109 protein-coding genes and 1 pseudogene (1 of these 110 cut by a window edge) are annotated in these 112,993 nt (G+C 63.8%); 52 read left to right on the top strand and 58 right to left on the bottom strand.

Annotation, left to right across the window (positions count from 1 at the left end):
* Positions 1-599 carry the 5' portion of an RNA polymerase factor sigma-70 gene (locus NCS67_RS25605; RefSeq protein ID WP_008347629.1) on the bottom strand. 97 nt of this gene lie to the left of the window's left edge, so 599 of the gene's 696 nt are visible here — the first part of the coding sequence; the start codon lies at positions 597-599; its stop codon lies off the left edge, out of view.
* A 297-nt stretch (positions 600-896) separates the two neighbouring features.
* Here NCS67_RS25605 and NCS67_RS25600 point away from each other — a divergent pair, with 297 nt between their 5' ends.
* The gene (locus tag NCS67_RS25600) at positions 897-2,042 is read left to right on the top strand and encodes a GGDEF domain-containing protein (RefSeq protein ID WP_250437155.1); all 1,146 of its coding nucleotides are present in this window, start codon (positions 897-899) and stop codon (positions 2,040-2,042) included.
* A 3-nt stretch (positions 2,043-2,045) separates the two neighbouring features.
* On the opposite strand, the gene NCS67_RS25595 is transcribed toward NCS67_RS25600, so the two are convergent.
* From NCS67_RS25595 to NCS67_RS25570, 6 genes are all read right to left on the bottom strand, one after another.
* Positions 2,046-3,023, bottom strand: coding sequence for a M23 family metallopeptidase (locus tag NCS67_RS25595; protein WP_250437153.1), 978 nt, complete (start codon positions 3,021-3,023; stop codon positions 2,046-2,048).
* Between the two features lie 287 nt (positions 3,024-3,310).
* Positions 3,311-4,396, bottom strand: coding sequence for a lipocalin-like domain-containing protein (locus tag NCS67_RS25590; RefSeq protein ID WP_250437151.1), 1,086 nt, complete (start codon positions 4,394-4,396; stop codon positions 3,311-3,313).
* On the bottom strand, positions 4,396-6,939 hold the full coding sequence (locus NCS67_RS25585; protein WP_250437149.1) for an FtsX-like permease family protein: 2,544 nt from the start codon (positions 6,937-6,939) through the stop codon (positions 4,396-4,398). The genes NCS67_RS25590 and NCS67_RS25585 overlap by 1 nt, the downstream gene beginning before the upstream one ends.
* Positions 6,936-7,625 (bottom strand): ABC transporter ATP-binding protein, encoded by a 690-nt coding sequence (locus NCS67_RS25580; RefSeq protein ID WP_008347621.1) that lies wholly within the window; start codon positions 7,623-7,625, stop codon positions 6,936-6,938. Before NCS67_RS25580 ends, NCS67_RS25585 begins: the two co-directional genes overlap by 4 nt.
* Positions 7,626-7,679: 54 nt before the next feature.
* Positions 7,680-8,255, bottom strand: a complete 576-nt coding sequence (locus NCS67_RS25575; RefSeq protein ID WP_008347619.1) for a DUF1993 domain-containing protein — start codon at positions 8,253-8,255, stop codon at positions 7,680-7,682.
* 61 nt (positions 8,256-8,316) lie between these two features.
* Positions 8,317-9,837 (bottom strand): outer membrane protein assembly factor BamB family protein, encoded by a 1,521-nt coding sequence (locus tag NCS67_RS25570; protein WP_235366245.1) that lies wholly within the window; start codon positions 9,835-9,837, stop codon positions 8,317-8,319.
* Here NCS67_RS25570 and NCS67_RS25565 point away from each other — a divergent pair.
* The 8 genes from NCS67_RS25565 to fnr all read left to right on the top strand — a co-directional run bounded on the left by NCS67_RS25565 (position 9,824) and on the right by fnr (position 14,486).
* The gene (locus NCS67_RS25565) at positions 9,824-10,171 is read left to right on the top strand and encodes a hypothetical protein (protein ID WP_250437146.1); all 348 of its coding nucleotides are present in this window, start codon (positions 9,824-9,826) and stop codon (positions 10,169-10,171) included. The two genes, NCS67_RS25570 and NCS67_RS25565, sit on opposite strands and share 14 nt — an antisense overlap.
* Before the next feature lie 190 nt (positions 10,172-10,361).
* Positions 10,362-10,637 carry a hypothetical protein gene (locus NCS67_RS25560; protein ID WP_175980543.1) on the top strand — a complete coding sequence of 92 codons (276 nt, stop codon included), beginning with the start codon at positions 10,362-10,364 and terminating at the stop codon, positions 10,635-10,637.
* Positions 10,638-10,731: 94 nt separating this feature from the next.
* Positions 10,732-10,959: a hypothetical protein gene (locus tag NCS67_RS25555; RefSeq protein WP_008347615.1), complete on the top strand. Its 228-nt coding sequence runs from the start codon at positions 10,732-10,734 to the stop codon at positions 10,957-10,959.
* A gap of 74 nt (positions 10,960-11,033) precedes the next feature.
* Positions 11,034-11,264, top strand: coding sequence for a hypothetical protein (locus NCS67_RS25550; protein ID WP_008347614.1), 231 nt, complete (start codon positions 11,034-11,036; stop codon positions 11,262-11,264).
* Between the two features lie 45 nt (positions 11,265-11,309).
* Positions 11,310-12,377, top strand: coding sequence for a PAS domain-containing sensor histidine kinase (locus tag NCS67_RS25545; protein ID WP_250437144.1), 1,068 nt, complete (start codon positions 11,310-11,312; stop codon positions 12,375-12,377).
* A gap of 100 nt (positions 12,378-12,477) precedes the next feature.
* Complete coding sequence (locus NCS67_RS25540; RefSeq protein ID WP_008347612.1) at positions 12,478-12,945, top strand: universal stress protein; 468 nt, start codon at positions 12,478-12,480, stop codon at positions 12,943-12,945.
* Positions 12,942-13,589, top strand: a complete 648-nt coding sequence (locus NCS67_RS25535) for a response regulator (RefSeq protein ID WP_008347611.1) — start codon at positions 12,942-12,944, stop codon at positions 13,587-13,589. The genes NCS67_RS25540 and NCS67_RS25535 overlap by 4 nt, the downstream gene beginning before the upstream one ends.
* A gap of 162 nt (positions 13,590-13,751) precedes the next feature.
* Positions 13,752-14,486 (top strand): fumarate/nitrate reduction transcriptional regulator Fnr, encoded by a 735-nt coding sequence (fnr, locus tag NCS67_RS25530; protein ID WP_051078981.1) that lies wholly within the window; start codon positions 13,752-13,754, stop codon positions 14,484-14,486.
* On the opposite strand, the gene NCS67_RS25525 is transcribed toward fnr, so the two are convergent.
* From NCS67_RS25525 to NCS67_RS25510, 4 genes are all read right to left on the bottom strand, one after another.
* Positions 14,462-14,767, bottom strand: coding sequence for a DUF1488 family protein (locus NCS67_RS25525; protein WP_008347608.1), 306 nt, complete (start codon positions 14,765-14,767; stop codon positions 14,462-14,464). The genes fnr and NCS67_RS25525 overlap by 25 nt on opposite strands.
* Positions 14,768-14,861: 94 nt before the next feature.
* Positions 14,862-15,173 carry a hypothetical protein gene (locus NCS67_RS25520; protein WP_239294878.1) on the bottom strand — a complete coding sequence of 104 codons (312 nt, stop codon included), beginning with the start codon at positions 15,171-15,173 and terminating at the stop codon, positions 14,862-14,864.
* Between the two features lie 52 nt (positions 15,174-15,225).
* Positions 15,226-15,672, bottom strand: coding sequence for a universal stress protein (locus tag NCS67_RS25515; RefSeq protein ID WP_008347606.1), 447 nt, complete (start codon positions 15,670-15,672; stop codon positions 15,226-15,228).
* A gap of 42 nt (positions 15,673-15,714) precedes the next feature.
* Positions 15,715-16,752: a zinc-dependent alcohol dehydrogenase family protein gene (locus NCS67_RS25510; RefSeq protein ID WP_008347604.1), complete on the bottom strand. Its 1,038-nt coding sequence runs from the start codon at positions 16,750-16,752 to the stop codon at positions 15,715-15,717.
* A 153-nt stretch (positions 16,753-16,905) separates the two neighbouring features.
* On the opposite strand from NCS67_RS25510, the gene NCS67_RS25505 reads away from it, so the two are divergent.
* Positions 16,906-17,100 (top strand): hypothetical protein, encoded by a 195-nt coding sequence (locus tag NCS67_RS25505; protein WP_008347602.1) that lies wholly within the window; start codon positions 16,906-16,908, stop codon positions 17,098-17,100.
* A 19-nt stretch (positions 17,101-17,119) separates the two neighbouring features.
* Here the strand turns inward: NCS67_RS25505 and NCS67_RS25500 are convergent, their stop codons facing one another.
* The 7 genes from NCS67_RS25500 to catA all read right to left on the bottom strand — a co-directional run bounded on the left by NCS67_RS25500 (position 17,120) and on the right by catA (position 23,754).
* Complete coding sequence (locus NCS67_RS25500) at positions 17,120-18,460, bottom strand: MFS transporter (RefSeq protein WP_008347599.1); 1,341 nt, start codon at positions 18,458-18,460, stop codon at positions 17,120-17,122.
* Between the two features lie 145 nt (positions 18,461-18,605).
* Positions 18,606-19,013 carry a RidA family protein gene (locus tag NCS67_RS25495; RefSeq protein ID WP_033536407.1) on the bottom strand — a complete coding sequence of 136 codons (408 nt, stop codon included), beginning with the start codon at positions 19,011-19,013 and terminating at the stop codon, positions 18,606-18,608.
* A gap of 19 nt (positions 19,014-19,032) precedes the next feature.
* Positions 19,033-19,809 (bottom strand): benzoate diol dehydrogenase BenD, encoded by a 777-nt coding sequence (benD, locus tag NCS67_RS25490; RefSeq protein ID WP_008347595.1) that lies wholly within the window; start codon positions 19,807-19,809, stop codon positions 19,033-19,035.
* Positions 19,806-20,834, bottom strand: a complete 1,029-nt coding sequence (gene benC / locus NCS67_RS25485) for a benzoate 1,2-dioxygenase electron transfer component BenC (RefSeq protein WP_250437142.1) — start codon at positions 20,832-20,834, stop codon at positions 19,806-19,808. The genes benD and benC overlap by 4 nt, the downstream gene beginning before the upstream one ends.
* A 35-nt stretch (positions 20,835-20,869) precedes the next feature.
* Positions 20,870-21,358, bottom strand: coding sequence for a benzoate 1,2-dioxygenase small subunit (gene benB, locus NCS67_RS25480; RefSeq protein ID WP_008347590.1), 489 nt, complete (start codon positions 21,356-21,358; stop codon positions 20,870-20,872).
* Positions 21,355-22,713, bottom strand: a complete 1,359-nt coding sequence (locus tag NCS67_RS25475; protein ID WP_033536408.1) for a Rieske 2Fe-2S domain-containing protein — start codon at positions 22,711-22,713, stop codon at positions 21,355-21,357. The genes benB and NCS67_RS25475 overlap by 4 nt, the downstream gene beginning before the upstream one ends.
* A gap of 105 nt (positions 22,714-22,818) precedes the next feature.
* A complete protein-coding gene (catA, locus tag NCS67_RS25470) occupies positions 22,819-23,754 on the bottom strand; it encodes a catechol 1,2-dioxygenase (RefSeq protein WP_250437140.1) in 936 nt (311 codons plus the stop codon).
* A gap of 177 nt (positions 23,755-23,931) precedes the next feature.
* Between catA and NCS67_RS25465 the strand changes: the two genes are divergently transcribed.
* From NCS67_RS25465 to NCS67_RS25450, 4 genes are all read left to right on the top strand, one after another.
* On the top strand, positions 23,932-24,855 hold the full coding sequence (locus tag NCS67_RS25465) for a LysR family transcriptional regulator (RefSeq protein ID WP_008347585.1): 924 nt from the start codon (positions 23,932-23,934) through the stop codon (positions 24,853-24,855).
* A gap of 105 nt (positions 24,856-24,960) precedes the next feature.
* On the top strand, positions 24,961-26,088 hold the full coding sequence (locus NCS67_RS25460; RefSeq protein WP_008347583.1) for a muconate/chloromuconate family cycloisomerase: 1,128 nt from the start codon (positions 24,961-24,963) through the stop codon (positions 26,086-26,088).
* A gap of 38 nt (positions 26,089-26,126) precedes the next feature.
* A complete protein-coding gene (catC, locus tag NCS67_RS25455; RefSeq protein ID WP_008347582.1) occupies positions 26,127-26,405 on the top strand; it encodes a muconolactone Delta-isomerase in 279 nt (92 codons plus the stop codon).
* 8 nt (positions 26,406-26,413) lie between these two features.
* Positions 26,414-27,598, top strand: coding sequence for a benzoate/H(+) symporter BenE family transporter (locus tag NCS67_RS25450; RefSeq protein ID WP_250437138.1), 1,185 nt, complete (start codon positions 26,414-26,416; stop codon positions 27,596-27,598).
* A gap of 376 nt (positions 27,599-27,974) precedes the next feature.
* Here NCS67_RS25450 and NCS67_RS25445 read toward each other — a convergent pair whose 3' ends face one another.
* The 3 genes from NCS67_RS25445 to NCS67_RS25435 all read right to left on the bottom strand — a co-directional run bounded on the left by NCS67_RS25445 (position 27,975) and on the right by NCS67_RS25435 (position 32,186).
* The gene (locus NCS67_RS25445) at positions 27,975-29,528 is read right to left on the bottom strand and encodes an AMP-binding protein (protein WP_250437136.1); all 1,554 of its coding nucleotides are present in this window, start codon (positions 29,526-29,528) and stop codon (positions 27,975-27,977) included.
* A 67-nt stretch (positions 29,529-29,595) separates the two neighbouring features.
* Positions 29,596-30,801, bottom strand: coding sequence for an amino acid aminotransferase (locus NCS67_RS25440; protein ID WP_250437135.1), 1,206 nt, complete (start codon positions 30,799-30,801; stop codon positions 29,596-29,598).
* 11 nt (positions 30,802-30,812) lie between these two features.
* Complete coding sequence (locus tag NCS67_RS25435; RefSeq protein WP_008347574.1) at positions 30,813-32,186, bottom strand: amino acid permease; 1,374 nt, start codon at positions 32,184-32,186, stop codon at positions 30,813-30,815.
* A 135-nt stretch (positions 32,187-32,321) separates the two neighbouring features.
* On the opposite strand from NCS67_RS25435, the gene NCS67_RS25430 reads away from it, so the two are divergent.
* Positions 32,322-32,795 carry an Lrp/AsnC family transcriptional regulator gene (locus NCS67_RS25430; RefSeq protein ID WP_250437134.1) on the top strand — a complete coding sequence of 158 codons (474 nt, stop codon included), beginning with the start codon at positions 32,322-32,324 and terminating at the stop codon, positions 32,793-32,795.
* A 23-nt stretch (positions 32,796-32,818) separates the two neighbouring features.
* Here NCS67_RS25430 and NCS67_RS25425 read toward each other — a convergent pair whose 3' ends face one another.
* From NCS67_RS25425 to NCS67_RS25395, 7 genes are all read right to left on the bottom strand, one after another.
* The gene (locus NCS67_RS25425) at positions 32,819-33,616 is read right to left on the bottom strand and encodes an ATP-binding cassette domain-containing protein (RefSeq protein WP_175980525.1); all 798 of its coding nucleotides are present in this window, start codon (positions 33,614-33,616) and stop codon (positions 32,819-32,821) included.
* Positions 33,613-34,395, bottom strand: a complete 783-nt coding sequence (gene ssuC / locus NCS67_RS25420; RefSeq protein ID WP_008347569.1) for an aliphatic sulfonate ABC transporter permease SsuC — start codon at positions 34,393-34,395, stop codon at positions 33,613-33,615. The genes NCS67_RS25425 and ssuC overlap by 4 nt, the downstream gene beginning before the upstream one ends.
* The gene (gene ssuD / locus NCS67_RS25415) at positions 34,392-35,540 is read right to left on the bottom strand and encodes an FMNH2-dependent alkanesulfonate monooxygenase (RefSeq protein ID WP_250437133.1); all 1,149 of its coding nucleotides are present in this window, start codon (positions 35,538-35,540) and stop codon (positions 34,392-34,394) included. Before ssuD ends, ssuC begins: the two co-directional genes overlap by 4 nt.
* A 138-nt stretch (positions 35,541-35,678) precedes the next feature.
* Positions 35,679-36,665 (bottom strand): sulfonate ABC transporter substrate-binding protein, encoded by a 987-nt coding sequence (locus NCS67_RS25410; protein ID WP_250437132.1) that lies wholly within the window; start codon positions 36,663-36,665, stop codon positions 35,679-35,681.
* Between the two features lie 151 nt (positions 36,666-36,816).
* A complete protein-coding gene (locus tag NCS67_RS25405) occupies positions 36,817-37,011 on the bottom strand; it encodes a hypothetical protein (protein ID WP_008347565.1) in 195 nt (64 codons plus the stop codon).
* Between the two features lie 209 nt (positions 37,012-37,220).
* Positions 37,221-37,916 carry a CBS domain-containing protein gene (locus tag NCS67_RS25400; RefSeq protein WP_250437165.1) on the bottom strand — a complete coding sequence of 232 codons (696 nt, stop codon included), beginning with the start codon at positions 37,914-37,916 and terminating at the stop codon, positions 37,221-37,223.
* 136 nt (positions 37,917-38,052) lie between these two features.
* The gene (locus tag NCS67_RS25395) at positions 38,053-38,892 is read right to left on the bottom strand and encodes an alpha/beta hydrolase (protein WP_033536427.1); all 840 of its coding nucleotides are present in this window, start codon (positions 38,890-38,892) and stop codon (positions 38,053-38,055) included.
* 540 nt (positions 38,893-39,432) lie between these two features.
* On the opposite strand from NCS67_RS25395, the gene NCS67_RS25390 reads away from it, so the two are divergent.
* A complete protein-coding gene (locus NCS67_RS25390) occupies positions 39,433-42,570 on the top strand; it encodes an acetoacetate--CoA ligase (protein ID WP_250437129.1) in 3,138 nt (1,045 codons plus the stop codon).
* A 53-nt stretch (positions 42,571-42,623) separates the two neighbouring features.
* Here the strand turns inward: NCS67_RS25390 and murJ are convergent, their stop codons facing one another.
* The gene (gene murJ, locus NCS67_RS25385) at positions 42,624-43,994 is read right to left on the bottom strand and encodes a murein biosynthesis integral membrane protein MurJ (RefSeq protein ID WP_008347555.1); all 1,371 of its coding nucleotides are present in this window, start codon (positions 43,992-43,994) and stop codon (positions 42,624-42,626) included.
* A gap of 337 nt (positions 43,995-44,331) precedes the next feature.
* Between murJ and NCS67_RS25380 the strand changes: the two genes are divergently transcribed.
* Positions 44,332-45,336: a glycosyl hydrolase family 28-related protein gene (locus NCS67_RS25380; RefSeq protein ID WP_235366248.1), complete on the top strand. Its 1,005-nt coding sequence runs from the start codon at positions 44,332-44,334 to the stop codon at positions 45,334-45,336.
* A 144-nt stretch (positions 45,337-45,480) separates the two neighbouring features.
* Positions 45,481-46,515: an SGNH/GDSL hydrolase family protein gene (locus tag NCS67_RS25375; RefSeq protein ID WP_250437128.1), complete on the top strand. Its 1,035-nt coding sequence runs from the start codon at positions 45,481-45,483 to the stop codon at positions 46,513-46,515.
* A gap of 62 nt (positions 46,516-46,577) precedes the next feature.
* On the opposite strand, the gene NCS67_RS25370 is transcribed toward NCS67_RS25375, so the two are convergent.
* Complete coding sequence (locus NCS67_RS25370) at positions 46,578-46,865, bottom strand: hypothetical protein (protein ID WP_250437127.1); 288 nt, start codon at positions 46,863-46,865, stop codon at positions 46,578-46,580.
* 46 nt (positions 46,866-46,911) lie between these two features.
* Between NCS67_RS25370 and NCS67_RS25365 the strand changes: the two genes are divergently transcribed.
* Complete coding sequence (locus tag NCS67_RS25365; RefSeq protein ID WP_250437126.1) at positions 46,912-47,694, top strand: bestrophin-like domain; 783 nt, start codon at positions 46,912-46,914, stop codon at positions 47,692-47,694.
* A gap of 1 nt (position 47,695) precedes the next feature.
* Here NCS67_RS25365 and bktB read toward each other — a convergent pair whose 3' ends face one another.
* From bktB to NCS67_RS25350, 3 genes are all read right to left on the bottom strand, one after another.
* Entirely contained in the window at positions 47,696-48,880 is a 1,185-nt protein-coding gene (bktB, locus tag NCS67_RS25360; protein WP_250437125.1) for a beta-ketothiolase BktB, read from the bottom strand.
* 32 nt (positions 48,881-48,912) lie between these two features.
* A complete protein-coding gene (locus NCS67_RS25355) occupies positions 48,913-50,715 on the bottom strand; it encodes an acyl-CoA dehydrogenase (protein ID WP_250437124.1) in 1,803 nt (600 codons plus the stop codon).
* Positions 50,716-50,878: 163 nt separating this feature from the next.
* Positions 50,879-51,883 carry an AraC family transcriptional regulator gene (locus NCS67_RS25350; RefSeq protein WP_081851888.1) on the bottom strand — a complete coding sequence of 335 codons (1,005 nt, stop codon included), beginning with the start codon at positions 51,881-51,883 and terminating at the stop codon, positions 50,879-50,881.
* A gap of 228 nt (positions 51,884-52,111) precedes the next feature.
* Here NCS67_RS25350 and NCS67_RS25345 point away from each other — a divergent pair, with 228 nt between their 5' ends.
* A complete protein-coding gene (locus tag NCS67_RS25345) occupies positions 52,112-52,609 on the top strand; it encodes a hypothetical protein (RefSeq protein WP_051079011.1) in 498 nt (165 codons plus the stop codon).
* Positions 52,610-52,616: 7 nt separating this feature from the next.
* Here the strand turns inward: NCS67_RS25345 and NCS67_RS25340 are convergent, their stop codons facing one another.
* Positions 52,617-53,504 carry a LysR substrate-binding domain-containing protein gene (locus NCS67_RS25340; RefSeq protein WP_250437123.1) on the bottom strand — a complete coding sequence of 296 codons (888 nt, stop codon included), beginning with the start codon at positions 53,502-53,504 and terminating at the stop codon, positions 52,617-52,619.
* Between the two features lie 131 nt (positions 53,505-53,635).
* On the opposite strand from NCS67_RS25340, the gene NCS67_RS25335 reads away from it, so the two are divergent.
* Complete coding sequence (locus NCS67_RS25335; protein ID WP_033536410.1) at positions 53,636-54,391, top strand: SDR family NAD(P)-dependent oxidoreductase; 756 nt, start codon at positions 53,636-53,638, stop codon at positions 54,389-54,391.
* Between the two features lie 7 nt (positions 54,392-54,398).
* Here NCS67_RS25335 and NCS67_RS25330 read toward each other — a convergent pair whose 3' ends face one another.
* The 6 genes from NCS67_RS25330 to NCS67_RS25305 are packed head-to-tail and all read right to left on the bottom strand — an operon-like array spanning position 54,399 to position 59,832.
* On the bottom strand, positions 54,399-55,241 hold the full coding sequence (locus tag NCS67_RS25330; RefSeq protein WP_034473361.1) for a class I SAM-dependent methyltransferase: 843 nt from the start codon (positions 55,239-55,241) through the stop codon (positions 54,399-54,401).
* Positions 55,242-55,290: 49 nt separating this feature from the next.
* Entirely contained in the window at positions 55,291-56,106 is an 816-nt protein-coding gene (gene phaZ / locus NCS67_RS25325) for a poly(3-hydroxyalkanoate) depolymerase (protein ID WP_008347529.1), read from the bottom strand.
* A gap of 27 nt (positions 56,107-56,133) precedes the next feature.
* A complete protein-coding gene (locus NCS67_RS25320; protein WP_250437121.1) occupies positions 56,134-57,813 on the bottom strand; it encodes an alpha/beta fold hydrolase in 1,680 nt (559 codons plus the stop codon).
* Between the two features lie 25 nt (positions 57,814-57,838).
* Positions 57,839-58,303: a MaoC family dehydratase gene (locus NCS67_RS25315; protein ID WP_033536411.1), complete on the bottom strand. Its 465-nt coding sequence runs from the start codon at positions 58,301-58,303 to the stop codon at positions 57,839-57,841.
* Between the two features lie 10 nt (positions 58,304-58,313).
* A complete protein-coding gene (locus NCS67_RS25310; protein ID WP_008347525.1) occupies positions 58,314-58,685 on the bottom strand; it encodes a BON domain-containing protein in 372 nt (123 codons plus the stop codon).
* A 19-nt stretch (positions 58,686-58,704) separates the two neighbouring features.
* The gene (locus NCS67_RS25305; protein WP_250437119.1) at positions 58,705-59,832 is read right to left on the bottom strand and encodes a porin; all 1,128 of its coding nucleotides are present in this window, start codon (positions 59,830-59,832) and stop codon (positions 58,705-58,707) included.
* Positions 59,833-60,089: 257 nt separating this feature from the next.
* On the opposite strand from NCS67_RS25305, the gene NCS67_RS25300 reads away from it, so the two are divergent.
* The 4 genes from NCS67_RS25300 (at position 60,090) to NCS67_RS25285 (ending at position 63,054) form a co-directional block, all read left to right on the top strand.
* The gene (locus NCS67_RS25300; protein WP_008347521.1) at positions 60,090-61,145 is read left to right on the top strand and encodes a beta-keto acid cleavage family enzyme; all 1,056 of its coding nucleotides are present in this window, start codon (positions 60,090-60,092) and stop codon (positions 61,143-61,145) included.
* 71 nt (positions 61,146-61,216) lie between these two features.
* Positions 61,217-62,563: an MFS transporter gene (locus NCS67_RS25295; RefSeq protein WP_250437117.1), complete on the top strand. Its 1,347-nt coding sequence runs from the start codon at positions 61,217-61,219 to the stop codon at positions 62,561-62,563.
* A 28-nt stretch (positions 62,564-62,591) separates the two neighbouring features.
* Positions 62,592-62,771, top strand: a complete 180-nt coding sequence (locus tag NCS67_RS25290; RefSeq protein ID WP_033536412.1) for a hypothetical protein — start codon at positions 62,592-62,594, stop codon at positions 62,769-62,771.
* Positions 62,772-62,778: 7 nt separating this feature from the next.
* Entirely contained in the window at positions 62,779-63,054 is a 276-nt protein-coding gene (locus tag NCS67_RS25285; RefSeq protein WP_008347518.1) for a Rieske (2Fe-2S) protein, read from the top strand.
* A gap of 11 nt (positions 63,055-63,065) precedes the next feature.
* Here the strand turns inward: NCS67_RS25285 and NCS67_RS25280 are convergent, their stop codons facing one another.
* On the bottom strand, positions 63,066-63,797 hold the full coding sequence (locus NCS67_RS25280) for an oxygen-binding di-iron domain-containing protein (protein ID WP_175980510.1): 732 nt from the start codon (positions 63,795-63,797) through the stop codon (positions 63,066-63,068).
* Between the two features lie 140 nt (positions 63,798-63,937).
* Complete coding sequence (locus NCS67_RS25275; RefSeq protein ID WP_250437115.1) at positions 63,938-64,144, bottom strand: hypothetical protein; 207 nt, start codon at positions 64,142-64,144, stop codon at positions 63,938-63,940.
* An 85-nt stretch (positions 64,145-64,229) separates the two neighbouring features.
* Here NCS67_RS25275 and NCS67_RS25270 point away from each other — a divergent pair, with 85 nt between their 5' ends.
* From NCS67_RS25270 to NCS67_RS25260, 3 genes are all read left to right on the top strand, one after another.
* Positions 64,230-66,155: an FAD-binding monooxygenase gene (locus NCS67_RS25270; RefSeq protein WP_250437113.1), complete on the top strand. Its 1,926-nt coding sequence runs from the start codon at positions 64,230-64,232 to the stop codon at positions 66,153-66,155.
* Positions 66,156-66,165: 10 nt separating this feature from the next.
* Positions 66,166-66,606 (top strand): MarR family winged helix-turn-helix transcriptional regulator, encoded by a 441-nt coding sequence (locus NCS67_RS25265; RefSeq protein WP_033536433.1) that lies wholly within the window; start codon positions 66,166-66,168, stop codon positions 66,604-66,606.
* A 157-nt stretch (positions 66,607-66,763) separates the two neighbouring features.
* The gene (locus NCS67_RS25260) at positions 66,764-67,771 is read left to right on the top strand and encodes an SGNH/GDSL hydrolase family protein (RefSeq protein ID WP_250437110.1); all 1,008 of its coding nucleotides are present in this window, start codon (positions 66,764-66,766) and stop codon (positions 67,769-67,771) included.
* A gap of 15 nt (positions 67,772-67,786) precedes the next feature.
* Here NCS67_RS25260 and NCS67_RS25255 read toward each other — a convergent pair whose 3' ends face one another.
* Positions 67,787-68,350 (bottom strand): sugar O-acetyltransferase, encoded by a 564-nt coding sequence (locus NCS67_RS25255; protein ID WP_008347508.1) that lies wholly within the window; start codon positions 68,348-68,350, stop codon positions 67,787-67,789.
* 203 nt (positions 68,351-68,553) lie between these two features.
* Here NCS67_RS25255 and NCS67_RS25250 point away from each other — a divergent pair, with 203 nt between their 5' ends.
* On the top strand, positions 68,554-69,690 hold the full coding sequence (locus NCS67_RS25250; RefSeq protein WP_250437108.1) for a branched-chain amino acid ABC transporter substrate-binding protein: 1,137 nt from the start codon (positions 68,554-68,556) through the stop codon (positions 69,688-69,690).
* Between the two features lie 32 nt (positions 69,691-69,722).
* On the opposite strand, the gene NCS67_RS25245 is transcribed toward NCS67_RS25250, so the two are convergent.
* Positions 69,723-70,808 carry a tartrate dehydrogenase gene (locus NCS67_RS25245; RefSeq protein WP_250437106.1) on the bottom strand — a complete coding sequence of 362 codons (1,086 nt, stop codon included), beginning with the start codon at positions 70,806-70,808 and terminating at the stop codon, positions 69,723-69,725.
* A gap of 108 nt (positions 70,809-70,916) precedes the next feature.
* Between NCS67_RS25245 and NCS67_RS25240 the strand changes: the two genes are divergently transcribed.
* On the top strand, positions 70,917-71,831 hold the full coding sequence (locus tag NCS67_RS25240) for a LysR family transcriptional regulator (RefSeq protein ID WP_008347503.1): 915 nt from the start codon (positions 70,917-70,919) through the stop codon (positions 71,829-71,831).
* A gap of 7 nt (positions 71,832-71,838) precedes the next feature.
* On the opposite strand, the gene NCS67_RS25235 is transcribed toward NCS67_RS25240, so the two are convergent.
* Positions 71,839-72,762 carry a LysR family transcriptional regulator gene (locus tag NCS67_RS25235; protein ID WP_008347501.1) on the bottom strand — a complete coding sequence of 308 codons (924 nt, stop codon included), beginning with the start codon at positions 72,760-72,762 and terminating at the stop codon, positions 71,839-71,841.
* Between the two features lie 177 nt (positions 72,763-72,939).
* Between NCS67_RS25235 and NCS67_RS25230 the strand changes: the two genes are divergently transcribed.
* From NCS67_RS25230 to NCS67_RS25170, 13 genes are all read left to right on the top strand, one after another.
* Positions 72,940-74,241 carry an MFS transporter gene (locus NCS67_RS25230; RefSeq protein ID WP_008347500.1) on the top strand — a complete coding sequence of 434 codons (1,302 nt, stop codon included), beginning with the start codon at positions 72,940-72,942 and terminating at the stop codon, positions 74,239-74,241.
* A gap of 48 nt (positions 74,242-74,289) precedes the next feature.
* On the top strand, positions 74,290-75,189 hold the full coding sequence (gene ttdA / locus NCS67_RS25225; protein ID WP_008347498.1) for a L(+)-tartrate dehydratase subunit alpha: 900 nt from the start codon (positions 74,290-74,292) through the stop codon (positions 75,187-75,189).
* On the top strand, positions 75,186-75,794 hold the full coding sequence (ttdB, locus tag NCS67_RS25220; protein WP_175980506.1) for a L(+)-tartrate dehydratase subunit beta: 609 nt from the start codon (positions 75,186-75,188) through the stop codon (positions 75,792-75,794). The genes ttdA and ttdB overlap by 4 nt, the downstream gene beginning before the upstream one ends.
* A 124-nt stretch (positions 75,795-75,918) precedes the next feature.
* Positions 75,919-77,547: an FGGY-family carbohydrate kinase gene (locus NCS67_RS25215; RefSeq protein WP_250437103.1), complete on the top strand. Its 1,629-nt coding sequence runs from the start codon at positions 75,919-75,921 to the stop codon at positions 77,545-77,547.
* A gap of 106 nt (positions 77,548-77,653) precedes the next feature.
* On the top strand, positions 77,654-80,038 hold the full coding sequence (locus NCS67_RS25210; protein WP_250437100.1) for a bifunctional salicylyl-CoA 5-hydroxylase/oxidoreductase: 2,385 nt from the start codon (positions 77,654-77,656) through the stop codon (positions 80,036-80,038).
* Positions 80,039-80,040: 2 nt separating this feature from the next.
* Positions 80,041-80,802, top strand: coding sequence for an SDR family NAD(P)-dependent oxidoreductase (locus NCS67_RS25205; protein WP_250437099.1), 762 nt, complete (start codon positions 80,041-80,043; stop codon positions 80,800-80,802).
* Positions 80,799-81,359 carry a MarR family winged helix-turn-helix transcriptional regulator gene (locus NCS67_RS25200; RefSeq protein ID WP_250437098.1) on the top strand — a complete coding sequence of 187 codons (561 nt, stop codon included), beginning with the start codon at positions 80,799-80,801 and terminating at the stop codon, positions 81,357-81,359. The genes NCS67_RS25205 and NCS67_RS25200 overlap by 4 nt, the downstream gene beginning before the upstream one ends.
* A gap of 10 nt (positions 81,360-81,369) precedes the next feature.
* Positions 81,370-82,221 (top strand): enoyl-CoA hydratase family protein, encoded by an 852-nt coding sequence (locus NCS67_RS25195; RefSeq protein ID WP_250437097.1) that lies wholly within the window; start codon positions 81,370-81,372, stop codon positions 82,219-82,221.
* Positions 82,222-83,403: an acyl-CoA dehydrogenase family protein gene (locus tag NCS67_RS25190; RefSeq protein WP_008347485.1), complete on the top strand. Its 1,182-nt coding sequence runs from the start codon at positions 82,222-82,224 to the stop codon at positions 83,401-83,403.
* Positions 83,400-83,849 carry an acyl-CoA thioesterase gene (locus NCS67_RS25185; RefSeq protein ID WP_008347484.1) on the top strand — a complete coding sequence of 150 codons (450 nt, stop codon included), beginning with the start codon at positions 83,400-83,402 and terminating at the stop codon, positions 83,847-83,849. The genes NCS67_RS25190 and NCS67_RS25185 overlap by 4 nt, the downstream gene beginning before the upstream one ends.
* On the top strand, positions 83,846-84,241 hold the full coding sequence (locus NCS67_RS25180) for a RidA family protein (protein WP_008347482.1): 396 nt from the start codon (positions 83,846-83,848) through the stop codon (positions 84,239-84,241). Before NCS67_RS25185 ends, NCS67_RS25180 begins: the two co-directional genes overlap by 4 nt.
* A gap of 12 nt (positions 84,242-84,253) precedes the next feature.
* Positions 84,254-85,891, top strand: a complete 1,638-nt coding sequence (locus tag NCS67_RS25175; RefSeq protein WP_250437096.1) for an AMP-binding protein — start codon at positions 84,254-84,256, stop codon at positions 85,889-85,891.
* A gap of 85 nt (positions 85,892-85,976) precedes the next feature.
* A complete protein-coding gene (locus tag NCS67_RS25170; RefSeq protein ID WP_250437095.1) occupies positions 85,977-87,584 on the top strand; it encodes an ABC transporter substrate-binding protein in 1,608 nt (535 codons plus the stop codon).
* Positions 87,585-87,588: 4 nt separating this feature from the next.
* Here the strand turns inward: NCS67_RS25170 and NCS67_RS25165 are convergent, their stop codons facing one another.
* A complete protein-coding gene (locus NCS67_RS25165; RefSeq protein WP_250437094.1) occupies positions 87,589-87,849 on the bottom strand; it encodes a hypothetical protein in 261 nt (86 codons plus the stop codon).
* A 423-nt stretch (positions 87,850-88,272) separates the two neighbouring features.
* On the opposite strand from NCS67_RS25165, the gene proP reads away from it, so the two are divergent.
* Positions 88,273-89,745: a glycine betaine/L-proline transporter ProP gene (gene proP / locus NCS67_RS25160; protein WP_008347474.1), complete on the top strand. Its 1,473-nt coding sequence runs from the start codon at positions 88,273-88,275 to the stop codon at positions 89,743-89,745.
* A 178-nt stretch (positions 89,746-89,923) separates the two neighbouring features.
* On the opposite strand, the gene NCS67_RS25155 is transcribed toward proP, so the two are convergent.
* Positions 89,924-90,367: a hypothetical protein gene (locus NCS67_RS25155; protein ID WP_250437092.1), complete on the bottom strand. Its 444-nt coding sequence runs from the start codon at positions 90,365-90,367 to the stop codon at positions 89,924-89,926.
* Between the two features lie 230 nt (positions 90,368-90,597).
* Here NCS67_RS25155 and NCS67_RS25150 point away from each other — a divergent pair, with 230 nt between their 5' ends.
* A complete protein-coding gene (locus NCS67_RS25150; protein WP_250437091.1) occupies positions 90,598-91,485 on the top strand; it encodes a DUF7164 domain-containing protein in 888 nt (295 codons plus the stop codon).
* Positions 91,486-91,493: 8 nt separating this feature from the next.
* Here the strand turns inward: NCS67_RS25150 and NCS67_RS25145 are convergent, their stop codons facing one another.
* The 10 genes from NCS67_RS25145 to NCS67_RS25095 form a co-directional block, all read right to left on the bottom strand.
* Positions 91,494-92,120, bottom strand: a complete 627-nt coding sequence (locus NCS67_RS25145; protein ID WP_250437090.1) for a DAK2 domain-containing protein — start codon at positions 92,118-92,120, stop codon at positions 91,494-91,496.
* 12 nt (positions 92,121-92,132) lie between these two features.
* Complete coding sequence (locus NCS67_RS25140; RefSeq protein WP_008347470.1) at positions 92,133-93,143, bottom strand: dihydroxyacetone kinase subunit DhaK; 1,011 nt, start codon at positions 93,141-93,143, stop codon at positions 92,133-92,135.
* A gap of 710 nt (positions 93,144-93,853) precedes the next feature.
* Positions 93,854-94,855 carry an ABC transporter permease gene (locus NCS67_RS25135; protein ID WP_175983266.1) on the bottom strand — a complete coding sequence of 334 codons (1,002 nt, stop codon included), beginning with the start codon at positions 94,853-94,855 and terminating at the stop codon, positions 93,854-93,856.
* On the bottom strand, positions 94,852-96,387 hold the full coding sequence (locus NCS67_RS25130) for a sugar ABC transporter ATP-binding protein (protein WP_250437087.1): 1,536 nt from the start codon (positions 96,385-96,387) through the stop codon (positions 94,852-94,854). Before NCS67_RS25130 ends, NCS67_RS25135 begins: the two co-directional genes overlap by 4 nt.
* Positions 96,388-96,407: 20 nt before the next feature.
* Entirely contained in the window at positions 96,408-97,523 is a 1,116-nt protein-coding gene (locus NCS67_RS25125; protein ID WP_008347464.1) for a sugar ABC transporter substrate-binding protein, read from the bottom strand.
* Positions 97,524-97,597: 74 nt separating this feature from the next.
* A complete protein-coding gene (locus NCS67_RS25115) occupies positions 97,598-98,269 on the bottom strand; it encodes an L-fuculose-phosphate aldolase (RefSeq protein WP_250437085.1) in 672 nt (223 codons plus the stop codon).
* On the bottom strand, positions 98,266-99,345 hold the full coding sequence (gene mtnA / locus NCS67_RS25110; RefSeq protein WP_250437083.1) for an S-methyl-5-thioribose-1-phosphate isomerase: 1,080 nt from the start codon (positions 99,343-99,345) through the stop codon (positions 98,266-98,268). Before mtnA ends, NCS67_RS25115 begins: the two co-directional genes overlap by 4 nt.
* Positions 99,346-99,356: 11 nt before the next feature.
* Positions 99,357-100,622 (bottom strand): S-methyl-5-thioribose kinase, encoded by a 1,266-nt coding sequence (mtnK, locus tag NCS67_RS25105; protein WP_250437082.1) that lies wholly within the window; start codon positions 100,620-100,622, stop codon positions 99,357-99,359.
* Between the two features lie 38 nt (positions 100,623-100,660).
* Positions 100,661-101,356 carry a GntR family transcriptional regulator gene (locus tag NCS67_RS25100; protein WP_239295565.1) on the bottom strand — a complete coding sequence of 232 codons (696 nt, stop codon included), beginning with the start codon at positions 101,354-101,356 and terminating at the stop codon, positions 100,661-100,663.
* 197 nt (positions 101,357-101,553) lie between these two features.
* Positions 101,554-102,168: a DJ-1/PfpI family protein gene (locus NCS67_RS25095; protein ID WP_250437081.1), complete on the bottom strand. Its 615-nt coding sequence runs from the start codon at positions 102,166-102,168 to the stop codon at positions 101,554-101,556.
* A 99-nt stretch (positions 102,169-102,267) separates the two neighbouring features.
* Between NCS67_RS25095 and NCS67_RS25090 the strand changes: the two genes are divergently transcribed.
* From NCS67_RS25090 to NCS67_RS25080, 3 genes and pseudogenes are all read left to right on the top strand, one after another.
* The gene (locus tag NCS67_RS25090; protein WP_250437080.1) at positions 102,268-103,605 is read left to right on the top strand and encodes an aminotransferase-like domain-containing protein; all 1,338 of its coding nucleotides are present in this window, start codon (positions 102,268-102,270) and stop codon (positions 103,603-103,605) included.
* A 437-nt stretch (positions 103,606-104,042) separates the two neighbouring features.
* Complete coding sequence (locus NCS67_RS25085; protein WP_008347449.1) at positions 104,043-106,538, top strand: hybrid sensor histidine kinase/response regulator; 2,496 nt, start codon at positions 104,043-104,045, stop codon at positions 106,536-106,538.
* A 205-nt stretch (positions 106,539-106,743) separates the two neighbouring features.
* Positions 106,744-106,941: pseudogene (locus NCS67_RS25080) on the top strand (thiolase C-terminal domain-containing protein); the annotation flags it as partial.
* On the opposite strand, the gene NCS67_RS25075 reads toward NCS67_RS25080, so the two are convergent.
* Positions 106,922-107,701 (bottom strand): DeoR/GlpR family DNA-binding transcription regulator, encoded by a 780-nt coding sequence (locus NCS67_RS25075; RefSeq protein WP_250437079.1) that lies wholly within the window; start codon positions 107,699-107,701, stop codon positions 106,922-106,924. The pseudogene NCS67_RS25080 and the gene NCS67_RS25075 sit on opposite strands and share 20 nt — an antisense overlap.
* 263 nt (positions 107,702-107,964) lie before the next feature.
* Between NCS67_RS25075 and NCS67_RS25070 the strand changes: the two genes are divergently transcribed.
* From NCS67_RS25070 to NCS67_RS25055, 4 genes are read left to right on the top strand one after another with little or no spacing between them, the layout of a single operon-like run.
* On the top strand, positions 107,965-108,963 hold the full coding sequence (locus tag NCS67_RS25070; protein ID WP_008347443.1) for a 2-keto-3-deoxygluconate permease: 999 nt from the start codon (positions 107,965-107,967) through the stop codon (positions 108,961-108,963).
* Positions 108,960-110,213, top strand: a complete 1,254-nt coding sequence (locus NCS67_RS25065) for a four-carbon acid sugar kinase family protein (RefSeq protein WP_250437078.1) — start codon at positions 108,960-108,962, stop codon at positions 110,211-110,213. The genes NCS67_RS25070 and NCS67_RS25065 overlap by 4 nt, the downstream gene beginning before the upstream one ends.
* 35 nt (positions 110,214-110,248) lie before the next feature.
* Positions 110,249-111,250, top strand: a complete 1,002-nt coding sequence (gene pdxA / locus NCS67_RS25060; RefSeq protein ID WP_008347439.1) for a 4-hydroxythreonine-4-phosphate dehydrogenase PdxA — start codon at positions 110,249-110,251, stop codon at positions 111,248-111,250.
* Between the two features lie 48 nt (positions 111,251-111,298).
* Positions 111,299-112,678 carry a CoA transferase gene (locus NCS67_RS25055; protein ID WP_008347437.1) on the top strand — a complete coding sequence of 460 codons (1,380 nt, stop codon included), beginning with the start codon at positions 111,299-111,301 and terminating at the stop codon, positions 112,676-112,678.
* Positions 112,679-112,993: the final 315 nt, after the last annotated feature.

Here is a 112,993-nt window from a genome sequence, read left to right as displayed (position 1 = left end):
GCGTCGCGCACCATGAAGTGCACGAGCGTCTGCGAGACGTTCAGCGCGCGCGCTGCGCTTTGCAGCGTCTCGTCGCGCAGCCGCACCATTTCGAAGGCGGCGCGATTGCGCTCGGGCAACTGCGCGAGCGCATCGCAGACGCGGTGCAGCGTATCGCGGGCCTGCGCGCGCGCTTCGGGCGAGAGTTCGTGCGAGGGCACGTCGAGGCCGTCCTCCTCGTCCGCGCGATAGATGTTTTCGAGGCTTTGCCGCCTGCACGCGTCGATCGACGCATTGCGCACCATGCGCGCGATGTAGCCCATCGGCTGACGCACGGCGTCCTGCTGCGGCAAGTCGATGAGACTGACGAAGACGTCATGCACCACGTCCTCGGCACGGCTCGCGCAACCGACGACGCCGCGCGCCATGTTCACGAGCATCTGCCGGTTGGCGATGGCGAGATCGAGCAGGCTGCGCCCGGTGGCTTCGCGCTCGGGCGGCGCCGGACGCGCGACGGCGGGTTCGCGCCGATGCCAGTAAGCATCGAGAGGCAGATTCGAAGGCGGCGGCGAGGTCGAAGAACGCTTCGACGATGCCGGCTGTATGTGCATGTAAGCCATAAATCGTGCTCCACTTCCGTAGGAGTCGCGAAGCTAACGTAAACGCGAATCGTTCTCAATAAAGCCCTACGTGACAGCAGGTCGTAAGGTTTCGCGCGATTCGGACGGATTCCCCGAGCGGATATGGGCGCGCGCGAAGCGGACAAAAAGTCAAGAACACGCCGCGAATAACTATTTTTTATCGCCTGTTCCCAACCGATTGCGCGACGTTGTTAAGCGGCGGCCTACTAAAGTTTCGATGCGAACGACCGTTATCCGCAGTGTGGTCCGGCCCGACCGTGACGCGAAAAGCCCGATATGGAACAACAAACTGAGGTGTTCACCCTGCCGCGCGGACGTGCGGCGACGTGGTTGCTGCACGCGGGAGCCGACATTCCCCGCGCGATCCGCGTCGCCCTCGTCGGAAGCCTGTTCGGCACGCTGCCGATATTCGCGGGCGGCGTGCTGAACACGGTCGCCGTCGCGTGGGTGCTGGACAGCCGCCATCCGACGCCCGCTTTCCACATCTGGCTCGCGCTCGAAATCGCCGTGTGTCTCGTGCGGCTCGTCGTGCTCGTCGTCGCGCGACGCCGCGCGCGCGAGCGCAAATCGACGCTGACGGATACCTACGTGCTTCTCGCGCCGCTTTGGGGCGCAACCGTCGGCTACGGCGCGCTGGTCTCCGTGCTGTCGGGCGACTGGGTCGCCGCGACGCTGTCGTTTCTGTCCGCCGCCGCGATGGTCGGCGGCATCTGCTTCCGCAATTTCGGCGCGCCGCGTCTCGTCGCGGTGATGATCTTTTTGTCGCTCGGGCCGTGCTGCATCGGCGCGGTGCTCTCGGGCGAGCCGACGCTCTGGCTCACGCTTTTGCAAATCCCGTTTTATCTTTTTGCGATGAGCGCCGCCGCGTGGCGTCTGAACGGCATGCTCGTCTCCACGATGAAAGCCGAACAGGAAAACGATCGCCGCGCGCGCCACGACGAACTGACCGGGCTCCTCAACCGCGCGGGTCTTTTCCGGGCGGTCCGATCGAGCGCGCCGGAGCACACCGCCCTGCTCTATCTCGATCTCGACGGCTTCAAGGCCATCAACGACGCCCACGGCCACGAAATCGGCGATACGCTGCTCGCGCTGGTCGCGCGCCGTTTGCGGCATCTGTCGGGCGAAGGATCGCTGGTCGCGCGGCTCGGCGGCGACGAGTTCGTGATCGTCACGCCGCCGCAGGCCGATCCGCTCGCGCTCGCGGATGTCATCGTGCGCGAGTTGTCGAAGCCCTTCGTCACCGATGCCGGCGCGATGCTGGAGATCGGCGTGAGCATCGGCGTCGCGATGTTCGATCATCATCACGACGAACTCGACGGCGTGCTGCGCGACGCCGACAACGCGCTCTACGAAGCCAAGCGCGCAGGCAAGAGCCGCCGCGTTCTTGCGGCCGTGCGGGAATCGGCCGGTCTCGCCGTCTGAACATCAGCCGTTGAGCTCGGCGCTCAGCGCTTCCGCTTCCCTCGCGAATCGCTGGCGTTCTTCGCCGTGCAGACGATCGTCGCCGGGAAGATCGACGGTGAGCGGATCCATCGCGACGTCATCGACGTGCACTTCGTAGTGCAGATGCGGTCCGGTCGCCCAACCCGTTTCGCCGACATAGCCGATCACCTGCCCGCGCTGCACCGTTCCGCCAGTCCTGATGCCTTTCGCGAAACGCGAAAGATGCGCGTAGACGGTCGAATACGGCGGCGGATTTTCCAGCATGACGACCTTGCCGTAACCCGTCTGCCTGCCGACAAACGTCACCTTGCCCTGCGCCGTCGCGTGCACCGGCGTCCCGATGGGCGCGGCGAGATCGACGCCGTCGTGACTTTGCCAGCGATGCACGACCGGATCGAACCTTCGCAGCGAGAAGTCCGACGACACCCGCGTGAACGCAACCGGATAGCGCGAGAACGCGGGTTTCGTGCTCTTGCCGTCCTTCGCGTAATAGCGCGTTTCGCCGTTCGGATCGCGATAAAGGAACACGTCGTGCGATGACGATCCGGTCGTCAGACGCACGGCGAGCGGCGGGTCATCGGCGGTTGCGCTGCCTTGCGGACGGTCATAGACCACGCTGAGCGTGTCGCCTTTTCTGAGATCGCGCCGCATGTCGACGTTGCTCGCGAACGCTTCGGTGAGCGTCGCGATCGTCCCTTGGTCGATGCCGAGGCTTTGCGCGGCATCGGAGAACGTCTCGTCGACGGTCGCGCTTTCAGTGGTGCGTGTCGGCGCGGGCGGCGTTTTCGGCGCGGCGCGTTGGGGCAGCGAGACCGCGGGCGCCTCGTCCTTATCGGCCAAAGCCGCGGTCGGACGATGCAGCGCGTTGCAGATCACGACCGTACAGATGGAACCGATCGCGCAAGTGAAAAGCAGTCGGCCTGCCTTGCCGGGCAAGGCGTTGGAAGAAGATAAAGGCATCGGCGGGAGGCGGATCGAGCGACGCGCGCTTAGGGCGCATCGGTCGAGGGATCAGAAGGCGCGGCGCGGGCCGCGAGCGTCGGGAAAACCCGCGCGTCATTCGATCTGCCGCGAAAGCGGGTAAATCGTCGGGGATCTTTGGACAAAAAGGCGCGCTGACATGGAAAGGCGAGACGGCGGAGGCGTGTCGAGCGAGACTATGAGACTTTTCTTAAACGAAGCTTAAGCTGCCCCTTTTTACGCTTTTGTACGAAGTTTCGCTACAGTTGCACGAGGATGCCGCCACTTCACCGCTTTTCGATCTCGATCGTCTTTGCGTATCCCGTCAGTTCGAGATATCCGCGTCCTTTTCCGCCGTCGCCGTCGAGCGTGACCGCGCCTTCCCAGTACAGCGCGCCGGTCGAATCGCGCGAGTCGAGTTCCTGATCGTCGATGAGCGGAGTCAGCCGCCAGCGCATTCCGCCGACGCGCAGGTTCATCGCCACCGGATACGTCGTGTTCGTGCGTGGCGAGCGCCACTCGCGCTCGGGCGTGAATTCCACATCGCCGGGGCCGAATTGTCGGGTGCGGCCGTCGCGATCGCGCAAAGCGGCGTGCGCCCAGACCGAATGGCCGTCGCGGGCGCGGACCTTGAAGGCCATCAGCGCGGAGCCGTCGTCGAGATTCGCGCCGAGCCAGTCCCAGCCGGCCGCATCGGATGGCAGCAACGTGCTCGACCATTCGTGGTCGAGCCAGGCACGGCCCGTCACGGCGACGCCCGCGCTCTCCTTCCCCGATGCCGATGGCCGCACGACGCTGCCCGTCACCTTGAGCTGCGGCTCGCTGTAGTAATAGCTCGCCTGCTCCGGCGACGGCCCTTTGCGCGAGTAGCCGCCTTCGCCCTGGAACATCGGCGGCTGCGTCGGCGTGAAGGTGAGATGGAGCGCGAATCCGGCGGCATCGGCGATGACCGTGTAGCTGCCGTGCGCCGCGCGCGACATGCGCCATGCGTCGAGCTTGACGTCGGTGTTGCCTTCCTTCGCGTACGCCAGACCGAAGCCCTGCCGCGCGATGTTCTGATCGTGCGCGAGCCGCCCGTACGCGGGATCGGACAACGCCGCATGCGCGATGACGAGTTGCGACGGATCGAACGCGCTCTTGCCGTGCTTCTTGCCGGTGTTCGAGCGAAAGAACGTGATCTGAAACCCGAGCGGCTGGTGCTCCGCCGTCTCGAGCCAGCCGGTCGCGTACCACCATTCCGTGCGATACGGCGGATGCGCGCCGCTGTCCTTCGGCCAGTCGATGACGTGGCCGGGCGCGACGGGCGCGAACTTCGGCTCGCCGGCGAATGCGGTCATCGACATGAGCATCAACGCGAAAAGCAGCGCGCGCATCACCAGTCCTCCCGCACGGCGCGCACCGCATCGACCGACACGGCGCGCCGGCCCGACAGCACCGCCGTCGCGCACGACGACACCATCATCACGCACGCGATCGCCGCGATCATCGTCGACGGAATGTGCAGCGACATGCTCCAGTGAAACGACTGCGGATTCACGACGAACACGAGAATCAGGCTGATCGCGAAGCCGAGCACGCAGCCCATCGCGATGCCGAGCAGCGTGAGCCAGCCCGCTTCCGAAGCGAGCAGCCCGAGAATCTGCGCGCGCGTCACGCCGACGTGCCGCAGCATGCCGAATTCGCGCGAGCGCGCGAGCGTCTGCATCGAAAACGTGGCGCCGACGCCGAACAGCCCGATGACGATCGCGACCGCTTCGAGCAGATACGTCACGGCGAAACTGCGGTCGAAAATGGTCAGCGTGCGCGCGCGGATCTCGCCCGGTTGCGAGAATTCGAGCGCGCCGCCGAAGGGCAGCTTTTTGATCGCGTCGATGACCTGCGCCGCGCCCGAACCCGCGCGCAACGTAATGGCGATGTCGGTGGCGGCCGTGTCGCCGGTCAGCCGCCGATAGTCCGCGATACGCATTTGCAGCGCGCCCGTCTGCCGCACGTAGTCGCGCCATATGCCCGCGACGACGAAACGCTCGCCCGCGCCGCCGACGGGCAAGCTCACGCGCTCGCCCACGCGATAGCCATACAGATCGGCCATCGCTTCCGAGGCCCAGACCGGCGTTTCGCCCGCGCGCCACGCGGATGGCGGCAACGCATCGCCGGTCATCTGCAACGTCGCGCCGGGATCGGCGGCGTCGAGCTCGCGCGCGATCAGCGCGACCGGCGGCTTCGCGGGATCGAGCGTCAGCTTCGTCGCGCGCGTGAACGCCGCGTGCGCGACGCCATCGACTGCTGCGATCTGCGTTTGCTGATCGGGCTGCAAGCCGCCCGTGTCGCCGCTCGATGCGATCCGCACATAAAGATCCGCCGACAGCAGATGCGCGAGCCAGTCTTCGACGGACACGCGAAAGCTCGTCACCATGATCGCCATCGCGACGATCAGCGTGAAGCTCGACAGCACGCCGCCCATCGCGATCGATGCCTGCCCGGGCGCATTCGCGAGACGCGCGAGCGCGAGCGTCGCGACGGCGTTGCGCGGTTTCATCGCGCGGCGGAACACGATTGCCGTGACACGCGGCATCAGCGCGATGCCGCCGACGAGCAGCAGCGCGACGGCGAGATAACCGCCGATGGGCGCATCGAAAACGGGCGGCGCCTGCGTCAGCGCCGCGCCTGCCGCGAGGCACGCGAGCGCGGGCCACGGCGTGCCGAGCGGTGCGAGCGCGGCTTCTTCGCTGCCCGCCTTCAACGCGGGCGCGGGCCGGGCGCGCGCCGCTTCGAGCGCGGGAACGAGCGTGCCCGCGAGCGCGACGCCGATGCCCAGCGCGAGAAAGATCGCGCTCGCTAGCGGATCGAAGACGACGCGCGGCTCGACGCCCGGAAAATATCCGCCGCCGAGATCGCTGCCGAAAAAGCGCAACGCGAGCGCCGCGACCGTGAAGCCGAGCGCGATGCCGAGCACGCCGCCCACCACGCCGAGCAGCGCGCCTTCGAGCATGATCTGCCGCACGAGCGATGCGCGCGTCATGCCGAGCACGCGCAGCATCGCGAATTGCGCGCGACGGCGCACGACGCCCGCGGCTTGCGTCGAGAACACGAGAAACGCGCCGGTAAACAGCGCGACGAGCGCGAGCACGTTCATATTGATGCGATACGCGCGCGACAGCCGGTCCGTCCGGCTCTCGATATCCTGCGTGCCGGTCACGACGAGCCGCGCGCCGAGTTCGCGTTGCAGCGTCTCGCGGAACGCATCCCGATCGACGCCGCGCGCGAGTTGCACATCGACGCGCGATAGCTTGCCCGCCATGCCGAAGCGGTTCTGCACGGCGGCGATATCCATCACCGCGATGCGCTGGCCGGGACGCGTTCGCGCGATGCCGCCCGCGACGCGCAACGTCACGGGCGACGTGCCGCTTTGCAATTCGATGCGTCCGCCATCGCGCGCGCCGAGCCAGGCGAGCGCGGCGGGCGAAAGAAAGATCGCGTCATCGGCGAGAACATCGAACGATGCTTCCGGCGACGGCACGCCGGTCAGGTCCGGCGCGATGCGCTTCGCGCGGAACACGTCGATGCCGAGCACCTTGAGCGGCGCGTTCTTGCCGGGCACGGCGACATCGAGTTCGAGCACCGGACTCGCGGCGGCCACGCCCGCGCGCGTCGCGAGCCGCGGATAAACGTTCTCGTCGATGAAAGGCTGCGCGCCGCGCACTTGCAAGTCGGCTTGACCGGAAAGGCTGCGCGCGGCGGCGGAAAACTCGTTGAACGCCGCGCCGTTGATGAGCTGCACCGCATAACCGAGCCCGACGCCGAGCGCGATCGTCAGCATGGCGACGAGCGCGCGTCCGCGATGGCTGCGCCATTGCGCGCCGAGCAGCCAGCGCGTGAGCGTGTCGAAGAATCCGCATCCGGCGGCGATATCGCTCATCGGGCGAGCGTCGCGGCGTGCAAGGCGCCGTCGCGCAGAATCACGACGCGATCCGCGAACGCGGCCGCCGCTTCGGAATGCGTGACCATCACCGTCGCGGCGCGCGTCGCCTTGGTTTCGGCGCGCAGCAATTCGAGCACTTCGTGCGCGGTCTGCGGATCGAGATTGCCGGTGGGTTCATCGGCGAGAATGAGGCGCGGCCGATGCACCAGCGCGCGCGCAATCGCCACGCGCTGCAACTCGCCGCCGGAAAGCTGGCGCGGCATGTCGTCGCCGCGTCCGTCGAGGCCGACCGCCGCGAGCATGGCGCGCGCGGGCGCGGGCGGCATGCCGTTCAGCAGCAGCGGCACCGCGACGTTCTGATACAGCGTCAGATGCGGCAGGACGTGAAACGCCTGGAACACGAAGCCGAGCTTTTGCCGGCGCAGGCGCGTGGCGGCGTCGTCGGGAAGCGTCGAGATCGATGCGCCGTCGATCAGCACGTCGCCGCTATCGGCGGTGTCGAGGCCCGCGATCAGATTGAGCAGCGTCGATTTGCCGACGCCCGAGTCGCCCATGATCGCGACGAACTCGCCCGCGCCGAGCGCGAAGTCGAGCGCGTCGAGCACGATGCGGCCGCTGCCGTACGTTTTCGTCAGGCGGCGGCATTCGAGGGCGGGAGAAACGTTCGGGTCGGCGGGTCGCATGGCGCAAGGTCGTAGTTCGTGTCTGCGCAAGCATTGTGCCGAAGTCGCGCGGATTCAGCCCGATTGGGGCAGCGTGCCGGGCCGGATATACGAGAACATGTGCGCCACGTAATCCGGCTTGCCGAGCGGCACGCCGTGGTTGCGCAGGATCGCGTAAGCGGTCATCGCGTGGAAATAGAACTGCGGCAGCGACCAGTCGCGCGCGTATTGCTCGCCGGTCATGTCGAAGACGATGCCGTTCGGCAGATCGAGCGCGATCGGCTCGCCGGTTCCGGCGTCGAGCGCATCGGAAGTGAGGTTCGAGAGCAATGCGATCGCATCGGCGATGCAGGCTTGCGCATCGGCGAACGTGCCCGGCGCTTCGTTCGAATGCGCGCCTTCTTTCCGCACGCGCAGCACTGTCTGCGGCAGGTCTTCGCCGCGCAGCCGGTACACCGGTTCCTGTGCCTGAAAGCACACGAAGCGCACTTGCGCGGCGAGCGGAAACATGTCGGGCGCGAGACGCAAGGTCATCAGCGCGTCGGGATTCGCGCCTTTCTCGTGCTGAAATGCAGCGGCTTTATCCAGCCACGCCGACAGGTTCTTCAACGTCTGCACGAACGTCGGAACGAGAAGACGGGTCAGTTGCATCGGAAGCTCCATGGGTCGAGGTAACGCGATCTTATATCGATGCGGCCCCGACCCGCGCGAGTCATCCGCCGAGCAGACCGAACACCATCACGCCTGTCTTCGTGCCGACGTAGACCTTGCCGTTCGCGACCGTCGGCGAGATGAACTTGTTGTTGCCGAACTGATCGCGCGTGCCCGCCTGATTGCTGTTGTAAAGCTCGATCGCGAGATTGCTCGCGTCGTAGGCATGCAGCACGGCGGTCGGCGTGGTGTTCTCGACGCCCCATACGATGCCGTCGGTATTGCCATTCGCGGAAATGACCGGCGCGAGGCCCGGAAAATTCCAGTTGCCCGCGGGACTCGTCGTCTGGCTCGATGCGCTTGTCGCGACCATCGCGTTGACGACGGGCAGCGCCTTCAGATGATCGCCCGCCGGGCCGACGTAGATCGTGTTGTTGTAGAACGCCGGCGCGGTGAACATCGGACCGGTGATCGTCGAGTAAAGCGGCTGATAGATGTGATCCGCGTTCGAATCGAACTTGCCCATCGAATCGCGGTTCACGACGTAGAGGACGCGCGTCTTGCCGCCGCCTATCGCGAGATGCTGCACGTTGCCGTTGATGTCGGTGACATCGGGCAGCACGAGCACGCCGCCCGAGCCGAGATCCAGATCCTGGTTCGATTCCACCACGGTGTTCGACGGCTCGAAGTAATCGTTGACCTGAAGCGCGAACGTCGCGCTCGGCGTGACCTTGAGGAAGCCGTTGCCGAAGTTGTTCCTGATCGGCATGTCCTGCGCGTTGATGGTCGCGTCGAACGTGCCGTTGCCGTCGAGGAAATAGATCGACGTGCCGTCCGATGCCAGGCCCGCGCCGCCCATCCAGATGCCGCCCATCTCGCCGTTCGGCGTGACGTTGAGGATGCCCGTCTGCTTGAGCGTGTCCGCGCTGTAGCCGATGAGCCAGCCGGTATACGGCAGCGTGTCGCAATGCGAGCTCCACGCCGTATAGACGACGCCGTTCAGCAGCAGCAGCGACGCGCGCTCGATGTACTGGCCCGGCGTGAACGGCACGACGCCGTTCACGCTGCCCGATCCGGTGCCGGGATACGAGCCGGTGATTTCGGTCGGGCCGCCGAACAGTTCGCCGCCCGTTGCGATGTCGATGGCGTGGATGCGCTGGTGATACGCGCCGCCGCTGTCCTTCGACATGCCGACGACATAGATCACGCCGTTGGGCCCGCGCGAGCGGTCGATGACCGGCGTCGCCGTGATGCCGATTTTCGGCGTGGTCTGGTCGCAGCCGTGATCGTCGCTCGGCACTTCGCCCGCGCCGAGCGTCGAGACTTGCCAGAGCACGGCGCCGGTGTCGGCATCGAACGCGTAGAGGGTCGCGTTCTCGGTCGCGACGTACAGCACGTTATGCGTGCCGCCCGCGATCGGCACGTTGGCCAGAAAGAGCGGTTGCGCATCGACGGCGCCATCGACGGCATAGAAGCCGAGCTTGCCGAACGTGGACGACTTCACGCTGGCGAGCGTGAGCCGGGTCTCGGCAAGCTGCTGCGCGGTGCGGCGGATGTCGTTGTGATACGTGGTGACATCCATCGGAGTCGATGCGGACGGCGAGTTCGTCGCGGGAGCGCTTGCGCTCGCGGGCGCGCTCGCGCCGTTTGCCGACGATGCGGCCGAAGGACTGGATGCCGACGCTGGGCTCGACGCCGACGCGGGACCGGATGCCGACGCGGAGCCGCCGGATGTCGAGGACGGATCGGAGGAGCTTCCTCCGCTGCATCCACCGATGATTGCTGCGATAGCGACTGCGATCACGCCAACCGATAAATGCCCTTTCATCTGCGATCTCCGTTCAGGAGGGGCCGGCCCCGGTGCAGTCGCGATTATTGTCTGCAACGGCTTAAAAAAGCGGACGACGGTCGGCTGAACGCTAGGCTTTGGCGGAACGGTCGGCGGGCTGTATGTATGCGTCTCACGAATTCGCAGACAGCGGAAAAAAACCCGGACGATCGGGCAGCCAGCGCGGACGTGCGGGCAGGACTGCAAGCGGACGTTAAAGGCACAGTAAGGCTCAGGACGGGACCCGGTTCGTATCGCTATCGCAGCACTGTGCGGTCTTGCCCGATTTCGACAGATGTTTTCGAGGTGAGACGCAGATGAAACGCTTGACCGCTCAGGTGATGTGCCACCCGCTCGTCGCGATCGCGGCGCTTTTCGCAGCCGATCTGCTGATGCGCTCCGATTCGGGGCTCTCCGGCGCGATGTACGTCGTTGCGGCGAAGTCGGTATCGAGACTGTTCAACGCGATGCGCAGAGGCGCGACCCGATGCCCGCAGGATTGGTCGGACTTAAGCATTTGCATGGGAAAAGTAAAAAAGCTTAAATCGGATTAAGCGACAAAAATTGAACGGTTAGGCTTACTGCTTACGGAATGTAGGCAAACGTCAGAATTGCCACGCCGGCAAAACATTAGAACCTGAGAGAGCAATGAATCGACCCGACGACGTGATCTACAAAGGGCACGTACTGAGCGCGACCGCCGTCCCGGAGCAGGACAGATACGCGGCGATGCTCATCGTGCGAGAACCGGACGGCACGCGCCGTTCGAGCGGAATGCTCGGCGAATTCGCCAGCGAAACGGGCGCGGTGCGCTACGCGTTCGCTTACGGCATGGCCGAGATCGACTATCGACAGTCAGTGCAGAACCCGCGCTGATCCGCGCGCATTCGCTCTCACGCCGCGGCATGCCTGCCGCATAAGCCTTTCGATCATCTCCACCGGTCAAATCTATGATCATCTATCATCGGGGAGCGGCTTTTAAGCCCTCCGCCACTCGTGTAGGCAACGCGTTCGTCGCGACCGCGTCGATTCTCGAAGAGGACGGCCATGCCACCTCGCTCGGCAATCTCGGCGCATTCGCAAGCAAGGACGGCGCGCTCGGCTTCGCGGTGCGCTGCGCGACCGCGTTTCTCGACGGCGACGAGCTGCCCTTGCCGCCCTTTCAGATGATGAAGCAATAGCGCCGCAACGCGTCGACGTTGCAAGCGCATCCGCCCATTGCAACGATGACCGACTGCTCCGCGACCGAACCCGGCAACACGCCTTCGCTGCTGACGGACGCACCTTTCCGTCTGCTGGTCGAAGCGGTCGAGGACTACGCGATCTTCCTGCTCGACGCGCACGGCCACGTCGCGACCTGGAACAACGGCGCGCGGCGGATCAAGGGCTATGACGCGAGCGATATCGTCGGCCGTCATTTTTCCGTCTTCTATCCGGGCGACGATATCGCCGCGCGCAAGCCGCACAACGCCCTCTCGACGGCGGCGCGCGTGGGCCGCGTCGAGGACGAAGGCTGGCGCATCCGCAAAGACGGCAGCCGCTTCTGGGCGAACGTCGTCATCACCGCGTTGCACGATCCGTCGGGTAGTCTGATCGGCTTCGCCAAGGTCACGCGCGACATGACCGACCGCTTGCGGCTCACGGAATTGCAGCATGCGCGCGAGCTCTCCGCGCACGTACAGACGGCGCTGGAAAACGAGCGCGCGTCGATTGCCCGCGAGTTGCACGACGATCTCGGCCAGCAGCTTGCCGCGCTCAAAATGCAGTTGTCGATTCTCGACAGCACCGCGCCGAACGCGCGCTTCAAACAGCAGGCGCTCACGCAAATCGACACGATCATCGGTTCGCTGCGACGCATCGCGGCGGGCCTGCGTCCGCCCGTGCTCGACGATCTCGGCCTTTTCGCCGCAATCGACTGGCTCGTTTGCGATTACCGCCGCCGCTACGATCTGACGATCCATCTGGATATCGAAGGCGACGAGGACGGCTTCGAGGCGACTGCGTCCACGTCGCTCTTCCGGCTCGTGCAGGAAGCGCTGACGAACGTCGTGCGCCACGCGCGGGCATCGGAAGTTCGCATCGCGATCGTCTGCGCGTATGCGCGCTGCACGCTGACGATCGAGGATGACGGCCGCGGCGCGGATATCGAACGGCCGCGCGCGGCGGGCACGTTCGGCCTGCTCGGCATGGGCGAGCGCGTGCGGCAACTGGGCGGCGTCATCGAGTTTCGCAGCGCGCCGGGCGAAGGCTTTCGCGTCGTCGTGGACATTCCGCTTCATCGCCCCCGCCGATGACGATTCCGTTCCTTGACTTGCGTCAACCGTTTTGCATACGCCGTCCGTAGACTCGATCGCACACCCGCGACGCGCCAACACACCGGATCAGGAGATCGTCATGTACAACCGCATTCTCGTGCCCATCGACGGCAGCCCGACTTCCCTCCACGCCCTCGATGAGGCGATCAGGATCGCAAGCGCGAGCGCGGCGCAAATTCAGCCGCTCTTCGTCGTGGACATGCAGCCCGTTTCCTACGACGCCACGAGCGCGTTCTATCCTGGCCTGCGCGACGCATTGCTGGAGGAAGGCCGGCGGCTCGCTGCGACGGCCACGGAGCGCATGACGCAAGCGGGCGTCAAGGGCACGCCGCGCGTGTGCGAAGTCGAGTATCTCGGCGATGACATCCCGCAGCGCATCCGTCATTGCGCCGACGATTTCCGCGCCGATCTCGTCGTCATGGGCACGCACGGGCGGCGCGGCTTGCGGCGGATCGTGCTCGGCAGCGTCGCGGAAGGTTTCGCGCGGCTGTCGCGGTGTCCCGTTCTGCTGGTGCCGGGCCGCGAAACGGAAGAACCGAATCCATGACGACGAAAGTCCTGATCGCCGATGACCACGCGCTCGTGCGCGACGGCCTGCGCCATATCCTCGCGAACGCGCACGGCTTCGAGGTCGCCGGCGAAGCGAGCGACGGGCCGGGCACGCTCGCGCTCGTGCGCGCAACGGAGGCGGACGTGCTCGTGCTCGATCTGTCGATGCCCGGCCGCAGCGGCCTCGACCTGCTCAAGCAGATCAAGGACGAAAAGCCCGCGCTGCGCATTCTCGTGCTCACGATGCACGCCGAGCAGCAATACGCCGCGCGCGCGTTCAAGGCCGGCGCGTCGGGCTATCTGACGAAGGAAAGCGCGAGCGCGGAGCTGGTCGCGGCGGTCGCCAAGGTCGCGTCGGGCGGCGCGTACGTGAGCCTCGCGATGGCCGAACGCTTCGCGCAAAGCCTCACCGAACCTGACGATGCGCTACCGCATCAGCGATTGTCGAACCGCGAGTTCGAAGTGTTCCGGCGGCTGTGCGCGGGCGAATCCATCAGCGATATCGGCGAGGCGTTGTGCGTGAGCGCGAAGACCATCAGCACCTACAAGGCGCGCATCCTCGAAAAAATGCAGATTCCCCACGAAGCCGCGCTCGTGCGCTACGCGGTGCGCCATCAGCTTTTCGACGACGACAGCGCCTGAATCGAAGCGGCGCGTGTCGGCATTTCCCTACACGTCTTCCCGAATGCCTACGGCACGATCAGCCAGCACCGACATTTTTTCGAGACAGCGCACTCCATAATTGGACACGTGACATGCGGGATCGCGCGTCGATGCGCGATCCGGTTCGACAGGAGGCGCAGCATGATTTCCGCGAGCGCAGACAGTCCCGGCATGCACGTCGACGCGAAGCCGCCGAGCACGCGTTGCTCGACGTGTTCTATGAAGCGCATCTGCATGCCGTCCGGCTTGTCGCCGGTCGATTATCAGCGTCTCGACGCGATGATCAGCTCGACGCGCTTCGTGCGGCGCGGCGAAACGCTTTTCCGCAGCGGCGATCCCTTCCAGAGTCTCTATGCGCTGCGCAGCGGCTGCTTCAAGACCGTCGTCATGCATCGCGAAGGACACGAGCAGGTCACGGGCTTTCATCTGGCGGCCGAGCCCCTCGGGTTCGACGGCGTGAGCACCGACCGCCACGCGTGCGACGCCATCGCGCTGGAAGACAGCGTCGTCTGCATCGTTCCGTTCGATCTGCTCGAATTGCTGTGCCGCGAAGTGAAGGCGGTGCAGCATCACGTTCATCGCATGATGTGCGGCGAGATCGTGCGCGAATCCAATCTGATGATGCTGCTCGGCACGATGACGGCGGAGCAGCGCGTCGCGGCCTTCCTGCTCAATCTGTCGACGCGCATGAAGGCGCGCGGCTATTCGCCCGCGCAATTCGTGCTGCGCATGACGCGCGAGGAAATCGGCAGCTATCTCGGGCTGAAGATCGAAACCGTCAGCCGCATGTTCTCGCGGCTGCAAAAGGCCGGCGTGATCGACGCGCGCGGCAAGGACGTGCGGATCCTCGATCAGGCGCGGCTCGAAGCAGTCTGAGCGCGCGCTTCGCGAAAGCGGAAAAATCCGCTGCGCAGCATCACCGACGTGCCGCCGACGCGGCTCAGCACATGTTCGGCGGCGCCTTCTATCGACGAGCGATGGCTCTCGAACGCCTGCTGCAGATCTTCCTCACGCCACGACGCCGCGCCGAAGTGATCCTCCAGCGCTTCGGCCGAAATGGTGCACTCGATCGGCTCACCGTCCGCGAAGGCGGCGAAAGTGAGCGAAGGGACATCGCCCTGATAGACGGGCGGCTGACTCGGAAACGTAACGATCATGCCGATACCTCGTGGAACGTTGATGCGACGCGAGCCGGCGCAGCGCATATCCACTTAGTCTTGGCCACGGTTTCGGAGCGCGTATTGATCTGTATCAAATCGCATCCGGCGCGCCGCGCTGAAGCAGCAGCTGAACGGCGTCATCGAATGTATGACGCAGCGCCGCGTTCACGTCGGCGTGTGTGCTGCGTTGCACCGTGACCTGCTCGGAATCGCGCGTGAGCAGAACCAGTTGCGCGTCGAAGACGGTGCGTCCCGCGCGATCGAGCGACGCCTTGATCGTGAGCCTGCAATCGACGATGTCTTTCGCGACGCCCGCAAGCCGCACGAGTTCGACGCCCGCTTCGCGTTCGATCGCGCTCGAGCCCGCGAAGCCGAGGCAGGCGATCTGCATTCCGAGGCCCATGTCATTGTTCTCCGGTCAGGCCATCGCGCGGGCGCGCCTCACTCGTCGTGGCTCACGCGTCTTTCGCGACATGCTTCGGTGCGCGCGTGAGCAGCACCGGACACGTCGAGCGTCTGACGAACGCTTCCGCGACGCTGCCGAGCGCGAGCCTGCGCAACCCGGTCCGGCCATGCGTGCCCATCACGACGAGATCCGCGGGCATGTGCACCGCGCGGCGCTGCAGGCACTTCGCGATCGTATCGGTGACGTTGCGCGTCTCCGCGAGTTCCGTTTCGCATTCGATGCCCGCATCGATCACGCGCGCATACGCGATATCGAGCGCGTGCCCGCCTTCCTCGCGCACGTTCACGCGATACTGCGCCGGATACGACGAAAGCGCGGCCACGTCGATCACGTACACGACATTCACTCGCGCACGCGCGCCGATGCGGATCGCTTCGTCGAGCGCGCGTTGCGAGCACTCGCTGCCATCGAGCGCAACCAGGATTTTGCGGTACATCGTTTTCCGGCCCGCACGGCTTCCCGCTGAAGGCCGCCCACTTCAAATTTCGATGATGACCTTCAGCGCGTTCGTTTCCGCCGCGCGGCCAAAGGTGTCGTAAGCGTCGAGCGCGCGCGCGAGCGTGAAGCGGTGCGTGATGAGCTGCTTCGGCTGCAGCCGCCCCGCGCGCACGGTCTTGAGCAGCATCGGCGTGCTGACCGTATCGACGAGACGCGTCGTGATGCTGATGTTGCGATCCCAGAGCGATTCGAGATGCAGATCGGCCTTCACGCCATGCACGCCGACATTCGCGATGGTGCCGCCCGCCGCGACGATCTGCTGGCACAGCTCGAAGGTCGCCGGCACGCCGACCGCTTCGACGGCGCAATCGACGCCCGCGCCATCGGTCAGACGCATGATCTCGGCGACGGCCTCCGTGCGCGCGATGTCGATGCACGCGCTCGCGCCGAACGTGCGCGCGATTTCGAGCCGATGCGCGTCGCGATCGATCATGACGATCTGCGCCGGCGCGTAGAACTGCGCGGTGAGCAAGGCGGCGAGACCGACCGGCCCCGCGCCGACTATCGCGACCGTGCTGCCCGGCTGCACGCGCCCGTTGAGCACGCCGCATTCGAAGCCCGTCGGAAGAATGTCGGAGAGCATGACGAGCGCCTCTTCCTCGACATCTGCCGGAATCGGATAGAGGCTCGTATCCGCGTGCGGGATGCGCACGTATTCGGCCTGCGTGCCGTCGATCTTGTGGCCGAGAATCCAGCCGCCCGTCGCGCAGTGCGAATACATGCCGCGTCGGCACGCCTCGCACTTTCCGCACGACGAAATGCACGAGATCAGCACGCGATCGCCCGGCTTGAACGTCGACACCGCCGCGCCGACGTCCTCGACGACGCCCACGCCTTCGTGACCCAACACGCGGCCGGGCTCGCAGGTGGGAACATCGCCCTTGAGAATGTGCAGATCGGTTCCGCAGATGGTCGTGCGCGTCACGCGAACGATCGCATCGGTGGCGGCGGCGAGCGCGGGTTTCGGCCGCTCGTCGAGCGACTTGATGCCGGGGCCGTGATAGACGAGTGCTTTCATCTGCGAACTCCGTTGCGTGGCGCGTGACGTGAATCGACGCTCTCACTCTATCGGGACGCCCGCGGCTCCGATTGACTTGAATCAAGCGCACGCGCATATCGCGAGTAACATGAAACCACCTGATTGACTGCGTTTTCATTTTCAGGAGGCTGCATGAAAGCGGTGTGTCCGTTGCATGGACCGACGACCATCGTCCGCACGAACGCGTACGGCTTTCCGGTCTATGCGTGCTGCTGCCACGACGTGCCTTATGTCACGCCGCCCGATGCCTGCACGCGCGCGCCGACGCAGCGCGGCGCTCCATCCGAGCCGCAGAAGGCCCGGCAACCGAAGCCCGCGAAGGAGTGATTGCCGGGCGCACGCGTCGTTACGCCGGATCGGCGGCGGCCACGGCGATGGCGTCATTGCGCGAACGACGCGCATCGATCAGACAAACGGCAAGCATCGCGATGACGCCGGGCACCGCGATGGCGACGAAGTTCTGCTGCAGCGGCAACGCCTTGCTCACGAGAAAGCCGATCACGATAGGCGCGAGAATCGCCCCGCTGCGCCCGATGCCAGACGCCCAGCCGATGCCCGTCGAGCGGATCGCGGTCGGATAGAACTGACCGGCGAACGCATACGTGACGATCTGCGTGCCGATCGTCGATGCGCCCGCGAGACCCACCAGGAAAAACAGCACGCCGACCGGCACCTTCACGCCCAACAGGCTGATGGAAATCGCGGCGAGCGCGTACATGGCGATCAGCACGTACTTGATGTTGAAGCGGTCCGCGAGCCATCCGCCGCCGATCGCGCCGATCATCGCGCCGAAGTTCAGAACGAGCACGAATGTGAGCGCCGAGCCGAGGCTGTGCCCCGCGCCAGCCATCAGTTTCGTCAGCCACGAACTCAGCGCGTAGACCATGAAGAGGCACATGAAGAACGCGATCCACAACATGACGGTGCTCATGCCGCGTCCTTCGGCGAAGAGTCGCGCGATCGGCGAACCGGGCGCGGCTTCGCGATCGGAAAGCGCGAAGCGGTCGGCCTCTTGCGGCACATAGCGCGGATCGACGCGCGAAAGAATGTCCTTCAGGCGCGCCGCGCGTTCGTTTCGCACGAGGAATGCGAGCGACTCGGGCATGTACTTGAGGATCACAGGCGCGAGCAGCGCCGGAAGGCCCGCCGCGATGAAGACGGATTGCCAGCCGTAGCGCTCGATCATCCCCTTGCCGACGAGCGCCGCGAGCATGCCGCCGACGGAATATCCGCTGAACATCAGCGTGACCATCGTGCTGCGGATCTTGCGCGGCGAATACTCGGTCATTTGCGCGACGACATTCGGCATGACGCCGCCGATGCCCAGTCCCGCGAGAAAGCGCGCGATGCCGAACGTCACGGGATCGCGCGTCAATCCGGCCGCGGCCGTGAATACGCTGAACAGCAGCAGACAAATGACGATGGCGGGCACGCGGCCGATCCTGTCGGCAATCGTGCCGAGAAACACCGCGCCGATCATCATGCCGAGCAGCGCGGAACTGACCATGAATCCGGCGCTCGTCGGCTGAATGCCCATGTCGCTCATGATCGACGGAAGCGCGATCCCGACGACCGCGAGATCGTATCCGTCGAAGATGATGATGAGCGCGCACCAGAACAGAAGCAGCAAATGAAACTTGCTGAACCGGGCATCGTCGCATAGCTTTTGCACGTCTATTTGCCGCATGGGTGTCTCCAAGGATGTAGGACTTGCTTTGATTCCGCGATTTTTAATGTATTGATCAGGCGGAACGATGAACGCGCGCGCGTTCTCCTTGCTGCGTGCATGGCGCAGCAAGGTCGGTTCTTTTTACGTTGACGTTTCTTGCGTGTTACGACGCGCTCGCCGTCACTACGGCGACCGCCTTGATTTCGACGATATAACCCGCGGAACCACCGAGCATATGCGCGCCGATCGCGGTCCACGCCGGCAGCGGATGCGTGTTCAGATAACGCTCGCGCACCTGCATGAACAACGGCAGATCACGCATGTCGGTATGAAAGCTCGTCACGTCGACGACATCGCTCAACGAAGCACCCGCCGCTTCGAGCACGAGCTCGAGATTGTCGAAAGCCTGCACGATCTGCGCTTCGCGGTCTTCGACCAGTTGCATGTTCGCATCGCGTCCAATCTGCCCGGACACGTAGATCGTATTGCCGGCCTTGATGGCGGGCGCATAGCGGATCTTTTCGTAGACCGCTTCCATTCCCGCGGGAACGATTGCCTTGCGTTCACTCATGATTGCGTCTCCCGTGAGATCAGCCGTTATCGCCGCCGGCGACGGGCAATACCGCGCCGGTGATATAGCTCGCTTCGTCCGATGCGAGGAAGAGAATCGGCGCGATCTGTTCGTCCAGCGTGCCGTAGCGTTTGAAGAACGTCGATTCGGTGACCTGCTTCACCGCTTCGCCCATCCACACTTTTTCCTGCTCGCTGTCGCCGCTCGCATTGCGCGGCACGCGTCGCGCGGGCGCTTCGGTGCCGCCCGGCGCGGCTGCGACCACGCGGATGTTGCGCTCGCCGTATTCCATCGCGAGCGCCTGCGTCATTGCGTTGACGCCGCCTTTCGCCGCCGAATACGGCACGCGACGAATCCCGCGCGTCGCGTTCGAAGACACGTTCACGATGGTTCCGCGCCCGCGTTCGAGCATATGGGGCAACACGGCATGGCACGCGTAGAGCGTCGGCATGAGCGAGCGCCGGATTTCGGCGTCGATCTGCGCGGGTTCGAACTCGGCAAACGGACGCATGCGGATCGCGCCGCCGACGCCGTTGATCAGGATATCGATGCCGCCGAACGTGCGCGCTGCGAACGCCATCGCGGATGCCGCGCCTTCATACGTTTCCATGTCGGCGACGAAGCCGGCCGTATCCGCGCCCTGCGCTTCGGCGGCCACTTCCCCGATGAAGTCCGCGCGATCGACGAGCACCACCTTCGCGCCTTCCGCCGCCGCACGCAGCGCCACGCCGCGCCCGATGCCCTGCGCCGCGCCGGTCACGACCATCACCTTGCCGGCAAATCGTTGCGTGCTCATGCTGCCACCGGCGCGGCGTTGGGCGTGAACTTCTCGTAGTGGAAGCTGTTGGGCTTCACGCCGCTATCGTCGAAGTGCTTGCGCACGGCATCGACCATCGGTGGCGGGCCGCAGAGATACACATCGACATCGCCGTCATTCAGCGATTCGGCGGGCATGTGCTGCGTCACCCAGCCTTTGCGCGGATGGTTCGAATCCGCATCCGCGACGACGGTGCTGAACGTGAAGTTCGGCAACCGCGCCGTATAGGCTTCGATCGCTTCGACTTGCACGAGATCGAGATCGCGCGTCACGCCATAGATGAGGTGAATCTTCTGCTGCGAGTTCGCGCGTGCGAGCACTTCGAGCATCGAGAGGAATGGCGCGAGACCCGTGCCGCCCGCGAGGAACAGCAGCGGACGCTCCACCCCGCGCAGATAGAAACTGCCGAGCGGACCGGTCAGCTCGACCGTGTGACCGGCCTGCGCGGATTCGAGCCATGTGCTCATCACGCCGCCGGGAATCTTCTTGATGAGAAAGCTGATCTTCGTCCCGCCCGGCGCCGACGAGAACGAATACGAACGATGCTGTCCGCTACCCGGGACATCGATATTCACGTACTGGCCCGGCAGAAAAACCGGCGCGGGCGTAGCGGCATCCACATCCAGTTCGAGCACGACGGCGGCGTCGTTGTGCGGCTCGATCTTCGTGACCGTCGCGGCGAACTTGCTCTGCGCGGTCTTGCATGCCGTCGACGATGCCGGGACCGCGATCACGCAATCGCTCGATGGCACCATCTGGCAGGTGAGCACGAGACCGCTTTCCTTTTCGTCGTCGGAAAGCGCGTCTTCGATGTAGTCGTCGCCGAGATCATAGTTGCCGCTTTCGGCGCGGCATTTGCAGGTGCCGCAGACGCCGTCGGAGCAATCCATCGGCAGATTGATCTTGGCGCGGAATGCGGCGTCGAGAACTTTCTCGCCCGCCTTGCATTCGACAAAACGCGTCACGCCGTCTTCGAAATTCAGTGCAATGTTGTAGCTGGACATGGCGCCTCCTACTTCCTGTCTCGTCACCGCGAGTGTCAGACGTGATAGACGTCGAGCACCTGGCGGATATAGTCGTTCTTCAGCACAATCTTCTTGTGCGCAATCACCAGAATGTCGTCGACCTTGCGCAGCGTCACGAAGATCGTGCCGAAGAAATGATCGGTGATCTTGTAGCGGTGATTGAGCGTGTCGAAGTTGTAGCGCACATCCACTTCGTTCTCGCGCTCGGCCAGCACTTCCACGTTGGTGACGTTGTGGCTCGTGCGCGGCTCGGGCATCGAAGCGCCACTGCGCTCGGTCTTGATGCGGAACACGCGATCTTCGAGGCCGCCGCGATCCGGGTAATACATCAACGAGATCTGACTTTCGTGGTCATCGGTGATCTGATCGTCGTCGTCCCATGCGGGCATCCAGTACGTGACGTCTTCCGCATAGCAGCCGAGCCATTCGTCCCATTGACGATCGTCGAGCAGACGCGCTTCGCGATACAGCGTCGCGCAGATTTTCAGGTAGTCGAAGCTCATGCCAGTGCCTCCCCTTGTTCCTTCTTCAACGCGTCGCGCATCACGTTGACCCAGTATTCGTGCTGCACGACGAAGAGTCCTTCGTCTTCGCTGCGCTCGCCCGAAATGAGCGGCTTGATACCCATGTTCTGCGCGTTCTCGTCAGGACCGTGGACCCAAAGCGGCGCGCCGCGCGAGAGGTCGTTCCACATCGCCGTGATGCCCGCATAACCCGACTGGCACGCGCGAAATTCCTCGAGGTCGTCGCTCGTGCCCATGCCGGTCACGTTGAAGAAGTCTTCGTACTGACGGATGCGCGTCGCGCGATCTTCGGCGCTCTCGCCCTTCGGCGCGAAGCAGAAGATGCTGACCTCGGTCTTGTCGACGCCAAGCGGGCGCACCACGCGAATCTGCGTGCTGAACTGATCCATCAGAAAGACGTTCGGATAGAGGCACAGATTGCGCGTCTGATTGACGATGTAATCCGCCTGCACTTCGCCCACGCGCGCCTTGATCTCTTCGCGATGCTGATATACCGGCCGCACTTCCGGATTCATCGTCTTCGTCCACAACAGGATGTGGCCATGATCGAATCCGTACACGCCCGCGACCGACTTGCTCCAGCTATTCGCATCGACGGCCTTGGTGCCTTCGATCTTGCGGCGGCCCATCGTCGCGGCGTAATTCCAATGCACGGTGCTGACGTGATAACCGTCGCAGCCGTTTTCCATCTGCATCTTCCAGTTGCCGTCGTAGATGTACGAGGAATTGCCGCGCAAGACTTCGAGGCCGTTCGGCGCCTGATCGACGATCTGATCGATGATGACCTTCGTCTCGCCGAGATAGTCTTCGAGCGGCATCGAATCCGCATTCAGGCTGCCGAAGAGAAAGCCGCGATAGTTCTGGAAACGCGGCACGCGGCGCAGATCGTGCGAGCCGTGCGTGTTGAACTGGATCGGGTATTCGGTCGTCTTCTCGTCCTTCACCTTCAGCAGCTTGCCGGTGTTGGAGAACGTCCAGCCATGGAACGGACAGGTGAAGCTGCCCTTGTTGCCGTGCTTGCGGCGGCAGAGCATCGCCCCCTTGTGCGCGCATGCATTGATGACCGCGTGCAACTCGCCGGTCTTGTCGCGCGTCACCACGATGGGCTGACGGCCGATCCACGTCGTGTAGTAATCGTTGTTGTTCGGGATCTGGCTTTCGTGCGCGAGATACACCCAGTTGCTCTCGAAGATGTGTTTCATCTCGAGATCGAACAGATCGGCGTTCGTGAAGATGTCGCGGCGGCAACGGAAGATGCCACTCTCCTTGTCGTCCTGGACGGCGTTTTGCAGCAGTTCATCGAGCTGCGTGGCTTTGTCGGTGATGGCGGACATATGAGTTCTCCCTATGCGCGTTCCGGCGACGGAGCGCATGCATCGGTATCGAAGGGGTCGTACGGAGATTCGGGCGGCGGCGGGCTGACCGCCGCTGTTGCGTAATTACGCGGTGACGGATGCGCGCGGGCGCTGGACGAACTGGTTGTCCTTGCCCTGCACGAGCGGCGTCAACTGGATGTCGAACACGATTTCGTTGTACGCGTCGGCCTTCAGCCCCAGCGCCGTGCCGCCCGTCTTTTCGACGACATGCGGAACGAGTTCTTCGCGAGTCGCATAAGCGAAGTCATCCCAGATCAGCGGATCGCCTTCGATGTTGATCTGCGTCGTCAGCTTGCGATGCTTCTCGCTCGTCGCGAAGAAGTGCACGTGCGCCGGACGATTGCCATGACGCGCGAGCGAGTTCAGCAGTTGCTGCGTCGCGCCGTGCGGCGGGCAGCCGTAGCCGACCGGCATCAGCGTGCGGAATTCGTACTTGCCGTCCGCGCCCGTTTTCACTGCGCCGCGCAGATTGAAATCGCTTTGCGCGCCGGTCGGGTCGAAGTGCGAGTAGAAGCCGTTCGAGTTGGCGTGCCAGCATTCGACGACCGCATTCGCAACCGGCTTGCCATCGTGACCCGTGACCGTGCCGCGAATGACGAGCGGGCCGGCGTTCGCATCGGGATCGAGATCGATCTTCGACACGCCCTCGCGCACCGGCGCACCGGCCACATACAGCGGGCCTTCGATGGTGCGCGGCGTGCCGCCGTGGATATCGGCTTCGCGGTCTGCGGCATCCATGCGGATGTCGAGATACTTCTCCAGACCGAGGCCGGCGGCGAGCAACGCCGCTTCGCCATCCTGACCGAGCTTGTTGAAGTAATTGACGCCGGCCCAGATTTCATCGGGCGTCATGTCGAGGTCGTCGATCGCCTTGAAGAGGTCGCTCAACAGGCGATGCGTGATCTCTTTGGCGCGAGCATTGCCGTCCTGACTCCCGATGTTCGCAGCGGCCTTCAGCAGGTCCTGCACTTCCTTCGTATCGAACACTTTGATGCTCATGTCTTCTCCTGAATCTCGCAATTTTCTGGTGGGGGTTAACCCTCGCTTCATCACCTGTGCAGATATGCTCGGAAGGTATAGTCGGGTGTTGAAACAGAGCGTGAAGGCAGGATAATGGACGTAAAGAAGCCCAGTCCAACACTGATTTAGTATCGGGCCATATCCAGGAGGTATTGAATGGAGTTGCGACACCTGCGTTACTTCGTGGCGGTGGCGGAAGAAAGAAACTTCACGCGCGCGGCCGAAAGGCTGCATATCGCACAACCGCCTTTGAGCCGTCAAATACAGCAACTCGAAGAAACGCTCGGCGTGCAACTCTTCGAACGCAACTCGCGGCCGCTCAAGCTCACGGAGACCGGCAAGTTCTTTTATTCGCATGCGGTGCAGTTGCTCGCGCAGACCGCCGAACTCGAATCGATGACGCGCCGCGTAGGCAATATCGAGCGCAGTCTTTCGGTGGGATTCGTCGGCTCGACGCTCTACGGCATGCTGCCGAAGATCATCCGGCGCTTTCGCGACGAGAACGCGACCGTCGAACTGAGCCTGCACGAAATGTCGACGATGGACCAGATCCGCGCGCTCAAGGATGGCCGCATCGATGTGGGCTTCGGGCGCATTCGTCATGAGGATGCCAACATCCGTCGCGTGATCTTGCGCGAAGAGCAACTGATCGTCGCGCTTCCGCTCGGGCACCCGCTCTCGCTCGCGAAGCCCATTCTCTCGCTGCGCGATCTCGTCAACGAGACGCTCATCATCTTTCCGAAGTCGCCGCGCCCGAGTTATGCGGATCAGGTGCTCGCGGCGTTTCAGGATCGCGGGCTCGCGCCGCGCAAGATCTACGAAGTGCGCGAATTGCAGATCGCGCTGGGGCTCGTCGCGGCGGGCGAAGGCATTTCCGTCGTGCCGAGCAGCGTCCACGGCCTGAAGCGCGACGACGTGAGCTACAAGGAACTCGACGATCCCACGCTCGTTTCGCCGGTCATCATGAGCATGCGCGCGCTCGACGAATCGCGCGACATCAAGGAAATGCTCGAACTCATTTACCGGCTGTATGACGAGGAGAAGATTCCTTACACGGCGCGCACGGATCGGGGGCGATGACGCGCGTCATACCTGGGGGGTATCGCACTAGACGCGAATGGTCTTGGACAGGCGGCAAACGGGCGCGCAATACTGCATCAACCTCTCCATTCCGACATTTCAGGTATGAACGCCCAAATCACCTCCGTCGAAGCGATTCTGGTTGATCTCCCGACCATTCGCGCGCATCAACTCGCGATGGCGACGATGCAGCAGCAAACCCTCGTCATCGTCCGTCTGCGCACGAGCGACGGCATCGAGGGCATTGGCGAAGCCACGACCATCGGCGGCCTGTCTTACGGCGATGAAAGCCCCGAAGGCATCAAGCTGACGATCGATACCTATCTCGCGCCCGCGCTCATCGGACAGGATGCGAGCAACATCAACGCGGCGATGCTGAAGCTCAACAAGGTCGCGCGCGGCAATCGCTTCGCGAAGTGCGCGCTCGAAACGGCGCTGCTCGACGCGCAAGGCAAGCGGTTGAACGTGCCGGTGTCGGAGTTGCTCGGCGGCGCGGTGCGCAAGACGCTTCCGGTACTCTGGACGCTCGCGAGCGGCGACACGCAGCGCGATATCGAAGAAGCGGAAATGCTGCTGGCCGAACGCCGTCATAACACATTCAAGCTGAAGATCGGCCGGCGCGGCGTGCGCGATGACGTCGCGCATGTATCGAAGATCAAGGCCGCGCTCGGCGATCGCGCGAAAGTCACCGTCGACGTGAATCAGGCATGGAGCGAGACCGATGCGTCGCTCGGCATCGAAGCACTTCAGGCAGCGGGCATCGATCTCATCGAACAGCCGACTCCGCGCGAGCAGCGCGGCACGCTCGCGCGGCTCGCGGCGCGCTTCATCGTGCCGATCATGGCCGACGAAGCGGTGACGGGCCCCGAGGACGCGCTCGAACTCGTGCGTCACGCATGCGCCGATGTGTTCGCGCTGAAGATCGCGAAGTCCGGCGGCATCTACGGAATGATGCGCACGGCCGCCATCGCCGATGCGGCGGGCGTCTCGCTCTACGGCGGCACGATGCTCGAAGGCAGCATCGGCTCGATTGCATCGGCGCATGGTTTCAGCGCGTTGCCGCAGCTCGCGTGGGGCACGGAACTGTTCGGGCCGCTGCTGTTGAAGGACGACATCGTCACGGCGCGTCCGCAGTATCGCGACTTCGATCTGCACTTGCCGGAAGGACCGGGCCTCGGGCTTCAGATCGATGAAGCGAAGCTCGCGTTTTATCGTCGCGACAAGCGCGCTTGAATCATCGAATCAACGCATCAACAACGATTGGGGACATCATGCTTTATCTCGTCAGAATGGACGTTCATCTGCCGCACGACATGCCCGCCGCCAAAGCCGATGAAATCAAGGCCCGCGAGAAGGAATACTCGCAGGAACTGCAGCGGCAAGGCAAATGGCAGCAGTTGCATCGCGTGGTCGGCGAATATGCGAACTACAGCGTCTTCGATGTCGATTCGCACGATGAACTGCACACGATCTTGTCCGGCCTGCCGCTCTTCCCGTACATGACGATGCAAGTGACGGCGCTCGCGCATCATCCGTCGTCGATTCGCTGAAGCCGCGCATGTCGATTCCGGTATCGCGGGAAGGAAGCGGGTCGGTATCGGCGGTGAGCGCCGGGTTGCTTGCCGTCATCATCTCGTATGCCGGACCGCTCGCGATTCTCTTCCAGGCCGCGCACGCGGCACATGTCGGCAACGACGTGATCGCGTCGTGGGTCTGGTCCATCTCGATGGGCGCGGCCGTTTCGGGCATCGCGCTGAGTGTGTGGCTGAAGCAGCCGATCATCACCGCGTGGTCGGCGCCCGGTTCGGCGCTGCTCGTCACGCTGTTTCCGGGCATGCCGGTGAGCGAGGCGATCGGCGCGTATATCGTCGCGGGCGCGTGCATCTTCGTGCTCGGCTTGTCGGGATGGTTCGATGAGATCGTCAAGCGCATACCGAAGGGCATCGCCTGCGCGATGATGGCCGGCATTCTCTTTCAGTTCGGCACGAACGTATTCAAGTCGATTGCCGTTACGCCGTGGCTCGCGTTGGGCATGATCGCGAGCTTCCTCGTTTTTCGCCGATGGGCGCCGCGCTACTGCCTCATTCTGGTTCTCGCGTCCGGCTGTGCGCTGGCGATGGCACTCGGCCTGACGCATCTCGAGTCGGTCAGCCTTCATCTCACGCGCCCCGTATTCACGATGCCGACTTGGTCCTGGCAATCGACCGTGAGTCTTGCGTTGCCGCTCGTCATCGTCAGTCTGACGGGGCAATTCCTGCCTGGCTTTTCGATCTTGCGCGTGTCGGGTTATCAGACGCCGACGCGTCCCGTGCTCATGACGACGGGCCTCGCATCGATGCTCGTCGCGTTTTCGGGCGGCATCACGATCGTCATCGCGGCGATTACGGCGGCGCTATGCACCGGGCCCGATGCGCATCGCGACCCGGCGAATCGTTATGTTGCGGGCATCGCCAATGGCGTCTTCTATCTGATCGGCGGATGCTTTGCGGGGACGGTCGTCATGCTGTTCGCCGCGCTGCCGAATGCGTTCGTTGCGGTGCTCGCCGGTCTCGCGCTGCTCGGCGCGATCGCGGCGAACGTCGTGGGGCTGGTGCAGGATGAGGCGCATCGGGAAGCTTCGTTTATCGCGTTTATCGCGACGGCTTCGAATATGAGTTTTCTCGGGTTGGGGTCGGCGTTTTGGGGGATCGTGCTGGGGACGATGGCGCATTTGGTGTTGGGGCGGGCGAGGGACAGGGGCTAATTCGGACTTTGCGTGTATGCCTTCAAAACGCACGGTTATCCCGAGAGCCATCCTCACGATGCGCAAGTCAGGCGGGACGCCGCTCGACTTCCAGAAGTTCACGCTTGAAGACGTGCGTATTAGCGGCGTCGATCCTATTGGATCGGGTGGCTACCATGCCGAGAATGTTTAACTCCCGTTCGCGAGCGTTAAACAGGAATACACCACTCAAAACGCGCAGGGCGGTAGCAATGGTGTCATTACGGCTGCGTTCGATCTTCGGGCACGCTCAATTCGGCAAATGCCTTGATCGTGCTCCGAGGCATGAGTGAGGGACTTGTCGATGGCGGTAGCTTTACGTCGTCGATCGGCGTGCTTACTTACCAAGGACAATATTTCAACTGACTGCAGCCGGCATCGCACCCGCTTGGCCGAATGTACACCTGGTACTTAAGGCCTCCCGACACCAGAACCCAATCGCCGCCCGATTCACCTTCCCTTGCTCGGTAAGCGGCACGCGCTGCACGGCAGCCATCCGCACAACCTTCGCCACTGCGACCCCACACGCCGATTCAAGCGCCCGCATGCAACGCGCGACATCCACACGCCTTCCTGTCCACGGCACCACTACGACATCCCACACATAACCGCGCGCAGCATCGGCCGATGCAACAGCGCGCGCATAGCGCACATCGGGCAACGCACAAAGCGGCGTTTCGATCTGCGCCGGACCGACGACGGCACCATCGATTTCGGCGACATCCCCTCCACGTCCGATCGCATGCAGATAACCCCTCCCGTCGATGAAGCCGATATCGCCCGTCATGCACCAGCCATCGCGAAACTTCTGCGCCGCTTCGATCGGCTGCCGGTAATAGCCCTGCGCCACCGCCTTCGATTTCACCTCGATTGCGCCGTGCTCGCCATGACGCGCGAACGTGCCGTCGGCGCGGCGAATCCGCACCTCGACGCCCGGCCGGATACGCCCGGCGCTCTCGAGCAGACTCGCATCGACGAGATAGTCCGACGGCGTCAACACGCTCACGAGCCCCGCTTCGCTCGCGCCGTACATGTGCGTGAGCACCGGGCCGAGGCGCTCGATCGCGCGCCGCCGCAAAATCGCGGGCGCCGATCCGCCGATATGCGCGACCGAGCGCAACGAAGACAGATTGCGCCGATGAACGTCCGGATGATCCATCGTTTCGAACAGTTGCGGTTCGACGAGCAAGGCGTCCGTGATGCGCTCGGCTTCGATCGTCGCGAGCGTTTCGGCGGGATCGTAGCCAGGCTTCAGCACGACGATGCCGCCGCCCATCAACGTGTTATCGACGAGCACTTGCGACAGATACGCAAGCGCGCCGTTGACGAGCTGCCGCCGATCCTCGGGGCTCGGCGCGCTCACCATCGTCGAATATGCGGCGAAGCTGCGGCGGCTCGCTTTCGGCACGCCGGTCGAGCCGCCCGATGACACCACCACGGCGAGATCGTCGGGTCGTGCGCGGCTCTCAACCGGCAGATCGTGCTGCACGCGCGCCCGGATATCCAGCCGCAAACGCGCCGGCCCCGTTCCGACATACGCGAGACGCGCGCCGCTATGCGCCGGCACGAGATGCTTCGTCTGTTCGAAGGCGATGAGCAACGTCGGCTGCATGCGCGTGACGAACGCGGCGCGCTGTTCCGCGCGCGTGATCGCGGGCAGGAACATCGTCGTCGCGCCGAGCAGGCCGGTCGCGTAGCGGATCGCGAGCGCATCGGGGCAGTTCGGCGCGAACATCGCGACGAACCCGCCGCGCGTGACGCCGAACGACGCAAGCGCCCGCGCATATCGATAGATCGATGCGCGAAACGCCGCGCCGGTCACGTCGTCGTCGAGATAGCGCAGCACCGTGCGATCGGCGTGCGCGTCGAGTTGGTCGAGCAGCCCATCGACATAAGAGCGAAACGTTTCCATGACTGCATCCCTCCTTCATCAGCGATGGATGCAGTGTGCCCGCGCACAATGAGGCGAAAATGAGCGGCTACGCGATCGCTTTCGACAGCACTTCGCCGATGGCGCTTGCGGTCGCATCGACGTTGCGCTCGTTCAGCGCCGCGACGCACATGCGGCCCGAGCGGATCAGATAGACGCCGTGCCGTTCGCGCAGCACATCGACCTGCGCGGCGGAAAGCCCCGTGTACGTGAACATGCCGCGCTGCTCGACGTAACGCGCAAGCATCGCATCGGGCACGTTGCCGGAAAGACGCGCGTGAATCGCGCTACGCATGCGCGCGATGCGCGTGCACATCGACGCCAGTTCTTCCTGCCACGATTGCCGCAACGCGGGCGTCGTCAAGACGCGCGCGACGATCCTCGCGCCATGCGTCGGCGGATTGCTGTAGTTCGCGCGCACGGCGCTCGTCAGTTGACCGAGCACGCGCGCCGCTATCTCCGCCGATTCGCAGATCACCGACAACGCGCCGCAACGCTCGCCGTAGAGCGAAAAGTTCTTCGAGAACGAATTGGCGATCAGCGCGGGCACGTTGCGGCGAACCAGCTCGCGAATCGCGAACGCATCCGCATCGAGTCCCGCGCCGAAGCCCTGATACGCCATGTCGATGAACGGAAGCAAGTCGCGCGCTTTGATGGCATCGATGAGCATCGCCCATTGCGCATCGTTCAGATCGACGCCCGTGGGGTTATGACAGCACGCGTGCAGCAGCACGACGCTCTTCGCAGGCAGATCGAGGATCGCCGAGAGCATCGCGTCGAACTTCAGGCCGCCGCTCGCTTCGTCGTAGTACGGATACGTGCCGACCGTGAAGCCCGCGCGCTCGAAGATGAAGCGATGATTATCCCACGTCGGATCGCTCACCCAGACGTGCGACGCCGGGAAATAGCGCTTGATGAAGTCCGCGCCGACCTTGAGCGCGCCGGAGCCGCCGAGCGTCTGCACGGTCGCGATGCGGCCTTCGATGCGCGCTGCGGAATCGTCGCCGAATACGAGCGACTGCACGGCATCGCGATACGCCGCGAAGCCCGCCATCGGCAGATACGGTTTCGCAGCGGGTTCCGCGAGCAACTGCGCTTCCGCTTCGCGCACGGCGCGCATCACCGGCAGACGGCCTTCGTCGTCGTAGTAGATGCCGATGCTCAGATTGACCTTGTCCGCGCGCGGATCGTTCGCGAAGTCTTCGTTGAGCGAAAGGATCGGATCGCCGGGATAGGCATCGATGTGTTCGAACATGACCGTCTCCTTCAGACGCGCGACAAGGCCGCACTCGCGCGACGGCGATTGCGAATCGCATAGCCGACGCCGAGCACCGCGAGCCACACGGGAATCAGATAGACCGAGATGCGCAGATCGGGGATCAGGCACATCACCACGAGAATGCCCGCGAGGAACGCGAGGCACAGATAGTTGGTGAGCGGATAGCCGAGGCTCTTGAACACGGTCGTTTCGCCATTGCGCGCCTTCACGCGTCGGAATTGCAGATGGATGAGCGAGATCATCGCCCAGTTGATGATGAGCGCCGACACGACGAGCCCCATCAGCAACTCAAACGCCTTGCCCGGCATCAGATAGTTGATGAGCACGCAGACGGCCGTCGCGAGCGCGGAGACGCCGAGCGCGGCGAGCGGAATGCCGCGCCGGTTGACCTTGAGCAGCGCGCGCGGCGCATTGCCCTGCTGCGCGAGACCATAGAGCATGCGGCTGTTGCAATACACGCCGCTGTTATAGACCGAGAGCGCCGCAGTGAGCACCACGGCATTGAGCACATGCGCGACGAAGTTGCTGTTCATCGCATGGAAGATGAGCACGAACGGGCTGCCGCCGGTCACCACCTTCTGCCACGGATACAGCGAAAGGAGCACGCCGAGCGCGCCTACGTAGAAAATCAGAATGCGATAGATCACCTGATTGGTCGCGCGCGGAATCGTGTGCGAGGGATCGTCCGCTTCGGCCGCGGTGATGCCGACCAGCTCCAGCCCGCCGAACGAGAACATGATGACGGCCATCGCCATGACGAGACCGGAGACGCCGTTCGGGAAGAAGCCGCCGTGACGCCAGAGATTGGTCACGCTCGCGTCCGGCCCGGCGCTGCCCGAGAACAGCAGCCAGCCGCCGAAGCCGATCATGCCGACGATCGCGACGACCTTCACGATCGCGAACCAGAACTCCAGCTCGCCATACGATTTCACGCTCGTCAGATTGATCGCGTTGATGATGCAGAAGCAGACGAGCGCGGAGATCCACGTCGGGATGCCCGGCCACCAGTACTGCACGTAGATGCCGACGGCGGACAGCTCGGCCATCGACACGAGAATGTAGAGCACCCAGTAATTCCAGCCCGACAGAAAGCCCGCGTACTGTCCGCAGTATTTGTCCGCGAAGTGGCTGAACGAACCCGCGACCGGCTCGTCGACGACCATCTCGCCCAGTTGCCGCATGATGAAAAAGGCGACGATGCCCGCGATCGCGTAGCCGAGCAGCACCGATGGTCCCGCCGACTTGATCGTCTGCGCGATGCCGAGAAAAAGCCCGGTGCCGATCGCCCCGCCGAGCGCGATCAGCTGAATGTGACGGTTCTTCAGGCCGCGCTTGAGCGTGCCGTGTCCCTCATGTGTCACGTGTCTCTCTCCTTGTGCTCGATTTAGGGGAATCAGTGTAAATTTGTTACGGCACAATATGATTTCCTAACGCGCGCAGACAAACCCTAGTTTGCGCGTCCGGATTTCATCGATTGGTTCATCGGAGAAAGAAAATTGCAGACTATCGAGATCGATCGTATCGACCTGCGTTTGCTCGGGATACTGCAGTCGCGCGGACGCATCTCCAATCTCGAACTGGCGGAAGCGATCAACCTGTCGCCGGCGCAGACGTTGCGGCGGCATCGGCGGCTGGAAGAAACGGGTGTCATCAAGGGCTACGAGACGCGGCTCGATGCGCAGGCGCTGGGCTTCGGCGTCGTCGCCTTCATTCAGGTGACGATGGAGCGCGGGCACGTGCGCGACCTCGCGAAGTTCAAGGGCGTCGTCGGCAAGCTCGCGGAGATTCAGGAATGCTTCGCCGTGACCGGCGATATCGATTACATGCTGAAGGTGATCGCGCGGGACCTGAAGGGCTTGTCGGAGTTTCTGCTCGACACGCTGATGCGTATTCCCGGCGTGAGCGGCGTGAAGTCGAGCGTATGTCTCGACGAGTTGAAGTGCGTGAGCGCGGTGCCGCTGGAGGGATAGTGAGGGCGGCGCTCACGCCAGGATCACGTCGAACCTCGCTGAAGCACCCGCGAAAGCACCTGTTCCTCGAGTTCGGCAAACCCCGGCGCCGTGCGCGTGCGCGGCCTCGGCAGCGGGACGTCGGTATCGAGCGTGATGCGCCCCGCATCGATCAGCACAATGCGATCGCCGAGCGACACCGCTTCCTGCACATCGTGCGTGACCAGCAGCGCGGTGAGCCGATGTTCACGCCACAAACGCTCGATCAAGCCCTGCATTTCGATGCGCGTCAACGCATCGAGCGCGCCGAGCGGTTCATCGAGCAAAAGCAGATCCGGCCGATGCACGAGCGCGCGCGCCAGCGCCACACGCTGACGCTGCCCGCCCGACAGACGCGACGGCCAGTCCTTCTCGCGTTCCGCGAGGCCGACCTCGGCAAGCGTCGCGCGGGCTTCGTCGCGCTTCTCGCGCGGCAGGCCGATCATCACGTTGTCGAGCACGCTCTTCCACGGCAAGAGACGCGCGTCCTGAAACATGATCCGCACTTGCAGTTCGTCCGATCGCGCGGCGGCGTTGCGCTGCAGAATGCCGCCGGTCGGTTGATCGAGACCGGCGATGAGCCGCAGCAACGTCGACTTGCCGCAGCCGCTGCGCCCGACGATCGATACGAAACTGCCGCGCTCGATCGACAAGTCCAGCCGATCCAGCACCGTGCGCTCGCCGAAGCGCTTCTCCACGCCGCGCAGCGACACGGCGATATCGCGCCCGCCGAGCGGCGCGCGCGCATGTGTTTCGACGCGCCTGAACGCGGGCGTCAGCGTGTCGATATCGATCAGATTCATGATTGCGCCTTCGTTTGATACGCCGGATGCCAGCGCAAGGTCGCGCGTTCGATCGCGCGCGCGGCCATGTCGGCGAGTTTGCCGAGCAGCGCGTACAGCAGGATGCCGACGACCACGACATCGGTTTGCAGGAACTCTCGCGCGTTCATCGTCATATAGCCGATGCCCGACTGCGCGGAAATGGTCTCGGCGACGATCAGCATCACCCACATCAGCCCGAAGGCGAAGCGCACGCCGACGAGTATCGACGGCAACGCGCCCGGCAAAATCACATCGCGATACAGCGCGAAGCCGGACAAGCCGTAGCTTCTCGCCATCTCGATCAGGTCGCGATCGACCGAGCGGATGCCGTGATACGTGTTGACGTAGACCGGAAAGAACACGCCCAGCGCGACGAGCACGAGCTTCGCTTCCTCGCCGATGCCGAACCACAGGATCAAGAGCGGAATCATCGCGAGCGCGGGGATGTTGCGGATCATCTGCACGGTCGAGTCGAGCGCGATTTCGGCGGGCTTAAAAAGACCCGTCGCGAGACCGAGCACGAAGCCGATTCCGCCGCCCATCGCGAAGCCCGCGAGCGCGCGGCCCGCGCTGACCTTGACGTTGGCCCACAGATCGCCGGATTCGATCAGTGCCCACGCCGCCTTCACCACCGCGAGCGGTTCGGGCAGCACGCGCGACGACAGTCCGCCCGTGCGCGCGGCGCTTTCCCAAGCGATGAGGATCATCAACGGCACGAGCCACGGCAGCGCGCGGCGAGCAATGAATGCCAGTTTCATGATGCCGATGCGCGCGGCAATTCCGACGTGCCGATGACTTCGCCGAACGGCCCCGAGAGCGGCCCGCTCGCCTGCTCGCGCTGCTTGCGCGGCAGAAGCGGAAACACCAGTTCGGCGAAACGATACGACTCTTCCAGATGCGGATAACCCGACAGGATGAACGTATCGATGCCGAGTTCCGCGTACTGTTTCATCAGCCCGGCGACCTGCTCCGGATTGCCGACGAGCGCGGTGCCCGCTCCGCCGCGCACGAGCCCGACGCCCGCCCACAGATGCGGATACACCTCCAGCTTGTCGCGGCTGCCGCCGTGCAACGCGGCCATGCGTCGCTGGCCTTCGGAATCCATCTTCGCGAACGAGGCCTGCGCGCGGCGGATGGTTTCATCGTCGAGCTTGCTGATGAGTTTGTCGGCGTCGGCCCATGCTTCCTCTTCGGTCTCGCGCACGATCACATGCAGGCGAATGCCGAACTTGATGTCGCGCCCTTGCGCTTTCGCGCGGCTGCGGATATCGGCGAGCTTCTTCTCGACGTCCGCGGGCGGCTCGCCCCACGTGAGATACGTGTCGATGTGCTTCGCCGCGATATCGTGCGCCGCCGCCGACGAACCGCCGAACCACAGCGGCGGATGCTGCTTCTGCACCGGCGGATACAGCACCTTGCCGCCCTGCGATTGCAGATGCTTGCCGTCGAAATCGAAGCTGCCGTTGTCGTGCGACTGTTCGAGCAGGCCGCGCCAGATCGTGAGGAATTCGTCGGTGATTTCGTAGCGCGTGTCGTGATCGTGAAAGACGCCGTCGCCCGCGAGTTCGGTCGGATCGCCGCCCGTCACGACGTTGATGAGCAGACGCCCGTGCGAGAGCCGGTCGAACGTCGATGCCATGCGCGCCGACAATCCCGGCGAGCTCAGGCCAGGGCGAATCGCGACGAGAAACTTGAGGCGCTTCGTCGCGGGAATGAGGCTCGACGCGACCACCCACGCGTCCTCGCAGGAACGGCCCGTGGGCAGCAGCACGCCTTCGTAGCCGAGCGTATCGGCGGCTACCGCGATCTGACGGAAGTAATCGTAATTCGCGGCGCGCGCGCCTTGCGACGTGCCGAGATAGCGGCTGTCGCCGTGCGTGGGGATGAACCAGAAAACATTCATGTTCGTCGTGTCTGAGAGAGGGCTTGCCGCGCGCAGGAATGCAGCGGCGCTCGAACGAGTCTAACGACGCGTCGCGCGCGGCTGAACCATCGATTCGCGCTAAGGATGTGCGTGATCGTGCTAACGCCGGTCGCCGCGTCAGGCAACGTTCCAGCGCGCTTCGGTCACGTCGAGCTTCTTCGGGATGAGCTTGAGGCTCGTGAAGGTATCGGCGATCTGCTGCTGGTACGCGAGCGTGGCTGGATCGATCGGCTGCACGCCGTACGACGTGCGTTTCAACGCCGTTTCGAGGATGCCGGTATCGAGCCCGACGAGCGGCGACAATTGCGCCGCCACGGCGGAGACGTTGTCGCGCGCCCAGCGATCGACCTGATCCAGCTCTTCGAGCACCGCATGCACGAGTTGCGGCTGCGCCGTCGCGATCCTGCGCGTCGCGAGGTAGTACTGCACGTTGCGCACAATGCCTTCTGCGTCGGTCAGTTGACGCGCGTTCGCCTGCTTTTCGGCGGCGGCGAGATACGGATCCCAGATCGCCCATGCGTCGATGCTGCCCTGCACGAACGCGGCGCGCGCATCGGCGGGCGCGAGATAGACCGGTTGAATATCCGACCACGTGAGATTCGCTTTTTTGAGCGCCTCGACGAGCAGATAGTGAACATTCGATCCTTTATTCAGCGCCACTTTCTTGCCGCGCAATTCCGCGACCGAACGGATAGTCGAATCCTTCGGCACGACGATCGCCTCGGCGTGCGGCGCGGGCGGCTCGTGGCCGATATACACGAAGTCGACGCCCGCCGCCTGCGCGAAGATCGGCGGCGTCTCGCCTACCGTGCCGATATCGACCGCGCCCGCATTGAGTCCCTCGAGCAGTTGCGGCCCGGCCGGGAATTCGAGCCATTGCACCGTGACGCCTTGCGCCGCAAGGCGTTTGTCGAGCGATCCGCGCGCCTTGAGCACGACGAAGTTGCCGTACTTCTGATAGCCGATACGCAAGGTCTTCGGCGCATCGGCGGCTTGCGCGATGCGCGTGGCGAGCCCGCCCGACAGCCCCGCACCGAGCGCGGCGAGCGTGAAGAGCGTGCGACGGCGCGCGGGAATGGAAGGCGTGTTCTTGCGGTCGGACATGCGTGTTTCCTCGTTGAGCGAAGGCATCTTTACCGATGCCAATGCTAACAACGCATGCCTCGCGGGCTAAACGAGAAATCGTGATATCGATAGTGCGGTCAGGCCGATGCGTACCGACGTGACTCAGTACGTCTGCACACGTCCCGACGACTCAGTGAGTGCGCCGCACGGCGCGCAGCAGCCAATCGCCATCTTCCGTGATGCGCGGCAGTTGCGCGCCGCTCACGAGTTGTTCCATCGCGATCAGTTGACGTTCGAGAAGCGTGTCGAGCTCGTGCCGGTCGATGATCTGATCGGCGGCATCCTTGACGAGCATGAGGGTTGCGAATTCGTGTGCGCTGAGCATACCTGTCTCCCCATCGTTTGATTAGCTGATGTAGGCATGCGCTTCGGACGCATGACCCGGGGGTACCTCTGGCCGCGATAGCAGCGGGATTCGATAGTAGGACCGGATGCCCGTTCGCGGCAATTCGGGTCGTCCCGGATAGTGGGAGAAATCGGCCGATCGAGACGACTTACGCCGCGACGCGCCTGTCGTTGATCGGCTTCGGACTTTCACAGCCCCGGCATGATCGGATAAGGAATCGTGTGATCCTCGACGCGCTTCACGCCCGGAATGCTTTGCGACGCGATACGCATGGCATCGAGCTGATCTCTCGACCACACCGTGCCCCACAAATGCACGATGCCATCGCGCACGACGATATTGCGCCCCGGAAACGCCCAGCCGCGTCCCGCGAGATCGCCCATCAGCATGGCGCGGATTTCGGCATCGCTGGCGAGCGCCTCGGGCGCGGCTTCGACGGCGAGCGCCGACGCCAGCGCCTGCACCAGATTCGAGCGGCTGACGATGCCGACGAGGCGGCTATCGCGCAGCACCGGCACGCGCTTGATGTGATGGCTTTCGAGCACCGCGGCGATATCGGCCAGCGACGTGTCCTCTTTCACGCAGATGGGTTCGCGCGTCATGATCTCGCCGACCGTCGGGGCATGCGACTTGATGTAGTCGGCCGCGCCGCCATCGGAGCCGAGCATGTCGAGCCACCACGAGCGGCGGTTGCGTTTCTCGGTGCCGATTTCCTCGCGATGAAGCAGATCGCCTTCGCTGATCATGCCGACGACGCGCTCATCCTGATCGACGACGGGCGCAGCGCTGATGCGGTGCTGCACCAGGAGCCGCGCCAGGTCATGCACTCTCGTTTCGGGCGTGACGGAAACGACAGGGGAAGTCATTACATCGCGTGCTTGCATCATGTGCTCCGGAGGTCGATGAATAAGGTCGCGCATACGCGTCCTGAATCACTCTAAGGAGCGCTGCGCGATCCTCGATTGACTTGCATCAAGCAATCCACCGGAGCACGCGTGCGGCGAACCGACGCGGCCTCGTTCAATGCGCGCCGATGAACGCGACGACGTCGGCGAGAACGGGCGAATCCTTGCGGCGCGACGCCGAGAACGTGTCGATGATCGTGTCGTGGCCGTATCCCGCGTATTTCTTCAGCACGACGGCGTCATGATGCGCGCGCAGCGCTTCCGCGAAGCGATCGCTGTTGCGCGGATCGACATCGGTGTCGGCCGTGCCTGCGGCGAGCAGCATCGGCGGCTCGTCTCCCGATATGAACGCGATCGGCAACGCACCCGCGCGCAACGCCGCCGGAAAGATCTCGTCCATGTGGGGATCGCTCGTCGGGATCGCGGCGTACGGACCGGCGAGTCCGATCATCCCGCGCAGCGAAGTATTCGCGATGCCTTGCGTGGCGAGATAGCGCGGATCGGTTGCGAGCATGGACGCCAAGTGCGCGCCGGAGGAATGCCCCATCAGAAAGATGCGATTGGGATCGCCGCCGTATTCGTGCGCGTGATCGCGTGCCCAGCGCACGGCGGCGGCGGCGTCATCGAGAAAGCCGGGAAAAACGGCTTGCGGATAAATGCGGTAATCCGGCGCGACGGTCACGATGCCGTGCGCGGCGAGCGCCTCGGCAATATTGCGCGAGTCCTTGCGATGGCCGCTTTGCCAGCCTCCGCCGTAGAAATACACGACGACCGGGCGATTCCCCGGCGTGCCCGAATCGGGTGCATAGACGTCGAGCCGCTCGCGCGGATCCGTGCCGTACGCGATACCGTCGGCTCGTTCGCTATCGTGTTCGAGCGCGCGCGCCGCTATGACGCCGCCCACGCATGCCGCCAGCGCGAGGGCAATGAACTTTCTTCTTGCCGGAAAATGCATGTTGCGTTCGGAGTATTTTTTCAGGCGACATGACATGATGCACGACGCTTATTGTCCGTGCTGGAAATATCGTTGCGTGCATCATCTTAGAGCAGCAGGAACCGCACACACTTACGACGGCCTGACGAATAGCATCACGAATCTTTCATAATCTTTCCAATTAGGAATGCCACGCATACCGGTTATTCGATGTTTATAAGCGTGTCGAATTCACGCATCGCAAATCGCATTGTTTCGGTCGCGCGAGGTCGCGAATTAACTCTTCAGCCCCTGATTAAATAATATGGCATGACCAGCCGGCGATTCGCGTCATTCCTACCGACTCCCAACGCGCTTCATTAATCAGCGAACGACTTGTGTTTCTCTCCGCACATTACCGGGCGATCTGTCTGGATACGCTTAATCGTCGATGGCACATGTCCGCCGGAATCGGACCTATTCGAGAGCGCGAAAAAGCGCCGCAGACAATCCAGAGATTTAAAAAAAGAAGGCAAACCGAGTGCCCAAAGGTATTGCCATAACTGCTGAGGGAGCCACTTCATGGATCGTTCGGAATCGCCCGGCGAGGCGAAGTCGCGTCTGCCGATTTTTGTCCAGGAAACCGTCCAAACCACACCATCGCAGATATCCGCATTCACCGCGGCGCTGCGAGCGCAATCCGGCCAGCCATTAAAAGACTTTAGCGAGTTACACGACTTCTCGATCCGCGATTACCGCGGCTTCTGGAAGTCCTTTCTGCAATGGACGCCGGGATTGACGTGGTCGGGCAAAGCCGAGCCGGTATGCGTCGGCGATAGTTGCGAACACGCGCGGTTCTTTCCCGACGTCACGCTGAATTACGCTGAGAATCTGCTCGGCTTCTCGATTGCGCCCGCGGATTCGCCAGCGCTCACCGCCTGTCACGCCGATGGCCGCCGCGTGCGCTTTACGCGCGGCGACTTGCGTGCGCGCGTGGCTCGTCTCGCCGACGCGCTCACGCAACTCGGCCTGCGCGAAGGCGACCGCGTCGCGGGCGTGATGCGCAACGACGCCGATGCGATCGTCACCGCGCTCGCCGTGACCGCGATCGGCGCGACGCTGTCCACCGCCGCGCCGGAAATGGGCATCGAAACGCTGCTCGACCGCTTCACGCAACTCGAACCGCGCTTCCTGTTCGCGCATACCGCCGCCAAGCCGTTCGACACCGGCACGCCGCTCGACAAGAAAATATCGATGCTCGCCGACGCGCTCCCAACGCTTGCGGGCATCGTCAGTCTCGATGGCGATCCGTCGGCCGTGCACGCCGCGCCGCCCGTCAACTCGCTGGACGCGCTGCTCGCAGCCGGCGATCCGGCGCGGGTCGAATGGAAGCGCTTCAACTTCAATCACCCGCTCTTCGTGATGTTCTCGTCCGGCACGACCGGCAAGCCCAAATGCATCGTGCACGGCGCGGGCGGGAGCCTCATCGAGCATCTGAAGGAGCATCGGCTGCATTGCGATCTCCGGCCGGGCGACCGCATGTTCTTCCACACGAGTTGCGCGTGGATGATGTGGAACTGGCAGTTGTCGGCGCTCGCGTCGGGCGTCGAAATCGTTACCTATGACGGGCCGATCGCATCGGTCGATACGTTGTGGCGGCTCGTCGCCGAAGAACGCGTCAACGTGTTCGGCACGAGTCCCGCGTATCTGAAGATGTGCGAGGACGCCGGGCTCGTGCCGTCGCGCGAATTCGATCTTGGCGGCCTTCACGCGATGATGTCCACCGGCGCGATCCTCTTCGACGCGCAGTTCGAATGGGTCCGCGACAACGTGAAGCCGCTGCGATTGCAGTCGATTTCCGGCGGCACCGACATCCTCGGCTGCTTCGTGCTCGGCAACCCGGACCTGCCGGTTTATGCGGGCGAGGCGCAATGCAAGAGCCTCGCGTTCGATGTGCAGGCGTGGCGCGACGGCGCGCGCACGCAAGGCGTCGGCGATCTGGTGTGCGTGAACCCGTTCCCGTCGCGCCCGCTCGGATTTCTCAACGATCCGGACGGCGAGCGCTTTCACAAGGCGTATTTCAGCGCCAATGCGGGCGTGTGGACGCACGGCGATCAGATCGAGTTTCCGCCGGAAGGCACGGCGCGTCTGCACGGACGCAGCGACGGCGTGCTCGTCGTGCGCGGCATCAATGTCGGGCCGGGCGAGATCTATCGCGTGCTCAACGACATTCCCGAGATTCGCGAGGGCATCGTCGTTCAGCAGCGCGTGCGCGCCGCCGATGCCGATGCCGATGCGCCCGGCAATCCGGTCGGCGAACGGCTCGTGCTGCTCGTGACGCTGAAAGCCGGCGCGCGGCTCACCGGCACGCTGATCGCGCGCATCCGGCGCGATCTCGTGAGCCGCACGTCCGCCGCCCATGTCCCCGACGTGATCGCGGCCGTCGACGATCTGCCGGTCACGCATAGCGGCAAGCTGACGGAAGCCGCAGTGCGCAATGCCGTCAACGGGCTCGATGTGACCAACGCCGCCGCGCTGCGCAATCCGGCATCGCTCGATGCGATCCGTCATCATCCCGCGTTGCAGCCGCGATCCGGCGACGTGCCGCAGAGCTACGCGACGCGCGAGGAACTGGAGCGGCTGTTGCAGACGAAATGGGAGCAGCTCTTCGCGTTCGCCCCGATCGCTCGCGACGACAATTTCTTCGAACTCGGCGGACATTCGCTGCTTGCGGCGCGTCTGCTGGCGGAACTGCAACCGATCATCGGACGGCCAATCCCGCTCTCGACGATGTTGCGCGCGCCGACCATCGCGAAGCTCGCCGATGTCATCGACAACGGCGCGCTGCCGCAGACATCGGAAGTGCTCGTGCCGATGCGCGAAGGCGAAGGCGTCCCGCTCTTCCTCGTGCATAGCGTGACGGGATCGGTGCTCGAATGCACGCGCCTGATCGGCAATATGCGCAAGGAGCGCCCGGTGTACGGCCTTCAGGCGCTCGGGCTCGATGGCGAGACGGCGCCGCAACGCCGCGTCGAGGACATGGCGAAGACTTACGTCGAGCAGATTCGCAAGGTTCAGCCGAACGGCCCGTATGCGCTCGCCGGATTCTCGTTCGGCGGACTGGTCGCGCTCGAAATCGCGCAGCAGTTGTTCGGCGCAGGCGAGCAGACAGAGTTCGTGTGTCTGCTCGACACCTACGTGCAGGAACGCTGGCTGCCGTGGTTCGCGCTGCTCGAATTCCGCCGCGATTACGCGAGCCGTCTATGGAAGACGCTCGCGGGGATGTCGCCGCGCGAACGCGTCGGTTTTGCGGGCGCGAAGTTGTCGGCCGCCGGGAACAAGCTGGCGATGCGCCTCGGCCGCGTGCCGCAGACGCCGGCGCAAGTCGCATCCGCCGATCCGATGCCGCCGGTTTTGCGGCGCATGCGCGACACGTTCCGCGCCGCGATGAACAACTATCGGCCGAAGCCGTACGAAGGCGGCCCGATCGTCTACGTACGGGCCGCGTCGCGCGAGGAAGACCGGGGCGATCCGCTGCCGCTCTGGCGCAAGATTGCGCGCCGTGGGCTGACGGTCGCGGAAGTGCCGGGCAACCATGCGGGCGTCATCGAGGAACCGGGCGTGTATGCGGCGGCTGCCGCGCTCGACCGCGACTACAGCGCCGAGGACGACACCGAAATGCAGCGTCGCGGTCATGGCGTGATGGTGCGGGGCGCGTAGGACTTGGACCGGGTCAGCCGCTCGCGCGAACGGAGCGGCTGACTGCCGATGAATCACTGGCTATCGGAACGCGGTGCGGTAGCGGTCGGCGCGAAGCTGGTGAGGAAGAAGTAGCAGATGAAGACGCTCGCCGCGCCCACGCCGGTCCCGAGCAGCACGCCCTGCGATCCGAAAAAGCGGATCAGAATCGCGGTGGCCGCTAGCTTGGTCGCGAATCCCAGCACGGAAATGACCGTGATCGCCTTGTAGCGCGCCTCGCTCGCGAACGACTGAATGAGCACGCACATCCCGAACGAAAACGGAATCTGCGAAAGCCCGCAGCGGAACAGGCTCGTGACCGCGATCGTGTCCTCGCTCGTGAACGCGCCCTTCTGGAACAGCAGCTTGATCGCGTACGGCGCAAGCGCATAGGCGATCATCGCGCCGACCGTTCCCACGCCCAGCATCACGAACGACCATTTGCGCGCCGTGCTGCGCGCCCGCGCGTGATCGCCGCGATGCAGGATTTCCGAAAGAATCGGCAAGGTCGCCCGACTGATCGCGATCGCGCCCATGCTCACGAGCAGCGACAGCAGCCGGTTCGCGTAGCCGAGCGTCGCGATGGCGCCATCGCCCATATGCGCCATGAAGTATTGATCGACGGGAAGCCACAGGTTCGCCACCACCGAGCCGATCAGCAACATGCCGAGCGAGCGCGTCATGCCCGGCCAATGCGGCGCGCGCACGGAGAGACGCGGGCGCGCGGGCACGCCATCGGCGCGCCGGGCGAGGATGCGCAGCCACACGGCCTGAATCACGATGCCGATCGTCGTGCCGACGATGAGCGGCATGATCGACGTGTTGTTGCGCGCGCTCAGCACGAACACCAGCAGCGCGATGGCCGGCACGCATTCCAGCAGCGTGTTGATGTGCCTTTCGGATGCCTGGAGCCGCGCCGCCGAAATGCAGATCGTGAAGGCCAGCACGCCGACCGGCGTCATCCCGACGACCATCTGCCGGCACATTTCGCGCGTCGATTCGGAGAGCGTTCCGGCGAAGAGACCGACCATGTGCGGCCACAAAAAATACAGCAGCAGCGATACCACGATGCCGATGGCAAGCCCCGCGCCCTCGAGCTCGCTGAGAAGCTGGTTCTGCCGGTGCTTGTCGTTCCTGAGCGCGACGAGCGCGGGCACGAGCAGCACGCTCAACTGATTCGTGATCGTCGCGGGCAGCCAGGTGATGATCGTGAGCGCGAGCTGATAGGCATCGACGGTGCCGCTGACGCCGTATCGATACGCGATCGCCATTTCCTTCGATGCGCCGATCAGCTTCCCGGCAAGAACGAACAGCAGCAGGACGAAGGCGCTCCTCGCGATGCGCTTGTGATCCTGATGAACCCCGAGCAGACGTTCTCTTAGCGATTGCACTGTTGCGGTCAGCACTCTCCCTCCGGCAAATTGACCTCGATCCGCGCAAGACGGATGCTTGCTTGCGCACCGGGGGAGAGTGCATCAAACGGCATGCGCGAACTGTTCGCCACAGCACGGCGCGCGCCGATGCCATGCGCGAACCCCGCGATTCTGCACGGTCATGCTGGCACGCCCGGGCAGTTTGCGCGCTTGCCGGGTGCGCTACCGTGCAGAAGTCCACGTTCATAACGTGCGAGAGTGGCGGCTGCGCGCGGCGTCATCGGAGCCTCGTCATCGTGAATCTCAATGCGCGTACGGAAGGCAAATGAAGAAATCCATTTGGGTTGTTGTAATAATGATTGTTGTTTCCGTGCTCGCGATAAACACGCCACGCGTGACGCAGCATGTGCAGACGGTCTACGCAGTCTGGGACGATGGCCGGGTTCTGAACCGGCTGAACTGGCAAACCTTCGTGCGCTGGTGGCATCGGCTGAGGAACGAGAACTACGGCGGCGCGCATCGCGCCACGCTCACGAGTTCGCCGGTCCCGGCGACGCCGAGTTGCCCGCTGACGTCGTTCACGCCGCCGAAGCTCGTCGATCCGCGCAGCCCGAAGGATTTCGGCGCGGCCGGCGACGGCAAGACCGACGACACCAAGGCGTTCCAGGCCGCCATCGATGCCGGCGATGTGCTCGTGCCCGCCGGCACGTATCTGCTCAATCACACGGTCGTCGTCACGGCCAGCAACCGGCATCTACAGTGCGAGCCGGGCGTGACGCTCAGGAAGACGATCCGCAACAACGGCAACATGTTCAATTACGAAGGGCCGTCGACGGGCAACAGTCTCGTCGGCTGCAACTTCGTGGGCGCGAATCCGACGCGTATCCGCGAATGGGATCGCCCCGGCGAATACGACATTCCCGTCCAGACCAATGGCGCGGTCGACAACTTCGTCCTCGCGGGCAACAGCTTCCGCGATTTCTTCGGCCAGTCTATGTTCCAGACCGAAGGCCAGGGCGGCGGCACCGGCGCCGTGCTGATGTTCAACTCGTTCGCCAACTGCCCGCTGTACGGCATCGCGCTCGTCGGCTCGGTGAACGGGCGCGTGGCCTATAACCTCGCCGACAACTGCCGCATGGGCCCCGAGAACAACGACGCCACGCAGGACACCGGCGGCAACGTGCTCGAATGCAACCGCATGGTCAACGGGGGCAACATCACGGGCGGGGCGAATGGCGAAGGCGGCGTCGACTATAGCGGGAACGTCGTGCGTCACAACATCCTGGATGGCGGCTATATGCAGATCAGCCCGCCCACGCACGGCAAACCGGCGAGGTACATCGACAACACCTGCAACGACTGCGGGACGGAATAAGCGGGTTACTGACGCTGGAGTGGGAAGCGCATCTTTCTTGCTTGACGTTGCCATCGATACCCGGAGCCGCGACTTCTTCCTCGCCGGACGACATTACGTCGACGCGCGCGAAGCCGCCCCGGACAAGGATGAGACGGAGGAGCGATGCGCCAGATCGGAATCACGCCCGGCATTCGCCGCGCAATTTCTGCCGTGCTGATTGCACTGCTTACCTCATGCGGCGGCGGCAGCGGCAGCGATAGCGACTCGGGCGGAACGAGTCCGTCCGCGCCGGCGGGCGGCGTGAAGCTGCAGGTCGTCGCGTTCGGCGACAGCTTGTCGGATGTCGGCACGTACGCGCCCATCGCGAGCGCGGTCAAAGGTGGGCGCTTCACGACCAATCCGGGCCAGGTCTGGACGCAGAATGTCGCGCAGTATTACGGCGACACGCTGACGGCGGCATTCACGATCGACCTCGGACACGAGTTGAAGCCGCAAAGCGGTTTGGGCTACGCGCAAGGCGGTTCCACGGTCGCCACGCCGGCCGATCAGAACCAGTTCCTGACCGATGTGATCGGCGATATTGAAATGCCGGTCAATCAGCAGATTTCGAGCTATCTGTCGTCGCACGGAAGTTTCAATTCGAATCAGCTCGTGCTCGTTTGGGCCGGCGCGAACGATGTTCTGCGCGCGGGCACGCCGCCCGCCGCCAACACGACCGTGCAGACCGCCGCGACGACGCTCGCGCAACTCGTCGGCAAGATCGTGCAGAGCGGAGCCACGCATGTGGTGGTGGTGAACGTGCCGAATATCGGACTCTCGCCCGATGGCCTCCGCCAGTCCGATGGCGGCGGCAACCTCACGCAACTGTCGCAGCTTTTCAATGCGACGCTGACCTCGGCGTTGCAGACGAACGGGCTGCAAGGCAAGGTCATCATCGTCGATTCCTATACGTGGACGACGCAGACCATCGCGAACTATCAGGCCAACGGATTCACCGTGTCGAACACGGCGCAGGCGTGCGATCCGTCGAAGACGCCGCACGATACGTCGCTGCTGTGCTCGCCGGCGACCTACGTGACGTCGAACGCGGACCAGACGTACATGTTCGCCGACGAACTGCATCCGACGACGCGCATGCACGCGCTCTTCGCGCAGTATGTCGAGCAGCAGATCGCGGCGAGCGGGCTCGGGCGGTGAGTGGGGCGATTTTGGGCGGAATCGCGTTGCTGCGGGACTGAATATGGTCGAGATTCGGTTGTTCATTCCTTGACTGAATTGACCGTGAACATAGGCGACCCCATGAAACCGACGATCAATCCCTTGCCATCGGGCATACGCAAATCGATCGCGCTGACCACGTCGACGGCGACGAATTCTTCGCGAACCTCGGCGAACTCGACCGCCAACAGAAAATTCGCTAGCGCGTGGCCCGCACTCACCGCCGCGTCGATTTCCGCGCGCCGCGAATGTGCTGACGTTCGGAAGCGGCTATCACCCGCTATCAGCCCAGCGGCGAAATCCGCACGGGCACCTTCGAAGCCCCCCATCGACTGTGATTTAATGTGCTCCGTTCGGGTCCACGGAGCGCATCCGATGACGAGCACCTGGTTGCACAACCTTCCGCTTTGGCAGATGACGCTCGTGGTATTCGGCGCGACGGGCGTCGCGGGGGCGGCGATCCACTTCGTAACGGGCCGGCTCGCGGCCAGCGCGCATCGGCGCGCCTTCACGACGCTTTCGCCGGGCCTGCTTTCGCCGATCGGCGTCATCTTCGGCTTGCTCATCGCGTTCACCGCCGCGCAGGTCTGGAACGACACCGCGCGCGCCAACGGCGCCGTCGATGCCGAAGCCGGCGCGCTGCGATCCGTCGTCGTGCTATCCGCCGCTTTTCCGCCAGACGCGCAGATCCAGTTGCGCAAGCTGATCCGCGAATACATCGAATACACCGTCAATACGGAATGGCCGATGATGGCGCAAGGCGCGGTCACGCTGAAAATCAGTCCGCCGACGCTGAACAACGCGCTTCAGTTCGCGCTCGCCCTGCCCGCGATAACCCCCGGACAGCAGACCGCGCAGCGGCAGGTAGCGGTATCGCTGGAACGGGCGCTCGAAGCGCGCCGCGAGCGCATTCTGGTGAGCCGGTCCGAAGTCAGCGGCATCAAATGGCTGTGCCTCGGCTTTCTCGCCGTGTGTCTCGTCTTCGCGATCGCGCTCGTTCATGGCGAAAACCGGCTGACATCGGCCGTCGCGATCGGGCTCTTCTGCACGAGTCTCGCGACGACCATGCTGCTGATTCTCTCGCACGACCGCCCATTCTCCGGCGAGATCGCGGTGAAGCCCGAGCCGCTCCTGCAGGTCGTCCCCGCGTTCGGCTGATTCACTGAAGATTTTCGAAGATCGCCGCGATGCCCTGACCGCCGCCGATGCACATCGTGACGAGCGCGTAACGCCCGCCGATGCGCTTCAGTTCATAAAGCGCCTTCACCGTGATGAGCGCGCCCGTCGCGCCGACCGGATGCCCGAGCGAAATGCCCGAACCGTTCGGATTCACCTTGCGCGGATCGAGTCCGAGCTCGTTCGTCACCGCGCACGCCTGCGCGGCGAACGCTTCGTTGGCCTCGACGACATCGAGCTGATCGACGGACAGACCCGCCCGTTCCAGCGCCTTGCGCGTCGCGGGCACGGGACCGATGCCCATATACGCCGGATCGACGCCCGCGTGCGCGTAGGACACGAGCCGCGCGAGCGGTTTCGCGCCGCGCCGCTCGGCTTCGCCACGCTCCATCAGCAGCACGGCCGCCGCCGCGTCGTTGATGCCCGATGCGTTGCCGGCCGTCACCGTGCCGTTCTCCTTGACGAACACGGCCTTCAGGCTTTCGAAGTCGCTCGGGCGCGCGTCGTGGCGGACGTGCTCGTCGGTGTCGAAGACGGCATTGCCTTTTTTCGCGCGCACGGTGATCGGCAGAATCTGCTCGCCGAAACGGCCTTCCGCGATCGCACGCGCCGCACGGCGATGCGATTCGAGCGCGAGCGCATCCTGCGCCTCGCGGGAAATGCCGTATTTGCGCGCGACGTTTTCCGCCGTCACGCCCATGTGGATTGTCTGAAAGGGATCGTGCAGCGCGCCGAGCATCATGTCGACGAGCTTGCCGTCGCCCATGCGCTGCCCGAAGCGCGCGCCCGGCAACGCGTACAGCGCGCGGCTCATGGATTCCGCGCCGCCGCCGATCGCGATGTCCGCGTCGCCGAGCATGATCGTCTGCGCAGCCGATACGATGGCCTGCAAGCCCGATCCGCACAGCCGGTTCACCGTCAGCGCCGGAACGTGCTGCGCGACGCCGCCGTCGATCGCCGCGACGCGCGCGAGATACATGTCCTTCGGTTCCGTATGCACGACATTGCCGAAGACGACGTGACCGACGTCGTCGCCCGCGACGTTCGCGCGCTGAAGCGTTTCGCGCACGATCATCGCGCCGAGTTGCGTCGGAGAGAAATCCTTCAGGCTGCCGCCGAAGTCGCCGATCGCAGTTCGCACGCCGCTTGCCACCACTACTTCACGCATTGCATCGCTCCTGTTGATTTCGCGCGCAGGCGTCAGAATTGCGCCTCGCTCAATGTGAACAGCGGATCGTCGCCGTGCGCCGAGACGATCGCGGTTTCCAGCGCGCGCGCCTGCGTCAGCACGTATTCGGAGAAGCAGTGCGCGGTCGCGATCTTCGCGCCGTGGAACGCCGGATCGTCGGCCCGTCTGGCTTGCGCGACGAGCAGCGCGCGCGCCATCTGCCAGCCCGACAACACGATGCCCGCGAGCTTCAGATACAGCACGCTGCCCGCGAACACCGCGTTCGGATCGCGCTTCGCGGATTCGAGCACGTAGGCGACGACGTTCGCGAGCGCGTCGCGGCCATCGGCGAGACGGCGATGCATCGAATCGAAAACGCGCGCGGCATCGCCGGCATCGACGGATTTCAGAGCGTCGAGCGTCTCGTCGATCTGCGCGAGCAGCACCTGCGCCGTCGCGCCGCGATCGCGCAGCGTCTTGCGGCCGACGAGATCGTTCGCCTGAATCGCCGTCGTGCCTTCGTAGATCGCGAGGATGCGCGCGTCGCGATAGAGCTGCGCCGCGCCGGTCTCCTCGATGAAACCCATGCCGCCGTGAACCTGAACGCCGAGGCTCGTCACGTCGTTCGCCATTTCGGTGCTCCAGCCTTTCACGACCGGCACGAGGAATTCGTTGAGCGCGAGATGGCGGGCGCGCGTGTCGGCGTCGTCGTGATGATGGGCGATATCCGCGTGCGCGGCCGCGACGTAGGCGAGCGCACGCGCGCCTTCGGTCATCGCGCGCATCGTGCCGAGCATGCGCCGCACGTCGGGATGACGGATGATCGCGACGGAACCCGCGCTCGAACCATCGACGGGACGGCTCTGCACGCGTTCCTTCGCATAGTCGGCGGCCTTCTGATAAGCGGCGTCGGACAGCGCGATGCCCTGCAAGCCGACGCCGAAGCGCGCCGCGTTCATCATCACGAACATGTATTCGAGGCCGCGATTCTCTTCGCCGACGAGATAGCCGGTCGCGCCGCCGTTATCGCCGTACTGGAGCACGGCGGTCGGGCTCGCCTTGATGCCGAGCTTGTGCTCGATCGACACGCAATGCACGTCGTTGCGCGCGCCGAGGCTGCCGTCGTCGTTGACGAGCAACTTCGGCACGACGAACAGCGAGATGCCTTTCACGCCTTCGGGCGCGTCCGGCGTGCGCGCCAGCACGAGATGGACGATGTTCTCGGCCATGTCGTGCTCGCCCCAGGTGATGAAAATCTTGGTGCCGAACACCTTGTAGGTGCCGTCGCCCTGCCGTTCGGCGCGCGAACGCACGAGCGCGAGATCGGAGCCGGCTTGCGGCTCGGTCAGATTCATCGTGCCGGTCCAGACGCCTTCGATCAGCTTCGGCAGATAGCGCGCCTTCAGTTCGTCCGAGCCCGCGAGCAGCAACGCTTCGATGGCGCCATCGGTGAGCAGCGGGCACAGCGCGAAGGAAAGGTTCGACGCGTTCAGCATTTCGATGCACGGCGACGCGATCAGTTTCGCGAGCCCTTGTCCGCCGAATTCGGCCGGATGGCTGATGCCTTGCCAGCCGCCTTCCGTGTATTGACGGAAGGCATCGGCGAAACCGGGCGTCGCCGTCACTTCGCCGTCGCGCCACTCGCTCGGCTGCTGGTCGCCGCGCGCATTCAGCGGCGCGATGACTTCGGCGGCGAGTTTCGCGCCTTCCTCGAGAATGGCAAGCGCTGTGTCCGCGTTCGAATCGGCAAGTCCGGGAAGCTGGCTGATGCTTGCAATATCTGCCAGCTCTTCCATGACAAACATCATTTCCTTGACGGGCGGCGTGTAATTCATCGATGACTCCTGGGCCCACAGCCTTTCGACGAAACGCGCGCTGTGGCAAACAAACGTTGATGTGTTGCGATGCATGGTATCAACGCCGCCGGAATCCTTAGCTACCGGAATCTGCCCTTTCACTGACAAAATCTGCCAAACGCGCCGGCCGCTTTTGGGCGCGTCACTCGCCTTTTCTTTGCCGGTACGCCGCGGGCGTGCTGCCGGTCCAGTGACGGAACGCGCGATGAAACGCGGTCGGATTATCGAAGCCGACGTCGTATGCAATGGCCGCGATGGCATCGTTCGAACGGGTGAGACGCTGGATCGCGATGTCGCGGCGCACTTCGTCCTTGATCGCCTGAAAGGTCGTGCCCTCGGCTTCGAGACGTCGGCAGAGCGTGCGCATCGAATAGTGCAACTGCTGCGCGACGGCATCGACGGTCGGCGTCGACGGCAGGCCCGTCGCGATGCACTGCCGCACGCGATGACACACCATCTCTTCCGTGAACGACACGAAAATCCAGTCCTCCGGCGCGCGCTGAAGAAACGCGTCGAGATCGGACTTGCGCTGACGGATCGGGCGGTCGAGATAGCGCGCATCGAACGCGATGAGCGTGCGGTCGCGGCCGAAACGCACCGGCCCCGGAAACAGGTACAGCAGATCGCCGGACTGCGCGGGCCGCATGAATTCGAACGCCGCTTCGATGAGTGGAATCTTCGCGCGGATCAGCCACGACGCGACGCCGTGCACGAGCTTCAGCACGAGTTCCCGCGCGAGCGCGCTCGCGGGCGGTCCAGCGGGATTCGCGACGAATTCGACGGTCGCATACGGTCCCTCGCGGCGCGACACGAGCTGGAATTCATCGAGCACCAGATGGAAGAACTGCCCGAAGCGATGCAGCGCGACCTCCAGACGCGGCGCGTCGAGCAGGCTCAAACACAGAAATTTGAGCGTGCCGTTGCGCAGCGGACGCGCGAAGATTCCCGGCATCTCGTCGTCGAGTTCCATCGCAAGCAGGCGATAAAGCGTCGAAAACTGCTCCTGTGTGACGCGCGCGGCTGGCATGCCGAGCAGCTCGTGCGGAATGCCGGAATGCTCCGCGAGCCGGATGACCGCGGCGCGGTCGGCGCCCGAAAGGAAGCCGTTGACGACCGAGATGGGAACGGTTGGGGAAGGAGGCCTCATGAGGCCGATTTTGTCATAGCCGCCGGGCGGCGTAGCGCGGAACGCGTACGTTCGTGCTTCATCGCGAACGTCCGGACCGGTGCGGACGAATCGCTGGACCTTTCAGATTGAAACTTCTATAACGGGATGTGCAAGCGCCGTCCGAAAGGCATCCGTCTGCGACGAAGCTCGCTCGAATTAGTTAGGAACTCGAACCATATGTTCTGAAGAAAATTTTGGAGGTTGATCATGACCCGTTTCCCCTGTTCAACGAAACTCCTTGCGTTGCCGGTTCTGAGCCTGATGGCAGGCGCATCCGCCGCTTGGGCGCAGACGCTTCCGAAGCAAGGCAATATCGAAGCCACGTACACCGCATCCGGCGCGGATGTGCGCAATATCAGCGTGAGCGGCGATGACGCCGTGTATCTCTTCGAATCCACGCTCCTGATGACGAACAACAAATCGCCGCTGATGCAGAACGTCACCGCGCGCTGCGTCGAAGCCGGCTTCAGCGCGGGCACGGCGACCGGATATTGCGTCTATTCGGACAAGGACGGCGACAAGTTCATCGAGTCCTACACGTATCAGGGCGGCACGCCCAAGGGCAAGGGAACGATCGGCTCGGGCACGGGAAAATACAAGGGCATCGAAGGTCAGTTCGACTGGCAGCAAGTCGTCGCCCTGCCCTCGGACAAAGGGACATATAACTACGTCGGCAAGAAGACCGGCAGCTATCGCATTCCGTGAGCGAGATTCAAAGCTGAAAGATGGACGCCACATGATCGATGAACGCGCGGACGACAGGCGGCAGCCCGCGACGGGTCGTGAAGACGAGGTGGACGATCCCGGTTTCGGTTTTCCACGACGGAAATACATGCACGAGCTCGCCGCTCGCGACCTGCTCGCGACAGACGTGATCCGGCAGCAAGGCGACGCCGAGCCCAGCCATCGTCGCATCGCGCAGTGAGACATAGTCCACGCACGTCATGCGCGGCTCGCTGCGGATCGTATGCGACGCGCCATCCGGTCCGGTGAATTGCCATTCGATCTCGCTCATCTGATCGGTGGTCGCGAGCGTCGGCAATGTCGATAACACCGCAATGTCGCCGCTCGTGCAAAGCGACGCGACGACGGGCGCGGCCACCAGAATGCGGCTCGAATGCCCCAGCGTCCGCACGATCAACGACGCGTCCGTGTCCAGCCTGACGCGCACGCGAATGGCAATGTCGATGCGTTCCTCGATCAGATCGACGGGACGATCCACGGCGATCACCTGCAAGCGCGCCTTCGGAAAGCGCGTCAGAAACGTGTTGTATGCCTTCGACAAAGTCGGCATGAGACCGAGCGGACAACTGCAGCGGATCACGCCGCGCGGTTCGCTGAGCGCTTCGGAGACGACCGAATCGGCTTGCTGTACGTCGAGCACGATCGTCCGGCAACGCTCGTAGAACGCCTGTCCGACGTCGGTCACGCGAAAGCGGCGCGTCGAACGTTCGATCAGGCGCACGCCGAGCCGCGCTTCGAGCCCGGCGATGCGTCGGCTGATCGTCGATTTAGGCGTGCGCAGGACGCGGCTCGCCGCCGCGAAGCCTCCATGCCCGACGACTTCCGCAAATAGAACGTAATCGTTGATGTCCGCCATGCCGAATGCCTCGATTGACCCATTTTTGGAACTATCAAACCCAGTTTCGCAGTCTACCGCGCCGATTGTCTCATCGGCATGATGTCTTCAACGCGACGCAACGTGCGACGCGAAACCAACGGAGAACTCAAATGACTGGCAAATTCGAAAACAAGGTCGTGGTCGTGACGGGCGGCACCAGCGGAATCGGCTATGCAACGGCGGCGCGTTTCGCGGCGGAAGGCGCGTCGGTGTTCATCACCGGCCGTCGTCAGAAGGAGCTCGACGCGGCTGTCGAGTCGATGAAGGGCCGCGTCGTCGGCATCCGCGCGGACATGTCGAACCTCGCGGATATCGACCGCGTCTACGATGCCGTTCAGCAGAAGCATTCGCACATCGACGTGCTGTTCGCCAACGCCGGCGGCGGCTCGATGCTGCCGCTCGGCGCGATCACCGAAGAGCACTACGAAGACACGTTCGGGCGCAACGTGAAGGGCACGATCTTCACCGTTCAGAAGGCGCTTCCGCTGCTGCGCGACGGCGCGTCGGTGATCCTGACCGGGTCGACGGCGGGCAGCGTGGGCACCGCCGCGTTCAGCGTCTATAGCGCGTCGAAGGCGGCCGTGCGCAACCTCGCGCGTAGCTGGACGCTGGACCTGAAGGATCGCGGAATTCGCGTGAACGTCGTCAGCCCGGGGCCGGTGAAAACGCCTGGTCTCGTCGAGCTGGCCGGCCCCGATCAGGCGCAGCAGCAAGGCCTGCTCGACTACATGGCGTCGAACGTGCCGCTCGGACGCGTCGGCGATCCGGACGAAGTCGCGAAGGTCGTGCTGTTCCTCGGATCCGATGAATCGAGCTTCGTCGCGGGCGCGGAATTCTTCGTCGACGGCGGCATCGCTCAGGTCTGAGACCTCACTAAGGCTTGACGAACCTGAGCGTCATGCGATCCGACTCGCCGATGGCGGCGTAACGCGACCGGTCGACATCGCCGCCCCGGTAAGTGGGCGGCAAGGACCACACGCCGTTCGGATAGTCCTTCGTATCCTTTGCATTCGCGTTGATCTCGCTGCGCGCAACCAGCACGAAACCCGCTGCTTGCGCGTGCTCGATCACGAATGCTTCGGTCACGTAGCCGGAATCGATCATTTGCTGCACGGTCGTTCCCGGCCGCGCGCGATGCTCCTCCACGCCGAGCACGCCGCCATGCTTGAGCGCGTCATTGAACGCGCGCAGGTTTGCATCGATCTGGCCGTCCTTGATCCAGTTATGGATGTTCCTGAACGTGAACACGCGGTCGAACCGCTCATGCGCGTTAAAGCCGATGAAGCGCCCCGCGTGCAACGTGCCGACGACGACGTTTCCATACACCGCGGGCGCAGCCGCGAGCTTGCGCCGATAAGCGGCGTCGGTATCGCTGTCCTCGGCGGCGAGATCGGCGGATATGCTCAGATATTGCGCCTCGTAAAGCTGACCCGAATCGTGCAGATAGGGCGCGAGTATGTCCGTGTACCACCCGCCGCCCGGCGCGATTTCGAGCACCGCCTGTGTCGGAGTCAGCTCGAAGAACTGCAGCGTTTCTCTCGGATGACGATAGACGTCGCGCGCCCTCGCCTTGTCGCTGCGTTGCGATCCGTTAATCGCGGCATCGAGCGACGATTGCGCATCGCGTGAAGAAGACGCGCATCCTGTCAGCGCGAGCATGAAGCTGGCGGCGGCGATGACAATCGCGCGCCGCATGTCGAGGCGAATGAGGTTCATGAAGCACGATGCGAGTCCGAGGTATCCGACACGATACGCGTTTCTTTCGCTATTCGCTCGCCAGGAAACTGCGCACCAGCGGCCCGACTTCGCATGTTCGCGTGATGAGAAACAGATGCCCGTCCTCGATGACATGCAGCGTCGCGCGCCGGATGCGGCGTGCAAGGATTTGCGCGTTGACGAGCGGAACGATGGGATCGTCGTCGCCGTGCATGACGAGCGTCGGCTGGCGCAGGGAGCCGAGCCAGAGCAGGCTGCTCCATCCGCACGTCGCGAGCAGTTGATACATGTATCCGCGTCCGCCCGGCGCGCGAATGTGACGGCCATGTTCCGCCAGCAGCGCGGGATCGCGCCGGTAAGCGCCGCCGTAAATCTCCGCGCCCACTTCCCGCAGATAGTCCGGATCGCGGTAACGCCGCGCGCCGACGAGCTTCGACAGCACCGATAGCCGCCCCGGCACCATGATGACGCCCGGCGATGTCGCGGCCAACACCAGCCTGCGGCAGCGATACGGATACATATACGCGAACTGTTGCGCCAGCGCGCCGCCCCACGACACGCCGAGAATGTCGACCGGCCCTTCGTAGCCGAGCTTCCCGAGCAGCTTGTCGGTCATCACCGCGAGCGTCGCGAAGCGATACGGCACGAGCGGCGCGGGCGATCCGCCGACGCCGGGAACATCGAAGACGACGACTTCGACATCGCCGAGCGCATCGGCGAATGGCTGAATCAGTTCGAGATTCGCGCCGATGCCGTTGAACACGACGAGCGGCGGCGAAGTCTCGTTGCCACGCCAGATGCCCACGCGAAGCGTTTGGCCATCCAGCGAAACAGTCTGTATTTCCGGTGCGCGCACGTTTTTCATCTTTGTTTTCCGTTTGGACGCTTCGCTTCAGGCCTCGCTGACATACGTTCCGGGCGCGTCGGCCAGTCGCTTGTGACGCCGGTTGCCGAGGGCTCGCGGCGCGGGACGCAGTTCGCCCGAGCGTTGCGCAAGCCAGTCGCGCCAGTCGTTCCACCACGAATCCGCTTCGGGGCGCGCGCCGGCGAACCATGCATCGGCGTCTTCGGGCAATGCGTCGTTACGGAAGAACTTCGCCTTCGGATTGCCCGGCGGATTGATGAGACTCTGGATATGCCCGCTCGAACTCAGCACATAGCGCGTCTTGCCGCCGAACGCGCGCGCCGTGTTGTAGACGCCCTTCCACGGCGTGATGTGATCGGTCATGCCGGCGATCACATACGTGTCGCACTCGACCTTCGACAGATCGACCGGCGTGCCGAGCACCGTCAGCTTGCCCGGCTCGCTGAGCAGGCTGCGCGTGAAGATGTCGAGCAACTGGCCGTGCAGCTTCGCGGGCAGGCGCGTCGTGTCGTTGTTCCAGTAGAGGATGTCGAAGGCCGGCGGCGCCTCGCCCATCAGATAGTTGTTGACCCAGAAGCTCCAGACGAGATCGTTCGGCCGCATCCATGCGAACACGCGGCCCATTTCCTCGCCGGGCAGCACGCCCTTCGCGCGGCTGTTGCGCTTGGCGACTTCGATGGCTTCGGGCGTCGTAAAGAGACCGAGTTGCGAATCGGCGCTGCTGTCGAGCACGGCGACCATCAGCGTGGCCGCGTGGACCGTCTTGTCGCCGCGCGCCGCCAGATGGCCGAGCAGCGCGGAGATCGTCATCGCGCCGGAGCACGCGCCGTGCAGGTTCACATCCGCGTGACCGGTGATGTCGCGCACCGCGTCGATCGCTTCGATGAGCGCGGCGACATACGTGTCCATGTCCCAGTCGCGCTGCGCCTCGGTCGGATTGCGCCAGCTCACGGCGAACACCTGGAACTCGCTCTGCACCAGATATTCGACAATGCTCTTCCCCGCCGACAGATCGAAGATATAGAACTTGTTGATCTGCGGCGGCACGATGAGCTGCGGACGCGCGCGGACGTTCGGCGTCGCCGGCGCATACTGGATGAGTTCGAGCACTTCGTTGCGGAAGACGACCGCGCCCGGCGTCGTCGCGAGATTCCCGCCGACGCGAAACGCTCGCTTGTCGACCTGCGAAGGCATGCCCTTGTTGTTGAGCGTATCGGTGAGCATGTTGCGCATGCCGGCGACGACGCTCGCACCGCGCGTGTCGACGAGCTTGCGCAGCGCCGCCGGATTGCCCGCGAGCGTGTTGGTCGGCGCGAGCGCATCGGTCAGGAGCGACATCACGAACTGCGCGCGCTCCTTGCTGGCATCGTCGAGCGCGGACCGATCGATGAATCCGGCGAGCGCATCGCGCCATGCCAGATACCCCGTCAGCGTCGTGCGATACAGCGGCTGTTCGCGCCATGCCGGATCGGCGAATCGCTTGTCGCCTTGCTGCGGCGAAGGCGCGTGAGCGCCGTTGACTGCCGAGCTCAGATCGCGGACGAGCGCCGCGGTCTGTCCCATCAGCAACGCGGGATGCAGCATCGCCTGAGCGCCGATCTGTCCCGCAGCCGCAAACATGTCGACCGCGCGCAATCCGACGAACGGGTTGGGTCCGAGCATGCCGTCGGCGGCGCTGGCCGTGAGGCCTTCGTTCTCGTTGATCATTTGAAATTCCTTCCACGCGCCGCCGTTACGCGACGAGCATTGCGAGCGTTTGTGCGATCAGCGCCGGCTTCGTCTCGCCTTCGATCTGCAATTCACTGTCCGTCTTCACGAGGATGCGTCCGCCGTCCTTGCGCTCGACCGCACTGAGCACGACGCGGCATCGCACGCGCTTGCCGGATCGCACCGGCGTCATGAAGCGCACCTTGTCGAGTCCGTAATTCAGCGCGGCGGATGCATCGGGCGGAATGAGGCCGACTTCGATCGCGAGCGTCGCCAGGAGCGACAGCGTCAGATAGCCGTGCGCGATCGTTCCGCCGAACGGGCTCTCGCGTTTCGCGCGTTCCTCGTTGACGTGAATCCACTGCATGTCGCCCGTGCATTGCGCGAATGCCTCGATGCGCGCCTGATCGACGATGACCCAGTCCGACACGCCCAATTCCTGGCCGACGAATTCATCGATCGTCGCCATGCTGTATTCCATCGTTCTCATGCAATCTCCGTTATTGCGCGAAATTGCGCCGGACGGTCAGCTTGTTCGTGACAGACGTCACGCCCGGGACGCCTTTCGCCAGCGTTGCAGCCTTCTCGATCTGCGCCGCGTCGGCCGCGGTGCCCGTCAGCGTCACCGCGCCGTCTTTCGCGCTCACGCCGATATCGCCCGCATCGATGCTTTTGTCCTTCGCGAACGCCGCGTACACGAGCTTGCGCAGCGCGCGATTCTCCTTGCGCGTCGCGACAGGCGCGCTCGCGGCCGAGGCCATCGAAGGCGCGCTCGCCGCCGCGATCGACTGGCTCGATTCGAGGCCGGCGCTCATCGACGCCATCACGATCGCTGCGCCGCCCACCGCATTGCGTGACATGATTTTCTTCATGGTTGCTCCGTTTATCGTCTTAGAAGTTGTGCCGCAGGCCGATCATCGCCGCGGTGGTCGACTCGCCCGGAGCCACGGGTTGCCCGTAGACGATCGTCTGGTTCATCGTGCCGTGATTGTCGACATAGCCGACTTGCGCATAAGCGAGCGTGCGCTTCGACAGGCTGTACTCCGCGCCGAGCGCGAATTCGCTCGAATGATTCGTCGAGTTGTTGTTGTCCTTCAGGTAATAGAAGCCCGAAGTCATCTTCAACACCGGCGAGAAGCGATAGCCGAGGCCCGCCGAATAGAGGTCGTAGTCCGCGCGGCCCGCGTTCGCCGGATTCTTGCCGTGGCTGTACGAGCCGGACACCGAAATGTCGCTGAACGTGTACATCGCGCCGAAGTAGACGAGCCGGTTGTTGTTGAGGCCGGTCGCCGCGACGCCGGGCAGCGGGTTCGCATCGTGTCCGTTGTAGTAGACCGCCGCGAGGTTCAGGCCGAAGTTCGAATACTTGACCACGGCGGACTCGCGCGTGCCGCCCTGGAATTCGCCCGGTACGCCGCCCGGCGCGTATTCGAGCGCGAGCGACGCGCCATAGAATTTCGGCGATTCGTAGACGAGCGCGTTGCTGTCGTACAGCGCGCCGATCGGACCGTTCGTGCTGGTGCCCGGCCAGCCGGCGGCCTGATTCATGCCGAGCCACGCGGTGAGAATGCTGCCGAAGTACTGCGCGCCGCGCACGTCGGTATCGAACATTGCGTAGACCATCGGCACGATCTGGCGGCCCGCGTTGAACGTGCCGAACGGGCCGGAAATGCCGAGCGTCGCGAACTGGTTGAACTGCGCGGGCACGCCGGGTGTGTCGGACAGACCGAAGCGGCCGCTGCCCGAATCGAAGGTGCCCTGCAGCCTGAAGTTGACGCGATATCCGCCGCCGAGATCCTCGTAGCCTTTAAGGCCCCAGTAGCTGGCGTAGATGCCGCCGTCCTTGTAGCGATACACCTTGCCCAGATTGGGCGCGTTCGGCGCGAACGACGCGGCCGACGTGCTCTGATAAAGCAAGCCTGCATCGACGACGCCGTAAAGCGTCACCGAACCTTGTGCCGCCGCAGCGCCTGAGCACGCGAGCAACGCGGCGAAGCATGGAATTCTTCCGAGTTTCATAAGGTCTCCGTATCTTGTTGCTTCCGGGCGTCGTGATCGAAAAGGCAGCCGCGTAATCGGCCGCTTCACGGCGCGTGAAGTCATGTTGCAAGAATACGGAAAGCGCGCGGTCAAAACCCCTCTCGCGGCGGGAGGGGCAACGGCTGCAGATCGCGCCCTCAATATCGCGCCCTCCCCTCCCGACGCGAGAGGGTTGCACGAGACATCTCTCCACTACGATGGGTTCAGGTCAACGAATCCAATTCACAGGAGCGAACATGCAATTCCTCGACGATTCCCTGCACCCCGAAAACCAGGACAAGGTCGTAATCACCGTTGCGCCTTACGGTCCCGAGTGGATGCCGGAAGATTTCCCTGAAGATATCCCCGTGACGATGGAAGAGCAGGTGCAGAAAGCCGTCGACTGCTACAACGCGGGCGCGACCGTTCTCCATCTGCATGTGCGGGAACTCGATGGCAAGGGCAGCAAGCGCCTCTCGAAGTTCAACGAGCTGATCGCCGGCGTGCGCGCGGCGGTGCCGGACATGATCATCCAGGTCGGCGGTTCGATCTCGTTCGCGCCGGAAGACGACGGTCAGGCGGCCAAGTGGCTCTCCGACGATACGCGTCACATGCTCGCCGAACTCGATCCGAAGCCCGATCAGGTGACCGTCGCGATCAACACGACGCAGATGAACATCATGGAGCTGCTGTATCCGGAGTATCTGGCGGGCACTTCGCTCTCCAACCCGGCGTTCATGGCCGCCTACGCGGAAATGACGGTTCCCGCCGGCCCCGCATGGGTCGAGGAGCATCTGCGCCGTCTGCAGGCGTCCGGCATCCAGCCGCATTTCCAGTTGACCGGCATCCACGCGCTGGAGACGCTCGAACGCCTCGTGCGCAAGGGCGTGTACAAGGGGCCGCTGAATCTGACGTGGATCGGCATCGGCGGCGGCTTCGACGGTCCGAATCCGTTCAACTTCTTCAACTTCGTGCATCGCGCGCCGGACGGCTGCACGCTCACGGCGGAGTCGCTGCTGAAGAACGTGCTGCCGTTCAACATGATGGCGATGTCGATGGGCCTGCATCCGCGCTGCGGCATCGAGGATACGATCATCGATCAGCACGGCAACCGTTTCACGTCGGTGCAGCAGATCGAGCAGTGCGTGCGCGTGGCGCGCGAACTGGGACGCGAGATCGCGAGCGGCAAGGAAGCGCGCGAGATCTATCGCATCGGCGTGCAATACGAAACCATCGACGAAACGCTCGCCGCCAACGGCATGGCGCCGAACCGCAAGGCCGGCCAGGTCAATCTGCCGCTGCGCGCGGCCTGACATCAACACTCCACGGCGATGGCGGGATGCTCACGCGTCCTGCCGGCAGCCGGACATCGGAGGAGACAATCTTGGATATTCATTGCATCGACCCGGCGAAGTGTGACGACAACACCGCCACGGCCAAATCACGCAAATACGCGTGGATCGTTTTCGCGCTGACCTTCGGTCTGCTTTTATCGGACTACATGTCCCGGCAAGTGCTGAACGCGGTGTTTCCGCTGCTCAAGCAGGCATGGGGCCTTTCCGACACGCAGTTGGGCTCGTTGAGCGGCGTCGTCGCGCTGATGGTCGGCCTACTCACCTTTCCGCTTTCCGTGCTCGCCGACCGCTGGGGCCGCGTGCGCAGCCTCGTTCTGATGGCGACGCTCTGGAGTCTCGCGACGCTCGGCTGTGCGATCGCGACCAACTACGGCGAAATGCTCGTGGCGCGCGCCTGCGTCGGTCTCGGCGAGGCGGCTTACGGCAGCGTCGGCATCGCGCTGATTCTCAGCATTTTCCCCGCGCACTTGCGCTCCACGCTCACCGGCGCGTTCATGGCCGGCGGTGCGTTCGGCTCGGTGCTCGGCATGGCGCTCGGCGGCTTCGTCGCCATGCACTTCGGATGGCGTGCCTCGTTCGCGGCGATGGCGATCTTCGGCATCGTGCTTGTGATCGTCTATCGTCTGACGGTTTCCGACAAGCGCATCGCCGCGCGATATGGCGACGCGCAACCCGCCACGCGACAGGCGGACGGCATCCGCACGAGTCTGCGCGCGCTGCTGGCCGGACTCTTCTCGACGGTTTCCGTCGTCTGCGCGTACGTCGGCAGCGGCTTGCAGCTTTTCATCATGGGCGCGGTGATCGCGTGGATGCCGAGCTTCCTCAACCGCTACTACGCGATGCCCGCCGACAAGGCCGCGGCAGGCGCCGCCGTCTTCGTGCTGCTCGGCGGCATCGGCATGGTCGCGTGCGGTGTCGTCACGGACAAGATTTGCCGCAACGCGCCGTCGCGCAAGTGGATCACGGCGCTGGCCTATTGCCTGATCTCGATCGTGCTGCTGTCCATCGGCTTCCGCGTTGCTCCCGGCGCATTGCAGCTCGTGCTGCTCGGCGCGGGCATTCTGGTCGTCGCGGGTACGTCGGGGCCGGCGGGCGCGATGGTGGCCAACCTCACGCCATCGACGATCCACGCCTCCGCATTCGCGACGCTCACGCTCGCCAACAACCTGCTCGGCCTCGCGCCCGGCCCGCTCGTGACGGGCGCGATCGCCGACCGCATCGGTCTGTTGGGCGCGTTACAGGTGATTCCGCTCGTCGGCGTGGCGGCAATGGTCGCATTCGCGCTCGGCAGAGCGAGATATGCACGCGATCTCGACAAGATCGACGCGCTGCGCGGACGTGCATCAGAGCAGCAAGCAACCGAAATCAGCAGATAAATTCACGCCACTTCAAGGAGAAACAGCAATGACCGATCGTCTGCACACGGCTTCGTCGACCGAAACCGCCGACACCGTCGAACAATCGAAACCGGAGGTCCCGTCGACCTCGACGTCCACGCGGACATGGGCGTGGGGAGCGTCATACGGCCCCTACGACTGGATGGACGCGCACACGCCGTGCGATGACCTGAGTCCGTGGCATTGAATCCGCGATGACACACAAACTATCGATTGCGCCGGAGAACGTGCCGCAGACCGGCGCGCGCACGCTCACGTTCGTCGATGGACGCAGCGTCGTGCTCTTCAATATCGAAGGCGTCGTTCACGCGATCGACAATTCATGTCCGCACAACGGCGCTTCGCTCGCGAACGGCCGGCTCGACGGACATATCCTTCAATGCCCCGCGCACGGCCTGCGTTTCGATGTCGTGACGGGCTGTGTCGTCGGGGCGAAAGGAATGTGTCTGACGAAACTCGTTATCGAATGACGTCGGACGTTTCATTGCTTCACGCTCTGCGCCAATGCGCGCAGCAACGCAGCGCCGTCACCGCTCCACGCGCTGCCGTGCATGCAGGCGAGCGTGGTCGGAGCGAGTTGCGCGAGGCGCTCGAACATCGCGTCGGCGTTACGCGTGTGAGAGAAGTAATCCATGCTGCGCCGGAACGCTTCGCTCGGGCCCAGAATATCCCCGGTGGTCAACGCGGGCAGCGTCGCGCCGCCTTGCGTGAACAGATCGCCGCATAACAGCGTGCGCGTGCTGTCTTCCATCATGAAGCCGCACTCCCAGGCGTGCGGCAGATGCGGCGTGTCGATCCATCGCACGCGATGACGTCCGAGCGGGATCGATTCTCCGTCGCCGAGCGCGACGGGCGCGCGATCGGCGAGATCGGTGATCGACACCATCGCCGCAACCGTGCCGCACAGCGGCGTGGCATCGGGCGACGCCGCAAGCCACTCGTTGAGCGAACCGCACTCGTCCGCTTCGACGTGCGAGAACGCGATGTGCCGCAAGCGCGCCGGATCGATCACGCTCGCGAGCGCTTCACGCACGAGCGGGAACATCTTGCGCGGACCGGTATGAAAGAGCAGCGGATCGTCATCGACGATCAGATACTGGTTGAAGGAAAAACCGCCCGCATCGCCGGGCAGCGTCACGGGCGTGTTGATGCGATACACGCCAGCGGCGATTTCCTCGACGTTCGTGCCGGACTGCGAGTTCGTGATGACCATGGATGCCTCCTTGGTTGATCGTTTAGCGCCGCACGCGATTCCTGCGAACCGGTCGCGTTTTCGGATGACGGCGTCACCTCATACTTCGCCCGCGGACGCAGCAGGAAAGTCTGCGTGCGCTGCTCCATCACATGCGCGGCTCAGCCGCGCGTGCGGCTGACGATCCAGATCGCCGTCGCCGATCCGAGCGAATCAGATGTACGAGCCGATCGCCCGCCGCCACGCAATTGAATATATCCGCATTCGTCGATGCCGCCACGCGCGCATATTGCACGCTGCGGCCCGAGCCAGCCGACGCAACCCGTCATGCTTTGCTGCACGAGACGCGCCGATCTAGGGGTAAACATCCAGTTCGTCGGAATCGCTTTGATATAGTTGGTGTACGGAGTATATTTCAGGCCATCGAGACATCCAGTCAAAGAGGGAGACACCATGCAATTTCATCTCGACGGTTTCCGCGTCGGCGATCCGACGATCGAACCTGCCGCCAGCGACGCGCCTCGCGTCGACATGCCCGAAACGGTCGATGTCCTGATCGTCGGCAGCGGGCCTGCGGGACTCGTGCTGGCCGCGCAACTCTCGCAGTTTCCGACGATCGATACGCGCATCGTCGAGCGCCGTTCCGGACCGCTCTTGATGGGCCAGGCGGACGGCGTCGCGTGCCGCACCGTCGAGATGTTCAATGCGTTCGGCCTGAGCGATCGCCTGCAGCGCGAGGCGTACTGGGTCAACGAAACGGCTTTCTGGCGGCCCGATGCCGAAGATCGCGGCGCGATCAGGCGTACCGGCCGCGTTCAGGATACCGAAACAGGTTTGTCGGAGTTTCCGCACGTCATCGTCAATCAGGCGCGCGTGCAGGACTATCTGCTGGGTGTGATGCGGCGTTCCGCCTTGCGTCTCGAACCGGACTACGATCTCGAAGTCGTCGATGTCGAGCGCGACGGCGACGGCGACGGCGACGGCGACGGCGATCATCCGGTGAAAGTCACGCTGCGGCGCACCGATGCGGCGCGGCTCGACGAGACCGTCACCGTGCGCGCGCGTTATGTCGTGGGTTGCGATGGCGCGCGCAGCCGCGTGCGGACGGCCATCGGGCAAACGCTGCGTGGCGATGCGGCCAATCACGCGTGGGGCGTGATGGATGCGCTCGCTGTCACGGACTTCCCCGACATTCGTCTGAAGGTCGCGATTCAATCCGCGAGCGAAGGCAATCTGCTCATCATTCCGCGCGAAGGCGGGTATCTGGTGCGCTTTTACGTCGATCTGGGCGAGGTCACGGCGGACAATCGCGACACCATCAAGCAGATCAAGGTCGATCGCATCATTCAGACCGCGCAACGTATCCTTCATCCCTATTCGCTCGACGTGAAGGAAGTCGCGTGGTTCTCCGTGTACGAGGTCGGGCAGCGTCTGACGGACCGTTTCGACGATGCCATCGCCGCCGATGGCACGAGTCGCGAGCCGCGCGTGTTCATCGCGGGCGATGCCTGCCACACGCATAGCGCGAAGGCCGGCCAGGGCATGAACGTCTCGATGCAGGACGGCTTCAATCTCGGCTGGAAACTCGGCGCGGTGCTGCGCGGACTCGGCGACGCCGACCTGCTGCGCACCTATTCCGACGAACGTCAGCCGATCGCGCAGGAGCTCATCGATTTCGACAAGGAATGGTCGGCCATGATGGCCGCACCGCCCAAAGACCCGAACCGGCCCGAAGCGGGCGGCGTCGATCCCGCCGAGCTTCAGGCGTACTTCGTGCGCGCGGGCCGCTACACAGCGGGCGTCGCGACGCGCTACCGTCCGGCCATGCTGACGGGCGAGCCGACGCATCAGGCGCTCGCGAGCGGCTTCGCGATCGGCACGCGCTTTCACTCGTCGCCCGTGATTCGTCTGGCCGATGCCAAGCCGATGCATCTCGGACACGTCGCGCGCGCCGATGGCCGCTGGCGTCTGTATGCGTTTTCTGATGCGAACGGCCGCGCGCTGCATGCGCTGTGCGAACATCTTTGCGCTTCGCCCGATTCCGTTCTGCGGCGCGTGACGCCGGAAGGCGCCGATCCGGACAGCGTTCTCGATCTGCGCGCGGTGTTGCAGCGGGATCATCGGGACGTCGCGTTGAATGAACTGCCGGGCATTCTCCTGCCGCGCAAGGGGCGCTATGGTCTGGTCGACTACGAGAAAGCATTTACCAACGATGCGGCGACTGATATTTTCCACGAGCGCGGCATCGATCGCGAACGGGGCGCGATCGTCGTGGTCCGTCCGGATCAATACGTCGCGCATGTCCTGCCCCTGGACGCGTACGCGGAACTGAACGCCTTTTTCGATCCGATCTTTCCGCGTGCTTCAACCCGCTCATGAACTGATCAAATTGCCGAATAAAGAAGATGACCGCGCGCTGTCGCGATACACGGGCAGCCTCGTGCGTCGCGCGCAGCAGCGCCATGTCGCGGTGTGGCTCGCCGAGGTTTCCGCCGAGATTACGAGCGTGCAGTACGCGGCGCTCGAGGTCCTGCACGAAACGCCAGGCGTCAATCAGCGCCAGCTCGGCGATGAACTCGATGTGGACCGTTCGACGATCGCCGATCTCGTCGCGCGCATGGTTCGCAACGGTCTCATCGAACGCTCGGACGATCCCGTCGACAAGCGCAGTTACGTGCTCTTCCTGACGCCGGCCGGAAAGAAGCAACTGGCGGCGCTGCGTCCGCGCGTCGAGGAAGTCGAGCGCATTCTCACCGCGCGGCTGACGAAAAAGGAATGTCTGGAGTTACGGCGGCTGCTTGCGGCGTTGCTGCCCGATCGCGAAGTTTGAGTAAGCAGCTAGTCCGAACGCGACATGCGGATGCGCGCGCCGGACAGGTTCCAGGCCGACAAGGTCTTGGCGATTTCCGTCCGGCCGGCATGTCCCCGGTTTCATGACAGTACCCTCGCAGGCAATGACAACGACGTCCAGTCGACTTGGGGGAGACATGAACCGGATTCAGGCACGCTTGGCGGCATTGGCCGCCACTTCGTTGCTGGCGGCTTGCGGCGGCGGCGGCGACAGTTCTTCGGGCGTTCAAAGCACGTCCACCGCGACCGCGCCTACGCCGGCTTCAGAGCCTGCTCCCGCTGCCACGCCCGCGGGTTCGTCGCCGAATATCGTTGCCATCGGCGATAGCCTGACGCAGGGAGTCGGATCGGATATCGGCGGCTACCCGGCAATTTTGTCCGGCATACTAAATAATCGGACCTTTGCGAATCTCGGCATCGGCGGGCAGACATCGACGCAGATCGCGGCGCGCGTCGGAGCATTGCCATCGACGGTCACGGTCGATGGCGACGCCGTGCCGGCGAGCAACACGGCGGTCCATCTTTCGAGCGTGTCGATCGACATGCTGTCGACACCCGCCGATGACGTCGCTCGGAGCAAGCCGGGCACGCTCTGCTCGGTGCATGGCGCGCTCCAGCGCACAGCGGACGGCGGGCCGCCATCGACGACCGAAACCTATACGTTCGTGCGGGACAGCGCCGGATCGGCAGTGCCTTGCGCCGCCGGATCCGCATTTCTCGGCGATTCGGAAGGCTATGACACATGGACCGCGATCATCTGGGTCGGCCGCAACAATGGCTATGACGCACAGACCGTCCTCGCGGACGTGAAGTCCATCGTACAGTGGCTCAAGCCCGCGGGCGCGCACTTCGCGGTGCTTTCCATCATCAAGGGCGATTTCACCGGCGAGTATGCGGGCGGAGAAGTCGCGAAATATCTCGACGATCTCAACGCGTCCCTGAAGGCGGCGTATCCCGACAATTTCATCGACGTCGAGTCTGCGCTCGTCAATGCCTACAATCCGAGCCTTCCTCAGGACGTCATCGATCACAGCCACGACATTCCGCCGTCTTCACTGCGCTCCGACGCGATCCATCTCAACGACGCCGGCTATACCATCGTCGCCGGACAGGTGAAGGCGCTGCTCGCATCGAAGAACTGGTAACGGCGATCGGGACTTCTAGTCGCGGACAGCAGGACGAACACGCGCCGGATTCCCGACCGCCGTGGCGCCGGCGGGCACATCGCGCGTCACGATGCTGCCTGCGCCGATCAAAGCGTCATCGCCGATCGTCACGCCCGGCAGGATGATCGCGCCCGCGCCGATCCACACATTGCGGCCGATCCGCACGGGACGCCCCAGTTCGAGGCCCGTCGCGCGCACGGCAGGATCGCGCGGATGATCGGCGGTCAGAATCTGCACGCCCGTCGCGATCTGCGTCATGTCGCCGATCTCCACGGCGACGACATCGAGAATCGTGCAGTTGTAGTTCAAGAACACGCCCGCGCCGAGCGTGATGTTGTAGCCGTAGTCGCAATGAAACGGCGGCCGGACCATCGAGTCCGGACCGATGGCGGCGAACCGTTCGCCGAGCAACCCGTACCGCTGTGCGAGCGGCATGTCCATCGCGCCATTGAAGCGCGCCATCCATGCGCGCGCTGCTGCCTGATCGGCCTGAATTTCTGCGTCGTTGGCCGTGTACAGCTCGCCAGCCAGCATCTTTTCTTTCTCTGTCCGATTCATCTGCAAATCCTCGACTCATGATGGGCGCGCCGCAGAACAATCGTTCGCTCGCGGAGAAATCAGTATTTTCCCCCGAATACGAACCGCCGGAATTCGACAGAAAATAAGTCCCGAAACGATACGACAAGCCGAATGACGGCCTTCGCCCGCGTTAAGCGAACGCCCGAACCGCGTATGACCTTCACTTGATGGAGTGCCCTGTCATGAAAACGTTCGTTTCCCTCTTCGCGGCGTCCGCGCTCTGCCTGGCTCCGCTCATTGCAAGCGCGCAGCAGACCGTCAAGATCGGCCTGTCCGCGCCGCTCACCGGCATCAGCGCCGCGAACGGCAAGGATCTGGAAAACGGCGTGCGGCTCGCGATCGAAGAAGCCAACGCCCAGCACATCAGCATCGACGGACAGCCGGTCCAGTTCGAGCTCGCATCCGTCGACGATCAGGGCGATCCGCGCATCGGCGTTCAGGTGGCGCAGAAGCTCGTGGACGATGGCGTCGTTGCGGTCGTCGGCTATTACAACTCCGGCGTCGCGCTGCCTTCCGCGCCCATCTTCGGGAAGGCCGGCATTCCGCTGCTCGATCCCGCGGCGACGAATCCCGCGATTACGCGTCAGGGCTTGAACCACGTGTTCCGCATCATCGCCACCGACACGCAGAATTCCGGCAACGCCGGCACGTATGCCGTGAAGGTCACGAAGGCGAAGCGGATCGCGGTCATGGACGACCGGACCGCCTTCGGGCAAGGCGCGGTCGAAGAGTTCAGGAAGGCGGTGCAGGCGGCCGGCGGCCAGGTCGTGTCGGAGGAATACACCAACGACAAGGCCGTCGAATTCAATGCGCAACTGACGAACATCAAGGCCGCCAACGCCGATCTTCTGTACTTCGGCGGACTCGATGGTCAGGCCGGGCTGATCGTCAAGCGCATGAAGCAGCTCGGCATCCGCGCGCAGTTCGTCGGCAGCGGCGGGATCGCCGACAGCGTGTTCATCAGTTCGGCGGGAAACGCGGCTGAAGGCGCGATGGCGTGGGAATACGGCCGGCCCGTCGATTCATTGCCCGAAGGCCGCGCGTTCGCCGCGAAATTCAAGAAGCGCTTCGGCGCGGAGACGCTCACCTACGCGCCGTTCGCGTATGACTGCGCGTGGCTCGCCATCACCGCGATGAAGAAAGCAAATTCCGTGAAGCCCGCCGCGATCATCGAGACGCTGCGCACGATCCAGTACAACGGCATCACCGGAAATATCTCGTTCGACAAGTTCGGCGATCTGAACAACCCGACATCGACGCTGTATCAGGTCAAGTCGATGAAATGGCAGCCCGTGACGACCATCGGCGCGGAGAAATAGACGCGCTCGCGGAACGTCATCGGGCAACCGATTCAGGCCGCGTTAGCCGCCTGCTTGTCGACCAGCGCGCAGACGGCGGCGGTGACTTGCGCCGTCGTCGCGGTTCCGCCGAGATCGCCGGTGTGCAGCGACTTGTCGGATGTCACGGCTTCGATCGCCTGCATGACGCGTTTGGCCGCGTCGAACTCGCCGAGATGTTCGAGCAGCATCACGACCGACCAGAACGTGCCGACGGGATTCGCCAGGCCCTTGCCCATGATGTCGAACGCGGAGCCGTGAATCGGTTCGAACATCGACGGATAGCGGCGCTCCGGATCGATATTGCCCGTCGGCGCGATGCCGAGACTGCCCGCGAGCGCGGCGGCGAGATCGCTGAGAATGTCGGCGTGAAGATTGGTGGCGACGATCGTATCGAGCGTCTGCGGACGATTGACCATGCGCGCGGTGGCGGCGTCGACGAGTTCCTTGTCCCATTTGACATCGGGGAATTCGGCGGCGACTTCGTTCGCGATCTCGTCCCACATGACCATTGCGTGACGTTGCGCGTTGCTCTTCGTGATGACGGTCAGCAGCTTGCGCGGACGCGACTGCGCGAGGCGGAACGCGAACCGCAGAATGCGCTCGACGCCCGCGCGCGTCATGATCGACACATCGGTCGCGGCTTCGATCGGATGACCTTGATGCACGCGCCCGCCCACGCCGGAATATTCGCCTTCCGAGTTTTCGCGCACGATCACCCAGTTCAGGTCTTCGGGCTTGCAGCGCTTCAGCGGCGCGTCGATGCCCGGCAGGATGCGCGTCGGACGCACGTTCGCGTACTGGTCGAATCCCTGGCAAATCTTGAGACGCAGGCCCCACAGCGTGATGTGATCGGGCACGTCCGGATCGCCCGCCGAGCCGAAGAGAATGGCGTCCTTGTCCCGGATCGCATCGAGTCCGTTCGCGGGCATCATCACGCCATGCTGACGGTAATAGTCCGCGCCCCAGTCGAAATTCTCGAATTCGAAAGCGAATGCCTGCGTGGACTTGGCGAGCGCTTCGAGCACTTGCTGGCCCGCCGGAACCACTTCCTTGCCGATGCCGTCGCCGGGAATCGTTGCAATGCGATAGGTCTTCATGTCTCCGTCCTTCGATGTTGTCGGGTATGGGCGAACTTTAACCGCATTCCGGCTCCAAAACCGGTGCTAGACTCAAAGCATCTTTAACCTGAAGTTACGAATGAACCGATGCCCGATGCCGTCCAGCCCGCCGATCTGAGCTTCTTCTCCACGCTGTCGGCGGCAGGCAGTCTGAGCGCGGCCGCGCGCGAGCTCGGCCTCACGGCGGCGGCCGTCAGCAAGCGTCTTTCGCAGATGGAAGCGCGCGCCGGCGTGGCGCTCGTCAATCGCACGACGCGGCGGATGATGCTCACGCCGGAAGGCGAGCTGTATCTGGAACACGCGCGCCGGATTCTCGACGAGATCGACGAACTCTCCGAACTGCTCGGCGCCGCCAAGCAAAGCCCGAAAGGTCTGCTGCGCGTGAACGCGACGCTCGGTTTCGGGCGCAGTCACGTCGCGCCGCTGATTTCGCGTTTCAGCAGGATGTATCCGCAAGTGTCGGTGCAGTTGCAGTTGTCGGTCACGCCGCCGCCGCTCACCGACGACAAGTTCGACGTCTGCATCCGGTTCGGCGAACCGCCCGATACGCGCGTGATCGCGCGGCGTCTCGCGGGAAACCGGCGGCTGTTGTGCGCCGCGCCGTCGTATATCGAGGCGCATGGCATGCCGCTCGTCCCGCACGATCTGACGCGGCATAACTGCATCGGCATTCGTCAGGGCGACGAAGCCTACGGCGTGTGGCGGCTCACGTCCGGACGCGGCGCGTCGCGCAAGACGGAAGCGGTGCGGATCGACGGCACGCTCACGACGAACGACGGCGAAATAGCCGTGAAATGGGCGCTCGAAGGCCACGGCATCCTGATGCGCGCCGAATGGGATTTGAAGCCGTATCTGGCCGATGGTTCGCTCGTGCGCGTGCTGCCCGACCACGAAACGCCCAACGCCGATATCTTCGCGGTCTACTCGCAGCGGCATCAGATGTCGAACCGCATTCGCACGTTCGTCGACTTCATCGCGCAGGAGCTGAAGGGCGACGCGTGAAGCGCCGCTACCACGGCGAGCCGGCGGGCGACGGACCATCGGCGTGCTGGCCGAGATAGTGACGCAGATGATCGACGAAAACCGCGACCTTCGGCGACAGATTCAGCCGTTCGGGATAGACCGCGTAGATATCGGCGGGCGGCGTGTCGTATTCGCTCAACACCTGAACCAGCCTTCCGCTGCGCAGATACTTCGCGACGTCCCATTCCGCGCGCATGAGAATGCCGCGCCCTTCGAGCGCCCAGTTCAGCGCCACTTCGCCGTCGTTGGTGCTGAGCTTGCCGTGCACTTTCACGGTCTCCGTGCGCCCGCTGCGCGTCAGACGCCAGTTGCCATAGGCGGCCTCGTTCTGACGCAGCACGATGCATTGATGCGAAGTCAGATCATGCGGATGCGCCGGCTCACCGGCCACACGCAAATATCCCGGCGACGACACCAGAAGCCGCCGATTCGACGCGATCTTCTTCGCGATCAGCCGTGAATCCGGCATCTCGCCGAAGCGCACGGACACGTCGATGCTCTCGTCCGGCAGGCTGATCGGCCGATCGGTCAGATGCAGTTGCACTTCGACATCGGGAAACGCCTCGCTGAATTCCGAGATCGCCGGACCGATATACGACCGCCCGAATCCCAACGGCGCATTGACGCGCAACAGTCCTTTCGGCGCGGCCCGGCTGCTGGAGACCGTCCGCTCCATGTCGTCGATGTCGCTCAATATTCGCTGGGCGTTCGCGAAATACACCTCGCCTTCGCTCGTCAGGCTGATGCGCCGCGTCGTGCGGTTGAGCAGGCGCACGCCGAGCCGGTCTTCGAGCGAAGAGAGCCGCCGCGAGACCGCCGGCGGCGTCAGATTCAGCTCTCGCGCGGTCGCGGCCAGACTGCCTTGCTTCACCAGCAGGCAGAAGAATCCCAGTTCCGAGTCGGTGCCCATTCGTGATTTTTTTGCAATGATGAATTAAGTTTAAGTCGATTCATACGCGATTCCAACGGTTTTAACCTAGGCGTCAGCTCACGTAAAGGGCGACCGCTTCGAGCCGACGTTCGAAGACGGCATCAAAACCGCACCAGACGGTTTCGAACCCTATCAATCGGAATCAGGAGACGTTCCATGGAAATGGACATCGAGAAGCGCACTCTGCGCAAGGTCAGCTGGCGCATCGTGCCGTTCATCATGCTGCTGTACTTCATCGCGTATATCGACCGGGTGAATATCGGCTTCGCGGCGCTCACGATGAAGACCGACCTCGGCTTCACCGCGTCGATTCTCGGCTTCGGCGCGGGCATCTTCTTCTGGGGCTATTTCCTGTTCGAAGTGCCGTCGAACATCGTGCTGCACAAGGTCGGCGCGCGCATCTGGATTGCGCGGGTCATGGTGACGTGGGCGATCATCTCGGCGGCGATGGCGTTCGTCACCGGGCCGACGAGCTTCTACATCATCCGCTTCCTGCTGGGCGCGGCCGAAGCGGGCTTCTTCCCCGGCATCATCCTGTATCTCAGCTACTGGTTTCCCGCGCGGCATCGCGCTGGCGTCGTCGCGTTCTTCATGGCCGCCGCGCCGCTTTCCACCGCGCTCGGCTCGCCGCTGTCCGCCGCGCTGCTCGAAATGGACGGCGTAATGGGACTGCACGGATGGCAATGGCTCTTCATCCTCGAAGCCGTGCCGGCGCTCATTCTCGGCGTGGTCGTCTTCTTCTACATGACCGACAAGCCCGAGAAGGCCAAATGGCTGAAGGACGACGAGCGCAACTGGCTGGTCGATGTCATGAACGCCGAAACCGCCAGCCGCGCGACCACGGCGAAGCACGGCATCATCAGCGGCCTTGCGAATCCCCGCGTAATCGCGCTGTCGCTGATTTACTTCGGCACGTCGGCGGGGCTGTACACGCTCGGCATCTGGGCGCCGCAGATCATCAAGCAACTGGGCGTGTCGTCGATGACCGTCGGCCTGCTCAACGCGATTCCGCCGATCGTGTCCGTCATCGCGATGGTGCTGTGGTCGCGCCATTCGGATCGCACCGGCGAGCGAACCTGGCACGTCGTGCTGGCGTGCGTCGCGGCGGCGGTCGGCCTGATCGTGGCGGCGATGGCCAATAGCGTCGTCGGTCTGATCGCCTCGCTGACGCTGGTGAACATCGGCATCAGTTGCGCGAAGCCGCCGCTCTGGACCATGCCGACGATGTTTCTCTCCGGCGCGGCGGCCGCCACCGGCATCGCGACGATCAACTCGATCGGCAATCTGGGCGGCTTCGCCGGTCCGGTCGTCATCGGCTGGCTCAAGGAATCGACGGGCAGCTATGCGGGCGGCCTCTATTTCGTCGCCGGTCTTCTCGTGATGTCCGCCGTGCTGACCTTGCTTCTCGCCCGCTCGCAGAAGCCTTCGGTATCGACCAGCAACGCCGCCGCACACTGAAAAAGCACGCGCGCGTCCCCCAACTCAACACGTCGTAGAGGAATCAAGATGGAAAAGGAAGCGGCCATTCAGTCCGTCACGGACACCATGGCGAAGTTCACCGCCTATATCGGCAAGCGCCTGCCGAAGGATGTCAAGGCGAAGCTCGCGGAATTGCGCACGATGGAAACCAATCCGCTCGCCAAGTCGATTTACGATTCGATGGACAGCAACCAGGACGCCGCCGACAAGCTGAACCGTCCGAGCTGTCAGGACACGGGCGTGATCCAGTATTTCGTCGAGGCGGGCGCGAATTTTCCGCTGCTCGGCGAGCTCGAGGAAATCCTTCAGGAAGCCACCGCCGGCGCGACGAAGCTCGGGCCTTTGCGTCACAACGCCGTCGAAACGTTCGACGAGAAGAACACGGGCACGAACACCGGCACGCAGATTCCGTGGCTCGACTGGCGCATCGTGCCGGAGAAGGACAGCTGCACGATCGACGTCTACATGGCGGGCGGCGGCTGCACGCTTCCCGGCGCGGCGAAGGTTCTGATGCCGGGGCAAGGCTATGAAGGCGTCGCCGAATTCGTGATGGACGTCATCACCGAGCGCGGCGTGAATGCGTGCCCGCCGCTGCTCGTCGGCGTCGGCGTATCCACTTCGGTCGAGACTGCCGCGCGACTGTCGAAGCTGGCGATCCTTCGTCCGGTCGATTCGAAGAGCGCGAATCCGCGCGCCGCGCTGATGGAAGAGCTGCTCGAACAAGGGCTCAACGAAGTCGGCATCGGCCCTCAGGGGCTCACCGGAAACAATAGCGTGATGGGCGTCAATATCGAATCGTCGGCGCGGCATCCGTCGACCATCGGCGTGGCCATCAACACCGGATGCTGGGCGCATCGCCGCGGCAAGATCCGCATCAACGCAGACATGTCCTACGAAGTGCTCTCGCATGAAGGAGTCGTACTGTGAAGAAGGTTCTGACAACCCCCATCAAAAGCGAAGACCTCGAGGATCTGAAGGTCGGCGACGTCGTCTATCTGACGGGGCGCCTGGTGACGTGCCGCGATGTCGCGCATCGTCGATTGATCGAGCAAGGGCGCGAGCTGCCCGTCGATCTCAACGGCGGCGCGATCTTTCATGCGGGCCCGATCGTGCGCAAGAAGGACGACGGCGCGTTCGAGATGGTGTCCATCGGACCGACGACGAGCATGCGCATGGAGAAATTCGAGCGCGAGTTCATCGAGCAGACCGGCGTGAAGCTGATCGTCGGCAAAGGCGGCATGGGACCGGAAACGGCCGCGGGCTGCATGGAGCACAAGGCGGTTCATGCGATCTTCCCGGGCGGATGCGCGGTGCTCGCGGCGACGCTCGTCGAGGAAATCGAAGGCGCCGAATGGCAGGATCTCGGCATGCCCGAAACCTTGTGGATCAACCGCGTGAAGGAGTTCGGCCCGCTGATCATCTCGATCGATACCAAGGGCAACAATCTCATCCAGGAAAACAAGGCGGTCTTCAACGAGAGAAAGAAGCCGATCCTCGAAAAGATCAGCAAGGAACTCAGCTTCATCAAGTAGCGGCTTTAGACGAGCGCCTCGCGTTGCCGTCTTCGGAATTCGGGGTTCGGGCATACTACTCGGCGGCAGGTTTGCCGAACAGCGTCGATCTGCGACGCCCCTATCCCGAACCACGGACAGAGAGATGAACGCAAGCAACCGCAGCGCCGGCGAACGCTACGTCGTTGGCGTCGACGTCGGCACCGGCAGCGCACGCGCCGGAATTTTCGATACCGCCGGCAACATGGCCGCATCGGCGAAAAAGGACATCACGCTGTTTCACGAAAGCGGCGGCATCGTCGAGCAATCGAGCGGCGAAATCTGGAGCGCCGTCTGCCACGCTGTGAACGCGGCGCTCGCGCAGGCGGCAATCGCGCCGGAGTCCGTCGCGGGCATCAGCTTCGATGCAACCTGCTCGCTCGTCGTGCTCGGCGATGGCGGCAAACCGCTGCCCGTGGGACCGTCGGAGCAGGCGGAACGCGACATCGTCGTCTGGATGGATCATCGCGCGATCGGGCAGGCGGAGCGCATCAACGCGACCGGCCACGCGGTGCTGAAATACGTCGGCGGCAGGATCTCACCGGAAATGGAGACGCCGAAGCTGTTGTGGCTTCTGGAAAACCGTCCGCGCGTCTTCGACGCCGCATGGCAATTCTTCGATCTCACCGACTTCCTGACATGGCGCGCGACCGGCGATACGTCGAGGTCGGTCTGCACCGTGACCTGCAAGTGGACCTATCTCGCGCATGAACGGCGCTGGGACGAGAGCTATTTCCGGACCATCGGTCTCGGCGCGCTGGCGGACGAGGGCTTCGCGCGCATCGGCCAGCAGGTGGTCGAACCGGGCACGCGGCTCGGCAACGGGCTGACCGAACGCGCCGCCGCGGAACTCGGGCTGATCGCGGGCACGCCGGTCGGCGCGGGCGTGATCGATGCCCATGCGGGCGGCATCGGCACCGTGGGCGCACAGGGCGATCCGGAGTCGTGCCTCGCCTATGTGTTCGGCACGTCGTCATGCACGATGACGACGACCGCCGAGCCGGTCTTCGTGCCCGGCGTCTGGGGCCCGTACTTCTCGGCGATGGTGCCGCAGGCGTGGCTCAACGAAGGCGGTCAATCGGTCGCCGGCGCGGCGATCGAGCGCCTGCTCGCGATGCAGCCCGCCGCCGCCGAAGCCACGCTTCGCGCGAAAGAGCGCGGCGAATCGCTGCCGGCCATGCTCGCCGGCTTGGCGGCTCAGGCCTCCGGCAGCCTGTCGGACGCGGTGAAGCTCGCCGATGGCCTGCACGTCGTCCCGGAGTTTCTCGGCAACCGCGCGCCCTTCGCCGATCCGCACGCGCGCGCGGTCATCGCCGGTCTCGGCATGGAAGCCGGCCTCGACAATCTGGTCGCGCTGTATGTCGCCGGCGTATGCAGCATCGCTTATGGTCTGCGGCAGATCATCGAAGCGCAGGCGGACGCCGGCGCGCCGATCGAGCGCGTGATGATCAGCGGCGGCGCGGGCCGGCTCGATCTCGTCCGGCAGCTGCTCGCCGATGCGACCGGCAAGCCGGTGCTGGCCACGCAGGTCGATGAGCCGGTGCTGCTCGGCGCCGCGATGCTCGGCGCGGTGGCGGGCGGTCTGTTCGGCGACGTTCGATCGGCGATGAGCGGCATGGCGCGCGTCGAAAAAACCTACGCGCCGGCAACGGGCGATCTCGCGCGCCTTCACGACGCGCGGTATCGGGCATTCATCCGCTTGCAGCGTTGCGCACGGGAAATCCGCGAAGACTAGCGGGGAAAAGTACGGACGCGCGGTGCGCTCCGTCGTCTTTTTACTTGACATCTAAATTATCCAAACCTAAATTATCACGAGGAAAGACACGAGTCGGAGAGCAAGCATGCGTATCGTCTGCATCGGCGGAGGTCCGGCGGGCCTGTATTTCGCGCTTTTGATGAAGCGCCGCCATCCCGCTTACGACATCACCGTCGTCGAACGCAACCGTCCTTACGACACGTTCGGCTGGGGCGTCGTGTTCTCCGACCAGACGCTCGGCAACCTGCGCGCGGCGGACCCGCCAAGCGCCGATGCCATTCTCGACGCCTTCAATCACTGGGACGACATCGACGTCCACATCGGCGGGCGCACCGTGCGCTCGTCGGGTCACGGCTTCTGCGGCATCGGCCGCAAACGTCTGCTGAATATCCTGCAAGCGCGTTGCGAAGACCTCGGCGTGAAGCTCGTCTTCGAAACGCAAGTCACGAACGACGAGGACTACGACGCCGACCTCATCATCGCGAGCGACGGATTGAACAGCGCGATTCGGCAGAAATACGCGTCGACGTATCAGCCCGATATCGACATGCGCGATTGCCGCTTCGTGTGGCTCGGCACGCACAAGTGCTTCGACGCATTCACGTTCGCGTTCGAAAAAACGGAATGGGGCTGGTTTCAGGCGCATGCTTATCGCTTCGATGAAGACACGTCGACGTTCATCGTCGAGGCACCCGAACGCGTATGGCGTGCGGCCGGCCTCGCCGACATGAGCAAGGAAGACGGCATCGCGTTCTGCGAAAAGCTTTTTGCGAAGCATCTCGACGGCCACGCGCTGATCTCGAACGCCACGCACTTGCGCGGATCGGCGCAATGGATCCGCTTTCCGCGCGTCGTCAATCGCGAATGGGTGCATTGGCGCGAATCCGCGAACGGCAAACGGACGCCCGTCGTGTTGATGGGCGATGCCGCGCATACCGCGCATTTTTCGATCGGATCGGGGACGAAGCTCGCGCTCGAAGATGCGATCGAACTCGCGAACAGCATCGACACTGCGTTCGCGATGAAGAACGGCGATCTCGAAGGCGCGCTCGCGCATTACACGCAAGTACGCAGCGTCGATGTATTGCGCATTCAGAATGCCGCGCGCAATTCGACGGAGTGGTTCGAGCATGTGGATCGATACGCGTCGTTCGAGCCCGAGCAGTTTGCATACTCGTTGCTCACGCGCTCGCAGCGCATTTCGCATGAAAACCTGCGCGAGCGCGATGCAGGATATCTCGCCTCATTCGAAGACTGGCTGGCCGCGCGTGCGGGCATCGAGCGCAACGCGCGGCAACGATCCGTTCCGCCGATGTTCACGCCGTTCACATTGCGCGGCGTCACGCTGAAGAATCGCGTGGTCGTTTCGCCGATGGCGCAGTATTCCGCCGTCGATGGCATCGCGGGCGACTATCACCTGATGCATCTCGGCGCGCGCGCGATGGGCGGCGCCGCGCTCGTGATGACCGAGATGACCTGCGTGTCGCCCGAAGCGCGCATCACGCCGGGATGTCCGGGCATGTATGCGCCGGAGCATCTCGCGGCGTGGAAGCGCATCGTCGATTTCGTGCATGCGCAATCGGATGCGAAGATCGGCATGCAGCTCGGCCATGCGGGCGCGAAGGCATCGACGCGCGTGAGCTGGGAAGGCATCGATCAACCGCTTCCCGATGGCAACTGGCCGCTGGTTTCCGCATCGCCACAACAGTATCTGCAAGGCGTGAGCCAATGGTCGCGCGAGGCATCGCACGACGAATTGCGCGAGATCGAAACGCAGTTCGTGCGCGCCACGGAAATGGCCGCGCTTGCAGGCTTCGACTGGCTCGAACTGCACTGCGCGCATGGCTACTTTCTGTCGAGCTTTCTCTCGCCGCTGACGAATCATCGCACTGACGAATACGGCGGCTCGCTCGAAAATCGCCTGCGTTATCCGCTCGAAGTATTCAAGGCGATGCGCGCCGTGTGGCCGCAAGACAAGCCGATGTCCGTTCGCATTTCCGCGCACGATTGGGTCGATGGCGGGACGACGCCCGACGACGCCGTCGAGATCGCGCGCGCATTCAAGGCCGCCGGCGCGGACATGATCGACGTCTCTTCAGGGCAAGTCAGCAAGCAGGAGAAGCCTGTGTTCGGGCGCATGTTCCAGACGCCGTTCGCGGATCGCATACGCAATGAAGCGGGTATCGCGACCATCGCGGTCGGCGCGATCTCGGAAGCAGATCACGTGAACAGCATCATCGCCGCGGGACGTGCGGACTTGTGCGCGGTGGCGCGCCCGCATCTCGCGAATCCATCGTGGACATTGAACGAGGCCGCGAAGATCGGCTACTTCGATATCGCGTGGCCGAAGCAGTACGCGGCCGCCAAATCGCAACTGGAACGCAATCTCGAACGCGAGCGCGCACTGGCCGCCGACAATGCGCGCCTCACGCCGCAAGAACGCGCGCAACGCGCTGAAGGAACGGTCTGATCATGACGACTCTCGCCGACAAACACGCGGTCGTGACAGGCGGTGGCAGCGGCATCGGCGCATCGTGCGCAGAGGCGCTCGCGCATGCCGGCGCACGCATCACGCTGATGGGCCGCGATCTCGCGCGCCTCGAAGCGCAACGCGACGCGATGCGCGATTACGCCGACGTCGCGTGCATACGCGTCGATGTGACGAATGAAGCCGCCGTCGCCGAAGCCTTCTCGCGCGCCGGTCCGGCCGATATCCTCGTGAACAACGCAGGCCACGCGCAAGCCGCGCCTTTCACGCAAACCGATGCGGCACTGTGGCAACGCATGATCGACGTCAATCTCACCGGCGTGTTCTTCTGCACGCGCGCCGTGTTGCCGTCGATGCTGGAGCGTGGCTTTGGCCGCATCGTGAATGTCGCGAGCACGGCGGGACAAATCGGTTATGCGTATGTCGCGGCGTATTGCGCGGCGAAGCATGGCGTCATCGGTCTCACGCGCGCGCTCGCTCTCGAAGTCGCGACGAAGGGCATAACCGTCAACGCGGTATGCCCCGGTTATACCGAAACCGAGCTGCTGCGCGCATCGCTCGATCAGATCATGTCGAAGACCGCGCGCAGCGAACAGCACGCACGCGATGCGCTCGTGCGCAACAACCCGCAACGCCGTTTCGTGCAGCCGGAAGAAGTCGCCAACGCCGTGCTATGGCTGTGCGCGCCCGGTTCCGATGCGATGAACGGCCAGTCGATATCCGTATCAGGTGGAGAAGTAACGTGAGCAACATCGCAGGCAACAAGAAGACGAACGCCGCAACCGAGCAGAAAGCGCCGCGCAAGGGCGTGGAGAAACCGGCGGACAACGTCGTCGATCTCGAGATGAGCACCGGCGCCGACAGCCACATGGGACTGCGCTTATGGCTGCGCATGCTGACCACGACGAACCTCGTGCAAGCCGAACTGCGCAAGCGCCTGCGCACCGAGTTCGATACGACGTTGCCGCGCTTCGACCTGATGGCCCAACTCGAACGTCATCCCGAGGGCCTGAAGATGACCGAGCTATCGCGCCGCATGATGGTCACCGGCGGCAATGTGACGGGCATCACGGATCAGCTCGAAAAAGAAGGACTGGTATCGCGTTATGCCGATCCGAACGATCGCCGTTCGACGAGCGTGCGTCTCACGCCGCAAGGCCGCGCCGCGTTCGACAAGATGGCGACCGCGCATGAGCAATGGGTCGTCGAAATGTTCGGCGGTCTCGAACTGAACGAAAAATCGCAGACGCATCAGCGGCTCGGCAAGCTAAAGCAGCATCTGATGAAGACGCTGAAGGACTAAGGAGACACAGATGAGCTCATCGAGCGCCGATGCGCTTCTCGCCGGCAATCGCGTAACGCTCGCGGACTATCGCGCGACGCACTTCGGATGGTCCGTCACGAACGATGTCGCGACGATCATGCTGAACCGGCCCGAACGCAAGAACCCGCTGACGTTCGGATCGTATGCGGAGTTGCGCGATCTGTTTCGGCAACTCGCCTATGCGACCGATGTGAAAGCCGTCGTGATCCACGGCGCGGGCGACAACTTCTGCTCCGGCGGCGACGTGCATGAAATCATCGCACCGCTGATCGATCTACCGATGCCCGAGCTATTGCTCTTCACTCGCATGACGGGCGATCTCGTCAAGGCGATGCGTCATTGCCCGCAGCCGATCATAGCCGCCGTCGATGGCGTCTGCGCGGGCGCGGGCGCGATCCTCGCGATGGCGTCCGACATGCGTCTCGGCACCGCGCGCAGCAAGCTCGCATTTCTCTTTGCGCGCGTCGGTCTCGCGGGCTGCGACATGGGCGCCTGTTCGATTCTGCCGCGCATCATCGGTCAGGGACGCGCTGCCGAATTGCTCTTCACGGGCCGCTCGGCAAGCGGCGACGAAGGCTATCACTGGGGCTTCTACAACCGCCTTTGCGCACCCGAAACCTTGCTCGACGAAGCCGCGAAGCTCGCGTCCGAACTCGTCGCCGGGCCGACCTTCGCGCACGGCATCACGAAGAAGATGCTGCATCAGGAATGGAGGATGAGCATCGACGAAGCGATCGAATCGGAAGCGCAGGCGCAAGCCATCTGCATGAGCACGCGCGATTTCGAGCGCGCCTATCGCGCGTTCGCGGGGAAGACGCGTCCCGTGTTCGAAGGAGACTGAATGAACGCCGATCCACACAGCGCGCTCGCATGGCCCTTCTTCGATGAGAGACATCGCGAACTCGCACGCGATGCCGATGCATGGGCGAACGAGCATCTGAAGCATGTCGATCACGCCGATACCGACGCGGCCTGCAAGCGCCTCGTGCGCATGCTCGGCGATGCCGGATGGCTCAGGCATTGCATCGGCGGCACCCGATACGGCGCATCGAACGATACGATCGACACGCGCGCCGTGTGCCTGCTGCGCGAAACGCTCGCGAAACACGACGGCCTCGCGGACTTCGCCTTCGCGATGCAAGGGCTCGGCTCGGGCGCCATATCGCTCGCCGGCACCGATGCGCAGAAAGAGCGCTATTTGCCGCGCGTCGCGAACGGCACTGCATTGGCGGCGTTCGCGTTGTCGGAACCGGAAGCGGGATCGGATGTCGCGGCGATGTCGCTCGATGCGCGCGCCGATGGCGACGCCTACGTGCTGAACGGCGACAAGACGTGGATATCGAACGGCGGCATCGCGGACTTCCATGTCGTGTTCGCGCGCACAGGCGAAGCGCCGGGCTCGCGCGGCATCAGCGCGTTCATCGTCGATGCGGATACGCCCGGCTTGCAGATCGCCGAACGCATCGACGTGATCGCGCCGCATCCGCTCGCGCGCCTGCACTTCGAGAACGCGCGCGTGCCGCGCAGTCAGATGCTGGGCGCCGCGGGCGAAGGCTTCAAGATCGCGATGCGCACGCTCGATATCTTCCGCACGTCGGTGGCGGCGGCATCGCTCGGCTTCGCGCGTCACGCGATGCAGGAAGGGCTCGAACGCGCCGCATCGCGCAAGATGTTCGGCCAGACGCTCGGCGACTTTCAGCTCACGCAGGCGAAGCTCGCGCAGATGGCGTTGACCATCGACACGAGCGCGCTGCTCGTGTATCGCGCCGCGTGGCTGCGCGATCAGGGCGAGAGCGTGACGCGCGAAGCCGCGATGGCGAAATGGCACGCGAGCGAAGGCGCGCAACAGGTCATCGATGCAGCCGTGCAGTTGTGGGGCGGCCTCGGCGTGAAGAGCGGTACGGCGGTCGAATCGCTGTATCGCGAGATACGCGCGCTGCGCATCTATGAAGGCGCGACGGAAGTGCAGCAGTTGATCGTCGGACGCGACTTGCTCAAGGCGCACGGAGCACATCAACGATGACACAACGCTTCGACATGCCGATGCGAATCCGCTTCGCGCACTGCGATCCGGCGGGCATCGTGTACTTTCCGCAATACCTGGTGATGACGAACATGCTCGTCGAAGACTGGTTCGACGATGCGCTCGGCATCGACTACGCGCACATGATCTCGCGGCGCCGCGTCGGACTTCCCATCGTCAAGCTCAATTGCGAGTTCTCGCGACCGAGCCGCATGGGCGAAACGGTGACGCTGTCGCTCGCGGTCGATTCCGTCGGACAGCGCTCGATCCGCATCGACATCGTCTGTCATTGCGACGGCGAAGTGCGCTTTCGCGCGAAGCAGGTCCTCGTGACGACATCGCTCGACGATGGCCGCTCGATCGCCATTCCCGGCGACATCGCCCTCGCGATCGAACGGTTCGCGCCGGGCACGAGCCGCGCACTTCAAGAGGAATCACGCTCATGAAAAAGACCCTTCAGCCTTCGGACTGGATCAAGCCGCGCGGTTACGCGAACGGCGTCGCGGTGCGCGGCACGCAGGTGTTCATCGCGGGGCAGATCGGCTGGGACGAAGAGGCGCGCTTCGTCAGCAACGCATTCGGCGCTCAGGCCGCGCAGGCGCTGCGCAATATCGTGGCCGTGCTGCGCGAAGCGGGCGGCAAGCCGGAGCATCTCGTTCGCATGACGTGGTACGTGACCGACAAGCGCGCGTATCTCGCGGCGGCGAAGGAAATCGGCGCGGCATTCCGCGAGCTGATCGGCGATTACGACATCGCGATGAGTGCGGTGCAAGTCGTCGCGCTCATCGAAGACGATGCGCTGGTGGAGATCGAAGCCACGGCTGTTATCCCCGACTAAGCGGAGGACACGATGGAACGCTCGGCACACATCGATACTTTCGCGCGCGATCATCTGCCGCCGCAGGAACAATGGCCGGTGCTCATGCTCGACAATGCGGACGTCGCTTATCCGGCGCGCGTGAATTGCGCGACCGAATTGCTGGATCGCGCGATCGAAAGCGGACATGGCGATCGCACGGCAATCTGGTCCGATGCGAACGGCGAGCCGCACGCAACGACGTATCGCGAGTTGCGCACGCTCGTGAATCGCAGCGCGCATGTGCTCGTCGATGAAATGGGTTTGCGTCCGGGCAATCGCGTGTTGTTGCGCGGGCCGAATACGTTGCAGATGGCCGTCGCGTTCTTCGCGGCGCTGAAGGCCGGTCTCGTCGTCGTGCCGACGATGCCGCTGCTGCGCGCGAAAGAACTGAAGCAGATCATCGAGAAGGCGCGGATATCGGCGGCGCTATGCGATGTGCGTCTCATGGAAGAACTGCAGCGCTGCACGACGAAAGGCGACGACTTCCATTGCGAAGCGCTCGCGCAGGTGCTGACGTTTCACGACGATGCACCCGCGTCGCTCGAATCGCTGGCTCGAAGCAAGCCCGACCATTTCGATGCCTGCGACACTGCCGCCGACGACGTGTGCCTCATCGCATTCACGAGCGGCACGACCGGCGCGCCGAAAGGCTGCATGCACTTTCATCGCGACGTCCTTGCGATGTGCGATCTGTTCCCGCGACACATCCTGAAGCCCACGGCCGACGATGTGTTCTGCGGCACGCCGCCGCTCGCGTTCACGTTCGGCCTCGGCGGCCTGCTGTGCTTTCCATTGCGCGTGGGCGCGTCGACGATCCTGCTCGAAAAGCTCACGCCCGAAACGCTCCTGCAAACCGTGCAGCGCTTTCGCGCGACGATCATGTTCACTGCGCCGACGTTCTATCGGCAGATGGCGCCGCTCATCGAAGGCTTCGATGTGTCGAGCCTGAAGAAGACCGTGTCGGCGGGCGAAGCGTTGCCCGATTCCACGCGCGCGTCATGGCGCGAAGCGAGCGGCATCGAAATGATCGACGGCATCGGCGGCACGGAGATGATCCATATCTTCGTTTCGTCGGCGGGTGCGGACGTGCGCGAGCACGCGATCGGACGCGCGGTGCCGGGCTATATCGTGCAGGCCGTCGACGATGCGATGCAGCCGGTGCCGCCCGGAACCATCGGCAAGCTCGCGGTGCGCGGCCCGACGGGTTGCCGCTATCTCGCCGATGAACGTCAGTCGAAATTCGTGCGCGACGGCTGGAACTTGCCCGGCGATTCCGTCGTGATCGATGATGACGGTTACGTGTTCTATCAGGCGCGCGCCGACGACATGATCGTATCGGCGGGCTACAACATCTCCGGGCCGGAAGTGGAAAGCGTGCTGATGCAGCATGAAGCGGTGGCGGAATGCGGCGTGATCGGCGTGCCCGATGAAACGCGCGGGCAAGCGGTAAAGGCGTTCGTCGTGCTCAATCCCGGTTTCACCGGCGACGATGCGCTCATCGCTGAATTGCAGGCGTTCGTCAAGCGCATTGTCGCGCCTTACAAGTATCCGCGCATCGTGACGTTTCTAACGGCGTTGCCGCGCACCGAGACGGGCAAGCTCAAGCGCTTCGCGTTGCGCTCGATGTAGCAAGCTCGAAAAACGTTTGCTTGGTAGAGTATGGCTCACGCCCGCCGCGAGGCGGCTTGCCCACTCTTCCGAGCAAACAAGAAAAATGGTTCTGACGCATCGACTCCTTGCCGTTTCCCTCTTTGCCGCATTCGCATTGACGTCGCAAGCCGCATCGGCGGCGAACAAGACGCTCGTGTTCTGTTCCGAAGGCAGCCCCGCCGGTTTCGATTCCGCGCAATACACGACGAGCACCGACTTCGATGCGGGCGCGCATGCGGTCTACGATCAGCTCGTCGAATTCAAGCGCGGCACGCTCGATCTCGTGCCGGGTCTCGCCGAGAAGTGGGATGAGTCCGCGGATGCGAAGACCTTCACGTTTCATCTTCGGCGCGGCGTGAAGTTTCAGTCGACCGCCTGGTTCAAGCCGACGCGCGACTTCGACGCGGACGATGTCGTATTCACGTTCAAGCGCATGATCGATCCGAACGAGCCGTTTCAGAAGGCGCATCCCGTCAGCTTCCCGTATCTGACCGATCTCGGCTACGACAAGAACATTGCATCCGTCGACAAGCTCGACGACTACACCGTGCGCTTCACGTTGAAGACGCCTGATGTCGTGTTCGTGCGCAACATCGCGATGGAGTTCGCATCGATCGTATCGGCGGAATATGCCGCGCAACTGCTGAAGCAGGGCAAGCCGGAAGACCTCAATCAGAAGCCAGTGGGCACGGGCGCGTTCGCGTTCCGCGACTATCAGAAGGACGCGACGATCCGCTACGACGCCAATCCGACTTACTGGAACCGCAAGGACGTGCATATCGACAAGCTGGTTTTCTCGATCACGCCCGATGCCGCCGTGCGTCAGCAGAAGCTATCGAGCGGAGAATGCCAGGTGACGTCGTTTCCGCGTCCCGCCGACATTGCCGCAGCGAAGCAGGATCCGAAGCTCACGGTGCTGTCGGGCGTCGGCTTCAACGTCGCGTATGTGGGCTACAACACGACGCACAAGCCGCTCGATAACGTGAACGTGCGCCGCGCGCTCGACATGGCGATCGACAAGCAGGCGATCATCAAGACGGTCTACGAAGGCGCAGCGACCATCGCGACGAATCCGATGCCGCCGTCGCAATGGTCGTATAACAAGGCGCTGAAGGACGCACCGCGCGACCCCGCGAAGGCGAAGGAACTGCTGAAGGAAGCGGGCTTTGCAAACGGCTTCACGATCACGCTATGGGCGATGCCGGTGCAGCGCGGCTATAACCCGAACGCGCGTCTGATGGCGCAACTGATTCAATCGGACTGGGCGAAGATCGGCGTGAAGGCGAACATCGTCACTTACGAATGGGCCGAGTACAACAAGCGCGCGAAGACGAACGGCGAGCACGACGCGATTCTTTACGGCTGGCTCGGCGACAACGGCGATCCAGACAACTGGCTCGGCACGACGCTCGGTTGCGACGCGGTTCACGGCAGCAACATGGCGAAGTGGTGCAACAGGCAGTTCGACGATCTGCTCGCGAAAGCGCGTCTCGTCACCGATCAGAACGCGCGCACGAAGCTCTATGAAGAAGCGCAAGTGGTGTTCAAGGATCAGGTGCCGTACACGCCGCTCGCGCACGCCAACATCTTCCAGCCGATATCGAAACGCGTGCATGGCTATCTGATCAGTCCGCTCGGCGGACATCGTTTCGACGGCATCACGTTCGATTGAGCGATCAGCCACCGCGATACCACGCATCGATGCTGTCGTGCTGCTCGTGTTCGATTGGCGGCGTCTTGGCAGCGTCGGGCATTTCGTGTCCGGTGCTCTTCGCGCGCATCCCATGAACCACCCGCGCGCTGTTCTCCTTGTGCGATACATGCTTCACCGCGCTTTCGCACTGCATGTTCGCCGCGCCGCAATCGTGCGCGAACGCAGGCACGGCCGACGACGCCGCGCTCGCGGCGAGAAGAACGGCGATGGTCTTCGCTTTCATGGCAACCCCGTGAATCCGTCGATAAAAAGAGGCGCGATCCGTCGACACGGTTCCCGGAATGAAATCATCGTGCCGACGGCATCGCGCCCGCTTCATCAAATGCATGGCTCGTGCCAATGACGCGCTGAATCGCCGTGAGCGTTGCGTGTAAAGGGATTGGCGCGTTGAGCGATGATCGCGTCAAGGCGCTCCTGTCGGACCGAGGCCAACGCTTGCGCGTCGCGTGTGCGATGCAATCCGACATTGCAATGATGCGAGTGTCGTTTTCTGCCGATTCAAGGACGCGTGAGCGAAGGCATGCACGCGCCGCGACCCGCACACTCTGATCATTCATCGTGCCGAGGGCCCCGCGCCCCATCGGCGGCCTTCCGCGCGAACGCAACGCAGTCCCTCGCGTTCGCCGCGAAATCAGGAGTGAGACAATTGAGCCTCTCGCACGAGCGCAACGCCCGAAGCAAAACGTCGCCGCATCTCACGCTGGGCGATATCACGGTAGTCGACCATGCCTTGCTGAAACGTGCCGTCGGCGCGATGGCGCTCGGCAACGCCATGGAATGGTTCGACTTTGGCGTGTATAGCTATATCGCCGTCGTGCTGGGGAAAGTATTTTTTCCGTCGAGCAGTCCGTCCGCGCAGTTGATCGCGACCTTCGGCACGTTCGCCGCTGCGTTTCTCGTGCGTCCTGTCGGCGGGATGGTCTTCGGGCCGCTCGGCGACAGGATCGGCCGCCAGCGCGTGCTCGCAATGACGATGATCATGATGGCCGTCGGCACGTTCTGCATCGGCCTGATTCCGAGCTATCACTCGATCGGCATTCTCGCGCCCGTTCTCCTGCTCGTCGCGCGTCTCGTGCAAGGCTTCTCGACGGGCGGCGAATACGGCGGCGCGGCGACGTTCATCGCTGAGTTCTCGACCGATGCGCGGCGCGGCTTCTATGGCAGCTTTCTGGAGGTCGGCACGCTCGCGGGCTATATCCTCGGCGCGGGCACGGTCGCGTTGCTGACCGCCCTGCTCCCGCACGACGCGCTGCTTTCATGGGGATGGCGCGTGCCGTTCATGATCGCGGGTCCGCTCGGGCTGGTCGGCTTGTATATCCGCATGAAGCTCGAAGAGACGCCCGCGTTCAAGAAGGAAGCCGAGACGCGCGAGGCGCATGAACGGTCGCGACCGAAACAATCGTTGGCCGAACTGCTGTCGCGGCAATTCAAGCCGATGATGCAATGCGTCGGCCTCGTGCTGATCTTCAACGTTACCGACTATATGGCGCTGTCGTATCTGCCGAGCTTTCTTTCGGCGACGCTGCACTTCGATGAAACGCACGGCCTGTTTCTCGTGTTGCTCGTGATGATGCTGATGATCCCGATGACGCTCTTCGCGGGCCATCTCTCCGATCTCATCGGCCGCAAGCCGGTGATGATAATCGGCTGCATCGGGCTTTTCGCGCTGTCGATTCCCGCGTTGCTGCTCGTTCAAACGGGCGCGATGCTTCCGGTGTTTCTCGGCTTGCTGATACTCGGCGCGCTGCTATCGACGTTCACCGGCGTGATGCCTTCATCGCTGCCCGCGCTCTTTCCGACGCGCATTCGTTATGGCGCGCTCGCCATCGGTTTCAACGTATCCGTGTCGCTCTTCGGCGGCACGACGCCGCTCGTCACGGCGTGGCTCGTCGATGCGACCGGCAATCTGATGATGCCCGCGTATTACCTGATGGCGGCATCCGTGATTGGCGTGGTGTCCGTGCTCGCGTTGCGCGAGACGGCGCGTCAGCCTTTGCTCGGCTCAGGGCCGTGCGTCGCAACGAAGGCCGAAGCGCTCGCTCTTACGCGCAAGAAGTTGAAGGTGGTGCCGGCGGGCAAGCGCGAGCGTGAGGTCGTGGTGCAGAGGAAGCGAGCGTGAAGGCGTTGGCCGCGAGGACGCAGCCCGTTTTCACCTGATTGGAGCGCGCCGGTAGAGACGTAGAGCCCCCAAATGATGCCTTGGGGGCGGGGGGTTTCAGCGCGGTCAATGAATCATTGCAATCCTACCGGTTGTCTTTCGATGAAACATTCGTATAGGACGCGTCAGGTTCATGCAATCATTGCTGAACGTATTCGAACAATAGGTTCGTCGAAAGCGATCTGAAGTTCTTGCTGACGTAGAACGTGAACTTGGGCCAGGTCGTCAAGACGAGATGACCCGAGAAAGGCAGCGTCGTTCTTCCGCCGACGTTCTTCGTTTGCGATCCGAAGTAATAAGGATCCGGATAGCTTGGATCTCGCTCCAATTGATCCGGCGGGAGGTTGATATACACGCGAACCAGGTCGTTATCGCCTGTCGATGGAGCCGCGATTCCAGTGATCAGGCCGGAGACGCGGTACAAACCCTTTGTCTTTATGGCGATAGCACCATCGTTTGCGTCGATCGTGACTGGGTCACCGCCTTGGTTGTTGAGGCCCCAACGACCGTTCCAAACGTTGAAAGTCGAATCATACTCAACCATTTCATCGTCGCGCAGACCGACAAAGAAAATGCAAGACATGGTTATTATCCTTGTGTATCTAGATGTGCATATTGAGCGTCCGCCTCAACAAGACGACAGACGCGAGTAAGCTTAGATATCGATTCGCACGGCGTCGATTGTTGCGAATGAGTTTTTTACAAAAGGAGAAGAGTAACGAAACAAGAATGATCGATGTCAAGCTTTCATGCGGCGGTCAGATCACGAATGGTACACTTCGGCATCCGTAATATTTATGGCAGGGGAAATACGTGAAAAACCACCGCACCGGCATACTCGTCTACGTAGACAATGCTGCCACAATGCTCGAGGAATTCTCGTGGCTGTACAAAAGCTTGATCTTCTCGGGTGCAACTGCGACGTGTGATCTCATCGCCGTCTGCCACCCTGACGCCCTGAAGAAACTTCCTTCAAACGATCGAATTCGATACATCACCGCGCTACCCTTCGCGGACGAGCATGCCGCGTGGTCGGACTATAAGTTCATCAATTCGGTAGCAAATCTAGTCAGCCCCGCTGTATTCGACCTCTGTCGTGAGTACGAATACATCCTCAAAACAGATTGCGACACGTTTGTGACTTCTGCGTTAGTCGAGTTTGAGCCATCAGGTCTTTGCCTCGGATTCGGCGCATATGCTTATTCGGAGTCGGTCCGTCGAAAACTAGCCGAATGCAGTGAGCGATGGGGGTTCCCGCATAACGGCACGCACAACGTGGGCGCGTCGGTTCTCGGCCCTACGGAAATGGTGCTGAACTTTTTGGCTTCTCAGATGGAAAATTGCGAACGTCTTCTGCAAGAAGAGTTCGCCGACTTTACGGGCGAGTGGCCGGGCTGGAGCAAGCAGGTTTTGACCATGTACGCTGGCGAACTTGCCCTGCGCCTCACGTATCCGCAACGCTGTTCGCTTGGCTTACTTGATCACTTCACCTCGGGAGATCGAAAAATTGCAAGCGATGTCCTGCACATTCACGCGTGGCACACGGACTGTTATTGGTCGAAGCACGACTTTCGAGCGGGAAAATATGGAACGATCGAACTGGGGCACATTGATCGAACAACCTTGGGTGGCTATTGTCATTGGCTCGCCGCGGCTACATTAGACGAAGTTAAGGCCGCGGCACGAACGTTATCACGCTAGGGCGGCATTCATCCCCCGACCGCATCTCTCAACGCCTCTAGAAACCTGACATAAGCCGTCGCACCGGGATCCGCGTGCCCGATGCTGCGCTCCTGCACCCATGCAGCGCGGCCCTTCTTCGACTGCATCGTGGCAGTCGCGCTGACCTGCTCGCGTGCCTTGGCGACCATGGCATCGAGCGTGTCCGTCGCGCTGCCTTGCGATGCGGCCAGCACATCGAGACTCGGCACGAGCGCATCGAGCACGGTCTTGTCGCCGACCTGACTCTTGCCGCGTTCGATGATGCGCGCCGCCACCGCCTGACCGATCGAAAGCGCATCGTCGCGGCCGATCGCGTCCTTGTCCTTCACCGTCTTCGCCGCTGCGATCAATCCGCCGCCGACGAGCGCCGCGAACGTCGACGGATTCGCCGTCGAGAATGCCTTGGCCGCGGCCAGCATGATGTCGTTCAACGTCGCCTCGTCGGGCAATGCGTTCAACGCTTTCACGACTGCCGTCGATCCCGCCTGCACCGTGATGCCGAGATCGCCATCGCCGAGCGCCGCGTCGAGATCGCGCAGTTCATCGGCGTGTGCGGGAAGCGCGTTCAGCGCGCGCGTGAGGATATCCCGCAGTTCCTTGCTCGTCACACTCATTGCACGCTCCTTTCAGGATTCGGTGCCGTCGCGGAAGAACGGCGAACGCGCGGGCGCTTCGAGCAGCGCCTCGAGTTCGTCGTCGAGCAGCATGATCGTGATCGATGCGCCCGCCATCTCGAGACTCGTCACGTATTCGCCGACATACGAGCGCGCGATTTTCAGCCCTTCATCGGCGATGAGTTTCGCCGAATGCCGGTACAGCAGATAGAGCTCTTCGAGCGGCGTCGCGCCGAGGCCGTTGACGAGCAACGCGACGCGCGAGCCTTTCGGCGCGGCGAGATCGCCGACGATCTGCTTCGTGATGCGCTCGGCGATGGCATCGGCGGATTCGAGCTTGCCGCGATGCGTGCCGGGTTCGCCGTGTATGCCGATGCCGATTTCCATCTCGCCTTCGGGCAGCGTGAACGTCGGTTTGCCTGCGGCGGGCAGGATGGTCGGCGAGAGGCCGACGCCCATCGTGCGGCAATTCGCGTTGGCCTTGGCGCAGATGCGCGCGACGTCGTCGAGCGAATCGCCGCGTTCTGCTGCGGCGCCAGCGCATTTGAATGCGAAGACCATGCCGGCGACGCCGCGTCGGTCGGCGGCGCGGTCTTTCGGTGCGGAGGCGACATCGTCGGTCAGCACGACCGTTTTGATGTCGATGCCTTCGGCTTCCGCGAGGTCCGCGGCGAGATCGAAGTTGAGCACGTCGCCGCCGTAGTTGCCGTAGACGTAGAGCACGCCTGCATCGCCGTTGACTGCTTTCGTCGCTTCGAATATCTGTTCCGATGATGGCGATGAGAAGACGTTGCCTACTGCCACGCCGGCGCATAGGCCCTCGCCTACGTAGCCGAGGAAGCCGGGCATGTGGCCCGAGCCACCGCCGGTGACGATACCTACGCGGCCTTGCGTCGGGGCGTCAGCGCGGACGAGTGCGCGTTTGTCTTCTGTCGCGGGTTTGATCCATTTTGGATGCGCTATCAGCAGGGATTCGATGATTTCATCGACGAAGGCTTCAGGGTTGTTGATGATCTTCTTCATCTCTTTGTTTGCTCCTTGTTTCGGTTCGGTTCGGTTCTGTTCTGTTCGCTTGCGTTTGTGTGGAAGCCTGATTTCGTGTCGGTCTATTAGCACTGCCCCTGTGCGGGGCGGCACTCACTTTCTTTGCTGCTGCAAAGAAAGTAAGCAAAGAAAGCAGCTACTGATACGCCCGCGGTCACACGCAATTTGGGTCGTCCTCTCGTCCTTCGTGGGCTGCCTAAAGAGTGCCCTCATAGGCCCCATCGGACTTGGCTCGCGCACGGTCTGTCTCATCGCACCACACGCCAAACGGGTTCAGCACCAAATAGCTCCGGCCCGCTTCGCGGCCGACCGGTCAATCGGGAGTGCATGTGCTTCTCTGCTAACGTCTCCATCTCACTGCAATCGCCGCCCTTTGGTTTCCCTTGCATACCCGGCGGCAGCGCGTAGCGCTGTGCCGGAGCTGTTTCGTGCTGAACCGGCGCGCTCGAAGTTATTGGGCGGCAGACCGTGCGCGAGCCAAGCCGGATGGGGCCTATGAGGGCACTCTTTAGGCGAGTGCCGCCGTGGACGAGAGAACTACCCAAATTGCGTGTGACCGCGGGCGGTGACGAGCTGCTTTCTTTGGTTACTTTCTTTGCAGCAGCAAAGAAAGTGACTGCCGCCCCGCACAGGGGCAACGCTAATAGACCGACACGACAGCGGGATCCGGCGATAAAAAGCAGAAACCATCAAACCTTCCTCCGCTGACTAAGCGCATCGAGCAAGACCGCAGCAAAGATGACACCGCCTTGAATGAACTGCGTCCAGAACGGATTCACCCCAAGAAGAGAGAGCCCAACATTGATGACCCCAATCAGCACGACACCGATAAAAGTCCCGACGATGGACCCACGCCCGCCCGCCAGCGAAGTCCCCCCAATCACAATAGCCGCGATAACCTGCAACTCCAGCCCATTAGCCGCCGAAGGCAAAGCGGAATTCAACCGCCCGGCAAGCACGATGCCTGCAATCGCCGCCGTCGCACCGGCAAGCATGTAAGTGAAGAACACCACACGTCGAACCGGAATCCCTGCAAGCCGCGCCGCTTCCTGATTCCCGCCGACGGCGAACACCTGATGCCCGAACGTCGTCTTGCGCAGCAACACATGTCCGACGACGAACACGACGAGCATCACGACCATCGGCATAGGCAAGCCAGCAACGGTCTTCGCACCGAACATCGTGAACGCGTCAGGAAAATCGAACTTGGTGCGGCCATCGGAAATGGCGAGCGTCAGGCCACGCGCCATGGCCATCGCGGCAAGCGTGACGATGAACGGCACGAGCCTCAGCCACGAAATCACGAGCCCATTCAGCGCGCCCGCGAACGCGCCCACCGCGAGCGCCACGCACAACCCCGCAACGCCCAATCCGACCGCGCCCGGACTCGACCCCGCCATGACGGTCGCCGCGACCATCCCGCTCAACGCAACGAGCGATCCGACAGAAAGATCGATGCCGGACGTGATGATGACGAACGTCCCGCCCACCGCCGCGATGCCGACGACAGACACCTGCACCATGATGTTGGTCAGCGTGCTCGTCGTAAGAAACTCGGGCGATGCAATCGACAACGCAATACAGATGATGACGAGCGCCGCGAACAAAGGTCCGATGCCGCTCCTCAACTGACGGATCACACGGCGCGACAGCGCCTCCGTATCCGAACGATCGGCTGCCGTGGAGGTCATGCGCCTGCTCCTGTCGTTGCCCACTGAATGACCGTTTCCGAATCCGCCTTGTCGCGCGCGATCTCGGTCACGATGCTGCCGCGATACATCACCAGCACGCGATCCGACATGCCCAGCAACTCCGGCAACTCCGAACTCACCATGACGACCGCCGCGCCCGCGCGCGCCATCGTCACCATGTGCGCGTAGATCTCCGACTTCGCGCCCACGTCGATGCCGCGCGTCGGTTCATCGAGCATGATGACGACCGGACTCGTCGCCGTCGCGCGGCCAATAATCACCTTCTGCTGATTGCCGCCCGAAAGCGTTCCCGTGATCTGCAACACCGAAGACGCACGCACGCCGAAGCGCGCACTCGCTTCCTGCGCGAGCCTGCGCTTCTTCGCGCGGCTCACGAAGCCGCCGCTCGCCAGCGCCTTGAGGCTCGACAACGCGACGTTCTCTTCGATATTCGCCTCCAGCACCAGCCCTTCGAGCTTGCGATCCTCCGACGTATAGACAAGCCCATGACGCACGCCTTGCGTCGGCGAATGATTGCTGACCTTCTTCCCCTTGACGAGGATCTCGCCGCTCGTCACCGGCAACGCGCCGAAGATCGTCTTCAGCAGCTCGGTGCGCCCCGCACCCGCGATGCCCGCAATGCCGACGATCTCGCCCGCGCGCACCGTGAAGCTCGCATTGCGCAGAAGCGGCGCGCTCGCGAGATTGCGCACTTCGAGCACGACCGGACCATACTCGCGCGGCTCCCACGGATAGAACGATTCGAGATTGCGCGCGACCATCGCCTGCACGAGATCGGCTTCGGTCCATGCGGACATCGGGCGCGCGCCGACGGTCGCGCCATCGCGCATCACGACAGCGGAATCCGCAAGCTCGAACACCTCCTCCAGATGATGCGAGATGAAGATGATGCCCATGCCTTCCGCGCGCAAGCGGCGCACGACCGCATACAGATTCTCGATGTCGTGGCTTTGCAGCGCGGCAGTCGGTTCGTCCATCACGAGGATGCGCGCATCGCGTGCAATCGCCTTCGCCACTTCGACGAGTTGCCGCTTGTTCAACGGCAGATCGCCGAGCCGCATCCAGGGCGGCACGTTGTCGAGGCCGACGCGCGCGAGCGCTTCGCGCGCCATCGTGTTCGCCTCGCGCATCATCACGAAGCCGTTGCGCGAAGGCATGCGGCCGAGGAACAGATTTTCCGCGACCGTCATGTCGTTGATGAGCGAAAGCTCCTGATAAATGACGGCCACGCCCGCATCGATTGCCGCATTCGTGCCACGCGCGAGCGGCATGCCGTCGATCTCGATCGTGCCTTCGTCGGGTTCATATGCGCCCGACAACACCTTCACGAGCGACGACTTGCCCGCCCCGTTCTCGCCGACGATCGCCATCACGTGACCCGCCTGCAACTCCAGGCTTACGCCACGCAGCGCCTTCACGCCGGGGAAGCTCTTGACGATGCCCTGCATGCGCAACAACGGCTTCGCCGCGTGCGAAGCCGTGTGCCCGAGTGCTGCCGTTTCGACTGTCATGTCGCGCGTTCCGGTTGGCCTTACTGCTTCACTTCCTCGGACCACAGGCCGTACTTCTTCACTTCGTCCGAATCGATGTTCGACTTGTCGATGAGCATCGTCGGCCACGCATAGTTCGCGGGCACGTCCTTCTTCGCGTTGTAATCCGCGATGAACTGCAGCGACTTCGCCGCCATCTGGATCGGGTTCTGCGAGATCGTCGCATCCTGCTTGCCCGCGCGAATCGCGGACAGCGCCTGCGCGGTGCCGTCCGCGCCGATCACGAGAATGTGCTCCTTGTCGCCCAGCGGCTTGTAGCGGCCCGCATTGTCGATGGCCTTTTCCGCGCCCACCGTGTTGTCATCGTTGGCGCCGAACACCGCATCGATCTGCGGGAACTTCTGCAGGATGCTCGTCATCGCGTTGAGCGACTTCTCCTGGTCGAACGCGCCTTCCTGACGCGCGACGACCTTGATGTTCGGATACTTCGCGATCTCTTCGCTGAAGCCCTTTTCGCGATCCGTCGCGGCGGTCGTGCCGACAAGACCGATCAGGTCGACCACGTTGCCCTTCTCTTCGCCATAGCGCTTCTTCAGTTGCTCGGCGATCCACTTCGCTCCCGTCTGCCCGAGCGCGACGTTATCCGATGCAACGAAGGACGTGACCTTGCCGCCGTCCGAGCCGCGATCGAGCGTGAAGACGGGTATGTTCATCGAGTTGGCTTTCTCGACAGCGGGAATGATCGCCTTCGAATCGATCGGATTCAGCACGAGCGCCGTCACGCCCTGACTCAGCAGATTGATCGCATCGTTGACCTGCTGCTGCGCGTCGCCGTTCGCGTTGGTCTGCACGAGCTCGAAGCCCTGATCCTTCGCGCCGCGCTCCACGCCCGCCTTCAATCCGACGAAGAACGCGTTGTTCAAAGTCGCGATCGAAAAGCCGATCTTCGTCTTGCCGCCCGCCGAGGTTGCGGCCGGCGCACTCGCCGGCGCGCTAGCCGCCGCGTTCGCGCCCGATGCCGCGTTGGTGCTGCTTGTCGACGACGAGTTGTCGCTCTTCGAGCATCCGCTCAACGCGGCCGCCGCGCAGAGCAACGCCGCGCCCGTGGATTTGCCGAACGTTCCCCAACTGTCGAATCTTGCCGAGCTCCAGGCCATGACTGTCTCCGTTGTACGAGTTGTTCAATGCGATTTGTTCTTGCGATGAGGCATCGCTTCCCGTCACGCGCGTATCAGCGATCCTCCGTATTGCGCTTGCCGTATGTCTTGAACTTCTCCAGCACTTCTTCCATCTGTTGATCGGAAAGCAAAGGCGGTGCGCCGATCTGCAACGCCAGCAGATATTGCTTCGCGAGCACTTCCACTTCATGCGCGAGCCACACGGCGCGCGAGAGATCGGTGCCGAGCGCGATCACGCCATGATGCGCGAGCAGACATGCGCGACGCTCGTCGAGCGCGGCAAGCGCGTGATCCGACAATGCCTGGCTGCCGAAGATCGCATAAGGCGCGCAACGTATCGACTTGCCGCCCGCCGCCGCGACCATGTAATGCAGCGCGGGAATGTCGCGGCCATGAATGGCGAGCGCGGTCGCGGCGATCGAATGCGTATGCACGACCGCATGAATATCGCCACGCGCGCGCAGGATGTCGCGATGAATGCGCCATTCCGACGACGGCCGTGCGATGCGAAGAATGTCGGCATCGTCGGTAACGTCGAGCGGCAGCCACACGATCTGTTGCTCGTCGAGCTCGCGCGCCGACACGCCGCTCGGCGTGACAAGAAAGCCATCGCGATACCGCGCGCTCACATTGCCCGATGTGCCCTGATTGATGCCGAGCCGCTCCATTTCGAGCGACGTATCGACGATCGCGCGGCGCAACGCGCTTTCATCGGCCGCGATCATGCGGCGTTCCCCTCTGCGTCGAACAGCGTGCGCAACGAGCGCTCGAACGGCGCGCGCACGATGCCGCGTTCCGTGATGAAGCCGCTGACGAGCGCATGCGGCGTCACGTCGAACGCGGGATTGCGCGCCTGCATCGCATCGGGCGCGATGCGTCGTCCGGCGAGATGCGTGATTTCCTCGGCGTCGCGCTCTTCGATTTCGATGCGCGATCCGCTTGCCGTTTGCAGATCGAGCGTCGATGAAGGACACGCGACATAGAACGGAATGCCGTAGTGATTCGCAGCGATGGCAAGTCCGAGCGTGCCGATCTTGTTGGCGAAATCGCCGTTCGCCGCGACGCGATCCGTCCCGACGATCACGAGATCGACGAGCCCTTGCGACATGATCGATGCGGCCGCGCTATCCATGATGAGCGTGACGTCGACGCCCGCCTGCTGCAGTTCGAACGCGGTAAGCCGCGCGCCTTGCAGAAGCGGACGCGTTTCATCGGCGTAGACCTTGAACGCGAGGCCCGCGCGACGCGCCGCATAGATCGGCGCGGTGGCCGTGCCGATGCCCGTCGTCGCGAGCGCGCCCGCATTGCAGTGCGTGAGCACGCCGATGCCTTCCCGTATCAACGGCATGCCATGCTCGCCAATGCCTTCGCACAGCGCGCGATCTTCATCGTGGATTCGCTTCGCTTCTTCGACGAGCGCCGCGTGAAGCGTCGCGCTATCTTTCGCGTCGATATCGCGTGCGTGACGCAGCATGCGCCGCACGCCCCAGCTCAGGTTCACCGCGGTAGGCCGCGCCGTTTCGAGCCAGTTCGCATGACGTTCCAGCTCCGCGCGATACAGCGCGACGGGAAGCGTCGTCGAATCACGCATCGCGATGCAAAGCCCGTACGCCGCCGCCACGCCGATAGCCGGCGCCCCGCGCACGCGCAACTCGCGGATGGCGCGCCATACCGCTTTCACGTCGGCGATGTTCTCCACGACGATCTCATGCGGCAGACGCGTCTGATCGAGCAGCAGCAGATCGCCGTCGCGCCATTCGATCGTCGGGGGAAGCGTGCTGAACAAGGGCTGCGAAGCCATGAAGTCTCCTGTCACATCGTCGCGGTGTCGCGTTGAATTTCGCGCGCGAGCACCGCAACCTGTTCGATATCGCCGAACGTTGCGCGTCCAACGAGCAACGCTTCCGCGCAACGCAGGCAACGCACTTCGATACGCGCGCGCGCCTCGGCATCCGGAATGCGCGTGATCTCCGCCACCTTCGCCATGCCGACGATGCGGCGAATCATCTTGCAGCCCGCGAAGCCCAGCGTATCCGCGAGCAAACGCCGCATGAAATGCGCGCGATACGCGCTGAGCGCGCGGCTTTCCGCTTCCCCGCCGATGAAGCGCCGCTTGCTGCGGCTCTCGTGATCGCGCCACAGTTCGAGAAACTGCGCGCTGAAGCCGGTCCAGATGCGCGTCATCTGTTCGAGCAGCCATTCCTGATACGCGACGGGATCGCGTCCGTCGATGCGGCCGTGCCAGTCGCGCGAGAAATATGCGAGCAGCAGATTCGCGATGAGCGCGCCGACGTCGAAGCCCATCGGTCCATAGAACGCGAACTCCGGATCGATCACGAAGGTTTCGTCTTCGTTGACCATGATCGAGCCGGTATGCAGATCGCCATGCAGCAAGGTCTCGGCGTGATTCATGAACGCCCACTTCATGTCGGCGGCCGCGATGCGCAAAGGCTCGTGCGTTCGCAACCTTTCGATCGCGGCCTTCGGCAAGGCGGGGCTATACATGTTCGACGGATGATCCTCGAACGGATACGTGAAGACGAGATCCTCGGTGATCTTGCATAGCTCCGCGTTGACCGCGGCGCTCGCGGCCTGCTTCTTGATATCGGGCGCGAGAAAGAGATCTGAGCCGTAGAACAGCGTATGCGCGAGATAGCTCGACAGATGATTCGCGAGACGCGGATACGTCGTGCCATCCATCAGACCTTGACGCAGAATGCGATGCGACGCGAGATGCTGCATCACCATCAGAAAGCGCTTGCTGTCGGCGTGATAAACCTTCGGCACATGCTGCGGACACAGCGCGCCGAAGCGCCGCAACGCCGCGACTTCATGCTCCATGCGCTGACACGAAAGCGGCCACGTCTTGCCGACGAGCCGCAGGAACGGCGGCGCCTGCTTGACGACGACACTGCGCTGCGGCGTCTTCGCGTTGGTCACGAAGTACACATAGTTCAGATTGCCATCGCCGACTTCGACGACTTCGAGATCGTCGGGCTCGCCCAGCAACGCGCGCACGTCGGGCACGCCGCCGAGATAGGCAGCGAGTTCCTGCGCGGTGAAAGCTTCAAACTCCATCGGTGTCTCCTCCGATGTTGCCCGTGCGCGCATCCCAGTCAGCGACGCTTGCGCACCAGATCGAACTTGAAGATGCTCGTGTTGTAGTAGTCGTTGCTATAGCAAAGCGGCTCGCCGCTCTGATCGAAATCCACTTCGTCCAGCAGCAGAAACAGACCGAAACCGTCGCCCAGTTCGGGCAGATCGCGCGGCGTGAGAATGGTCGGCTGTATCGACGTATGTGTATGCGACAGCCGCCGTCCCGTGCGCTCGAACATGCCGAAAAGCGATTCGCCCAGATCGCCTTCGGCCGCATCGAACACGCGCTTCGGGATCGTGTCGATGCAATACGCGGCGATGGCGTCGTCCGCGCGCCGCACGCGCTCGATTCGCACGCATGGATCGCCGGGCCTGATCGCGAGCTTTTCCGCGAGACTTTCCGATGCGGCGACTGTGTCCGTGTGGATGCGACTCGTCGATGGCACTGCGCCCACGCTGCGAATCATGTCCGTCACCGACATCAGATCATCGAGTCCGCCGTGCAGCTTCAGCGAAATTTGTCTGATGAAGGTGCCCTTGCCTTGCTGACGCGACAGCAAGCCATGCGAGATCATCTGCGCAACCGCTTCGCGCAAGCTCGACCGTCCGACGCCGAGCAGCTCGCAAAGCTCTATTTCAGTGGGAATCTGGTCGCCGGGCTTGAGCTTGCGCTCGCGGATCATGGTGAGGAGCGACTCCTGGATCTTGTCGCTCATCGATCGCTCGACGCTCAGTCGCATGAGGCTCTCTCGGATGACAGTCCATGAAATATACATCAGACGTCTGATGTTTCCGTAGGGACTTTCCCGAAGCGTTTACTGCTTTATACGAGCGGCTTTCTTTGCGCACGTGCAGCATGAAAAAGCCCGTCGTTCGCAATGCGACGGGCTTTGCGGTGCACGATTTTCGCCACTCAGGCGAGCGCGGCGACGTCGATGTAAGGCGCGATGTTTTTCATCGCGCGCTCGACGTAGTCTTCCTTCTCGCCGACGGGCGCGACGTAATGCATTGCACTGCGCGCCGCTGCGACGCCTTCGACCCGCGCGATCACCCACGCCGCGAGATATTGCGATGCGAGGCACCCACCCGCCGTCGCGACATTGCCGTTTGCGACGAACGGCTGATCGAGCGTGCGCACGCCCGCTTCCTCGACCCACGGCTTGGTCGTCAGATCGGTGCAGGCGGGGACGTCCCGAAGAAGTCCGAGCTTCGCGAGGACGAGCGTGCCCGAGCATTGCGCCGCCAGCAACTGACGCGCGGGATCGAGCCTGATGCGCGCCATCAGCGATTGATCCGCGACGACTTCGCGCGTGAGCATGCCGCTGCCGACGATCACGGCATCGGCCTGCGCGGCGTCTTCGAGCGTGGCTTGCGCTTTGAGCACGACGCCGTTCATCGAACGCGCTTCATTCGACGGACATGCAATCGACACCTTCCAGCCAGGCTTTTTCACGCGATTGAGAATGCCGAGCGCGATCAGTGAGTCGAGTTCGTTGAAGCCGTCGAACGTGAGAATGGCGATATGCATGTTGTTCTCCTTTCATCGCATGGAACGCATGAGTGCATGCTACGGCGCGAGACGAATACAATCAAACAATTGTCATGGTTACATCGGAAATGGGCGCTCATGCCGAAACCACCGCGCTACAAGCAGATCGTCGACAGGTTCGTCGATGACATTCGTTCCGGCCGCCTCAAGCCCGGCACGCGTCTGCCGACGCATCGCGAGCTGGCCGCGCGCGAGCGGCTCGGCATCGTGACCGCGACGCGCGTGTATGCCGAACTGAACGCGATGGGACTCGTCAGCGGCGAAACGGGACGCGGTACGTTCGTGAAGGAAACGACGCTTTCGCGAGCGCTCGGCATCGATCAGGTCGCGATCGCCGCGGACATGGTCGACCTCAACTTCAACTACCCCGCGCTCGCCGGCCAGGCGGAACTGTTGCGCAGTGCGTTGCGGCAGTTGTCATCGGCGGGCGATCTGGAAGCGCTGTTGCGCTATCAGCCGCATGGCGGACGCGCACGCGATCGGGCGACGGTCGCGCGTCATCTCGCGCGCCGTGGTCTCGATGTGAGCGCGGATCGCGTGATGCTCGTCGATGGCGCGCAGCACGGCCTCGCCACGACGGTCATGGCGCTCTTGAAACCCGGCGATGTGGTCGCGGTCGATACGCTGACCTATCCCGGCTTCAAGCTGCTCGCCGACGCGCACCGGATCGAACTCGCGCCGATACGCGCATCGGGCACGGGCCCCGATCCCGACGCGCTCGAGGCGTTGTGCAAGCGGCGCCGCGTGCGCGCGGTCTACACGATGCCGACGCTGCACAATCCGCTCGGCTGGGTGATGACGGCGACGCGGCGCAGGCAACTGGCAGCGCTTGCGCGCAGGCATGGCTTTTTCATCATCGAGGATGCGGCCTATGCCTTTCTCGCCGATGACGCGCCGCCGCCGCTCGCCGCGATCGCGCCGGAACTGACGGTGTACGTATCGGGCTTTTCGAAGAACGTGGCGACGGGACTGCGTGTCGGCTATGTCGTCGCGCCATCCGAATGGGTGCCGAAGATCGAACGCGCCGTCCGCGTGACGACGTGGAACACGCCGGGCGTCATGACGGCCATCGCGTGCGGCTGGCTCGCGGACGGCACGGTCGAGAGACTCGAAGCGGAAAAGCGCGCGGATGCGTCGATGCGCCAACTCATCGCGGCGCGTGCGTTGGGGCGTTTGAAGCGCGTGACGCATCCGGCGTCGTACTTTCTGTGGCTGCCGATGCCCGAGGAAGTGCGCGCGGATCGCATCGCGGCGGCGCTGATGGAAGAGCGGATTTCGGTATCGACGGCCGAGCCGTTTTGCACGGCGGCGCAGGTGCCGCATGCGCTGCGGCTGGCGCTGGGATCGGTGGATGTGGCGACGTTGGGCGACGCGTTGGGGCGCGTCGCGGAAGTCGTGGCGAGGTATGCGTATTGAATCTGAAGCAACCGCAAAAGCAATAGCGTAATAATCGCCCAATAAACCAATTCGGCGAACCGCATTTTCCGGATAACGAAATAAACCATCCGCCGCGAGGGGTCCTTTCCCGCATCGCAAATCCGAACGCGCGAAAGAAAGCAAGCCGAATTTACCGCCATCCGCCCATCGGCACGGAATTAATACTCACGCAATAAATCCGCGAATGCGCAACTGGTCATTTGTCGTACTTATGCCCATAACGGCTTACGATCCAGTCAATAATCCCCGGCATGCCGCCCCGACGCGCTTCATCGGCGGCCCAAGCCTCTAAAAATCTTCTCGAACAGCAAACGATTGCGGCCGTATTTGTGTTCCAATTGAGCGATTAATCCGTCGCAAAAAACCCGATATCTCCGCGACTCGAAGATCGCGAATCCATCGATTGGAAATACCCTATGCGGACTCAATACGAGGCGTCGACACCGGAAAAGAAAATCAAGGCGGAACATACGCGTCAGGCGCATTTCCAGCGATGGTTCGCCACGTTCGCCAGCCTCGCCCATTCGCGGCTCCCGCTTAACGCTTATCTGCAGAAAGTCACTGACACGCTGAGAGAAGTCGCGGGCGTCGCGTCCGCCGTCGTGGAATGGATCGAGGGCGACACGCTCCACTACCGCGCGGCAAGCGGCAAGGCGGCGGCGCACATCGGCGTGCGGCTGCCCACGGCCGGCAGTCTGTCCGGGCTTTGCATCACGCGCCAGCAAGCGCTCATCTGCCGCAATTCGGCGACGGATCATCGCGTCGACCGCGCGGCGTGCAAAGCCGTCGGCGCCGTGTCGATGGTCGTCGCGCCCGTCGTCTACGAAGGCCGCTCGGTCGCCGTGCTGAAGCTCATCTCCGGTGAAGTCGACTATTTCGGACATTCGGACATCAGCATCCTCGATGCGTTTTGCGCGTGCATCGCGGAAACCATCGCGCGCGAGGAGATCGCGCAGGAAAATCGCGCGCTGCTGCGGGAGAAAGCCAGCGTCGCCGCGGATCTCTCCGTCGAGTCGTCGCTGCGCATCGAATACGAGAAGAAGCTCGCCGACGCCCTGCGCCGCCGTCAGACCGTGCTCGATAACGCGCACGTCGCATTCGTATCGATGGACGAAGCCGGCATGGTCGTCGAATGGAACGAGGCCGCGAGCGTGCTTTTCGGCTGGAAACATCGCGAAGTCGCGGGCCGGGAACTCGCGTCGTTCATCGTGCCGGAACGCTTTCGCGACGCACACCGCACGGGCCTCACGCGCTATCTCGCGACGGGCGAGGCGCGCATCATCAACACGCGCGTCGAGTTGCCCGCGCTGCGCCGCGACGGCACCGAGTTCGCCGCCGAGCTGACGATCAGCGAAGTCTGGTACGAAGGCCAGCGCCAGTTCGCGTGCTTCGTGCACGACATCACCGACCGGCACGTCGCGAACGAGGCGAACGAACGGCTGCGCCTGCTCATCGATTCGGTGAGCGACTACGCGATCTGCATGCTCGACCAGAACGGCTACGTGCGCTCGTGGAACGAAGGCGCGCGCGAGATCTACGGCTTCACGGCGGCCGAAGCGATCGGCCGGCATTTCGCGCTTTTCTACACCTCGGACGAACACGGGCGCGACCGTCCGACCGACGATCTCGCGCTCGCCGCGAAGCGCGGCCGCGTCGAACACGAGGACTGGCACGTTCGCAAGGACGGCACCGAGTTCTGGGCGCACGTCATGCTGAGCGCGCTGCCCAACAAGAACGGCGGCGCGCAAGGCTTCGTCAAGATCACGCGCGACATGACCGCGCGGCGGCGTCTCGAAGAACTCGAAGCGTCGAGCCGGCGCATGAACGAGTTCCTCGCGCTGCTCGGCCACGAGTTGCGCAATCCGCTCGCGCCGATCCGCAACGCGGTCAGCATCCTCAAGCTGAAATCGTCCGACGACGCCGACGTGATCCGCAGCCGTCAGATCGTCGACCGCCAGCTCGCGCATCTGACGAAGCTCGTCGACGATCTGCTCGAAGCGGGGCGCGTCAGCTCGGGCAAGATCCGTCTTTCGACGGACATCGTCGATATCGCGGATGTCGTGCACCTGAGCGTCGAGGCGAGCCAGCCATCGTTCGACGAGCGCGGACAGCGCATCGACATTCAGGACAGCGGCCAGCCGCTTTTCGTCAACGGCGATCCGACGCGGCTCGTGCAGGCGCTCAACAATCTGCTCAACAACGCGTCGAAATTCAGCCCGCACGGCTCGACCATCACGCTCGAAGTCGGCCCGCGCGGGGGCACGGTGCTGGTGCGCGTCATCGACGAAGGCCGCGGCATCTCGCCCGAAGCGCTCGGCACGGTGTTCGATCTGTTCGTGCAGGAGCATCCGCCGGGCGCGCATGCCGACGAAGGCGGGCTCGGCATCGGCCTCACGCTCGTGCGCGCCATCGCGGAACTGCACGGCGGCCACGTCGAGGCGAAAAGCGGCGGCGCCGGGCGAGGCAGCGCGTTCTCGCTGTGGCTGCCGCTCGCCGAGCCGCCCGCGCGCGGCACGCCTGCGAGCGGCACGCCGGCCGCTACGGCGGGACGTCAGCTCGATGTGCTCGTCGTCGACGACAATCGCGATTCCGCCGACAGCATGACGCTGCTCGTCGACATGCTCGGCCACAACGCGCGCGCCGCCTACGACGGGTCGCACGCGCTCGAATCGTTCGAAGCGGCGCGGCCGCAGGTCGTGCTGCTCGATCTGTCGATGCCCGGCCTGACGGGTTTCGACGTGATCCGCCGCATGCGTGACGATGGCAAGCACGTCATCGTCGCGGCGATGACGGGCCTCGGCTCCGACGAGGACATGGCCCGCACGCGCGCCGCCGGTTTCGACGCGCATCTCGTCAAGCCGGTAGATCTTCCGGAGCTGGAGCGCGTGCTGGCGCTGGCGGGGCGCGTCTGACGCGTTGCGGCGCGCCCGGCACGGCGCGCACGCGCGCGGGCGTTTTCGTCAGCGGATATGGCTGCTTCAGCACAGGCCAGAACCTGCCGTTCGCATCGCGCGCGGACGAGAGCACGTCGGCGAGGAAATCGCTGTCGTCGAGAAATTCGTCGACGCGCATGGCCGGCGCGGCGCCCGCGATTGCCCTCGCCGCCGTCGCTTTCGGCCGAACGGCGGATTGCTTTCGCGCGGTCATCCGGTCGGCGCGACCGGGCTCGCGCAGATCGTCGAGTTGACGCAGCAGTTGCGCGGCCGGGCGGGCGCGCGGCAACGGCCAGACGCGAAAGTCGCGCTCGCCGAGCATAACGGCGGTCAGCTCGCAGGCGATTCCGCCGTCGCGCTGGTCACGATTCTTTCGACGTAACCTGCGCCGTCTCCACCGTCACATTCCCCCGCTCTTCGAAGCGCGCGAGCACCGGCGCTTCGGCCCATGTATCGGTGACGAGCGTCCAGTGGCGTTCCAGCGGCGTCCAGTGCTGCTGATTCGCGCGCTCCAGCTTGTTCGACGTGACGAGCACGAACACGCCCGCCGCCTGGCCCGCGATGCATTCCTTCAGAAACGCCTGCTCCGCCGTCGCCTCGCACAGCCCGCGGCCCGCGACGACACCATCCGCGCCGAGAAACGCCTTGTCGAACGTGACGCGCGTGAGCGCCACCTGCGCGATCGGTCCGAGCGTGCTCATGCTCGATGGCCGCACGTCGCCGCCGATCAGCGTCACGCGCACATCCGCCGCCGCGAGCGTGTTCACCGCCAGCAGATTGTTCGTCACGACGTGAATCTCGGTGCGCCCGGCGAGGCAGCGCGCGAGCGCGGCGGTCGTCGTGCCGCCGTCGAGAAAGATCGTGTCGCCGTCCTGAACGTGACGCGCCGCCGCGCGCGCGATCGCTTCCTTCTGCTCGCGATAGCTCTCGCGCCGCGTATCGAGCGATTCTTCCGGCTCGTGCATCCCGACCGACGCCGCGCCGCCATACGTGCGCACGATGCGTCGTTCGTCGGCGAGCGCGCGCAGGTCGCGGCGCACCGTCGCCTCCGACATGCCGAAGTGCTCGCACAGCGCGGCGACATCGTTCATGCCGGAGAGCACGGCCTTCAACATGGCTTCGCGGCGTTTCTCGACTTTCATCCTGTTCCTTTCTTTTGACGGTTCTGGCGGCGACGCACAGTGTAGCGAACCGGCCGGGTCCGTCGAATGCTCGCGGTTCGTGTCGAGCGCACGGCCGATATTTTGATCGATTTGGTCATTCGAGCAGTCGGAATGATCGACATCGATCAGAGTAAACGCCTAGAACGACCAAATTGCGCAAAACAAACGGGAGGACTACACTGCGATTTGATCGATTCGATCAATCGATGATCGAATCGGACAAAGACCACTCAGGAGACTTCATGGCTCAACTTCACATCAAGCGCGCCGTCGAGCGCGTTCCTGGCGGGATGATGATCGTCCCGTTGCTCATCGGCTCGCTGATCGCGACGTTCATGCCGGGCATGCCGAAGTTCTTCGGCTCGTTCACGAACGCGCTCTTCACCGGCGCGCTGCCGATTCTCGCGGTGTTCTACGTATGCATGGGCGCCAGCATCGACGTGAAGGCGACGCCTTATCTGCTGAAGAAAGGCGGCGCGCTGTTCGTGACGAAAGTCGGCACGGCAATCATCGCGGGCATCGTGCTCGGGCATTTCCTGGGCGAGCAGCCGATTTCATCGGGACTGTTCGCGGGCATTTCGACGCTCGCCGTCGTCGCCGCGATGAACGACACCAACGGCGGCCTCTACATGGCGCTGATGGGCCAGTACGGCCGCTCGGAAGACGTGGGCGCGTACACGATCATGTCGCTCGAATCCGGCCCGTTCCTGACGATGGTCACGCTCGGCGTCGCCGGTTTGTCCGCGTTTCCGTGGCCGACGCTCGTCGGCAGCATTCTGCCGCTCGCGGTCGGCATGCTGCTCGGCAATCTCGATCGCGAGATGCGCGAGTTTCTCGGCCGCGCCGTCCCGGTGATGATTCCGTTCTTCGCGCTGGCGCTCGGCGCGAGCCTCGATCTGCACAAGGTCTGGCAAGCCGGTTTGCTCGGCATCGGACTGGGTTTCGCGGTCGTCATCGTGACGGGCATTCCGCTCTATTTCGCGGATCGTCTGACGGGCGGCACGGGCGTGGCGGGCGCGGCGGCAGCGAACACCGCGGGCAACGCGGCGGCCGTTCCGGCGCTGATCGCGGCGGCGAATCCGGTCTACAACGAAGCGGCCAAGTCGGCGACGCTGCTCGTCGCGGCGTGTGTCGTCGTGACGGCGATCGTGTCGCCGATATTGACCGCATCCATCGCGAAACGCGTGAACGCTCGGCGCGATGCGGGTTCGTCCGCGAAGGCTCGGGGGGCCACGCAATGAAGAGTTTGCTGATCGTCGCCGACGATCTGTCGGGCGCGGCCGATTGCGCGATCGCGTTCGCGGCGGCGGGCCGCAAGACGGTCGTGTCGCTCGACGCGGGCGCATCGGACGCGAACGCGACCGTCGTCGCCGCCGACACCGACACGCGCCGCCTCGCGCCCGCCGACGCCGCGAAGCGCACGGCCGACGCGTGGCACGCGTTGCGCGCGCCGGGCCGGCGTCTCTACAAGAAGATCGATTCGACGTTGCGCGGCAACTGGGCCGCCGAAGTCGCGGCGCTGACGCGCGTCGCCGGTCCGGCGATCGTCACGCCCGCGTTTCCCGCGACGGGCCGCACGGTGCGCGATGCGCGCGTGTTCGTGCGCGGCGTGCCGCTCGAAGACACGGAAACGTGGCAGCTCGAACACGCCGGGCAGCATGCCGACTTGCGCGAGTTGCTGGACGCGGTCGGCCTGCGCGCCGCGCATGTTCCGCTCGATGCGTTCCGCGCCGCGCCGCAGGAAGTCGCGCTGATGATCGCGTCGGCGGCGGCGTCGGGCAATGGCATCGACGCGATCATCGTCGATGCCGAAACCAGCGACGATCTCGCATCGCTCGCACGCGTGAGCGCTTCCGTCGATGAGCCGTTCTTTTGGGTCGGCTCCGGCGGACTCGCCCGCGAACTCGCCGCGCTGCCCGATCTCTTCGATACCGACGCTTCCACGCAGTCGGCGAGCATTATCGAGCCGGCGCAAGGCCCGATTCTCGCGCTCGTCGGCAGCCTGTCGGCCATCTCCGAACGCCAATGCGCGCTGCTGTGCGCCGAAGCCGGCGTGTGCGAAATGATCGTGCCGCCCGCCGTGTTGCGCGACGGCGCGCGTCATCCGCAATGGCAGACGTGGAGCGCGCGCATCGGCGACGCGGTGCGCGGCAAGGAAGACGCGATCGTGCGAATCGGCCGCGACGACGCGTTCGATCCCGCCGAGGGCGCCCGCTTGTCGAACGCGCTCGCCGCGCTCGTCGCGCCGCATTTCGATGCGCTCGGCGGGCTGATCGCGACCGGCGGCGAAACGGCGCGCGCGATGCTCGCCGCCGCGAACGTCGGCAGCCTCGAACTCGTGCGCGAAATCGAAGCGGGCGTCGCGCTCGGACGGCCATCGAACGGCAAAGGGCCGTCGGTCGTCACCAAGGCCGGCGCGTTCGGCAGCGAGCACGCGCTGCTCGGCGCGTACCTGCATTTGCGCGGCGCGGATATTCCCATCGCGCGTTGAAGCGCGTTGAAAACAGACATCACCAGACGAAAATCATGAGCAACTATCTCCCCGTAATCGGCATCACGATGGGCGACGCAAGCGGCGTCGGACCGGAAGTCGTCGTCAAGAGCCTCGCGCACGACGCGGTCTACAAGCAGTGCCGTCCGCTCGTGATCGGCGATGCGCGGCGTCTCGAACGCGCCAACGAAATCGTCGGCGGCAAAGCGACGGTGCGGCGCATCAAGGACGCGACCGAAGCGCGCTACGAGCCGGGCGTGATCGACTGCATCGACCTCGGTCTCATCCCCGACGACCTGCCCTTCGGCGAACTGTCGGCCGTTGCGGGCGATGCGGCTTACCAGTACATCGCGCGCGCCGTGGAACTGGCGCAGGCGAATCAGATCGACGCGATCTGCACCGCGCCGCTCAACAAGGAAGCGCTGCACGCGGGCGGCCACAAGTTTCCGGGCCATACGGAAATGCTCGCGCATCTGACGGGCGTGGAAGAAGTGTCGATGATGCTCGTCGCGCCGCAATTGCGCGTGATTCACGTGACGACGCATATCGGCATCATCGATGCGATCCGCAAGATCGAGCCGGGTCTCGTGCAACGCACGATCGAGCGCGGCAACGCGACGCTCGTGAAGGCGGGCATCGCGAAGCCGCGCATCGGCGTGTGCGGGATCAATCCGCATGCGGGCGAGAACGGTCTGTTCGGTTACGGCGAGGAAGAGGAAAAGATCATTCCCGCGGTGAAGCTCTTGCAGGAACGCGGCCTCGATGTGACCGGCCCGCTGCCCGCCGATACGCTGTTCTATCGCGCGGGGCGTGGCGACTTCGATCTCGTCGTCGCGATGTATCACGATCAGGGTCACGGTCCGGTGAAGGTGCTCGGTCTCGAAGCGGGCGTGAACGTGACCGTCGGTCTGGATGTGATCCGCACGTCGGTCGATCACGGCACGGCGTTCGATATCGCGGGCAAGGGCATCGCCGATGAAGGCAGCATGCTCGAAGCGCTGCGTCAGGGCGCGGAGCTGGCGACGCGGCGTCAATGACGCATATGGCGTGATAATGGGCGCTCCATCGACTCAGGAGCGCCCGACATGACTTCCTCTCTCGATACGCTGCGCAGCCTATGGCGCATCGCCGGCTTGCCCGACGATGCGCTTTCTTTCATCGACCTTCCGGGTCGCGATCCGGTTTTCCCTTCCAGTTTCGCTGTCGGCACGGCGGCGCAGGCGACCATCGGCGCGGCGGCGCTCGCGGCGTGCGAGCTTGGTTTCGCGCGCGGCGTGGAGCGGCAGCGCGTGTCCGTCGACATGACGCACGCGGCGGTCGAATGCACCGGCGCGTTCACGGTGGACGGCAAGGAGCCGGAGACATGGGGACGCTTCTCCGGTCTCTATCGATGCGCCGATGGCTACGTGCGGATTCATGCGAACTTCGAACATCATCAGGATGGCGCGCTGCTTCTGCTCGGGCTCGATCCGCGCACCGCGACGCGTGAGGACGCCGAACGCGCGCTGCTTTCGTGGCGCGCGGGCGACTACGAGAACGCGGCGGCGGAGCGCGGTCTCGTCGTGACGATGCTGCGGACGTTCGACGAATGGGATGCGACGCCGCAGGGCCAGGCTATCGCCGCGCAGCCGTTGATGACGATCACGCGTATCGGCGATGCGCCCGCGCTTGCGTTGCCTTCTTTATCGGCGGATGCGCGTCCGCTCGATGGCCTGCGCGTGCTCGATTTCACGCGCATTCTCGCGGGGCCGGTCGGCGGGCGCGCGCTCGCCGCGTTCGGCGCGGACGTGATGCTCGTGAACGGACCGCATCTGCCGAATATTCCGGCTATCGCGGATACGAGCCGCGGAAAACGATCGGCGCTGCTCGATCTTCGGTCGCCTTCGGATCGCGAGACGCTCTGGCATCTCATCGATGACGCGCATGTGTTCGCGCAGGGGTATCGGCCGGGCGGGATCGCGTCGCTGGGATTCGGGCCGGATGAAGTGGCGCGGCATCGGCCGGGCATCGTTTATACGTCGTTGAGCGCGTATGGCGCCGAGGGACCGTGGGCCGCGCGACGCGGTTTCGATTCGCTCGTGCAGACCGCGATGGGCTTCAACGCGGCGGAGGGAGAAGCAGCCGGCGAGAGCAAGCCGCGCGTCTTGCCGATGCAGATGCTCGACATGGCGAGCGGATTTTTGATGGCGTTCGGCGCGGCGGCGGCGCTGTGGAAGCAGCAGCGTGAGGGCGGAAGCTGGCATGTGGAGGTTTCGCTCGCGCAGACGGGACATTGGTTGCGCGGGCTCGGGCGTGTGGACGGCGGGTTCGCTATCGCAAAGCCGGATCTCGCGCCGTATATGGAGCGGTATGAATCGGGATTCGGTGCGTTGATGGCGGTGCGGCCGAGCGCGCAACTTGCGCGGACGCCGGCGGGGTATGCGAGGGAATCGGCGCCGCCGGGGACGGCGCAGGCGCGGTGGTGAGGGGTGGGCTTGCGCAGTCGAACGAGTAACGAAGGTCGATGGACCGCTTGGTCGACGGAGTCCTTACTTTTATTCAGATAAGTCTCCTTGCGCTCACTGTGATGTCCATCTAAAAGTCGTGGTCAGTGTCAACTCTCGGCCGATCGTCAGGCATTCCGCCTGACATCCCCGATTTCGCACGGATCACGCAATGGAAGCACAATCAAAGCGATCCACCGCCCTCGCGCGCTGGATCACGGGCAGGCAGAACTACTATCTCAAGGTGCGAGGCGCACCGCCGAGCGATGGCCTCTCGATCATCTCCGTCAAGGCGAT

The organism is Caballeronia sp. ATUFL_F2_KS9A (assembly GCF_023630765.1).
In the GTDB taxonomy this organism is placed as follows: Bacteria; Pseudomonadota; Gammaproteobacteria; order Burkholderiales; family Burkholderiaceae; genus Caballeronia; species Caballeronia zhejiangensis.
Note: the sequence above shows the minus strand (reverse complement) of the source record. Positions and strands in the feature narration are given on the sequence as shown.

Coding starts and splice junctions, on each gene's coding strand:
- NCS67_RS25600 (WP_250437155.1), top strand. CDS start 897: ATGGAACAACAAACTGAGGTGTTCACCCTGCCGCGCGGACGTGCGGCG.
- NCS67_RS25595 (WP_250437153.1), bottom strand. CDS start 3,023: ATGCCTTTATCTTCTTCCAACGCCTTGCCCGGCAAGGCAGGCCGACTG.
- NCS67_RS25590 (WP_250437151.1), bottom strand. CDS start 4,396: ATGCGCGCGCTGCTTTTCGCGTTGATGCTCATGTCGATGACCGCATTC.
- NCS67_RS25585 (WP_250437149.1), bottom strand. CDS start 6,939: ATGAGCGATATCGCCGCCGGATGCGGATTCTTCGACACGCTCACGCGC.
- NCS67_RS25580 (WP_008347621.1), bottom strand. CDS start 7,625: ATGCGACCCGCCGACCCGAACGTTTCTCCCGCCCTCGAATGCCGCCGC.
- NCS67_RS25575 (WP_008347619.1), bottom strand. CDS start 8,255: ATGCAACTGACCCGTCTTCTCGTTCCGACGTTCGTGCAGACGTTGAAG.
- NCS67_RS25570 (WP_235366245.1), bottom strand. CDS start 9,837: ATGGATGTCACCACGTATCACAACGACATCCGCCGCACCGCGCAGCAG.
- NCS67_RS25555 (WP_008347615.1), top strand. CDS start 10,732: ATGAATCGACCCGACGACGTGATCTACAAAGGGCACGTACTGAGCGCG.
- NCS67_RS25550 (WP_008347614.1), top strand. CDS start 11,034: ATGATCATCTATCATCGGGGAGCGGCTTTTAAGCCCTCCGCCACTCGT.
- NCS67_RS25545 (WP_250437144.1), top strand. CDS start 11,310: ATGACCGACTGCTCCGCGACCGAACCCGGCAACACGCCTTCGCTGCTG.
- NCS67_RS25540 (WP_008347612.1), top strand. CDS start 12,478: ATGTACAACCGCATTCTCGTGCCCATCGACGGCAGCCCGACTTCCCTC.
- NCS67_RS25535 (WP_008347611.1), top strand. CDS start 12,942: ATGACGACGAAAGTCCTGATCGCCGATGACCACGCGCTCGTGCGCGAC.
- fnr (WP_051078981.1), top strand. CDS start 13,752: ATGATTTCCGCGAGCGCAGACAGTCCCGGCATGCACGTCGACGCGAAG.
- NCS67_RS25525 (WP_008347608.1), bottom strand. CDS start 14,767: ATGATCGTTACGTTTCCGAGTCAGCCGCCCGTCTATCAGGGCGATGTC.
- NCS67_RS25520 (WP_239294878.1), bottom strand. CDS start 15,173: ATGGGCCTCGGAATGCAGATCGCCTGCCTCGGCTTCGCGGGCTCGAGC.
- NCS67_RS25515 (WP_008347606.1), bottom strand. CDS start 15,672: ATGTACCGCAAAATCCTGGTTGCGCTCGATGGCAGCGAGTGCTCGCAA.
- NCS67_RS25510 (WP_008347604.1), bottom strand. CDS start 16,752: ATGAAAGCACTCGTCTATCACGGCCCCGGCATCAAGTCGCTCGACGAG.
- NCS67_RS25505 (WP_008347602.1), top strand. CDS start 16,906: ATGAAAGCGGTGTGTCCGTTGCATGGACCGACGACCATCGTCCGCACG.
- NCS67_RS25500 (WP_008347599.1), bottom strand. CDS start 18,460: ATGCGGCAAATAGACGTGCAAAAGCTATGCGACGATGCCCGGTTCAGC.
- NCS67_RS25495 (WP_033536407.1), bottom strand. CDS start 19,013: ATGAGTGAACGCAAGGCAATCGTTCCCGCGGGAATGGAAGCGGTCTAC.
- benD (WP_008347595.1), bottom strand. CDS start 19,809: ATGAGCACGCAACGATTTGCCGGCAAGGTGATGGTCGTGACCGGCGCG.
- benC (WP_250437142.1), bottom strand. CDS start 20,834: ATGTCCAGCTACAACATTGCACTGAATTTCGAAGACGGCGTGACGCGT.
- benB (WP_008347590.1), bottom strand. CDS start 21,358: ATGAGCTTCGACTACCTGAAAATCTGCGCGACGCTGTATCGCGAAGCG.
- NCS67_RS25475 (WP_033536408.1), bottom strand. CDS start 22,713: ATGTCCGCCATCACCGACAAAGCCACGCAGCTCGATGAACTGCTGCAA.
- catA (WP_250437140.1), bottom strand. CDS start 23,754: ATGAGCATCAAAGTGTTCGATACGAAGGAAGTGCAGGACCTGCTGAAG.
- NCS67_RS25465 (WP_008347585.1), top strand. CDS start 23,932: ATGGAGTTGCGACACCTGCGTTACTTCGTGGCGGTGGCGGAAGAAAGA.
- NCS67_RS25460 (WP_008347583.1), top strand. CDS start 24,961: ATGAACGCCCAAATCACCTCCGTCGAAGCGATTCTGGTTGATCTCCCG.
- catC (WP_008347582.1), top strand. CDS start 26,127: ATGCTTTATCTCGTCAGAATGGACGTTCATCTGCCGCACGACATGCCC.
- NCS67_RS25450 (WP_250437138.1), top strand. CDS start 26,414: ATGTCGATTCCGGTATCGCGGGAAGGAAGCGGGTCGGTATCGGCGGTG.
- NCS67_RS25445 (WP_250437136.1), bottom strand. CDS start 29,528: ATGGAAACGTTTCGCTCTTATGTCGATGGGCTGCTCGACCAACTCGAC.
- NCS67_RS25440 (WP_250437135.1), bottom strand. CDS start 30,801: ATGTTCGAACACATCGATGCCTATCCCGGCGATCCGATCCTTTCGCTC.
- NCS67_RS25425 (WP_175980525.1), bottom strand. CDS start 33,616: ATGAATCTGATCGATATCGACACGCTGACGCCCGCGTTCAGGCGCGTC.
- ssuC (WP_008347569.1), bottom strand. CDS start 34,395: ATGAAACTGGCATTCATTGCTCGCCGCGCGCTGCCGTGGCTCGTGCCG.
- ssuD (WP_250437133.1), bottom strand. CDS start 35,540: ATGAATGTTTTCTGGTTCATCCCCACGCACGGCGACAGCCGCTATCTC.
- NCS67_RS25410 (WP_250437132.1), bottom strand. CDS start 36,665: ATGTCCGACCGCAAGAACACGCCTTCCATTCCCGCGCGCCGTCGCACG.
- NCS67_RS25405 (WP_008347565.1), bottom strand. CDS start 37,011: ATGCTCAGCGCACACGAATTCGCAACCCTCATGCTCGTCAAGGATGCC.
- NCS67_RS25400 (WP_250437165.1), bottom strand. CDS start 37,916: ATGCAAGCACGCGATGTAATGACTTCCCCTGTCGTTTCCGTCACGCCC.
- NCS67_RS25395 (WP_033536427.1), bottom strand. CDS start 38,892: ATGCATTTTCCGGCAAGAAGAAAGTTCATTGCCCTCGCGCTGGCGGCA.
- NCS67_RS25390 (WP_250437129.1), top strand. CDS start 39,433: ATGGATCGTTCGGAATCGCCCGGCGAGGCGAAGTCGCGTCTGCCGATT.
- NCS67_RS25375 (WP_250437128.1), top strand. CDS start 45,481: ATGCGCCAGATCGGAATCACGCCCGGCATTCGCCGCGCAATTTCTGCC.
- NCS67_RS25370 (WP_250437127.1), bottom strand. CDS start 46,865: ATGGGGGGCTTCGAAGGTGCCCGTGCGGATTTCGCCGCTGGGCTGATA.
- NCS67_RS25365 (WP_250437126.1), top strand. CDS start 46,912: ATGACGAGCACCTGGTTGCACAACCTTCCGCTTTGGCAGATGACGCTC.
- bktB (WP_250437125.1), bottom strand. CDS start 48,880: ATGCGTGAAGTAGTGGTGGCAAGCGGCGTGCGAACTGCGATCGGCGAC.
- NCS67_RS25355 (WP_250437124.1), bottom strand. CDS start 50,715: ATGAATTACACGCCGCCCGTCAAGGAAATGATGTTTGTCATGGAAGAG.
- NCS67_RS25350 (WP_081851888.1), bottom strand. CDS start 51,883: ATGAGGCCTCCTTCCCCAACCGTTCCCATCTCGGTCGTCAACGGCTTC.
- NCS67_RS25345 (WP_051079011.1), top strand. CDS start 52,112: ATGACCCGTTTCCCCTGTTCAACGAAACTCCTTGCGTTGCCGGTTCTG.
- NCS67_RS25340 (WP_250437123.1), bottom strand. CDS start 53,504: ATGGCGGACATCAACGATTACGTTCTATTTGCGGAAGTCGTCGGGCAT.
- NCS67_RS25335 (WP_033536410.1), top strand. CDS start 53,636: ATGACTGGCAAATTCGAAAACAAGGTCGTGGTCGTGACGGGCGGCACC.
- NCS67_RS25330 (WP_034473361.1), bottom strand. CDS start 55,241: ATGAACCTCATTCGCCTCGACATGCGGCGCGCGATTGTCATCGCCGCC.
- phaZ (WP_008347529.1), bottom strand. CDS start 56,106: ATGAAAAACGTGCGCGCACCGGAAATACAGACTGTTTCGCTGGATGGC.
- NCS67_RS25320 (WP_250437121.1), bottom strand. CDS start 57,813: ATGATCAACGAGAACGAAGGCCTCACGGCCAGCGCCGCCGACGGCATG.
- NCS67_RS25315 (WP_033536411.1), bottom strand. CDS start 58,303: ATGAGAACGATGGAATACAGCATGGCGACGATCGATGAATTCGTCGGC.
- NCS67_RS25310 (WP_008347525.1), bottom strand. CDS start 58,685: ATGAAGAAAATCATGTCACGCAATGCGGTGGGCGGCGCAGCGATCGTG.
- NCS67_RS25305 (WP_250437119.1), bottom strand. CDS start 59,832: ATGAAACTCGGAAGAATTCCATGCTTCGCCGCGTTGCTCGCGTGCTCA.
- NCS67_RS25300 (WP_008347521.1), top strand. CDS start 60,090: ATGCAATTCCTCGACGATTCCCTGCACCCCGAAAACCAGGACAAGGTC.
- NCS67_RS25290 (WP_033536412.1), top strand. CDS start 62,592: ATGACCGATCGTCTGCACACGGCTTCGTCGACCGAAACCGCCGACACC.
- NCS67_RS25285 (WP_008347518.1), top strand. CDS start 62,779: ATGACACACAAACTATCGATTGCGCCGGAGAACGTGCCGCAGACCGGC.
- NCS67_RS25280 (WP_175980510.1), bottom strand. CDS start 63,797: ATGGTCATCACGAACTCGCAGTCCGGCACGAACGTCGAGGAAATCGCC.
- NCS67_RS25275 (WP_250437115.1), bottom strand. CDS start 64,144: ATGTTTACCCCTAGATCGGCGCGTCTCGTGCAGCAAAGCATGACGGGT.
- NCS67_RS25270 (WP_250437113.1), top strand. CDS start 64,230: ATGCAATTTCATCTCGACGGTTTCCGCGTCGGCGATCCGACGATCGAA.
- NCS67_RS25260 (WP_250437110.1), top strand. CDS start 66,764: ATGAACCGGATTCAGGCACGCTTGGCGGCATTGGCCGCCACTTCGTTG.
- NCS67_RS25255 (WP_008347508.1), bottom strand. CDS start 68,350: ATGAATCGGACAGAGAAAGAAAAGATGCTGGCTGGCGAGCTGTACACG.
- NCS67_RS25250 (WP_250437108.1), top strand. CDS start 68,554: ATGAAAACGTTCGTTTCCCTCTTCGCGGCGTCCGCGCTCTGCCTGGCT.
- NCS67_RS25245 (WP_250437106.1), bottom strand. CDS start 70,808: ATGAAGACCTATCGCATTGCAACGATTCCCGGCGACGGCATCGGCAAG.
- NCS67_RS25240 (WP_008347503.1), top strand. CDS start 70,917: ATGCCCGATGCCGTCCAGCCCGCCGATCTGAGCTTCTTCTCCACGCTG.
- NCS67_RS25235 (WP_008347501.1), bottom strand. CDS start 72,762: ATGGGCACCGACTCGGAACTGGGATTCTTCTGCCTGCTGGTGAAGCAA.
- NCS67_RS25230 (WP_008347500.1), top strand. CDS start 72,940: ATGGAAATGGACATCGAGAAGCGCACTCTGCGCAAGGTCAGCTGGCGC.
- ttdA (WP_008347498.1), top strand. CDS start 74,290: ATGGAAAAGGAAGCGGCCATTCAGTCCGTCACGGACACCATGGCGAAG.
- NCS67_RS25215 (WP_250437103.1), top strand. CDS start 75,919: ATGAACGCAAGCAACCGCAGCGCCGGCGAACGCTACGTCGTTGGCGTC.
- NCS67_RS25210 (WP_250437100.1), top strand. CDS start 77,654: ATGCGTATCGTCTGCATCGGCGGAGGTCCGGCGGGCCTGTATTTCGCG.
- NCS67_RS25205 (WP_250437099.1), top strand. CDS start 80,041: ATGACGACTCTCGCCGACAAACACGCGGTCGTGACAGGCGGTGGCAGC.
- NCS67_RS25195 (WP_250437097.1), top strand. CDS start 81,370: ATGAGCTCATCGAGCGCCGATGCGCTTCTCGCCGGCAATCGCGTAACG.
- NCS67_RS25190 (WP_008347485.1), top strand. CDS start 82,222: ATGAACGCCGATCCACACAGCGCGCTCGCATGGCCCTTCTTCGATGAG.
- NCS67_RS25185 (WP_008347484.1), top strand. CDS start 83,400: ATGACACAACGCTTCGACATGCCGATGCGAATCCGCTTCGCGCACTGC.
- NCS67_RS25180 (WP_008347482.1), top strand. CDS start 83,846: ATGAAAAAGACCCTTCAGCCTTCGGACTGGATCAAGCCGCGCGGTTAC.
- NCS67_RS25175 (WP_250437096.1), top strand. CDS start 84,254: ATGGAACGCTCGGCACACATCGATACTTTCGCGCGCGATCATCTGCCG.
- NCS67_RS25170 (WP_250437095.1), top strand. CDS start 85,977: ATGGTTCTGACGCATCGACTCCTTGCCGTTTCCCTCTTTGCCGCATTC.
- NCS67_RS25165 (WP_250437094.1), bottom strand. CDS start 87,849: ATGAAAGCGAAGACCATCGCCGTTCTTCTCGCCGCGAGCGCGGCGTCG.
- NCS67_RS25155 (WP_250437092.1), bottom strand. CDS start 90,367: ATGTCTTGCATTTTCTTTGTCGGTCTGCGCGACGATGAAATGGTTGAG.
- NCS67_RS25145 (WP_250437090.1), bottom strand. CDS start 92,120: ATGAGTGTGACGAGCAAGGAACTGCGGGATATCCTCACGCGCGCGCTG.
- NCS67_RS25140 (WP_008347470.1), bottom strand. CDS start 93,143: ATGAAGAAGATCATCAACAACCCTGAAGCCTTCGTCGATGAAATCATC.
- NCS67_RS25135 (WP_175983266.1), bottom strand. CDS start 94,855: ATGACCTCCACGGCAGCCGATCGTTCGGATACGGAGGCGCTGTCGCGC.
- NCS67_RS25130 (WP_250437087.1), bottom strand. CDS start 96,387: ATGACAGTCGAAACGGCAGCACTCGGGCACACGGCTTCGCACGCGGCG.
- NCS67_RS25125 (WP_008347464.1), bottom strand. CDS start 97,523: ATGGCCTGGAGCTCGGCAAGATTCGACAGTTGGGGAACGTTCGGCAAA.
- NCS67_RS25115 (WP_250437085.1), bottom strand. CDS start 98,269: ATGATCGCGGCCGATGAAAGCGCGTTGCGCCGCGCGATCGTCGATACG.
- mtnA (WP_250437083.1), bottom strand. CDS start 99,345: ATGGCTTCGCAGCCCTTGTTCAGCACGCTTCCCCCGACGATCGAATGG.
- mtnK (WP_250437082.1), bottom strand. CDS start 100,622: ATGGAGTTTGAAGCTTTCACCGCGCAGGAACTCGCTGCCTATCTCGGC.
- NCS67_RS25100 (WP_239295565.1), bottom strand. CDS start 101,356: ATGAGCGACAAGATCCAGGAGTCGCTCCTCACCATGATCCGCGAGCGC.
- NCS67_RS25095 (WP_250437081.1), bottom strand. CDS start 102,168: ATGCATATCGCCATTCTCACGTTCGACGGCTTCAACGAACTCGACTCA.
- NCS67_RS25090 (WP_250437080.1), top strand. CDS start 102,268: ATGCCGAAACCACCGCGCTACAAGCAGATCGTCGACAGGTTCGTCGAT.
- NCS67_RS25085 (WP_008347449.1), top strand. CDS start 104,043: ATGCGGACTCAATACGAGGCGTCGACACCGGAAAAGAAAATCAAGGCG.
- NCS67_RS25075 (WP_250437079.1), bottom strand. CDS start 107,701: ATGAAAGTCGAGAAACGCCGCGAAGCCATGTTGAAGGCCGTGCTCTCC.
- NCS67_RS25070 (WP_008347443.1), top strand. CDS start 107,965: ATGGCTCAACTTCACATCAAGCGCGCCGTCGAGCGCGTTCCTGGCGGG.
- NCS67_RS25065 (WP_250437078.1), top strand. CDS start 108,960: ATGAAGAGTTTGCTGATCGTCGCCGACGATCTGTCGGGCGCGGCCGAT.
- pdxA (WP_008347439.1), top strand. CDS start 110,249: ATGAGCAACTATCTCCCCGTAATCGGCATCACGATGGGCGACGCAAGC.
- NCS67_RS25055 (WP_008347437.1), top strand. CDS start 111,299: ATGACTTCCTCTCTCGATACGCTGCGCAGCCTATGGCGCATCGCCGGC.